Genomic DNA, 115,343 nt, shown 5'->3' on the forward strand with positions numbered 1-115,343 from the left:
GGCCTATTTCGAGTAACAAGAGGACGTCGGATCGCACCTCCAGTGACTTTGGTGATTACCACGAATAATGCAACCAAAGACATATTAGGACGAGGAAGGATCAACCTCGTTGGCCACTTGGTGTCCTCCATAATCGACCGCACCGATTATCCGAACTATGAAATTGTCGTGGTAAGCAACGGCCATCTGGACGGGCAGGTCCGTACACTACTAGTGGAGCATGGCCATCGGGAAGTGCATTATCGCTATGAGGGCCAGTTTAACTTTGCGAGCAAAGCCAACTTCGCCTTCGATCAGGCGAGAACCGAAATCGTTGTCCTTTTGAACGATGATATGGAGATTATTTCACGCGACTGGCTGTGGCATCTGGTTGACTACGCAGATCGTTCGGAGGTCGGTATTGTTGGCGCCAAGCTCCTATACCCAGACGGTCGCCTGCAGCATGCTGGCATCGCGCTGGGCGTAAATGAGACAGCAGCCCACCTTTATCATGGCTACCCTGGCGATTCTATTGGTTATAACGGCTACCCAATGACAATCCGAAACTACAGCGCGGTTACGGGCGCATGCATGGCCACGAAGAAATCGATTATTCGGCAAGTTGGCGGCTTCAACGAGGAATTCAGGATCGACTTCAATGATACGGACTTTTGTCTACGAGTACGGGAAGCCGGCTATCGGATCGTATACAACCCGTTTTGTGAACTGTATCACTTCGAAAGCCAGACGGCCGTCAGAACGTCGCAAGACCCCGCTGAAAAGGAGCGGTTTCTCAAGCATTGGGAAGCAACCGTAACGAGAGATCCATATTACAACCCCAACCTTCGCAATGATTCCATCGCGTTCGAGGCTTGGCCTAGCGTTTGGCGCCATGGGCAATTTGAGAGCTGAGAAATAGTAATGCCGACTTCGAACTTGGAACCACTGCAAAAGCGATATGACGAGGCGATCCACGAGATAGCATTGCTGAGGCGCGCACTATATTTAACTAATGCGAGTCTAAAGAGAAATGGGTCGTCGGGCGCTGTCGACGTCGGCGCTGGTGTTGTAGATCGCTCCTATTACAGCAAGAGCGTTGACATGGATGGAGCCGAAAAGCCTTATATTCTGGAGTTAGCAAAACTTCTGTTTATGGCCGGAATCATCCCGTCCTCGACGATCTTCGACGAGCAAAGATATCTTGCCGAGAATCCAGATGTTTCCAGAGCAATTGCAACCAAACGCTTCAAAACCGGCTTCGAACACTGGTTGGTGCATGGACTATCTGAGGGGCGTGCAGCAGCCTCCAAAATCGCACCCATTGACCGCCTGGGTGAGGAGGTACTTTCAGTCTACAGATCCAACAAGATCAAAAAGGCCAAATCTCCGGTGAATTTTCTGCTTCGTGTTTTGATGAGATCTCGCCAAAAGACGGTGGGAAGCACCTTATGACTGATTAGAACATAACTGAGATGCTTGCGGCACAGACCGCAATCAGAGTCTGCATTTGTGAGGTTCCAATCTCAAACAGGTCTTTTCGTGAGAGAACGTTGTCTAGAGTCCCTATGAATGGCTGACCGGGCAACACTCGAAAGGAGTGCGGTGCCAGTCCTCTGAGGCATCTTTTACACCGCTGGAATGGGCGCTCATAGTCAATGCAGTTGCCTTCGTGCAAAAGCTAATTGTGCGCTACACCAGGCATCAGAGGCTATTTCGTTCACTTTTCGAGAAGGCAAAATTTCGTGCAAACGGTTGGATATGTTGACGGCATTTCAGGAGGAGAAATCATTGGCTGGGCTCGCAAGGTCGGGGACCCGAAGGCACTTGCTGAGATCAACATCGTTGCTGAGTCAGGGCACATTATCCCGTGGAAACCAACCCACTATCGCCCAGATGTATGCAACGTCTGCGGAGAGCAGGGAATATTCGGCTTTCACGTGCCAATTTCCTTCTTGCTAAATTTCGGATCGATATTCAGCTTTTTCACCGTCGACGGGCAAAAACTTAACAACGGACGCGTCGAAATTCCTTCAGATGAAGGATTTGAAGTAGGCCCTGTTTCAGTCCCAGAATGCAATGTCTACTTGCACATTCAAAAAACCATGGGAACCAGCGTAGTAAACGTAATTCACAATTCCCTTGAGAAAAGCCGGTTTCTGTCCATCTATCCCCAATTTGGCCTTTCGGTGCCGCAGTTTATCAGGCTTCCGCTGCATCAGCGGAGAACTCTTAAACTTGTAGTGGGGCATACGTCTTTCGGGGTTGGTCGTTATCTGGGTAACCGCGCAAACCATCTGACCGTTGTTCGCGAGCCGATGGCACGGGTTCGCTCCCATTTAATGCATATACTTAGCAATTCCGGCCCCACCTATAATCTTTGCGGTGTCGATTACACGGTCGATGAAGTCGTTAACAATGGATTGACCGATGAATTCGACAACCTCCAAGTTCGAATGATCGCGGGTCTATATGAGGGCGAAATTCCCTTAGGCGAAATCAGTCTCGACGACGCTGAGCTCGCGATTCACAATATAGAGCAAAGTTTTAGTTATATTGGCACATTGGAAAAATTCAGAGAGACGGCCAAAACGTTTTTGAGATGTCTTGATATCACTGAGCAAGAGTTGCCACATTTGAATGAAGCTAAGTCCCAAGTCGTGCAGAAATATCAGGATACGATAGAGCGGATTGATTGGGATCGCGTTCGGAAACGACATCTGCCGGAAATAGCCCTTTACGAATATGTTTGTCAAAAATGAAACGGGCCAGACGCTCGCTGACTGATACGTGGCGAAGATTGTGCATGAGAAGGTTCTCGCCTCTATGCTTGCCGTATCGGATGCCATTGGATTTCCAACGTTGTCAGACGCACTGTATCGCCGCCTAACCGCTTGCGTGGAATTTGCGAATTGCTCCGCCAAACGGATGTTCGGGGTGAAACAGCACGTCACTGCCGAAAAGACAATGGTCGAGCAGCTACGTCGCTTGGCAGAGCGCGATACCCTCACCGGGCTGACATCTCGGACACGGTTTGAAATTTTCTTTAACGAGATATGTGGAGGCGACAGTGAAAGGCCGCGCTCTCTGCTCTTGGTGGATCTCGATGGCTTTAAGTCCGTAAACGACACTTTGGGACATCAGGCCGGGGACGACTGTCTCAAGGTGGCTGGCTGCAGGCTCTAGCAGGCGGTACCTGACGCCGACATGGTCGCCCGCATCGGCGGGGATAAATTTGCGGTCATAAATCCATGTTCATCAGCTGTAGATCTCGCTAAGGGTCGCCACTCGCATCGTAGAGGGCATCAATTGGATGATCTCTACGCCGACGAAGAACATCCAAATTACAAAATCCGTAGGCGCGGCAATAACCGTCCCTGGCCAATCGCCCAAGGATATATTTGCGAAAGCGGACGGTGCCTTATATGAGGTAAAATCGGCGGGCAGGAACGGGTTCCGAATCGTGTCACCTTCGCCACCTGCACTGGAAAGCGCTCAGGCAACTTGCTCAAAGAGGGAAATAGATTCTCATCGGGAAGATTCTAATATCCTCGGATTTACGGGCAGTTCCGTCTGAATCCCCTCCATCCCGGTATCGGTAATCCCCGCCAAGATTGGTGTAGAGCGCACCCTGCGAATATATCGAGACTGGCTGCTCTACCTCGACCCGGAAAGCCCGAAACAAGGTCGACCGACCGGTTCTCCACATAACGATGCTCTCCAAACTTTTCTCTGTTCAGTTGCGCAAAACATCGCTATGTTCCCCTCTTTGTTCGGACCGCGCATTCCTGTGGAGAAAGATCAGCCCAATAAGTTTCCCGCTGCTGGGGGCGAAACCTCCCCATAAATGAGATACTTGAAACGTTATAAGAGAGAGGAATGACAGTTTCCTCAAGCAACGCTGGACGAGCTGCAACCACTTGTTTTAATAGGCGCTGTCAGAAAGGTTTTCGCGTTCCATGAGATCAAGCCTTGAGCATCTGCCAGAGCGAAAGCAACGCGAATTATCGCGCATCGTCGAGATCCTGCATGAGGAGTTCGAAGACGCGCTGAAGGAAGGCACGGCGGACTTCAAGAAGAAGGGGCGCATCCTCAAGATCGTTCTGTGGTTTTGACCCACGGGCCTATCTGGCTGACGTGCTCGATCGCATCCACGATCATAAGATCAATCGATTAGACGAATTGCTTCCCTAGAACTGGTCGGCAATGACCGCAATCGACGCAAAGGCAGCCTGATGGCGACAATCACCTACGTTCCTACGATCAAATTTGTTGCCGAAATTCTCGAAGAGGACCCGGAGCTTCTTCAGGCAATCGTCTCCAACGATGATAATCTGAGCTACGGTAGCATCATCTCCGTGTACACCGGAGACGAGGAATCCGTGACCGCGCTCACCGACGACGGCATGGACGAACTGCAGCAGATCCTCAAAGACGCCCGCCGCTCACCCGACAAATGGAGCGACTTCCTCGACAGCTTTGTAGACGACAAAGAGCTTGTCGCTCGCATCAAAGCAAAATCTCCGCGGTAACAACCGGGCGGTTACGCTCGAGCTGCGGCCGTACAGACATTGCGGGTCTCGTCTGCAACAGATCAGCGCTTTATGTTCGAATATCGTCGCATCTATTGGAGAGCCACTGTGACGTCCCGGAAAGACGCGGATGGCTCTGCGTGTCTCGGCCAGATCCGTACGTGACGTGCGGACGGCCGCAAGAGAGGTCCAATTCCGCGCTCTTCAGCGGATGGTACGTTATAGCTGAAATTGGCGGAGATTAATGTAGCATGTTTTTTGGTGATTATCTGGCTTTGTTGTCCCGATAAGGTTTGGAAGGACCGGCTGGATGGCCATCGAGGTATTGGAATAAGGGGCAGTTCGTTGTAAGGGGAGCAAATTCGCTCATTTGATCGCACAGGCCGTATGTTGCGATTGGTTAGAACGATGCAATCCGATGTGGTGGCGAAATACAGATTATGCAGCCGAATCCTTTAGATACCATCAGAATTGGAGTGGATTCCTCGCCTCTGGTCTCTAGGCGTACGGGTGTTGGCAATTACGAGCATGCTCTTCTGAGGTCACTCAAGTCGGAATTTCCATCGCTTATCTTCCGGGGTTATCATCGCTTTGAATGGCATGATCTGCCAGTTGAGTCGTTTCAAGACGTTCATTCGGGCGCTCAGAACCAGCCTGAACGCGACTCCATTTTAGGTCTTCTGAAGAAAAATGAACTGGTTCGCCGGGCTTACCGCGGCGCCAATGGCTGCCAATATCAACGAACTCGCGGTGGGCAAAATATTGCATTCTTTCACGCATTTAACTTCATCGCGCCAAGTCGGCACGAAACACGCTTTGTCCCTGTGATCTACGATTTGTCATACAAGCGGTATCCTCAATTCCATCCGCCAGAACGCGTTCAACTACTTGAAGTGCTTGACTCGGTAATAGCTAAGGTCCCGGCTGTTCATACAATCTCGTATTTCAGCGCGGGCGAAATTGAGCATTTCTACGGGATATCGCGCGAAAAGGTTTTTGTTATTCCCCCACAGATAGAAGCACCTCAACGATTTCGTGAGGAAAAGATTGATAAGGTCCTGAAGCAGTTTGAGCTTACACCAGGTGGCTTTCTACTTTGCGTTGGCACGCTTGAGCCGCGGAAGAATGTACGAACCCTGATCGACGCTTACGGGATGCTGGATGAGGATGTGCGCTCGCTTTTTCCATTGATTGTCGTGGGGGGAGCCGGTTGGGGACGGAAATTACTGCCGGATATCACCGCCACATTAGTTGACGCCAAGCAAATCCGTTTCCTCGATTATCTTCCGGAGGATGATCTTCGCGTCATGTATGCATCATGTCGCGCTTTTGCTTATCCTTCAGTTTATGAGGGCTTTGGCATGCCTATAGCAGAAGCTTTGAGCTACGGTGCGCGCGTTGTCGCGTCGGACATTCCGGCTCATCGGGAGGCAGGACAGGCACTAGCCACTCTTGTTCCGCCCGAAGATCCAGAGAGTTGGGCTGTTGCACTATATGCTGCGCTAAGCAGTTGGAAGGACAGCGACCGTCACAACATCGCGGCACGGTTTCGAGACCCCGGGGCAGCATCTGCGGCTGTGGCGATGAGTATGTATCAAAAAATCGTCCAAAGACTGGGCTAACGAGGAGCAAGACAGCTTATGAACAAATCGGCTCTCATAACAGGGATTACCGGTCAAGACGGAGCCTATTTGGCGCAATTACTGCTGACTAAGGGTTATCGCGTATTTGGTTTGGCACGTCGATCCAGCACATCTGAACTAAATCTGTCACGACTGCAATGGCTTGGCATAGCCAACGATGTCGAGATCCTTGATGGCGACCTCAGCGACCTTTCATCACTTATGCGTGCATGCAGGATCGCTGAACCGTCCGAAATCTACAATCTCGCCGCCCAATCGTTTGTGGCAACGTCCTGGTCCCAGCCTCTTCTAACGGCGAACATTACCGCGGTTGGTGTCGCAAATATGCTGGAGGCTTTGCACACTTGCTGCCCTGATGCGCGCTTCTATCAAGCGTCTTCCTCTGAAATGTACGGACTTATCCGGGAACCGCGTCAAACCGAGCAGACGCCATTCTATCCTCGGTCACCGTATGCCGTTGCCAAGCTTTACGGACATTGGATTACCGTTAACTATCGCGAAAGTCATAAGCTGTTCGCTACGTCGGGTATTTTATTCAATCACGAGTCGCCGCTCCGCGGGATCGAGTTCGTGACGCGCAAGATCACCGACGGCGTTGCACGCATCAAGTTGCGGCTCCAAGATAAGTTGACGCTTGGCAATCTTGATGCGACGCGCGACTGGGGCCATGCCAAAGACTACACACGCGCAATGTGGCTGATGCTCCAGCAGGATGTTGCCGATGATTATGTTATCGCGACAGGCGTCACCACTTCCGTCCGAGATTTTTGTCAATCAGCCTTCGCTCACGTAGGCTTGAACTACGAAGATCACGTTGTAACAAATCCACGCTTCCTTAGGCCAGCCGAAGTGGACGTTTTGCTCGGGGATTCGACCAAGGCCCGTCGGGAGCTTGGCTGGCAACCTGAGATCAGTCTCAGTGAGATGATCTCGGAAATGGTCGAGGCCGACCTTAAACGGCTTTCAAAAAGAGAGGCTTAACCAACGAGATGAGGATTCTGGTAACAGGTGCGGCCGGCTTCGTTGGAAGTCACATGTGCCAAAGGCTGATGGTCGAGCGCAAGGCTTGCGATCTCGCGGTGGGAGGACTTGTGCAACAACTCCCGACGATAGCGCTTGACGGGGTCGATTATTTTGTCGCTGATGTTGCCGATGTTGAGGCCGTGAATTCCGCCGTTCGCAAATTTGCGCCTGATCGCATCCTTCACCTAGCAGCCGTAGCTTCGCCAAGGCTTGCAACCAGCACGGAAGCCTGGAGAGTTAATCTCAACGGAACCCTAAACATCGCCTCCGCTGTACTGCGTCATGCGCCCTCGTGCCGACTCTACTACGTCAGCACGGGGATGGTGTACGGACGAAGCTTTGCGCAGCGCTTGCCAGTGACGGAAGACGTACCGATCAATGCCATGGATGACTATTCCGCAACCAAGGTGGCCTCCGAGGTTGCACTGCAACACTTCGGTCAGCAAGGTCTTTCTTTTGCTATTATTCGGCCGTTCAACCACAGCGGGCCTGGGCAGTCGCCGCTCTATGCCTTACCCCGTTTTGCGCAGTCTATTACAAGAATCGAAGCTGGTCTCGACGATCCTATACTCCGGGTCGGCAGCCTCGATAGTGAAAGAGATTTTCTTCACATTTCTGACATTGTGGATGCATACTGGAAGGCGTTGACCATGCCAGGGGAGCTTTGTGGTCAGATATGGAATGTTTGCTCCGGAAATGCGGTGCGCATGCGCGAGCTTGTAAGCCTTTTCAGGTCGGAGGCGCGTCTCAGTATTGCCGTCGAGGAGAACCCGTCAATTCCCGACCAATTTCCATATATGGTTGGGAATTCAGCCCGGGTAGAAAGCGAGTTATCTTGGCAACCTAAGCTAGATCTCGATGTATTGGTTCGAGATGTCCTTGAATATGAACGCCGCAGATTGAATTAGTCGCGGCGAATTGGACGCCAAGATGACGGAGACGACGCTGGCGCAATACGCTTTGGTTGTGGCAACGCTGACCAACAGAACTGAACAAAGCAACTGCCCACGAACATTCTTTGTATGGCCGCATCAAAAAATCCGGCCTGGGCACTATTGAGAGCGGGCGCATGATCCATATCCCCATTCAAATCTCGTCAAGCGCTGCCGAGTTCGAGCGCTATATGCGCGATTGTGTCCTATCGCTGCGCCATCAAAACGGCGTCGGCGAACGATACAGGCTAACCGTGAATGTCGCCGTGTACGAGCCTGTGCGGGAATCCGCCCTAGAGCAGATTAAGGCCTTTACCGAAGATCATTTCACTATAAACCTCATCACGGTAGACCGAAATTGCGGTTACGGCGAAAAGCAGAATTTGATTTGGAACGAATTTACCAAAAAACTCTCCGACTCATTTGACGCGTTCATGACGATGAACCCGGACATGATCCTCATGCCCGATGCCCTGGAAAAACTCTACTCGACTTTCGTTGCTAGCGCCGGTCGAGCCAGTATCGTCGAAGCCCGGCAATTCCCGATCGAAAATCCCCCCAGGGCTTTTAACCGGCAGACACTCGAGGTGAATTGGTGTAGCGGAGCCTGCATTCTGATTTCTGCCGCCTTTTTCGAACGCTCCAAGGGATTCGATGAAACCATCTATCTATATTGCGAAGATGTTGACCTGAGCTGGCGTGCTTGGCTCGATGGAGGGCAATGTCTTTACTGTCATGACGCGGTTGTCGCACATATGACACAAGGCATTTTTGAGGCTCGCTACAATTCGCACTCGGTCGCAGTCCACGAATTTAGCATGGCCCTCAGCCACTTGATCCTGACATGGAAGTATTTTTCAGCGAATAGCGCGCTATTTGAATCAAAAATGAAATTGTTCTGGAATAATCAATGGATTGCGCGCCATACCAAGGATGCCGCTGTGGCAAGGCTTGAAGAGATCAAGCCACTAATCGCCCGGCATGTGAAAGCGCATCCCAGGATCGAGATCCTGGATCTTGGTCTGTATTCTGCAATGCGACCCAATTTGATTTGAGGCAGACCATTGAAAATCGCTTTTGACGGCTACGCTCTCAGGTTTCCCCGCACAGGTATAGTGAACTACAGTTATGCTGTAGCGCGTGGCTACCGTGAACGCGTTGCCCCGGAAGACTTCCGAATTCTCATCGGGGACCGCAATGTCACAGACCAGGAGATCGCAGCCTTTCTCCAACTTGGCGACGTTGCCGCGATCTTGGGGATACAGCGGGAAAGTTTGGTCGAGAAAATTCGGCGCAAGCTAACTCGCAACGTGTTTCACAACTACATGCCCGGTCTCGGCACCGCGATTGCCAAGGCAACCCAGGCAGTCGATGTCTATCATTGCATCGACTGGTTCTTCGAACCTCCATCGCACACAAAGCTCAATGTGATTACATGGTTCGATCTGACGACGACCTTGTTTCCGCAATTTCATGAGGAACTGAACATCACAAAAGAGCGCATGAAAATGAAGCGTCTTGCCGACTTCGATCATGTGTTCTGCATTTCTGCTGCCACACGAAACGACCTTTTAATGCATGCTGATGTTGATCCGGCTAAAGTAAGTGTGAACTATATTGACGCCGATCCTATTTTCGACTGGGGCGTATTTGCGGATCGAGAATCGCTTCTTGCGAAATTCGGCATTCCAAAAGATCACCGCTATCTGTTATCGGTGTCCACAATCGAACCGCGAAAGAATTTCGAGCAAGTTCTGAATGCTTTCGGAGCTTTCGTCCGGGCCAATCCCAAGGAACCTTACGTCCTAGTCTGTACAGGCATGTGGGGTTGGAAAAACGACGATCTAAAAAACTATCTCGCTCAATGCGGTTTTGCAGATCGTGTAATTTTCACTGGCTTCGCCGAGTTGACGGATTTGCCGTCGCTCTACCATCACGCTGATTGCTTTCTCTATCTCTCCCTCTATGAAGGGTTTGGTCTGCCCATTCTCGAAGCAATGAAATCGGGTTGTCCTGTGATCTGCTCCGACACTTCGTCCATGCCAGAGGTGATTGGCGATGCGGGAATCCTCGTTTCGCCCTCCGATGTCGAAGGCACGGCAAAGGCGATCAATGCGATCGTGTATGATCCGGCAAATGCAGAGCAGATGCGGGTAGCTGGCTTGGCTCGAAGCGGGAATTTTTCATGGAAGCATCACCTGGATCGTCTGATGCAGGTATATGAGCAAGCCCTCTAAGCCCCAGGAGAAAGGGATTCGGATGGCCTTGAAAATCGGCTTCCTAACAGAACGATTGCTTCTGGGCTACGGCGTTGACCTTGTAGTTGATCAGTATGCCAGCCTCCTTACAAAAGGAGGCCACGACGTCGTGGTTTTTTGCCAGAAGCTCGATAGGTCCGTTCCAAGGCCCTATAGAGTGGTCGACTTGTCAGGTCAGAAAACCCCTCTCACGACAAGTTCCATGCCCCGCAATATCATGAACTTCGCAGCCTACTTCAATGATCAAGATATTGATGTCTGGGTAGTCAATACGCCTCCGTTTTATGATGTCACGCCACTGCTACGCGCGCCCGTGGTCATTATCGAATATGGGACTCCGCCCGCCCACTTTTTTGCGCCGGAAATAGGGCGCAATCTAAAGGCGTCAGTCGCTTATCGTTTCAAACGTGTATTTCCTAAGCTTCGTGCTCAGGATAAGATCCTATGCATATCGCAGAGCATCTGGAACTGGTTGCCCGAAAAATCTCGCGCCGTGGCGGCCGTCGTATATCTTGGCTGTGATCATTACTCGAAAGCTGCGGCACAGGAAGCTCAGCGGTTTCGCGACAATCTAAAGTTCGAGCCAGATGCTGTCGTCGTGCTCTGGGTCGGCCGCGTGCAGATCAAGACCGACGAACAGCCCTACAAAGGATTTTCTGAATTCCTCGGAATTGCCGAACGTGCCAGGCTAGCACAACCCAAACTTCGCTTCGTCGTTGTTGGGCGAGGTGGCGACGACGAAGCGGCATTGCTGCACGCCCACAACATCGAACCATGTCTCAATCTACCGGCCGACCAAATGAGTGCAGCATTTGCCGGCAGTGACATTTTCGTCAGTACGTCACACTGGGAAGGATTGAATTTGCCTTTGTTGGAGGCTCAGTATCAGGGGACGCCTGCGATCGCCTATCGACACGGTCCTCACACCGAGGTCGTTCGCGACAAAGAGACTGGGATTCTCGTCGACGATGCCGAAGGTTTTTTGAAGGCGATCCTTTCGCTTGCAAATGACGAGAACGAGCGCTATCGCCTGGCTTCACGTGCACACGCCTTTGCTGCACGCTTTTCATGGGAAAGAAGTGCCATTGAGTTGAGGGATGCCCTCACGCGCGCCGTCGCTCATACCGATAAAGTCGGATTGGGAAAGCAACCGGCTATTGATTTAACCGGTCTGGGCGAATATGCGTTTCTGGCGCGGGACACCTTTAATCGGCACGGATTTGTCTTTTTAATGAAAAGAACCTTGTCTCTGCGTTTCCTCTTCCGTCGCATTCTTCGCCGAAGGGGCAGCCTATGAGCCCGACCATCCCTCTCAATGACTTCGTACTTGCCATTCTAGTCGGAGAGCATCACCAGGCAACCGCTGCCACGCTGGAGTGTCTTGAGCAATGGCGAATATCCGATGCCATTGCCGTCGATCTCGTTGTCAACCACAACTCCCAGCTCGATTATTTCACGTTCTTGGAACAGGTGAGAGCACGTCATCTAGGTAAGCATCTCCTGATCATGCACGCGGACATCTTTTTTGCAGAGGATTTTCTGCATCGTCTGATGGAGCAGATTGCGCTCATCGAGGATGCCGGCCTCGCCTGGGGACTACTCGGCCCCGCAGGCGTCAGCTATCCCTATTTCAAGATTGTCCGAAATATGGTCGATCACCACGGGATTCTTTATCCGTTCCCGCATCCATTGCCGGCCGTACATCTCGACGGCCACCTGCTGGTAATACATAAAGATCTCATTTTTGATTTTGATAAGGAATATCGAGGCTTCCACCACTATGACACCTTGCTCTGCATCCGGTCGTGGGCGCAGGGTCTACCTGTTTTCACGATCAACCTTCCGCTACGACATCTGGGTCAAGGTAACGTCGCCGAATGGCAGGAGCGCTCTGACTTCCTTGGACAGCGTCTCGGTAAGGTCTACGGAAATAAGACAATCGTCACATCCATGGGACCGGTTAAGCTCGACGTGCAGACCGGCATGACGCGGGACTTCTACAAACATGAGGTAGAGGCAACGCTTTCTCGGTGCTTCCAGCACCGCACCCGGCCGGACGTCACCCTCATCATGCGCTGCAGCGACTGTGACGAGAGCGACATACGGGAGGCCCTGCTTGGCGTTTGCGGACAATTCGAAAAAGCATCGCGTGTGATCGTGCTCTGCTCAGATCAGTTACTCACATCCTTGCAGCCCGCGTTTGGTTATTTCGAGAAGTTCGTAGATCTTCTAGCACTCTCCCCCGATCCAGCCATCGCCGTCGCGGCTGAAGATGTTTTGATGGGATGTGGCGAAGCGATAAAAGCGTCGTTGCCGGAGTCCGGACTGGTCGTCTTTCTGGACGCCAAAACTGCGCTGTTCCCGAACTACGTCCGCGACGCTCGTCAGTTCCACGCGCTTGGAGTGGGTGTCGACGACGTTGTGGCCGTCTTCGACATGAACTATGCCGTTCTCGAAGCAGACAGCGAGGGACGTAATCCCGAACCTCGGCTTGTCGAAGGGTGGAGGACTGAAACCGTAGAGGATATCGTTTCCGGTGCCGTCATCCCGCTGGTCTCCTTTGTTATTCCGATAGCAGTCTTCCGTTCCATTCTTGATCGTCATATACGTGGTGCGCTAACGGAAAGACTTTTTGCGTTCAAGCTTGTGGCGCAGGCTCGCATCTTTTTTCTCCGACGGCTCGGCGGCTTCCTGCGCACAAATATGATGCATCTCTCGTTGTCAGCAGGGCCAATGGCGGAAATTGCCATTCATGGTGAGTTTTTGCGTGCGTCTTATCCATTTGCTTACCTTTGGATGAAGCGGCACACCAACGCGCCATCAGCACCCGTGCAGACGCCGGCCATTGGGTCTGTACACATTTCGCGGGAACAATTATTGATAATGAAACTATCCCGGCACCCACGGATAGTCGATGGCATTTTCATGTTCAATGGCTTATGGAAGCGCTTGCGAAGGCATCTTGTTATGCGATAAGCCGGAGTGGAAATGAAGACGAGCGAGCGACTACAAAAGATATAGAGGTATTTGATGAAAGCGGTCATTTTGGCGGGTGGATATGGGACACGAATAAGCGAGGAGTCACATCTGCGTCCAAAGCCGATGATCGAGATAGGTGGCAAGCCAATCTTGTGGCATATCATGAAGATGTACTCCCACCATGGCATCAACGATTTCATTATTTGCCTTGGGTATAAAGGATATATAATCAAGGAATATTTTTCGAATTACTTTCTGCATATGTCGGACGTTACGTTCCGGATGCAGTCGAATGAGATCGAAATACATCAGCGCAACGCTGAACCTTGGAATGTCACCCTCATCGATACAGGGGAGAAATCGATGACGGGCGGTCGCCTCAAGCGCGTGGCACCTTATCTCAACGGCGACACGTTTTGCTTCACCTATGGCGATGGCGTGTCAGACATTGATATCACGACACTTATTGCACATCACCGTGCCGCCGGCCGTAAGGCTACGGTTACGGCGATCCAACCGCCGGGCCGTTACGGCTCATTGTTGATCGAGAATGGTGCGGTTCAGCAATTCCAGGAAAAGCCGGCAGGTGACGGCGTGTGGATCAATGGCGGCTTCTTCGTTCTGGAACCTTCCGCCGTCAATTACATCGAGAGTGATCTTACAATCTGGGAGCAGGAACCGCTCCAAACGCTTGCCCGCGAAAATCAGCTATCGGCCTATAAACATACCGGCTTCTGGCAGGCAATGGACACACTACGTGAAAAGAACCTGCTTGAAGACATGTGGGCTTCCGGCCATGCTCCGTGGAAGAGCTGGTAAGCATGTTCGGCAACATTTACAAAAATCGGAAGGTTTTCGTCACGGGCCATACCGGTTTCAAAGGAAGCTGGCTGTGCCTTTGGCTCCGCCAGCTTGGCGCAGAGCCCGTGGGGCTCGCGCTGGCGCCAGAAACTGAGCCGAGCCATTGGGATTTGCTTGGCTTGGATATGCCGTCTCACTTCGTCGATATTCGCGATCGGAACGCCGTTCGCGATCTTATCGTATCCAGCGGAGCAGAGATCGTTTTCCATCTTGCCGCACAGCCTCTCGTCCGACGTTCATATCGTGAACCTATCGATACCTGGGATATCAATGTCACCGGAACGGTAAACGTTCTGGATGCCTGCCGCGCCAGCGAGGCGGTGAAGGCGATCGTCGCCGTAACGACGGACAAGTGTTACGAAAACAATGAATGGGTTTGGGGCTATCGCGAAACCGATCGTTTGGGCGGCCACGATCCCTATAGCGCATCGAAGGCGGCGGCGGAGATCGCGGCGGCGAGTTATCGCCGGTCGTTTCTGGAAAAGGGTGGCCAGCTACTCGCGACCGCGCGGGCAGGAAACGTCATTGGCGGCGGCGATTGGTCCGAAGACCGGTTAATCCCCGACCTTATCCGCGCGGTGAAAGCCGGGCAAAAGCTGGAAATCCGATCTCCCTCCGCGACGCGCCCCTGGCAACACGTGCTTGAATGCCTCGCCGGCTATCTCATGCTGGGCAAAGCACTACTCGAAGGTGACATCAAGGTTGCCGAGGCTTGGAATTTCGGACCTGAAAAAGAGGGCAATCGTCCGGTTGTCCAGGTGCTTGAAGCCATGCGGGGCGAATGGCCGATTGTCGAATGGTTCCATCCGGCCACGCAGCAGCCGCACGAAGCGAACCTTCTTTATCTTGACAGCAGTAAGGCACGCGAGTTGCTAGGCTGGCGGCCTGTTCTATCTTTCGCCGAAACCGTCGAATTGACGATTTCTTGGTATCGGGAGTTCATTGAAAGCGGCAACGTACCATCGTCACGCCAACTGGAACGTTACTGCGAGCTGGCGTCGACGCGAAGCATAGCTTGGTCCGAGGGCGCGGAATGAAACTGACGAAAACGGAGATTGAAGGACTGTTTATCGCGGAAAGCACGGTTATCGGCGACTCGCGTGGAACATTTTCTCGGGTCTATTGCCAGAACGAACTCGCACCTGCGATCGGCGATCGGACAATATGCCAAGCGAACATTTCAATGACCGCTGCCGTCGGCGCGGTCCGAGGTATGCACTATCAACATACCCCACGGTCCGAGATGAAAATCGTTCGATGCATCGAAGGACGGGTTTTTGATGTTGCTGTAGACCTTCGACGCGGATCTCCCACTTTCTTGCAATGGCATGGCGTCGAGCTTTCCCCTGGGAATCGTCTCGCCTTTGTGATCCCTGAGGGATGTGCGCACGGATTTCAGGTGCTGGAAGAAAGCTCGCGCCTTCTATATCTGCACACGGAATTTTATTCGCCGGAACACGAAGGCGGCGTGCGGTATAACGATCCTCGCGTGGGCATAGAATGGCCGTTGCCACCAGTTCATCTTTCATCCAGGGATGTGAGCCATCCCCTTCTTGACGAAAATTTCCATGGAGTAGACCTATGAAGTGCCGCCATTGTGCAAACGAACTGAAGTTTGTTTTCCTGGACCTCGGTCATGCTCCAGCCTCAAATGACTACTTGAGCGCAGAACAGCTTACGCAATCGGAAATCCACAATCCGTTGCGCCTGTTTGTTTGTGAGGAATGCTGGCTGGTCGAAACCGACGATTATAAGAAGGCTGAAGATCTTTTCGCCCGCGATTATGCTTATTTCTCGTCAACGTCGCAAAGCTGGCTTCGTCATGCCCAGGCTTATTGCGACCAGATTGAGAAACGCCTGGAGCTGTCATCCTCGAGCTTTGTTATTGAGGTCGCTTCCAACGATGGGTATCTCTTAAAGAATTTCGTTGCAAAGGGGATTCCGTGCCTAGGCGTTGAGCCGACGGATAGCACAGCGGATGCCGCAGAGAAACTTGGCGTGCCCACGCTTCGAAAGTTTTTTGGAACAGAAACCGCACGCGCTTTAGTGAGCCAGGGTCAATCGGCGGATCTTATTTGCGGCAACAATGTCTACGCGCATGTGCCCGATATCAACGATTTCACGGCTGGCCTCGAAATTGTGCTGAAACCTGGCGGAACGGTAACGCTGGAATTTCCACATCTGATGCGTCTGATAGAGAGCGTTCAGTTTGATACTGTTTACCATGAACATTTTTCATATCTTTCACTCGGAACAGTGAAACGCATCTTTGAGCGGGCCGGCCTGCGTCTTCTTGATGTGGAGGAAATCCCCACCCATGGCGGGAGTCTTCGGGTGTACGGGTGCCGCACGGCAGATTCGCGAGCGACTTCGCCGAGTGTGCCAGAACTGCTTGAACGGGAAGAGAAATTCGGCCTGAAGAAGCTCGATACCTATCTTGGCTTTCAGCAAAAGGCGAACGTCATCAAGAATGACTTTCTCTCCTTCCTGCTGGAGCAAAAAAGGAACGGCAAGGTCGTGGCGGCCTACGGCGCCGCTGCCAAGGGCAATACGTTGATGAACTATGCGGGGCTCAAGACGGATCTTTTGCAGTTCGTGTGCGATGCCGCACCTTCTAAGCAGGGAAAGTTCATGCCGGGCAGCCACATACCGATCCTGCATCCCGATGAGCTGGCGAAGCGCAAGCCGGACTGGGTCGTGATTTTGCCCTGGAATATTGCCGCGGAGGTCGTTGAAACACAGTCTGTGGTTCGTACCTGGGGTGGTAAGTTCGTCGTTGCCATCCCCACGCTGACCACTCTGCCGTGAAAATCGCGGTTTCGGGCGCCACGGGCTTTGTGGGGAGGCATGTTGTAGCCCGCCTCCTTAAAGATGGGCACGATATCGTGGCGATCGCTCGGGATGCGAGCAAAGCAACCAAAATGCCGTGGGCGGACCAGGTAACGTTTTTGCCTTTCGATTTATATCGGGAGCCAGAAGCGATGGCGTCGCGCATGGAACGCCCTGACGTATTCGTTCATCTCGCCTGGCCGGGTCTTCCCGACTATCGTGGTCTATTTAACCTCACGCATAATCTCGGGGCAGAAATCGCCCTGTTCCGCTGGCTTGTCGAATGGGGCGTAGCTCATTTGGTGGTTGCTGGAACCTGTCTCGAATATGGTTTGCAATTCGGCCCTTTGGCCGAAGATGCAGAGACATGCCCAACGACGCCCTATGGTCTTGCTAAGGATACGCTTCGCAAGACCGTTCAGCTTATGCAGAAGGCGCAGCCGCTCACGTTACAATGGATGCGGCTGTTCTACATGTATGGACCAGGCCAATCGGAAAGAAGTCTTTTATCGCAGCTCGACAAGGCGCTCGCGGAAAAGCGGTCCACGTTTGATATGTCGCCAGGCGATCAGCTTCGCGACTATCTTCCGATCGAGGACGTGGCTGAGCGTTTCGCACGCGTGATTACACAAAAGGAGGTTTCGGGCGTCATAAATTGCTGCAGCGGCCGCCCTGTCTCTGTGCTTGACCTAGTCGAGCGACATCTTGAGGCGAACTCAGGCTCCATTCATTTGAATCGTGGAGTCTATTCCTATCCCGACTACGAGGCGCTCGCTTTCTGGGGTGTGCCTGAAAAATTGAAAGCTCTTGGCTTTTCGTGAAAAGTCGCCTCCGCAGGCATGTCTGCGGCGAATTGAACCAATTCAAAAGGAACTCCCTCGCCGGCGACAGTAGCGTCGGCAACCAAGCCACCGCTCAGCAATATCGTCTACTGTCCGAACACCTGCAAGCGTGACGCGGGCAACTATGCTAAGTTACATCAAACTCAAGGGTTTCCTGGGTGATGTCCCAGGGAGTGGTGTAGCTCTGTTGGTCGTCGAGCTTTCCAGGACTTTTGTCGTCTTCTGCGAATGCGGTGTTTGTTCTCGTGGACATGAATGCTGTGTAGACCGAAGTCTGTGGAGACCGTCGTACCCATACGGTGGAGACCGCGGTAGGCTGATCCTGCATGCCGGTTTTATCGAAGTGCCAGGATTCTTCGTGCGGCTCTCTGATGATCGCCGGCACCGCAGACAGATCGGCCTTGATCTCGGGCTGCGCAACCGTGGAAGCCACAGCCGCGGTCATGGCTTGTGATTTGAGCCTTCGCGTCGGTCATGACGTCGTCTCCGGCGTAGAGGCTAAAGGGGAAGCGCCTCCCGCACCGTCGCCCCAGCTAGCGCCCACACTGACGGTCACCGATGAACCAGAGGGCATCGCTGATTCGGTAGATGCGGAATTGCTAGCGCCGGCGCCCGATGTCGCCACGGGAGCTGTGTTGATATTCTTCGCCGCAACGAAGTTAGCTCATGCCGTATCCGATGATGAGAGCCGTGAGATAGCCATCGAGACCGCTCATTGACCAGATTGGCGATGCTGGGCGACGTGCCCTGATAAACCCCTCGAACGCCTCAAGCTTCGGTCGTGCGGTCGTCATGCCCTGGTTGTTGTGCGTCATGCCGCCCGTCGCTCCTGCTCTGTCATCGCCTCGCGCTCAGCCTTCCAGTTCCACGGCAGGAGACTTTCCATCTCGCCGGCTTTCACTTTGCCCGCGATGATGCGTTCCAGCACTTCGGCAAGCCAGACCTTGGAGTCCACACCATTCAATTTGCAGGTGTTGACGAGCGATGCGAGGATAGCGAAGGTCTTGCCGCCGCGCTTGTTGCCCACGAATAACGAGTTTTTTCTCATCAGAACCACGGATTTCATTGAACGCTCGACGACATTGGAGTCTACCTCAACCCGGCCGTCATCGAGGAAGGCTCCCAGTCCGCTCCAGTGGTTGAGTGTGTAAGTGACGGCCTTGCCAAACGCCGATTTTGCCGACACCTCTTCGCTCAGTTCGGTGAGATGGACGTTCAGTTCTCTCATGACTGGAGCTGCCTCGCGACGCCTCACGACAAGCCGGGTATCGGCACTTTCGCCGCGCAGTCTCGCTTCGATCCGATAGATCTCGGCAATCCTGGCAAGGATCGACAAGCCTCCGAGGAACCGGTGAGCTTGACGACATCGACGAACTTGCGTCGGGCATGGGCAAGGCAGAAGGCCAGCCGCATGGGCGCGACATTACTCTTCCTTCGGCGCTTGGCCATGGCCTGATAGGCTTGGTATCCGTCGACCTGAAGCACGCCGGCAAAGGACGCCAATTGCCCCTCGATCTCGCGCGCACTGCGGCTTTTGGCAAAGATATAAGCAACCGCCGGCGGCGCCGGACGATTCCACGGCCGGTCGTCTATTGCCTGGGCCCATAACTGGCAGACCTTGGTGCGTTTACGCCCTGGATCAAGCCGCGGGAGCGGCGTCTCGTCACAGAACATCCTCGGCTACAAGCGGATGAAGGCGAGTAGCTCGTCATAGAGAAGTTCTAGCCACCAGGCGACCAGCGTCACCCAAGCCGAGTGTTCCCCGATCAATGATGACGCCGTAGGAGGCGAGCATCTGGGCCTGACGATTGAGCGGGAGATACCAGGCAAACTTCGAAGTCGCGATATGAGCTGCAAACGCCGTGGTCACCATGCCACCGTCCATCACGCGCGCTGGTGCCAGCGCCTGCACAACAACACTTTCGCAGGCCCGGCATGCATAGCGCGGCCGGATCGTCCGTTTGATCCAGCGATCGCCGTGCCTGCGTTTTGTCTTCACCGACAGGCGCGACATCATCATTGGCAGCAACGGGAATCTCATTGAGATCGCCAAAATCGAGCGCCACCTGCGTCGGGTGAAGCACCGTCATCTTCTCCGATTTCGGCCCAAAGAGTTGGTCCTCGAGGAAGGCAACGCGCGCTTTGAGATCGGCATTCTCTTCGTCGAGCGAGAGAATGATCCGGGTCAATTGCGCAGCATCCTGGGGCAAGGGATCGGGTCGAAGCGGCATGACAGACCCTACCATATGGGCCTGAATCTTCAAGCAAAACCAATAGGATCAGCCTGCTTTTGAGGGTTTCCTCACCGCGTTTCGTTTGACGTGCGTCCAGTCAATGCCGGCCAGCAAAAGCGAGAACTCCTGGGCACTCATCTGCATCGCGCCATCGCGGATCGACGGCCAAACAAACTTGCCCGCCTCCAACCACTTTGTCACTAGGATTATGCCTGATCCGTCCCAGTAAATGCAGCGAAGGCGATCGAGACGCTTGGCGCGGAACACGAACACGTCGCCACAATAGGGATCGGCCGCAAGCGCGGATGCCACCAAAGCCACAAGCCCATTCATCCCGCGCCGGAAGTCGACAGGTTGCGTCGCAACCATGATCTTCACGCCATTTGGCGAAACTCCGATCACCGACGCCCTCGCAATGCCGCCACCATCGCCTGCGCCAGCTCAGGCGCTACCGAGCCGATAACCATCATGCGCCCGCCAGCAATCTCGATCTCAATCCGACCTGCGGCAAAGTGGGCGACATCCGACGGCGAGCTTCCGGGAGGCGTTCGATCGCCAACCACTGTCACCGGCACGAACATCGTCTGCTGTGCGCCGGCCTTCGCGGTTCGTTGAGAGGTCAGCCCAGCGTCCCGACGCCAGACGTTCAGCAAGCCGCGATTGACGCCCCAGCGCCGGGCAACCGCCGAGATGTTCACGTCAGGTTCTGCGCTTTCCGCAAGGATCCACGCCTTCTCCTCGTCAGACCAATTCCGCCGCTGGCGCCGACCGGTGATCACCTCGATCCGACGATACTTTCCCTCATGCCTGGCTTCATGCATGCCTTCATCCATGACTTCAAGCATGGCATCAGCGCGATCTCCAACCATTCCATTCCGCTCCTATCGATGAAGGAGCTTATCTCGCGGCCTCATTCACAAAAGAAAAGGTGGGTCCTTCGTCGCGCTCACCCAACAGTGGCTGTCGCTGTCGCCGCAGAGGTAAGGCCAAGATTCGTCCTTGCATTCGCGGCCGTCGTTGCTCCCGTATCACCGTTGCCAAGCCCAAGGGTATCCGAACCTTCTTTATGCCGAAGCGGGCAAAGCAGAAGTTCTGACCGAGAGCCAGAAACCTATATAGTCAATCACGAAAACCGTGGGCCATTCGTTGCGCTCACTCGTAGTCTGCACCTAAGCTTATCGCGCGGTATGCGCGAGCCAGCACGATGCACGCTTCGTTAAGCGCGCTGCTTTATCGGCGACCTCAAGTGCCATGACTACAGTCATCGGATGAAAAAGAAGTTGCCGTCTATCTGTGTTCATTGATCGTTCGCTCGACAAACCAGGGAAGCTTGGGTGATCTCATTCGTTTAGTCTTGAAGAACTCACCACTTTCAATGTCCTTGAAGACGTCGAAAAGGGTAATATGCTCTCCGCTTTGGTAGGTCACGCCGGGCAACGCCAACTTGTAAGGGCTCATCTCCCTTTCGAGATTTCTGCCAACGCGTCCGAAAAGCTGTGGCTTTATTAGGGAGAGCATGCGCAATGCGTTCGCCCTTATGGCCCATCGCCGCTCATCGGAAGATAGCTTCTGCAGGAATTCACGTCCCGCGTCCCGCTTCGCCCATCGGTACAGCGACTGTTGAGATTGGAGGAACTGCCAGATCTGATGCTTCCGGTATTTCCGATAATCGGTCCGGCGTCGAGGATCTCCAATGAATTTCTCAACATAGGCCATGGTGACGATATATTCTGACTGGTAGCGCGGCCCTGGCAAAAGATGCTTGGAAACATCGTTGTAGATGACGTCTTTTTCAACGTCATGGTTGAGAACCTTGAACCCGTCGCCGATCTTCTGGTTCATCATCGTGAAGCCGAAGGAGACTTTCGAAACGCCTTGGAACGCCAGGTAGCGAGGCTCGGCAATGACTTTTTCGGCAAGATGCATGGCCAGATTGGCGAAGTAGTAATCTGGGAAAGGCGAATGCAAGACGTTCCCACCAACGCGCATCTTCTCCAGCAGCTTTTTGCTGCAACAGAAGGCAGGCATGTTGAACTGGAAGGACCGGTTCATTTTCAAGGAATTGTCGACGGACTGCCTGATGGTTTCCCGATCAAGGACAAACGGCTGATCCTTGTCCATCAAGAAGTCCGCCACGGCCATGCCATTCACGTAGCCCTGGCGCCTTCCGGGAACGACGCCAGGATGCATGAACTGATAAAGGTTTGAGACGACAAGATCGGGGTCGTCGAACCGGTCTGCCAGTTCGTTGATCCTTTCGAAATATCCCGGCGCGATGCCATCATCATCGCCGACCATGGTGACGTACTGACCTTTGACCATATTGATGGCGCGATTCCAGCTCGATGTGACGGGAAGAAATTCGTCGGATCGTTCCGAGCGAATTCGCTTGTCGCCAAGCGCGTTGATGGCGTCTGCGATCGGCTCTCTGGATGCATTGTCAAAAACGACAATCTCCCAGTTGTCGTAATTTTGATGCGTGACGGTCTTGATCGCGTCCAGAACGAGATCAAGCCGATTATGTGTTGGGATCGCGATTGAGAAGAAGCGCTGCTTGGATGGCTGCTTAGGTTGGGCAAAGTTTGCCGCTCTCTCGGCGAGCGTCATCGTCTTTGCGTATGGCAGTCCGAAGAGGGCGATATCGTCCGAGAATTCGTTCGAAAAGCCACCAAAGGCCATGATCCGGTGAGTTTTCTTCACTTGGTCGGAATAGGAGGCATACACCTTCGTCTGGTTGTCTGAGACAAGCAGGTTGGATTGATCGCCGGAGCGGAAGCCGTTAGAACTAGCCCACTGATCCATCGGATACCCGATACCGTCGGCGCCGACGACAATGAGCTGCAAGCCGCGCTTGAGCATATGCATGGAGAGCCCGTCTTTCCCGCTCTCAAACCGGCATGCGCTCATTTTTCCCTTATCCTCAAGCGCGATGGCCAGCAGATCGTCTCGCCTTACAAGGAAGGCATTGCTGCGAATATGGGGATTGGGGAAATGTGGAAAGTCGCGAAACACTGAGTTGCCATTGGAGAGGCTAAGTGTTTCCGCCCAGACATTTTCAAACTGAGGGATCAACTCTTCCACGGTTGACCGATTGTTGAGATGATCGCCAATGAGGCGTCTCGCTCTAATCTTCGGTGATTCGAGAGCCGCGACATTTGGTGGATAGACCGACTGTAGTAGCCATCGATAGTCTTCAGCCAGCCGGCGATCAAACTTGGCAGGCGACGTCGCTGCCCAGGTTACAAAATTGATCGTCTTGTAGCTTGTATAAAGGCTTTCAAAGGAGCCGGTGGCGCCGACCATTCCGACGCCTGGTTGCGAAAAATTTCGCCATAGTTTTTCCAGCCAGTCATCCGCCTCGATGTGGGCGAACGTGTTGAGGCAGCAGACGAACTCGTGCTTCAGCCGCAGGCATGCTTCACGATAGGCGTGAATGTCGAGCCCGATGTCATCCGGAATAGTAATGATTTGATGCGGAAGCCCGGTAAACACCGCGCTGATACCAGCGAACTCTCCTGGCTTGGTGAAACCTTTGCAGAGAATGACGAGATCATGCGGCTCTCCGGCCGCATGCTTTCTGTAGGAATCGGCAAAGGCCTCAAACGCCGCAAACCCTTCGGCCAGACGAGCCAGATAAATAACTGCAATCTTCGATGTCATTAGCAACCCCCATGAAGCGCAATTTGGGGGGCGACTTAACATCAAGCGCCTGTCATCCGCAATACAGTAGGCACACTCATTAACATGGCAGCAATATTCATTAAGCGCGGATGCCTCGGTGGCGGGTTGCCGATCCTCTTCGATAAAATAAGGACAGAGTTGCCCGGCCGTCGGGTGAGACATCCGAGCGAAAAGAATGTTTTGTCCCGCGTTTTTCCAAGCCTACGAATTCGTTAAGTAGTTTAGCCAAGTTGTTGCCTTCTCAATGCGATCGCATCGCGAAATGTTTCTTCAAGGCGCGACGCGCTCAAATTCCAGTCGAAGCGCTTAGCATTATCGAGTGCGTTCTCCGCCAGCTTTTCGTGAGTACCAGCGTCGGTCGCCATCTTTTCCAATCCAGCGGAAATCGAGCGAATATCATATGGGTCGACTAAGAGGGCCGCACCCCCGCCAACCTCGGGCATCGACGAAGTATTCGACGTGAGAACTGGCACGCCTGCGGCATGTGCCTCTACTATCGGGAAGCCAAAACCTTCATAAAGCGACGGCATCGCAAGAAATTTCGCGTTCTGATAAAGTTCTGCGAGCTGCTCATCGGAAACATAACCGGTCAGTCGTACCGAATCCCGAAGATTTAGATCGGTTATGTGGGATTCAAGATCGCTGAGCCGCCAACCCTGCCCCCCCGCGAGCACAAGCAAAAGGCCCTTGCGGACCTCTTGTGGCAAGAGAGCATATGCCTCCAAAAGGCTCTTCAGGTTCTTGCGGGGTTCCAGGGTGCCGACAAATAAGGCATAAGGGCGATCAATCCTAAAAGACGAAACCGTATCTTGTTGCTTTGGTTTTGCGAGCTTCGTAACACCCGGATAGACTACACGAAGCTTGCTCTCATAGCCCTTGGAGAGGGCACACAACGCTTCACCCGTAGCAACTGAATCCACAACAATTTGATCGGCGGAATTGGCAGCCGGCTTCATCAGAAATCGGTCGGCCAACCGCGTTTGCAGACGCATTGTTGCTTTCTGTTCGCGCCAAACAAGGTCGTGGACAGTCACGACACGTGCGATCTTTCGATCAAGGTAGAATGGAAGTCTATGCGCCGGCCCCCAGAAAACATCGAGGCCGTCCTGCCGCGCCATGTGAGCAAGCACTGTCTGCGCCCAGATCATGCGACGGGGACCACCTGCGAAATCCGAAATGCTGACATGTACGTTAGGGGCCTTTAGCGGCTCACTATACGGCTTCTCCGGAATATAGAGAAATATCTCGTGGCCGGCTAACGCTAGGTGACGAGCCATTTCCTGGACATATCGGCTTATGCCGGTCGTCTTTGTCACTAGGTTGCGAGCGTCAATTCCAACTTTCATCTGTTTCCTTGCAGAGATTGCACCTGGTCTCACTAGACGACGGCAAATTCACCGGCACCCATGAAAACTAAGCTTTGACCGGTATGTTGGTTGCATAGATAACACCGCTAAAGCAGCCCATATAGATTCAAGTTTTCCTGTCAATCTGGTGCATTACTTTCGAGAGCTTGCTCGTGTTTCCTGCATTTGAATAACCGGGAGCACGCCACTCTAAGTCGCCGGCATCCCAACTGATTGAAATGCTCTCTCGATTGAGATAACCCGGAAATACATCCTCTCTTCAAACTCCATTCGAGCAATGACCGAAATCAAAGAGCGAACCAGAGACGTAGGTCTCGATCACATCCGTGCACTTGCTGCGTTTATGGTTTTTAGCTGGCATTTCCTGCACTACGCAAATGGCTATCCAGTTCCGTTTGAAGGTGCTCCCTCAATTTTCCCTCTCGCTCTTCTGGATGAGGGTCATACAGGAGTTGCGCTTTTCATGACGCTGAGCGGATATCTCTTCGCCAAGATTCTTGATGGAAGATCAGTGAATTACCTTGCGTTCCTCTCGCGCAGAGCAACTCGCCTTCTTCCGCTTCTTTTTATGATGTTGCTCGTTGAAGGTGTGCGACAATACTTTGTTGGGGGCGCTATGCTTGGCTACCTGAGAAGCCTCGTGACTGGCGTGATCGAGCCGACCCTACCCAACGGCGCATGGTCTCTAACCGTGGAATTCCACTTCTACCTTTTGCTTCCGTTTCTCCTATTTCTCTGCCGAAAATCGCCAGCGCTTCTTTTCACAGCAATCTTTCTAGCCCTCGGCTTGCGAACCTTCTTGTTCATATACAACGGCACCGTGTTCTGGCCGGCCTATTGGACGCTTGTCGGCCGCCTTGACCAGTTTGTATTTGGAATCCTGGCCTATCACTACAGGTCAATGATCATCCGAAAACACGTCCTCGCCTTGGCACTGGGTATGGCATTTTGCGTATTTTATTACCTTTATGATCGGATGGGCGGCTTCTACCGGATGCCGCAATACCCTTCCCCGTCTCCCATCTGGATTATTCTGCCTACCATTGAAGGAGCTTTTTTCGGCGCATTCATTGCCTACTATGGCGGATCATTCCAACACGCCCGTGGGCTGCTGTCAGACTCCATCGCCAGAATCGGAAAATACTCCTACTCGATATATCTCTGGCACTTTTACGTCGTGTTCCTGATGGCAGATTATGTGCAGCGAAACGTCATGGATATTTCCTACTACTACACTGGGCAGGTCTGGGCGCTGATTTGCTTCATAGCGCTCGTTCCGTTCGCCTATGTCAGCTATCTTCTCTTCGAGAAGCCCTTCATGAATTTGGGCTTATCGTATTCGACGAAGGCAGGCCAACCGCAGCCCTCGCTGGTTGGCTTGATCAAGGCTGGCAGAAATAGTTCAGGTTAGGCTCAGAAACATTCCTACCACCTTCCCGGCATTCCGGCCTCGGCTTGGGCAGAACTCACTTGGATAGTCAACCTGCAGCGCGGATGCGGCGCTGCGCGGCCAACTTGGCGACAAGGTTCCGAGCTATATATGGTCTTCACCGATGGATACGGATGGTTACTGCTCACTGGGTTGTTCTGTCATGTTGAATCTTGGTGAAAACTGCAAGTTCCTGCCACGGAGACACCATGCTGCGCCGTGAGCGTCCGGCAAAGGCGTTGCGCTTGGTTGAGAGCCCGATATTATAGGCCGCGTTTCATCTCGTCTGCCATAACGCGTTCGACCACATCCGGATCGCATCGTTCATCGACGAAGAACTGGCGGATTCCACCACTCCATGTCCGTATTGTTAGTTATTTGGTAACAAAATTCTGCGAAATACACGCCTCATTTTACGGAACAATCTGGCGGTGATGCGAATTGGCGCGGTCAGGCGCCACGACGTACTGGCGTAAATTGCTGCAGTTTCATCTTGAAAAACCTGCTTGAAATGTTCAGTTTCTTCTCTCGACGCAGCAAGCTCGCGCTTAAATCTTTCAATTACTTGTCGCGTTGCTGCGAATTCGCGCTTGAAATGTTCGGTTTCTTGTCTCGCGGCAGCGAGTTCTCGATGAAATTCAGCTAGGGATTTCTCTAAGCGATCAAGTTCGACCTTGTTTGCCAAGGCGACGGGCGCGGTTGTCACAAACTCTCTCTGGATTTCAGTCGATTGAACCAATCGTGCGTTTACATCTAATCGATCAACCAATTCTTGGGTGCCAGAAAGATTTTTTTCTTCGCTATAGTCAACCACGTGGAACTCATTGCCGGTGATGTGACGGCGGTTGTGGAAGGTTGCTTCACCTTTGCGAATAACGCAAATTGAATCGCTGAAGCAAATTTCCTCGATGTTGATATCTTGATCATGCAAAGCAACACCATACCGCTCGGCGTAAGCGTCAAGGAAATTGAAGTCGTCATCGTCGTTTCGCCAAAATCCCTTACTGGCTAAGTCAATCAACAGCTTCAAAAGGCCCATGGAACTGAGCGTCAGGTCAGATCCGCCGCCATAGGGCGCCCAATACGAAGTATGCAGGTCCTCGACCACGTATGTGCCTCCCTCATTGAGGGTGGGAAAGTACAGAGCAAATGACCGAATGACATCTTCCACGAAATGCGACCCATCATCGATGATAATGTCGAATTTTGGCGTGTCTTTGATTAGAGCCTCAAATGTGTCCGCTGAGTTTGCGTTTCCTACGAACACACCAATCCGAGGATCGTCATAGGTTAGCTGTCGGCACTTCTCGTCGATGTCACATCCCAGGATTCGTTTGGCCTTGGGGAAGTATTTCGCCCAAATCTCCAATGAACCGCCGTTCTGAACGCCGATCTCCAGCAGGGTAATCGGTTTAACTCGATACCTGGCGAAATGCGTTTCGTACGCTCCGAAATAAGATGTCCATTTGTCAGACCCGAAATGTTGGTGTTCGGCAAATATCCTTCGAAGTGTCGGAAGAGCCATAGCGTCCAGCCTTTTCTATTGATGCAACTTCCCGTACGTACCTGCGCGATGGTAAGCGGTTAGCCAACGGCGTCTGGTTCGAAGTTCCATGGCATGAGTACCTCAATATCAGCGGCTGGCCAGCGATTTGCGATGCGGGTTAGCGTTTGAGATAGCCAGGCAAGCGGATCGACGTTGTTCATTTTTGCCGTCTGTAGAAGTGTGGCCATCGTGGCCCATGTCTCTCCGCCGCCCTCCGAGCCGGGTTCATAATGCCGGGTTTCTGACGTTCGAAGCAAAGGCCACCTATCCCTTCCATCCCCTGGTTGACCAAACGGTATTGGTGACCGGCAATCATGAGCACGATGGTATTCACACCTGCTCGTTCGACTGGCATATGGTGGTTCATATCAAATCCCCGCATGGATGCTTGATCCTGCGGCAAGTTCGATCGAGCTCGTCGCCGAGCCGCGCCTTTCTGCAACGAAGCTCGTTGAACTGCGCGCTTTGCTTGATTCTCTCGTAACCTGTTGCCCGATGCAAGAAGCCGAAGGGATAGGCCATGAGAAAGCAATTTCGTATGCAATTGGATCTGTTCGTCACAGCCCGGCCGATGGATCTGAGCGACACCCAGCACCAGGAAGCATTAACACTCTCCTGCAATTATTGCTGACGGAAGCGGTGAAGACGGCAGTATAGCCTGGTTGAACGCGCTCGACAGTTAGGTTGGGAGACCGTTCAGATCGTGGACGATGACCTTGGACGATCTGGAAGTGGCACGGCCCGACCCGGATTCGAGAGGCTGTTGGCGGCGATCTGTGAAGGTCGGGTATGCGCTTGCCGCGATGGAAGATCTCGATGGTGCGTGCTGTTGCCCTCAGATCGACCTGCTGGCGAATGAGGCCATGCGGCACGGAATAAAGGAAGGTCTTGAACTCGACATGGTAATCCGTCGAGACGCGGGCCAGATGCCACTCGGCGAATTCCTAGTCTTCGCCAAGAAGGCTGGCGAGCGCGGCACGTTCGACGCTTTCAAACAATGCCGGCGGCTGACGCCCAATCGACGTATGACATGGTCGTTGATGCGATCGAGAGCCTGGCCAATGGCGGCATTGGCCTCGGCCAGCGAGAAGAACGTCTGCTTGCGCAGCCGCCCTAAAATGCAGGATTGGGCACAACGGACTCCGTTCTCAACTTTCGATTTATCCTTCGGCCGCCTCGGCCGTGCCGGAAGAACTCCGACGCCATAATGGGAGGCCATCATGCCGTAGCTGCGGTTGATCTCGGGATCGTAAAAGCTGGCGCGACTGACGCCCGACTTCAGATTGTCAGGAACGATCAGCCGTGGAACGCCATCGAAGAAACAAAACATCCGGACGTCTGAACCAATCCAATCAGGCAGTGGAGTACACCCTTAGCCTGAGACAAGGAAAATCGCGGACAGCTCCCGCGTTAAGCTATGCAGCCTTTTCCATTCGTCGTCTGATCGAATGCTTCTGTTCGTATTCTTCCGGAGTGAGATAGTCGAGCGCCGAATGCAGGCGCTGCGTGTTATAAACGGTATCGATGAATGCGCCGATGCGTCTGCGGGCATCATCTGTGTCCTTATAGGCGAGACCTTGCACCTCTTCCTGCTTCAGGGTCTTCATGAAGCTCTCAGCCTTTGCGTTATCATAAGGATTTCCGACACGGCTCATGCTCGCCTGGATACCGTGACGAGGCAGAAGTTCGGAGTAGGCCCCGCAGGTGTATTGAACTCCGCGGTCAGAATGATGTACCAGGCTTCCTGGTTCGGGCTGGCGCTCGGCGATCGCCATCGCGAGCGCCTCGATGGCAAGACTTGCTTTGAGATGCGTATCCAACGCCCAACCGACCACCTTGCGGCTAAACGCGTCAAGGACAACGGCAAGGAAAGCAAATTCCTCCGCCAGATGCAGAAAGGTGATATCGGCAACCCATAGCTGGTTGACCCCATTTAGGATCATGCCCCTGGCAAGGTTTGGCACGACGTGCCAAGCGTGCCGCGAGTTCGTCGTCACTGGAACAAACGTAAGACCGTATGTCCTCCTGTGATGAGGATCGGCTCGGCCTATCCGAGCAACCCTCGGAAGACCGGTGTAGGGCGAGCCACCTCAGGCACGAAGACGGACATACGGTCTTACGAACAAACGGTCTTGCGCGCAGGCACAACAGGTTGTCCTCACGCATGATCCGTAGAACGCACTTGTGATTGACTTGCCAGCCCTCCCGCCGCAATAGGGCTGCGATCCGGCGGTAGCCGTAGTGCGCGTTGCCGAGTGCCATCCTCTGATGAGATCACACAAACCTGTCTCGGCCCGACGCGGGGCCGAATCGAGCCAGTGACGGTAATAACTCGCGCGGCTGACGCCAGCGAGCCAGCACATTCTATTGATGTTGAATTCGCCTTGCGACAGGCCGCTCGTCATCTTTTCGATGACTTTGAAGATCCCGTTTCGCCAGGAGCGCTGCTCCGACGCCGATCTTCCTCGAAGTGCCGCAGGCTTCGCGAAAAAAATCGAGATCGAGCTGCTGTTGCCCGACCTTCTGCTCCAATTCCCTGATCCGGCGCCGCACCTTGGTCAATGCCTTTTCCTGAGGCGCGGGGCCCCCGACTGCGCTCTGCAGCCGCAATTCCCCGTCAACTCCTCCCATTGAGCTCGCCGGTCGGCCGCGCCGACGTGACTTCAGGTGATCATGAAGCCTGAAGTGATCACGCCACTCGTAAGTCGCTGGCGACTGACGCCAACCTCATCTGCCAACTTGCTGACAGTTTCGCCCGCCTCCATGCACTGGAGAAGCTCCAGCTTCTGGTCCTCATCAACAACTCTTTGCCGTCCGGCCATGCCCAGTCTCCTCTCCTTGCGGGGAAACTGTCCGCGATTTTCCTAGTCTCAGGCTAAGGGTGCACTTCAGTCTCGATGCTAGGTGGGATGGCCTGTCCGCTTACGCGCTATAGGTTACAATGGAAATCATTGCGAACAGGGCGCGCGGAAGCTGCCATAGAGCGCCTCCCACCTCGCAGCGAGAACAATATCGAGGCGACCCTCAACAGGTTCTTCCTTCAGTGACCGAAATACGCAGCGGCTACCGTCTCGGCGTCCCCATCCATACGAACTCTGCCGTGTTCTAGCCAAATAATCCTGTTGCAGTTGCTGAGAAGCAGATCACGGGAATGGCTTGCTACGATCAGGATCTTGGTCTGATCAACAAGTTCATGCATCCGTTGATTAGCTTTGTCCTTGAAAGCCTCGTCGCCCGTTGCCAGCCATTCATCCATGATGAGAATTTCGGGTTGGACAACCGTAGAAATTGCAAACGCTAGTCTCAGATGCATGCCTGTGGAATAGGTTCGAACTGGCATATCAAGGAAGCCGCCTAATTCCGAAAAATCTTCGATTGCTTTGCGGTGAAATTCCATTTCACTATTAGTGAATCCCAAAAGGGCACCGCGAATGGTGATGTTCTGTCTTCCGGTCGCCTCGGGGTCAATTCCTAAAGAAATGTTGATCAGGGATGTGCACTTCCCCCTAATCGCGATATTCCCACTCGTGGGATGGTACACTCCGCTCATGACTCGTAAAAGCGTCGTCTTGCCGGAACCGTTGTGGCCAACCAATCCAACTCGATCGCCCTCTTTCAGAGCAACGCTAATTGCGTCAAGCCCCCGGATAATGACGTGTCCTTCGGCGTTGGAGCCGATCGTTCCTCCCGTCGCCAGGCTGATGACATGGTTCTTGAGAGAACGAGTCCGCGCGTTGTAGATGGGAAAATCAACAGAGACGTTTTCAAGGGTAATTGAGGTCATTTTTCTCGCACAGAAATGAGAGTTTGGAAAACCGTGTCACTTAGAGCCAATAGGCGATTCGAGATCGGTAGCGTCCAAAAAACAGCAGGGCGGCACACCAGCCCACAATGGCCGTTGCGATAGAGAAGATCCAGTTGGTCACCATCGGCGGGTTGCCTAGAAGGGGCTCTCTGACGATGCTGACCAGATGATAAAAGGGATTTAAGCCCAACATAAGATGTGAGGCCTTTTCGGGCAGATGGTTTGGCATCCACATAATGGGCGTCACGTACATTCCTATCTGCATGACGTTCTGCACAATCTGTGTAAGATCTCGATATCTGGTGCATAGGACAGCAAGAACTACGGCAAGCCACAACAGATTGAACGACAGGACCACAAGGCCCGGGATTGCCAGCAGCGCGTAAAAATTCACGAACTTGCCAAAGAAGATCAAGATTAACGGGAATATAACGAGATTGTGGAACAAAATTACCGTGTTTCGCCACCAAGTTCTCATCACATAGGTAAAGAACGGAATCGGAAGCTGCAAAATTGTATCCGTGCTACTTATGAAACTGGTACAGCTCTCATTGATAGTTTGAGTACAATATCCCCATAGAATGAGACCTATGCAGATGAACGGGAGAAACTCAGCCATCGGTGTGTTGAAGATCGTTCCAAACACCAAACCAAGAGCACCAACCAACACTCCCATATTAATGGTGAGCCAAAACGGGCCAATTCTCGATCGCCGATAACGTTGGGCAACATCAAGCCAGCCAAGGAGTGTAGCCAATCGGAAATTTGAGATTGCTTCCGAAACATCTTCCCAAGCGGTCAGATTGCGTGATTTGGCCTTAGTCATATAAGTTCGATCTCTCATCCGTAACCGGACGCCCGAGTAGCACATAGAAGACAGCCTAGACAACATCCTATATCGCCCATGAGCCACTTCACCGTAAGCGGTGCATAGACCCCGTCTTGCAATAGCAAGGCATCGGGCTTGTTTGTGTGTGCTCAGGGAATGAACGTTGGTATGAATAGCTATGTCTGAACCTATGTCCGAACTAGAGCGCTTCATGTTTTGACAGAAGCGTATCCGGCGTTGACGAGATAATTGGTGCACTCGTCTGGACCGATTGTCTGGACGAGTGAGCCGAGATATCGCCAGGTGTCTTCGATGGTGCGCATTTGCGCTTTTCGCATCCAATGCTTGATCTTGGCGAAGGCCTGCTCGATTGGATTGAGGTCAGGTGAATAGGGCGGCAGAAACCAGAGCCTTGCGCCGGCGGCCTTGATCAACTGGCGTATCTGCCCGGATTTGTGGCTGCCCAGATTGTCCATGACGACGATGTCGCCTGGCCGCAGCGTCGGGACGAGTTGTTGCTCGACATAGGCCTTGAAGCATTGGCCATTGATCGGACCGTCGAAGACGCAAGGGGCGGTGAGACCATCGGCCCGAAGCGCGCCGACGAAGGTCAAAGTGCGCCAATGACCATGCGGAGCAAAGCCACGCAGGCGCCTACCCTTAACACCCCAGCCGTAGAGCGGCGCCATATTGGTCTTAATCCAGGTTTCGTCGATGAACACGAGCCTTCGAGGATCAAGTCGTCTCTGCCATGACTGCCAGCGCTTGCGCCGACGGACGATGTCAGCGCGCGCCTGTTCAAGGGCAAACATCGTTTTTTTTGAAGCGCGGCCCCTCGCGGCGCAAGAAGCGCCAAACGGCGTCATGCGAGACGATGACCCCTCTCACCGCCAGTTCGGCCTTGAGACCGTGCAGGCTGATTTGCGGGCTCTGCGCAATCCGCTCGGCTATGAAAGCGCGATGCGGTTCCAAAAGGCGTTTGCGATGCCCGCCCATCTGACCGGGCGCGACGGAGCCGCTGCGGCGATACCGCTGCGACCACTTCACAACAGATGAAACCGAGACACCAAACCGCGCCGCCACCGAGCGGCAGCTCTCTCCCGCCGCAACAGCGCCCACGACCCGTTCACGCAGATCATTCGAAAGAGGTGCGACCATTGATGCTGACCTCCTCTCAGCCAGCATCTTGATGATGTGGACGCCCCCGCACCGGGACCGCTGCTATGATGCGAGCCGATCACCCGAGACGATAGAGGAGTATTCACGATGAAGATCATCACCATTGGATTAGACTTGGCCAAAAGCGTGTTCCAAGCACACGGCATCGACGAGACCGGTTCCACCGCGTTGGTGAAGCGGCTTCACCGGAAACAAATGATACCCTTCTTCTCGAAGCTCCCACCATGCCTGATCGGAGTGGAGGCATGCGGAACGGCGCACTATTGGGCTCGCACGCTCATGGCCATGGGCCACGAGGTCCGGCTTATTCCCCCGTTTTACGTGAAGGCTTACGTTAAGCGCGGCAAGAGCGATGCATTGGATGCGGAAGCAATCTGCGAAGCGGTGCAGCGCCCGACGATGCGCTTTGTGCCTGTCAAAACGGTCGAGCAGCAGAGTATTCTGATGATCCATCGCGCTCGGTCATTGCTTGTTCGCCAACGGACCATGGTGGCAAATGCATTGCGGGCGCATCTGGCGGAACTTGGTCTCGTTGCAAACCCCGGTATTGCCAATCTCGCGACATTGGCACATCAGGCCTTGTCTGCCGAGGGTGACTTGCCACCATATGCTCGCGCTACTCTGGAGATCCTTATCCGACAGATCCTGGCATTTAACGATGAGATATCCAGGTTGGACCAGCAACTCCGGGCTTGGCACACAGAGAATGAGGCCAGCCGCAGGCTCGCGGCAATCCCCGGCCTTGGCATCGTCACAGCCACGGCTGTCGCCGCCACCGTTAGCGATCCGGATCAATTCCGTTCGGCCAGACAGTTTGCCGCTTGGCTCGGCCTAACCCCCCAACAGCATTCGACTGGGGGGAAGACCAAGCTCGGAGGCATTTCCAAGCAGGGGGATCGATACTTGCGCCGGCTGCTGGTTGTGGGTGCTACTGCCGTCATTCGACACACGAAAGACAAGTCAACACCCATGGCAAACTGGATCAGAAGGCTTTTGGAAAAGAAGCCGTTCAAGCTCGTCTCCGTCGCGCTCGCCAACAAACTCGCGCGGATCGCATGGGTCATACTGACAAGAAACGAGGCTTACCGCTCTCGCGAACTCACAGCCTGACCTCGATCCTAAACACCCCGAATTGGTAAAGGCAGTCGTTGATGTGTAACGGTCGAGCCAATGATAAGGCCAACCCGTGTGATTCAATGCGCTTCAACAGCGCGCCAACTTGATCAGGGACCTTATCGGCGGATTTCCATCAAGGCCAGCGGCCGAAAATCCTGCCGCATAAGACAGGCCGGACATATGAAAGCAACCGATCACGCTGACCCGACAAAAAGCCCTTGCCACAGGGGGCGTCCACATATGAATCATATTTCAATTGATTTGGGAATCTGGAGCCGATTCTGACAAGCAATGAACCGCTCTAGAACGTTCCAGCTGATCGAAGCCGTTGCGGATCGGTTGGAGGAGGCGTCACGGCAGTTTCGACACGGGTCCGATGAGTTCAAGGCTCAGGCGGTAGCGGCGAGCGTTTCGGCGCTGGGGAGACGCATTGGGATTGATCCCTCGCAGTTGTTCACCTAGTGGCGCAGTGCCCGTCTGAAAGCCGAGGCTGTCGTCGACACGGCTCGAACGGGCTGTGCTGCTGTGGACATCATCATCGGCGACGCAGTGATCCGTGTGGAAATCAACACGATCCATGTATAAGAGCTGCGATGGACGTCCTCCGCTGACGCATCATCGGAACCGAGTTGTATCGAAATTGCGGAAGAACCCACATTTGGGCAAATTTCAAGCTGCATCGACTACCAAACCACCACTCAAATATCGGGGGACGAGGCCATACCCGATAATAGAAGTTGCTCCTACCGGAAGTGCGCGATAATTCCTCGTATTGATTACGTCATGGATTTCCAGGCATCTTAGATGCGCGAAAATCCTGATCGGTCTTCCTGCAGGTCGAAGCCTGCTGCTCGCCGGCGGCCCTCTGATTTTTTGCCGCAGGCAAAGTCTTCGCATAACTGCAGGCGCAGATGGCACCCGTTCGGCTCAAAGAGGACCAAGCGCCCGGATCAGCTCGCAGGGCCGACGCTGCTTATCTTTAAGGTGCCAGTGCGGTCGGGTTCGAGTGCGTCTCATCAGCGGTGAACTGATCACATACTAGGTAAGCGGCGGCAAGGCTTTGACAAGTCCCCCCAAACAAGAGTTCGGTTCCGGTTAGGCCGACCAGCCTAATTGGCGTCATCGTTAGCGAACGATCGAAGTTTGACGGCATCGCCTTCGATCTCGCTGGCAAGAACATTACCGCGGTTCAGCGACTTTCATCTTTGCGCCGAGTGGATTGCGCAGTAGGCTCAAAATAGATTTCACTCACTCGAAATTGCCCGTTGATCCGCTTGCACTGAACAATGATATCGATCGCAATCTTGAGCAGACTGCGGATGTCGTCGCGTTCCAGATCGCGTCCGCCGTCGGATTCCTTCACCAGCAACGTCAACTGTTCAAATGCCAAACGCGCGGAGTCCGCATGCACCGTCGTGATCGACCCTGGATGACCCGAGTTTATGTTTCGGATGTAATAAAAGGCCGAACCATCACGCAACTCCTGAAGAAGGATGCGGTCGTAAGCCTCATTGAAGATGCAAAGCACATCTCCTCCCCGCCGCAGGATAAATTTGCGACTGATCGCATGGACGAGTACCAAGTCCCCATCCACCGACTTCGGTAGCAGACTTTCGGTACCATCAGAGTTTTCCATATAGATTGTCGGCATTTCCTGATTGCCGCTGAAGGCGAAAGTGGTGATCTTGCCGTTGTCGTAAATCACCTGGGGTTCGAGGGCGGCCGACCCTTGTGCCGAGTAACGCCAGTTGCGTGGCCCGTACCGCTCGTGCAACGCCAGCACCCTATCGGCTTCGCTAGCCTGCGCCGCCTGCGTTTGCGCTGCTGCCTGTTCCCGCCGGCGTTCCGCCTCGTCGGCAGGATAACGGTATTTGACATGGAAATACGTGTCCTGGCCGGCCGCAACCGGTCCATCGCGAACGGTAAGCTCCATTTGATAGCTACGCGTCGAACCATCCTGTCTTGTGGTGACCACCGAGATGTTCGTCAGCGGTTGGTTCTCTCGCGGTTTCAGGAAGAGCATATTGCCTGCGGGCGCGACCTCCCAGGCCACCGTGTTTCCAAGCGCCACATGGGCGATTTCTTCGTCGGCGGCAAACTCGATCTGGACGGAGGAGCGTAGTGAACCCACGACCTTCGTGATGTTATAGGGCTGATAGTCCACGAAGCGGATGCGATTATCCCGCGGTGCGCCGCCCGGCGTCTCAAGGGCGAGAGCGACGAAAGGTTCGACCGTCTTCAATGGCGTCAACCCGGCAACGGCAAAGGTCGATGCTGCCGCAAGAACGCTGGCGACAACCGCCACATACCAAGCAATGCGGGCAGAACGCTCCAACTGGATCATGCGATCCAGGTCGAAACGCCGCGCCTTTTCGAAATAGCTCTTGAGATTGTCGGTCGTGACCATCAGCTCTGCCCAGTACAAGGGCGATAGGAGCCCGTGACATCGAAATGTGCGAAAGCCGCTGGGGCATCGCTCATCTCTTCTTCGACATAAGCCGGCGGCGTGCCGGCAGGAGCGCCAGCGCGATTGGATTGCTGTCGCGACAGTTTGTCGTCGTCTTCCCACTGCCACATCGCGCGATTGAGTGGACGGCGCGTATAGCCGTCGCATTTGGGCAGTGACTGAGAATGAGAGGCACAGGCACCCAAAACTGATGCCATGCTTAGAAGTACAAGTATTCGGAGCATACTAAACCCGCCATTCGTTGCATGTTTGAAGCTCTGCATCGGTCAGCTTCTGCCTGAGCGTAAGCCGCGGCCAACGGCGCGAAGGCTTCGAGCAGCCGCACGCGCCATATGCGTGGCGCCCCAAGCAAGTGTGCTTTCATGCGCATCGCGCGCAGCTCCATAACCGTAGGTGAGCGAGGCGGAAAGACGATCAGCCGGAAAATGTTTGAAGACATAGACTTCAACCTTACGCCCGTCATAGCTGCTGTTTCGGCTGTTGTGGTCGCCGTTTCGCTCCTTTTGATGAGTGCAATCCATCTCCTGAATAGCCGCCGGGAGCAGCAATAGCGGCTGAACATCCGCGCTGAGCGGGTCATTTAATAAAGAGGGAAACCTGATGACGATAAAAACGGCCATCCGGCTGAACGGCATTGCTATGCTTTGTGCGGCCGCCTTCATTACAGGCGGAGTGCCTCATCCAGCGCTTGCCAGTGACCAGGTCATTATCGCCACGACGGGTGGCGTCTATGATACGGCACTGCGGAAATGGTGGTTTGATCCGTTCACAGCTAAGACCGGTATAAAGGTTGTCTCTGTTGCGGCGACTAACGCAGAGATGCGCGCCAAGGCGACGGCGATGGTCAAGACGGGCAATATGACTTGGGACCTCTACCCCGACGGTGAAATCTAGGTCAGCTCGCAGGATCATCTCGCCAGATTCACTTTTGTCGAAGCTCCGCGATCCATCGCTGGTGATCGACAAGGCCCCGGTCGCCCGGGAATGGGTGTCTCACGGCAGAGATGGCCGGACATTTGATGTATTCAATCCGTCAACCGGCGATCTAGTCGCTACGCTGCCGGACCTTTCACGCGCCGACGCCGCACGCGCGATCGATGCTGCCTACAAAGCCCAAAAAGAGTGGGCGAAGAGAACCGGCAAGGAACGCGCCACGATCCTGCGGAAGCTTTATGATCTAATGGTAGTAAACGCTGACGATCTCGCGGCCATCCTGACGATGGAAATGGGAAAGCCGCTCGCCGAAGCGAAGGGCGAGATTCTCTATGGGGCATCCTACGTCGAATGGTTCGGCGAGGAGGCAAAACGTGTATACGGCGATACAATTCCCGGTCACCAGGCCGACAAGCGCATTATCGTGCTGAAACAGCCGGTCGGCGTCGTTGCTGCAATCACGCCGTGGAACTTCCCGAATGCCATGCTTGCCCGAAAGTTTGCTCCGGCAGTGGCGGCAGGCTGTGCGATGGTTTCAAAACCCGCGGCCGAAACACCCCTCTCTCCGCACTCTCCCTGGCTCTTCTTGCCGAACGTGCTGGTCTTCCAACTGGCCTATTCAACGTAATCACCTCGCAAGACGCAGCCTCGATTGGTGCGGAATTCACCGAAAACGAAAAGGTGCGGAAACTGACTTTTACTGGCTCGACCGACGTCGGCAAGATTCTCATGCTGCAGGGAGCCGAGCAAATCATGAAGCTCGGCCTTGAACTTGGCGGAAACGCACCTTTCATCGTGTTTGATGATGCGGACATCGATGCGGCTGTCGAAGGAGCAATGATCTCGAAGTTTCGCAACAACGGGCAGACGTGTGTTTGTGCGAACCGCCTTTACGTGCAGTCTGCAATTTATGACGCTTTCACCCGGAAGCTCGTGGAAAAGGTCGGCACGATAAAGGTTGGAGATGGCTTCGAGCCTGGGGTCAGCGCCGGGCCACTCATTACGAAGAAGGCCGTTACAAAGGTCAAGGAACATATAGCTGACGCGATCGAGAAGGGCGCGAACCTCCAGATCGGTGGAAAGCCGGCCGCGGAGGGTGGCCTGTTCTTCCGACCTACCGTTCTGACCGGCGTCACATGTGAAACGAAAGTTGCCCGGGAGGAAACCTTCGGTCCGGTCGCACCGATCTTCAAGTTCGAGACCGAAGAAGATGTCGTCAAGATGGCGAACAACACGGAGTTCGGACTCGCCTCATATTTTTATTCCAAGGACGTCTCCAAGATCTTCAGGGTCGCAGAAGCGCTCGATTATGGAATCGTTGGCGTTAACACTGGCTTGATTTCGACCGAAGTGGCGCCATTCGGTGGTATCAAACAATCAGGCCAGGGTCGTGAGGGTTCGAAGTACGGAATCGATGACTACCTTGAGATTAAGTATCTTTGCCTTAGCATTTGATGCGCGATACTCGACACACAGGGTCCCGAACATCGTTCTCTACGATCTGATACCCAGGTTGGAGGCGACCATCGCACCCCGCTCCTTGCTCGATGATACAAGCTCGACGGACAGGCGAGCTCTTTTGAGGTCAAACAGAAGATAGCCAAGCTCGTCGAGCAAGAATGACAAAGGCCAATGCCGTCGGCGTTTACGCCCGTATCTGTCGAAGTTCAGAAGCGAAATGTTGGCGGCTATGTCAAACCTCCACATTTTGGAGGTCACGCAGATCGCGGGGCGCCGCGGAAAAGGGTTAATCCACCGGCAACGGACATGGAGGACGGCGAACCCGTTACCCGAGAGCCTCGCTCCGCCAGAACCGGAGGCCGGGTGCTACAAACCGATCCCGGGTCATCCCTTCAGCAAGATTCAAGGAATGGTTTCGAGGTCCGTCAACCTAAACTCGTCTGCCGTGGCGAGGATCGGTACGGCATGGAATTTGGCGCAGGCATAATGCAGGCAATCACCGAGGTTAAGTCGGCCGCGGCCGCTTCGATATCGATGCGCAGCGACAAGGGCGAGCCGCGTCGTCTCTGATGCAGGCGGAAGATCGCGAATCTCGATTTTCCGGGCATCGAGGAATTCCTCCACGATCCTTTCCACTGCCGGCACCGGAAGACTGAACTTGTCGGGTCGGGCAAGACCGAGAACAGTTTCGAGAATGGCGACGGGCGACGTAAAGGGGTGTCTGGCCAAAGCGATAGCCTCCGACACCCGAGCCGCCTCGGCCTCATCCGAAAGAAGCGCGATGATCGCACAGGCATCGACAAACATCACGCATCGTCCCACATATCGTGAAATGCTTCTCGGGGAAGGGGTTTGCGGGCGGCGTCGCTCATTAATATCCCATATTTTTTTCGCAAGCGGGCCGCCGTCTGGAGGGGTGACTCCGCGCGATTGCGACGCTCAATCGCCTCTCGCATGGCGATGACGATGGCGTCGGTAATGCCGACGCCAGCCATCTCGGCGAACTTGCGCGTTAGCGCGTCAGCTTCCGGATTGTTGACGTTGATGGGCACAAGGCATCTCCGTGTAGATGATTCCTTAAACCAATGTAGTTCATCGCACAGCCATTTCCAAGGACACTGAGTGCATCTCGACGTGGTATTTATGAGTTCCACCAAAGGCGCGGCCCGATGCACGCCTTGAATGAATGCGCACCACTGTCACTACGATTGCTCGGCACGCAAATCCCGTGCCTGAATCTTTAGCGCGTCAACGTGAATGAATTGGAAGAGCCGCAGATGGATAGGCGGATCCAAACCACAGAAGAACGCGTAGGTAGATCGGAGACATTATGAAATGCATTACCGGCTATTTTCAATTGCCGGGCACGCCGAACGGCAATGTCCAACCCGAGGGCCGGTTGACATGCTCTTGATGGTAATGGGCAGTGGCTTGTTTCAGCATGGAGCCGGTGCGAATATTCTCAAGTGTTTCGCCGGGCGTATGACCGAATTCGGTTTTGAATAGACGGTAGAAGTATTTCTCGTTCGAGAAGCCATGCCTCCAGGCGATTTCGGCGATATGAGGCTGCGGCCGGCTGGGATCTGCCAGCACTTGGTAAGCACGGCACAGCCTCCTGCGCTGTATTTGCCGCATGACGCCGCCGCTGCCATCGAACAATTGGTAGAGTTTTGCCCGTGACAGGCCGACGTCCCGGCAAATCCGATCGGGTGTGAGATCGACATCCAGCAAATGCGTATCGATGTAACGCAGGATGCGATTATGCAGCGCGTCTCGAACGGGCCCGCTGGCCTCGATCAGCGCATCCGGCGTCGGGGAGACCGCCGCGGTGACAAGCTGCAGGGTCGATTGAACGACACAGGGGATCTCATGTTCGCTAAGGCTTGCAAGGTTTCGCAACAGCGAAAGCAGATGGTCGCCAAGAAGACGACCTACGCCACCCGCCAACGTCTGCCCGTGCAAAAGCGCGGTCCAGCTCGGAAGGAGATCTCTCGGCACCACCAAAGAGATCACGTCGCCCGCCTCAACCAGGCCTTCATTCACCTGAGCGGCATCAAGGACGAACAGATCGCCCGCTGCCTTTACGGGCTGAGGCGTGCTCCATCGGCACAAATATCGGCCACTCACCATTAAGATGAACCGAAAGAAATCATGACCGTCAGTCCGGATGCGGCGCTCAGCTCGACTGGTTTCGTGGATCGAAAATCGTGTCTGATTGAGCCACCGTCTACCGGATAGGATAAGAGGACCCAGAGCAGCGCCGGTTGCTTCAGCGTCGAACGCGATAGAAGCATCGCTCCGCAAGATGCAATCGCAGTGATTGTCGCTGACCCAAGCGTGAAACCGATCTTTTTCAGGAAAGTCGAGTGTCGAAAAATTGAACATCGGGGTGGAATTCTGCGCCATTGAACTTTGCCTCTAGCGGCCGCGGCTTTTGAACATATGCAGCAATAAGTTGAGTAACTAAGCTGGATTGGTTGATGGAATAGATAGAACGATCGGTATAATATGTCCATATGTAACCGTTGGACAAAGAAGTCTCATAAGTCCTATTCCAAGGATGAATTTGACTTGAGGCATCAATGAGCCCGAAAAAAGAGCAGCTTATCGCGGTCGCGACCGACTTGTTTTCAAGGCACGGCTTTCATCCGGTCGGAGTCGACCGAATTTTGGCCGAAGCCGGGGTCGCCCGCATGACGCTTTACAACCATTTCCCCGGCAAGGATGATCTGATCAGCGCCGTCCTCGATCGCCGTTACCAGGACATCATGGCCAGTCTTCGCGCCTACGTCGAACCCACGGCTTCGGCAAGGGAGCAGTTGAGAGCCATTTTTGCATGGCATGAGGCATGGTTCGACACCCCGGAATTTTCCGGCTGCCTGTTCGAGCGTGCCCTTGCTGAGTTTGGCACCGACTATCCAAATATTTCCAATGTCGCCATTCAATACAAGAAAACCATGACGGCGTGGACGGGCGACATGCTGAAAACCCTTTTACCGGAACATGCCGCGACACGCGTCGCCTCGATCCTCTTGATACTGTTGGATGGCGCCACGATCGATGCTCGCGCGTTTCACGATCCGACCGTCGCCACAAGGGCATGGGGCGCTGCGGAGGCCATTATCGAACGGGAAATGGCGCTGACCTCATCGAACCCACCACGGCGTTAGCGATATCGCACCGATATCACGAAGCCCGGCATAGGGCGTCTTCAGAGTTTGGAGCGGCGATCGCCGCACGCACGCTTGAACCGAGGAGTGGGCGTATGTCAGCGAGGGGGGAGCAGCGAATGCAACATCGTTTTAAGCAGACCGCGGCGGTTTTCCTCGTCAGTATCGCACTCGCCGGCACAGCAAGCGCGGCGAACCCGTCCTACGACCATTACAAGTCCTGGCTGGTCGCCTGCGACAACGGACCGACGTGTGAAGCCAAAGGTTTCGCGAACGGGAAAATCAGCAGTCCCGACCTGCGCTTTATCCGCGCCGCCGGTCCCAATGCCACCACCGAAGTTACGATGAACGTGCCATTTCCGGTCGGCCTTAGCGATTTCCGTGCCGACGGTAAATCTTTGCATCTCGGACCGTCCTGGAAGCTGAGCCTGGACGAAAACCTGACAACGATCTCGACCTCTAATCCTGCCCCACGAGATCATGCAGTCGATGCGAAAGGACGAACAGATTATCGTTGTGCAGGGGCATAGCCCGATCCGCTGCGGGCGAGCGATCTACTTCCGACGCAAGGATATGGATCGGGCCGCAAAGGCCAATCGCTTTGTGCGGCCCTGATCACAACTCAAGATTCAAGACATCCCAGTATGTGGCATTCAAGAGTATGTGGCCGCTTAGCGCCTCACACAGGGTTATTCCAAAAGGTAGGTTGTGTATCTCCCGATCCCGCGAATATGCATGATTTCCCGCCGCGCGGGCGGGCGCCCTTCGCCAAGTGCATCGTAGGTCGTTTGCGATATCTGAATTTGACCCGGTACGCCGCAAGATTCCATTCGACTGGCAACGTTGACCGTATGTCCCCAAACATCATAGACAAAGCGCTTCCGACCAATTAGTCCCGCGATGACCGGGCCGCTATGGATGCCGATCCGCAAAGTCAGTGCTGATCCATCATCCGTGTCTCTAGGCATTTCAGCCAGCATTGCCTTGGCGAACCCAACGCCCGCCTCAGCGTGATCCACGCGAGCGTCCGGTAATCCTGACGCCGCCATATACGCATCACCAATCGTCTTGATTTTTTCGATACCATATTGATCCGCAAGTGCGTCGAAACGACTAAACAAGTCTCCTAGTCTTCGGACCAATGCTACCGCAGGCGTTCGTGCTGCAAATTCCGTGAAGTTGACGATGTCGGCGAAAATAATAGTCGCCATATCGATGCGATCGGCGATCACTTCCTCTCCGTCCGCAAGCCGCTGCACGACCTGCGCCGGAAGAATTGCTTGAAGTAAAGTGTTTGCCCGCTCCTTCTCGAACTCTATCCGTGCCAAATATTCCTTCTCGCGCGTTCGCCAACGACGTCGCTCAAGACAGGCGGCAATGCGCGCTTTAAGCAGGACGGGATTGATCGGTTTGCGAAGATAGTCCTCCGCCCCAGCCTCAATGCAACGGGCAACTGCGTTGTCATCCTTCAGGCCAGAAATCATCACGACTGGGATATCTCTAAACTGTCGGTTCGATTTAAGCTGGCCGAGAAGCTCTATTCCGTTCATGTCCGGCATCAGGACATCGGCCAATACCAGATCGAATTCCTGCTGACCGAAGATATGAAGCGCCTCCTTGCCGGAGCTTGCCGCAACGACACTGTGTCCATCGCGGCAGAGGCGTCTGGACAGGAGATCGCGATTTGACGCCGTGTCGTCGACGATGAGGATACGTCCTGCGTGTTCAGTGACGGCCGAAGGGCGGGTTGCCATTGTCCTAGCCAGATCGGCGGCGATCGTTCCGTCAAATTTCGGCTGAAATTCGTGATCCGCATCGAGGGACGACCCATCAAGTGTTTCGTCAATCTGCGCAAGCAAATTGCGGCTTTCACGAATGACCTTTGACACATCCTCCAGCAGACGCGTCGGCAAGGTGTCGGTAAAGTCCTCGATCAACATCTCGGAATAACCGAGAATGGCATTCATGGGCGTTCTGAGATCGTGCCGTAAAAGTTTATCGACCGAGGGGGCGTTCCCACTCTCCGGCGCTTCAACGTCGAGAAGCCGCTTGATCAGTGCGTTCAACTCCCGGGCGGCGCTTAATATCCTTTCAAGGTCCGGCAAAGCATCACTGGGTCCCGCTTCACGCACCTCCTCCGTAATCAGTTCCTGATAACCTAGAATGGCTTGGGCCGGATCCACGATGTTTTGGGCGATTTTGGCGATATACATGCGATGCCCGATGTCGCGAGATTGAGCCATGATTGCTACCCTCCGGTCAAACGCGCGATCTTGTCGAGCAGACCCGGCAGTTCGATCGGTTTGGTATCGTAGTCGTCACAACCTGCCTCGATTGCCTTTTCCCGGTCGCCGGCCATGGCATGGGCAGTAAGTGCGATCACAGGTATGGCAGCGGTGAGGGGATTTCGTTTGATCCGCTTTGTTGCTTCCCAGCCGTCGATCACAGGAAGGCTCATATCCATCAGAACCAAGTCCGGTCGCTCGGTCATGGCAGCCTCGACCCCGGCGAGCCCGTCGGTTGCGCTGACAACTTCGTAACCGCGTTTCTCCAAGCGGCGGGAGAGCATATCGCGGTTCATCTCATTGTCCTCGACGAGAAGAATTTTGACCATGCCAACCTCTCTCCTCAAGCCTCTTCCTTTTGCGGAAGATGCCGCTTTAAAGCTGCAATCAGATCGGTGCGACCTTTGGTTCCCTTTCTGACGATTTCCTTGGCCCGAACACCCAACCAATCCAGCTCTTCCCGCGTCAAGTCTTTCGACGTGACGATAACGACGGGAATATCTGCCAAGTCGTTCCGGTCCCTGATCACCTGAAGGAACGTGAAACCATCCATGTTCGGCATCATCAAGTCGAGAACCATAATCGTGGGCCGTCCGGCCTCGAGTTGCTTAAGACCATGATGACCGTCAGCCGCCTCCCGAACCCTCCAACCCTCGCGGACGAGGACCCGGCGAAAAAGATCGCGCGTCGCAGGATCATCGTCGACGATAAGCACATCATGACGTGCTTCACCGGCAACTGCGTTCAGAGTATCGACGAGTTGTTGGGGATCAATTGGCTTGATCAAATGGTCAACAGCCCCGAACGCGAGGCCCATCTCGCGATCGGCCACAACTGTCGCGAGGATGACGGGAATATCGCAGATTGCCTCGTCCGACTTGATTTCGCGCAGGACGGACCAACCGTCTTGACCAGGCATGATCACGTCAAGAACGACGGCGTCCGGATGCAATTTGCGGATTTTTGCCAAGCCCTCTTCCCCGCCCCTCGCCTCGATCACGGCAAAACCTGCGCCGCGAACCGCGTCGGAGACGAATTTGCGAGCCCGCGCCTCATCATCGACCACGAGAACTGTTGGACGTGCGCCCGCATCTTCAAGGGCATCGCTTTGCGGCGCATTTTCCTGAACAATATCGGTTCTGGTGATTGCCGGAATTGTGAAACGGAAGGTCGAACCCTTTCCGAATTCGCTGTCGACGGTAATGGCACCTCCCATCATCTTTACGAAATGCTGTGTGATGGTCAGACCAAGGCCGGTCCCGCCGTAATTCCGCGTCGTCGACGAATCCACCTGTACGAATGCATGAAATAGCTTTTTCTGCTGTTCGTTCGTCATGCCGATTCCGCTGTCACTGACGGCAAATTCGAGCCATTCGCCCAGTTCGTCCTCATAGCGCCGCACCGAAAGCTTGATCTCACCGTTCTCCGTAAATTTGGCGGCATTCGAGAGAAGATTGAATAGGTTCTGCCGCAACTTCGTCTTATCGGTCTCGATCTGGTCCTGCTCCACGGAGGCACTCACCAGCAGACGGTTGCCCTTTTTGGCGATCAGCGGCGCGACGGTATTTTGAACATCGGCAAGGAGCTGTCTCAGACTGAGGCGCTCAACGTAAAGCTCCATCTTGCCCGCCTCGATCTTAGAGAGATCGAGAACGTCGTTGATAAGCGCCAGGAGATGGCGTCCCGAGCCCATGATTTTATTGAGATCCGCAATAAATTCGGTTTGTCCGAGATCGCTGGCATCCTCGATGAGCATTTCGCTATATCCGATGATCGCATTCAAAGGAGTGCGCAGCTCGTGGCTCATGGAGGCCAGGAAACGGCTCTTCTCTTCACTGGCGACCTCCGCGCCACGCTTTGCCTCCTCCAGCTCCGCCTGTCGGTTCTTCAGATCCGATATATCCGTGTAGACCGCCACGGTGCCGCCCTCCGGCGTCTTTCGCTTGGCAATGCGCAGCCATGTTCCATTGGCGAATTGCCGCTCGATCATGCCGCGCGGCTCGCGGTGACGCTGCATGGCCTCAGCGATCCAATTTTCTATGCCGCCGCCTCCAATATCAGTCGTGCCGCGTTCTGCCTGCGCTCGAACGATATCTTCAAAGGCTCTTCCCGGCGTCATTAGGTCGGCAGTGCCGGGAAACAGTTGAAGATAGCGTTGGTTGACCAGAACCAGCCGATCGTTCGCGTCAAAGAATGCGAAGCCATCGGGGATGGTTTCGATCGCCGTCATCACGGTGTTGCGCTGGCGCTCGGCGGCGGCTTCAAGCTCGCGACGCTCTGCCTGGCTGTCACGCAGCAACCGCAGCGTCTTTGAAAGTGTCCCGAATTCATCGCTGCCTTCTGGCGGCAGTTCGACGTCCTCCTCTCCCCTCGTCAGTTGGGTCATCGCCCTGTCGATCCGGCCAAGCGGCACAAGGATAGAGCGGAGCACCAGCCAAGTCATCAGAATGCAGGCCAGCGTCGTCACGCTGGCCGCGATCAGAGCACGCAAATAGGTGTTGCGCGCCGTTGCGTCGGCTGCGTCACGCGCCAGATCAGCTTCGTTCTCGAGACGCTGCTCAAGGGACATGAGCACGGAATCGATTTGGTCGCTATAGCTTCTGGCAGCCGCCAGTCGCGTGTTTCCTATGACCCTGTTGTCGTTTGTGTAGGCATCAACGGCCTGCATCGCTTTTTCAAAGTAAGCATCCGAACCCTTTTGGATCGTGTTGGCTTCATCGGGTGCGAAGACCTTGATGCGAACGAGGTCTTGTTCGAGAGCTTTGCGGGCTTCTTGCGCGCGCCGTTCCGAAAGCGTCAACAGGCTGACCGATAGATCCGTTAGCCAATAGCGAACCTCGCCAAAATGGCGATGCGCCTTGGCAGCATCGTCGAACATATGAAAGCGCGCATTCGCCTCCTCGACACGCCGCTGATTTTCACGCAGGTCATGCGCCATAAAGGCGACGCTGAGGAGCAACGCGACCAAAAGCGCGGCCGAAAGACAGATAAGGCGAAGCGGAATCTTTCGATCGGTCAAGCGGCCGATCCGCATTGGAATGGTGACAAAGGCGCTCATTTAAACAGCGTAATGCTGATCGCGCCGGCTAACTCGCCTTCAGCTTTACCCTCCTTCGGGTAGCCTGTTACATCAACCTCGCCTTTAGGTCCGCCGTGACACGTCAGGCAGGATGCCGAGTAGTATTCAGGGATTAGCATGCGAAAAGATTGACGGCCGTTCACCTCAACCTCCTCGGTAAAGGGTTTGCCTTTCGGCCAATCGGGAGATAGAAAATTGCTCTCGATCACATGCTGCTCCCACTGATCCGGGCGCGCCTTGCGATTGCGGATGAGCTCCTCCGGCGCAGTCACCTTCATCTTCGCCTTGTCGCCGACCTTTTCCCCGAAACGTTCATTGACCAACCGAGCAAAAGTCGAGGGAATGAAGCCCTTAAAGCCCACTCCTTTCATATCGATCATGCTTTGATGTTCGTCGACAACTTCCTTTATCGCCGCGACCTGCGCGTCGAACAATTGCTTGTCGAAAGGATTGTAATTTTGATCCGATATGGAATCGCCCTTGCGCTGGGCAAAGATCTGTAGCGCTTCGTTGACGACGCGTTGACCCGTGAGGTCCTTTTCTCCGAGGGATTCGTCGTTGATAAGCTTTTGATAACCCGAAATGACAGTCCGGCTGGCGCGTAACAACGCGGCAAGCCGTTCACCCGTTCTCATGTCATCTTCGTCGGCAAGAACAAAGCCCGCCAAAAGAAAGGTCGCGGCGCATGCCAAACAGACACCAGATATCACACCACGCCGCATGTTGAGCCTCGTAGTACAGGACCCGGGTCGCGATAGTATCAGCTTGTGCTAAAATTCAAAAGTCATTAGTAATGGTCAAGGATGCCTCAGAGCCCCCTTTCACGCTGCGACGACGATGGATATTGCGCCAAGTAGGCGGCCATCACTTCCGCTGCGGAGCAAACATGCAGCGGCATTTAACGTGGTTCCCCTGACATCCGGCGGCTCCCCTTTCGAAGCCGCCCCTATGCTCCAAACTTCTTGCCCGGCACCGATGCAGGCAATCCCACTCGACATCGTGGCTTGGGTCGATGCTCATAAGCGTGCCGAAGCTGGAAAACCACATAAACGTTTAAGCCTCGCCGTAGCTGACTGTCACGATCGCTACACCATGCGATGTCAACCGAAGCATGCGAATACGGCATGCTTCGGTTGGAGCTTTTACTTCTGAATGCAGGTGTCGACGGTATCTTTTGTACATTCGTCGAGCCCGGTGAAGACCGGATCTTCGACCGGCTTGCCGGCGATGAGGTCCATCATCACGGACGGCGCCTTGTAACCCATCTCGAACGGCCGTTGGCCGACAAGCGCCGTCACCAAGCCTTCCTTGGCAATCGCCACTTCGTCGCCGATCGTATCCGCGGCGCCGATCACGAACTCGTTCTTGCCGATTTTGTCGGCCATCGGCTTGAACAGATCGCGATAGGGTTGCGGAGCGCCGAACAGCGGCCAGCCTCCCATAATGCCAAAAGCGTCGAGGCTTGGATTTGCAGCCAGGATATCGGTCATCGCTTGAACGCCCTTGGCGCCGTCGTCATTGGTGAACACCGGGCAACCTGCGACTTCCGTCCAGCCGCCCTCACCCTTCAGCGCAGTAAGGCCTTTTTTCCCTGTTAGCGTGTCGCGCATACCTTGAGCACGACGAAGGATGTTGTCGGCGCCAGGATTGCCTTCGATCGTGCAGATCTTGCCGCCGTTCGGTTTGGCCTTCTTGATGTATTCGCCAATGCGCGCACCCATCAGATAGTTGTCCGTCCCAAGATAGGTTTTGCGCAACGCTGCGTCCTCGGCCGCAAGATCGGCATCGAGCGTCATGACCGGCACCTTAGGGCTGGCCGTCTTCAGGGTCTGGGCAATCAATTTGGCGTTCGAGGGCGAAATAGCGATCGCCGCGGTTTCGGCCTTGCCGAGCACGTCCTGCACGATCTGCGCTTCGCCGGCTTCATCCGATGTCGAGGCCGGACCAGTGTAGAAGCACTCATATTCGGAGTTCGCATTCTCCTTGTTCCACTTCTGGCAACCCTGGTTGATTGCTTCGAAGAACGGGTTGTCCAAGCCCTTCACGACGATGACAAGCTGTTTCTTGGCCGCCAAGGCTTGTCCGGCCGTTAGCGCCAATACCGCGACTGTAAGCAACAATGCCTTCCTCATAGCTTCCTCCCCTTTGAAGAAGGCGGGCACCACTGCCCGCCCCGTGATCAACCCGGATACCAGATGATGCGAGCTTCCCCTTCCGAACGCTCGTATCCCCAGGCCGAGTCGATAAGCATTTCCAGATCGTAGATGGGGCTCCAATTGAGCAGGTACTTAGCCTTGCTGTTGTCCATCCAGTTCGAATGGAACTGGCTGCCTATATCGATGGAACCGAGACCCCGGGTACGCGCGAGATAGGCGGCGACCTCGCCATAGTCGACCGGACGATCCATGCAGATGTTGAAAAGCTGTCCCTTAGCGCGCGGATTGTCGATGGCCGAAAGCATGGCTGAGACAAGGTCTTCGACATGGACAAAATTGCGCTTCAGCGGGCGTCCATCCGCGTCGCGTAGCAGCGGTACTGTGCCGTCCCTTGCATAGCGCGCGGCGTCGGCCTGAGGGACAAGCGTCTTCCAGTCGGGTCCGCCGAAGACGTCATCGCCGAATGAAAGCGAGAATCTGAAGTCGTCTTTTTCCATGATCCAAGGCGCTCGCAGGCAGCAGCCGTTGAGGTCGTATTGAATGCCGAATTGCTCCAGCATCACTTCTTCCAGGACCTTCGAAAGCGCATAGCATCCCGGATAAGCCCGATGCGGTGTGGCTTCGGTAATGGGTGTCTCGTGACGATAATAGAAATGACCGATACCGGCGTCGCCGCCGATAAGGATGAACTGTCGTGCCGTGGGACTGCTGCGGAAAGCCTCGAGCAGCCAGAAAAGTCCCTTTACCGTCACGTCCATCACATCGGCAGGCGTTTCCTTGCATGTGGCGAGATGCACGACATGGGTGACACCCGTAAGCGCCTTGGCGACGGTTTCCCCGTCGGCAATCGAGCCTTGTGTGACCTCGACCCGCTCTGTTTCAGGACACAACCGATTATGGCAAAGCGCGCGTATGCGCGCCTTTGAAAATCGTGGATCGCCAAGCACTCCGGCAATAAAATGCTGCCCAACCTTGCCCGTTGCGCCGGTGACAAGGATTAACATACTCTCCTCCGGCAACAGCTAATGTAAGGATACCTTCGCGCGTCGACGGAATTGTACTACAAACGAATAATTGTAGGGAAGACGGTAAATTAGTGACATTCGATTGACGATTTCGCGCGGTTCTGAGTAAATATTGTTGATGCTCGCAGGGAGGAGACCGGCGGGCAAAATCGCAGCTCAAATCGAAACGAATATATTCGGAAAGGGCGAGCCTGCGGCTTTGGGAGGCTAGAGGGCCGGTGGCAGTTCTTGAGCTCGCCAACATCTCAAAACATTTCGGCGCCATCCAGGCGGTAAACGACGTTTCGTTCTCGTTGGAAGCGGGAGAGGTCGTCGGATTGATGGGCGACAATGGCGCGGGCAAATCGACGCTGGTCAAGATGATTGCCGGCAACTTTCGGCCGAGCCACGGCACGATGAGCCTCGATGGGGAGGAGCTCGTCTTGCATCGGCCGGTAGAAGCACGCCAGCGCGGCATCGAGATCGTCCACCAGGATCTGGCTCTCTGCAACAATCTGACGGCTGCAGCAAACGTCTTTCTGGGGCGCGAGCTTCGCCTCGGCCTCGGCCCCTTGCGGATCCTCGACTATAAAGCGATGTACAAGCGCGCCGGCGAGATTTTCAAGGAGCTGAAGTCCGAGACGCGTCCGCGTGACCTCGTTAAGCAGATGTCAGGCGGCCAGCGGCAGGCCGTCGCGATCGCCCGCACGATGCTGGCGGAAGCAAAGCTCGTGCTCATGGATGAACCAACCGCCGCGATTTCCGTTCGCCAAGTGGCCGAAGTGCTGGCTTTGATCCGCCAACTTCGAGATCGTGGCATCGCCGTCATTCTGATCAGTCACCGCATGCCGGATGTCTTTTCCGTGGCCGACCGGGTGATTGTGATGCGGCGCGGGCGGAAAGTGGCCGACAAGCAGATCGGGGCAAGTTCACCCGAAGAAGTCACAGGGCTCATCACCGGCGCGATCGAACAAGTATAATCGAAGGCCGTGCCGGTATCGAAAGCAAGCGAGGTCGAATGGCAATTACTCTTGATCAAACGATCGCACGCAAGCAGCGGAGTTGGCTCGCTGCAATTTTCGGCAGCCAGACATTCTGGGTGCTGATTGCCGTCATCCTTGCCTGTATTTTCCTGTCATTCGCCACGAGTTCGTTCGCAACATCCACCAACCTCTACAATATCACCCGCAATGTCACCTTCGTGGCGATCATCGCGCTTGGAATGACGCTCGTCATCATCACCGGTGGTATCGACCTGTCTGTCGGCTCCGTGCTCTGCCTTTGCAGCATGGTGCTCGCAGTCGTCATGCATGCCGGTTACGGGATCGGCACGGGCATTGCCGCGTCGATCGGCACAGCCCTCATCGTAGGAGCCTTCAACGGAGTCCTGATCGCCTATCTCGGCTTTCCGCCGTTCGTCGTCACGCTCGGCATGTTGTCGATCGCCCGCAGCCTGGCGATGGTCGCGTCCAATAACACAGTCGTCTTTCAATTCGGACCGGATCACGACAAGCTCCTTGCACTTGGCGGTGGCGCCTGGCTCTTCGGCATTGCAAACCCGGTGCTTTACATGATCGCGCTAGCGCTTCTGACCGGGTTTGTGCTGCGATGGACCAGATTTGGCCGCTACGTCTTTGCCATCGGCGGCAACGAGCATGCCGCAACGCTGACCGGCGTTCCGGTGCGAAAGATCAAGGTTGCAGTCTATATCCTTTCGGCTCTGTCTGCCGGCGTCGCTGGCATTATTCAAACGGGCTGGCTCGGTGCCGTCACCACGAATATAGGCGCTGGGATGGAACTTCAGGTCATTGCCGCAACTGTTATCGGCGGCGCCAATCTTGCCGGAGGCGTCGGCACGGCGTTCGGCGCACTGATCGGTGCGGCCCTGATCGAAGTGATCCGCAATAGTCTCGGCCTTCTTGGCATCAATGCCTTCTGGCAGGGCACCTTTATCGGTGGCTCGATCGTGCTTGCTGTCTTATTCGACCGTATCCGCAACTTCCGCCAGAGCGAATAGGATGGTGCGGATCACTGCATTCCGCACAAGTTCGAAAGGCGTATTTGCGCCCACGTGCGCAGGAATTCTTGCGTCTGAGGTAGTTTGGATAAGATTTCGCCAGCTTGGCCGCTAATATTTATGGTCGAATCCGTTACTTTGCATGCACCAATATCCAGTGTCACTGTCGCCACAACCTTGCCGTCCAGTGGTGATAACTGGAGAAAGGAATCTGAACTCGATCCGCAAGTGAGAGACACGTTTGCGGTGACAGAAACACCACTTGGAGCTGTACAGAAATCAACGGCCGTTACCTCAAGCCTCCTGGTGCGATTTGGTCCCGAAGGCATCTGCTCGCATAGCTTCGCACTCGCAATTATTGAACTGACTTGCTGCCATTCCGGGCTTTTCAAAGCTGACCAACAGCCAGCCGAGGCCAGATCTGAAAAGGTTACAGATAATCCTGCAGAAATACCGAGGACTTCCGCGAATTTGACAAATCGGCCGCTCATTGGACCGCTTTCTCTATTTTTAAGACATTAAATTCTACATGGATTTAGAGTTGTCTTCAACTGCCAAGGCTTTGTAAATACTACCATAAATTTTCACACGCATTTGTTGCAAACAACGAGAGTGTTTGGCAATATCGTTCTTGAATGCTTTTACCGGTATCAATTTTTTCTGGCGGCATGGCCGCTGCGTAGACCCGTTCGGCTCATTGGCACGCTGCTGATTACCGTCGCGTGCTTCATCGCAATGTCGACGCGTAGCGATGATCCCCGAACATCACAATTCAAGTTTGATATGAGCCAAAGCAAAGCTTCATGCGCTCAGTCATCACTGGGATGAACCGATTGGCGATGCGTCATTGGCTGTACGGCTGTCAACGGCCGGCATGCGAGTGCTCAATCCTGGATCGTGCGGCCGCGAAAGCGACTTGTGCCGCTCGCGCATCGCCTCGGCTGATTGGCGAACGACTTCGGATATCTCGAGGAACTGTTTGGTCAGGGGGCTGGTCTTTCGCCAGATCATGCCGATCGTTCGCGATGGTTCAACATTATGAAAATGGGCGATGGACACGGGCGCCGAACGCGTCTCCACAGCTACTGCCATTTCCGGGATCAGGGTGACACCAATGCCGGCGCTGACCATTTGGACCAGCGTGGACAGAGAGCTGCCATCCATCAACTCCCGCGGCACTGCCGAAGACAGATTGCAGAACGACAAGGCCTGATCGCGAAAACAATGGCCCTCTTCCAACAAAAGGAGCCTCATCTCGCGCAGCGCTTCGCGATTGGGTACCGGCTTGCCTTCATCCTCGCTCGGCCGAACCAACACGAAATTTTCCGAAAACAGCGTGATCTCGGTCAACGAGGGTTCGGATACGGGCAACGCAACGATTGCCGCATCAAGCCGGCCCTCCGCCAGTTCCTGCACCAGCTTCGAGGTCTGCGTCTCGCGGACGTGAATGTCGAGCCCGTCGTGCATGCGTGTTAGATTGCCGATGATGGCCGGCAGCAGATAGGGTGCGATCGTCGGAATGATCCCCAGGCGCAACCGCCCAACGAGCCGGTTCTGCGAGGCACGCGCCATATCTGCGAGCTCATCGACAGAGCGAAGGATATCGCGGACGCGAAGTACAAACGCTTCCCCGAAACTGGTCAACCGAACCTGGCGTGCGCCTCTTTCGAAGAGCTCTGTGCCCAGCGATTCTTCCAGTTCCTTGATCTGCATCGACAAGGCGGGCTGGGAGATCGCGCAGACATCTGCCGCGCGCCCGAAGTGACCTTGTCGTGCCAGCGCCTCGAAATAGCGAAGCTGCTTGAGTGTCAAATTCGTCATAACCCTACCTTATCGCCGCAATCAGTAAATCCAACTTAAATTAATGGAACTGCTTGGCTATAGTTCGTAAAGCGCCGATGAGGTGTAGCCATTGTCACGCCTGGCTCATAAAATGGCCACGGACGATGTGCAGCTCGTTGACGTCCAGACTGTCCGGAAACACCGGTGCCTCCCAAGCTCGTTGTCGCGACGGTCTGCTTGCAAACAAACAAGGACATTTCATGTGTCTGGTACTTCGTCACCGTGCCGACCATGAAACCGGACTGCTTTTCAGAGGATTCGCAATGAACTCTTCTGGATGGCTCAATTCAAGTAATCACGAGGGAGAGAAATATGGATACGAAAGCCGATACAGCCGGCAAATGTCCGGTGGTGCACACCCACACGGCCCATGGCGGCAGATCAAACCGGGACTGGTGGCCGAACCAGTTGAACCTGAAGATTCTCCACCAGAACTCTGCGCTGTCGAATCCTCTGGGCCCGGCATTTAATTATGCCGAGGAATTCAAGAAGCTCGACCTTAACGCCGTCAAACAGGACCTCCATGCCCTGATGACGGATTCGCAGGATTGGTGGCCCGCCGACTTTGGCCATTACGGTCCGCTTTTCATCCGCATGGCCTGGCACAGTGCCGGCACTTACCGCACCGGCGACGGCCGCGGCGGCGCAGGAGCCGGTCAGCAGCGTTTCGCGCCGCTCAACAGTTGGCCTGATAACGTCAACCTCGACAAGGCGCGCCGGCTGCTTTGGCCGATCAAGCAGAAATACGGCAACAGCATCTCCTGGGCCGACCTGATGATCCTCACCGGCAACGTTGCCCTGGAATCGATGGGCTTCAAAACATTCGGATTTGCCGGCGGTCGTCCGGACGTCTGGGAGCCCGAAGAAGACGTCTATTGGGGCGCCGAGGAAACATGGCTTGCCGACAAGCGCTACTCCGGTGAACGCGACCTCGAAACCCCGCTTGCCGCCGTGCAGATGGGCTTGATCTACGTTAATCCGGAAGGCCCGAACGGCAATCCCGATCCGCTTGCCGCCGCCAAGGACATCCGCGAGACTTTCGCGCGCATGGCCATGAACGACGAAGAGACGGTCGCCCTCATTGCAGGCGGACATACCTTCGGCAAGACCCACGGCGCCGGCGATGCCGCTCACGTCGGTGCAGAGCCGGAAGGTGCCGGCATCGAAGAACAGGGCTTCGGCTGGAAGAGCAGCTTCGAAACGGGCAAGGGCGGTCATACGATCAGCAGCGGCCTGGAAGTTACCTGGACCACGACACCGACGAAATGGAGCAACAACTTCTTCTGGAACCTGTTCGGCTACGAATGGGAACTGACGAAGAGCCCGGCTGGTGCACACCAGTGGACCCCGAAGCACGGCGCTGGTGCCGGTACCATCCCGGACGCGCACGATAAGTCCAAGCGTCATGCACCCGCTATGCTGACGACCGACCTCGCCTTGCGCTTCGACCCGGCCTACGAAAAGATCTCGCGCCGCTTCTTTGAAAATCCGGATCAGTTCGCGGATGCCTTTGCCCGCGCGTGGTTCAAGCTGACCCACCGCGACATGGGCCCCCGTGTGCGTTATCTCGGTCCGGAAGTTCCGGCCGAGGAGCTGATCTGGCAAGATCCCATTCCTGCCGTCGATTATCCCCTGATCGACGCGAAGGACATCGCCGGCCTCAAAGGCAAGATCCTCGCATCGGGCCTGTCCATCTCGCAACTGGTCTCGACCGCCTGGGCTTCTGCCGCAACCTTCCGCGGTTCCGATAAGCGCGGTGGAGCCAACGGCGCGCGCATTCGTCTTTCGCCGCAGAAGGATTGGGAGGTCAACCAGCCGGCCCAGCTCGCGACCGTCCTCGAGACGCTCGAAGGCATTCAGAAGGCGTTTAACGACGGCCAGTCGGATGGCAAGAAGGTATCGCTCGCGGACCTGATCGTCCTTGGTGGCGCAGCCGCCGTCGAAAAGGCAGCCAAGAATGCCGGTCATGACATCGAAGTTGCCTTCACGCCAGGCCGCACCGACGCGACGCAGGAGCAGACCGATGTAAGCTCCTTTGCCGTTCTGGAACCGATCGCCGACGGATTCCGCAACTATCAGAAGGGCGAATACTCCATTTCGCCCGAGGAGTTGCTGATCGACAAGGCGCAGCTTCTGACGCTGACCGCGCCGGAGATGACCGTCCTGGTCGGTGGCCTGCGCGTGTTGAACGCCAATGCTGGACAATTCCAGCACGGTGTTTTCACTAAGCGTCCTGAAACGCTCACCAACGATTTCTTCGTCAACCTGCTCGACATGAGCACGGTATGGAAGGCTTCGGCGGACTCGAAATATGTCTTCGAGGGACGCGACCGCGGAACGGACGATATCAAGTGGACCGGCACCCGCGTCGACCTCGTATTCGGTTCGAACTCCCAGCTTCGGGCACTTGCAGAGGTCTATGGCCAGAGCGACACGCAAGAGAAGTTCGTGCGCGACTTCGTGGCGGCCTGGACGAAGGTGATGGACGCGGATCGTTTCGATATCGCCTGATCCGGACAGAAAGCCACTCGGGCGCGGCTGAGCTCCAGCCGCGCCCGAGTGTCACGCGAGGCAAAACTCGCCTGAATATGCGCCGCGTCACTCCATCGGCTTGAATGCCAACAATTTTGACGCTATATAACGTCATAATAATTGGCATTTCGAATTGGAGGTGAGAGAAATGGGTCTCGCCCAATATGCGGATGACGGGTTGTTCGCACCACGGAAGATCGCGGATGCCTTCCGCACGACCAGCGAGGAAATCGCTCGTACAGCCGGCCTCGGCAAGGATGCGATCCAGCGCAAGGACCGGATCCGCTCTGATAAGACGCAGCGGCGCTTGCGCGAAATGATCGAGGTCGTCAACAAGGTCGAACCGCGTTTCGGCTCGGCCCTGATGGCCTATGCCTGGTATCGCTCCGAGCCACTGCCCGGATTTTCTGGCCAGACGGCCATGCAGTTGGTGCGCGACGGACGCGCCGATGAAGTGCTCGACTATATCGACGCAGTCGACGCCGGCGTTCACGCATAGTCCCACTCGATGCGCTATGAAGGAAAGCTCTACCGGGCGCTGAACCCCATCTATGCGCACCAACCGCTCTCAGGCCGCGGAGCTGAACTCTATGGCGGTCGGTTCAATCCGAAAGGAATGCCGGCGCTCTATACATCGCTGTCGGTCCTGACGGCGCTACGCGAAGCCAATCAGGTCGGCAATTTGCAACCGACGACACTCGTCTCATACGACGCCGCGTTAGAGAAGGTCTTCAATAGTCGCGACGAAGATGCCCTGCAGGCGGAATTGATGGATGCAGATGCAATTGCCGACCCAACGTGGCGCGACCAGATAAAGGCGACCGGCGAGGCGAGAACTCAGCGCTTTGCCCGGCGGCTAGCCGCCGCTGGCTATCAAGGTCTGCTCGTCAGGAGTTTTGCCCCCGGTGCAACGGCGGACGACATGAATCTCGTCCTTTGGACTTGGGGCGAGAGTGCTTCGGCGCGGCTAACCCTGATCGATGACGAGAACCGGCTGGGTCGACCCGAATAACGGGTCACTGCCCAGTGCAAGCCGGCGCATCCCCTGCCCTTCCCGCCAAATTTCTTCGCATCAGACAGATCCTGCGAGGTGGGTCGATAGCCCAGTTTCGCTTTGAATTCGTCGACGACTTTGCGCAAGCGGAGCGTCGGAAACACAGCGCCTTAGCCCTTGTACAGCAGTCCTTACAGAGCCTCTTTGGACTAATCACCGTAGGCTACTTTGCCGCGTATTGGCTTCATAATTTAATAAACGTCAAGCATAATTTATTGTCCTTGAAGTAAAAAGTACGGAGGGACCGAAAGTGCGCCTCGTAGCAACTTTGTTTGTTATTACCGGCCTCGCCTGCGACACTGCCTACGCCTTTCAGGAGTGCAATGGAAACCCCCACGTTCGCGTGATGTGGCAGAAGCAAATCATTGAAGTCGACGGTACTTTCTTCCAAATGAAAAAGGAGAAACTCACCAAGAAGACGGCGCGACTCGTCGGACACGACATGGTCTTCGTCCACAACGGCGCCGGCAGCGACACTCTCATCAGGCACGGCGTTTCCACCTCCTATAGCTGCGCCGCCGTTGAAGGTAATCCTGGCCTACAGAAAGCAACCGTGCAGGGGTATCAAGCCAACTCATTGATAGAGGACAATTCTGCACCGGCGGACGCAACCATCACAGGCAATCGATCTAGCGCCTCCTCTGGAAAAGGACACGGTGGAGGCAAGCACAAGTAGATGGAAAAATACCCCCTCCTCGGCCGGGGCGCGATAAGCTGGCACCGTTCGCCCGGCTGAGGGCGCGAAACTTTGTCCCCCTCAATGTCGGCTGCTATATTCAAACAGCTCGCATCTGCAGGGAGGCAGATATGTCCGGGAAAAAAGAGCAAATCCGTTCGAATACGGCCCCTGTCCGAGGGCGTCGCCTTCGCATGAAACAGGGGCGACAATCGCGCGTCCTTCAACGAGCCAATCGCCAAGTCACTATGATGGCTGCAGCCGTTATCCTCGCGTTCTTTGTGGCGATCATAATCCAAGCTTTGCTGACTTAGCTCAGGTCAGGAGCACATGAGACCCACGCTCCCAAGGGAGCCAATGGGAGTGGCCAAGCTTGGGGTCGCGTCGAAAACCCAGAGCCTCCCAAAACGCGACCGCGTCGGCGTTGTCCGCATTCACCGTAACAATAGTGCCCTTCGGGATTGTCCGGTTCAGGATCGCCGCTGCCAGTTGGCGTCCCAGGCCGCAACGACGATAGGCCGGACGTATGAAGAAGCGCCGCATGCGCATGGCGGATGGCAAATCAGGATCGACCGTCATGCCTCCAACTCCCGCCAAGTCGCGGTCTACCCTGACGGCCAGTAGAACCTCGTGTGCCTGATTGAAGCGCTGCTCGCCGCTTTGCCATTCATCATGCAGTCGTTCAATAAATCGCCGGCCTTCGGAAGCGGCGTCACGGCGCAAGACCTCGAAATCAACCGGAAGACGTTCGACAATTTGATCAAATTGAAGGTCGTACAATAGCTTCATCCGCATAGTTCTTCGCTTCAGCCCAGGAAATCAGGCTCCCTGCCGTCGATCAAACAGAACCTTAATTCCGATCAGATGGCGGTATTCGTCCCGATCCCGAAGCTCTGCCAGTCTTTCGATGGCGGGCACACCGATGCGGCGAGAAAGATGAAGGATCAGCCCTCCCCCGAGGCAAAGGCCGACATGCGCTCCAAAGCTTGATGGCTTGCTGTGAACAAGTATCAGCCCGAGAGGCACCATCACAGGCGAAACGCGTGTGAATGTTTGATCGGCCCACAGGTCACTTGATCGAAAATCTGGGATGCTGAACCCGAAATGCCTGAGGATCGAGTAGGCATATCGTTGGCAGTTCGCCCCACCGTCCACACCCATCATCCCAGGAGCGCCCGGGTAGTGATCGGCATTGTAGGCGACATGCCAAAAACTCTCAGGGATCGCAATCGGAGAGCGGGATAAATCACCTTTGATGGCCATGAGCAAAGGTTAGCAGGTAAGGGCGACCGTCACTACGGAAATGTCGATTTTCGCGCTCGGTGGAGTTTACCCTATCGGCAAGTGCGCAGGGCTTTTCCTGCGAACTCGATGGATGATGACGCGACGGAATCCGATTTTTACTGCGCCATGTGCACGGCCGGCAAGCCATCTCATCTTAATCGACTTGCCGGCCGGCTGGATGAAGAGTTGTTAGCAGCCATCTTGCGGATACCACGGACGAACGCAGATGGAACTCAATACTAATTTGCTGCAACTCTTCGAGCGAGCGCCATAACGTAGTCATCTGCGATATCGGCCAAGGTCAAAGCGACCTCCGATTCCTTCCAACCTGCAGCGACTGCCGTCAGCACGAATTCGCGGAATGCTTCGGCAAGCACCTCTTCGCGCTCAATGACGCGATATGGATTATTCGCGGCATGTTGAGGGGCGCTGATCTGTATTGTTGTGGGTCGGTTAGGTTCCATGAGACGTCCCCCTGAAGGTTGACTAGTTGTAGATTTGTCCTGCATTTCTGTCTTAACTGCACTGCGATTATGCTTATTTTCTAAAAGATTAACCGGGACGTGTCGTTAGCCACGCATCCCGAAATTTGCCGCAGCGTCCATTTCTGCAATTGCTAATCCAATATTTCTGCCTTTGGACTCATGGGCATGCGCAACGGGTCTGCCGACAGACCCACTGCGTAGCAACGATCCGACTCAACATGGAGACTGCTGATGCTGCGAACCGAAAGCAGCCGAGCCAAGAAGCTTGCTGCAAATTCAGTCAATCGATTGACTTATTTCAAAATTGGTTCATTATGGGAATATGAGACAAAGGAAAGATACAAAATCCGAGGCTGCGCGCAGCGACATCACGCGTGAGAAACTGCTTGAAAATGCCCTCGATGTCTTCGGTCGATACGGCTTCGACGGTGCCTCGACGCGCAAGATCACCAACGCGGCTGGCGTGAACCTTCAGGCGATCCCCTATTATTTCGGGAGTAAGGAAGGGCTGTATATCGCCACTGCGGAATATCTCGCCGACATGATCAGTCAGCATGTCGGCGGCATGCGGCAACGAATTGCCGAGCAAATCGCAGCACTCGACAGAACGGGTATGCCGCTCGGCGAAGCGCAAGCGCGGCTCTTTCTGAATGAGATCGTCGAGACGATGGTCGTCCTGTTCGTCAGCAAGAAATCCGAAGCCTGGGCGCGTTTCATCATTCGCGAGCAGATGGAGCCGACTGCGGCATTCGAACGGGTCTATTCCGGCATCATGGGACCAATGATTGCCCTTGGGCGACGACTGATCGGGGCGGTCATCGCCGATGATCCCGCGTCGGAAAATGTGCGCCTACGTTGCCTATCTTTCGTTGGCAGTCTCATGGTTTTCAGAATGGCCAATGCGGCCGTGCTCGCTCAGATGGAATGGGATGCGATCGGTGAGAAGGAGATCGTCAGATTGCAGCAGCATGCGCGCAGGCTTGTCGCCGCCCTCGGGCCGGCGAAAGGAGAAATGTCGTGAACAGGATCATTCCGATTGCCGTCGTAGTCGTCATAGCCGCGGGCGCAGCCGCGTGGTGGTCGGACGCGCCGGCAAAACTCGGCTGGAAATGGCAGGAGCAAAAGGAGTTCGTACTCTACGGCAATGTCGACATTCGCCAGGTCTCGCTTGCATTTCGCGTCAACGGCAAGCTCAGCGAGGCTCTTGTCGATGAGGGCGACGTCGTAAAACGCGGCACGGTGCTCGCCCGGCTCGACGCAGAGCCCTATGACTATGCCGTCCGCTCGGCCGAGGCCAATGCCGCAGCATTGCGCGCCACGCTCGACAAGCTCAAGGCCGGAGCGCGGCCGACGGAAATCGCCCAGGCGCGTGCCTCTTATCAAGAGCAGCTTGCCGATCTGGAAAACGCCAATCTGGCCTACGATCGCGCCAAGCAGTTGCGGCCCTCCGGAAACATATCCGAAGCCACCCTGGATCAAGCGACGGCAGCGCGGGCGATGGCGGCAGCACGGGTGGATTCGGCCAATCAGGCGCTGAAGTTACTGGAAGAGGGAAGCCGCGCCGAAGATATCGCCGCCGCGGATGCGCAGCTAAAAGCAGCCGAAGCTACGCTCGCGACGGCACGCACATCGCTCGGCGATACCGAGTTGCGTGCACCGAATGACGGTGTGATCCTCTCGCGTGTGCAGGAGCCAGGGGCGATCGTCGCGCCCACCGATCCAGTCTTCGTGCTATCGCTGACCGAGCCTGTCTGGGTCCGCGGCTATGTCGCCGAGCCGGATCTCGGCCGGATTCACCCCGGCATGAAAGTCAAAGTGACCTCCGACACGAAGCCGGACGAAGCTTATGACGGCACCATCGGATTCATTTCGCCTGTTGCCGAATTTACGCCGAAATCCGTAGAGACGCCCGAATTGCGCACGGATCTCGTCTATCGGCTGCGTGTCACCATCGACAAGCCCGGACCCGACCTGCGCCAGGGCATGCCGGTAACCCTTCACTTCCCGACATTGCAAACGGCGGAAAAATGAGCGAGGCGGTCGACAGCGGCGGTAGCGGCGACCTTGTCCGGCTCGATGAGGTCACAAAACGGTTTGACGCGGCAAAACCGGCGCTGGATGCCATTACCGGCGCGGTCCGCGGCGGCGAGATAACCGGCCTCGTCGGCCCGGATGGCGCCGGCAAGACGACGCTCATCCGCCTGATGACGGGGCTTATGCTGCCGGAAAGTGGCACAGTGCAGGTTCTCGGCTTCGACACGCGCAAGGATGCCGCTGCGATCCAGGCAGGGATCGGCTATATGCCGCAGCGCTTCGGCCTCTACGAGGACCTGTCGGTTCAGGAAAATCTCGATCTCTATGCCGATCTGCGCGGGCTTCCGAGGCAGGAAAGAACTGCTACTTTCGACGAGCTGCTTACCTTTACCGACCTCAAACGCTTTACCGGGCGCCTCGCCGGCAAGCTTTCCGGCGGCATGAAGCAGAAGCTCGGCCTTGCCTGCGCGCTTCTTAAGAAACCAAAGCTGCTGCTGCTTGACGAGCCCGGCGTCGGCGTCGATCCCATTTCGCGGCGCGATCTCTGGAAGATGGTCGAAAACCTGACGGAAGAAGGTGTCGGCGTCGTCTGGTCGACCGCCTATCTCGACGAAGCCGAGGCCTGCGATCGCGTGTTCCTGCTCAGCGAAGGCAAGTTGCTTTTTGCCGGCGAGCCGAAGGAACTGACCGCACGGGTCGCCGGCCGCGTTTTTCGCATCAGCGGCATTGCGGGCAGGCGTCGCCAGATGCTGACGAAACTCCTTGACGAAGACGGCGTGGTCGACGGCGTCATTCAAGGAGAGACAATAAGGCTTGTTACGGTCAAGGACAGACAAAGCCGATTTTCGGCGGCCGGCGATGCCGAAATCGTGCCTGCAGAGCCGCGTTTCGAGGACGCATTCATCGACATGCTTGGCGGCGGACCGGGTGGACGCTCGCAACTGGCCGAGACGCAGCGCAGCTTTGCCGTTGAAGGCGACAAACCGGTGATCGAGGCGCATGCCTTGACCAAGCGTTTCGGCGATTTCACCGCGGCCGACAACATCACCTTCGACATCCCGCGCGGTCAGATCTTCGGACTGCTCGGCCCGAACGGCGCCGGCAAATCCACAACGTTCAAGATGCTCTGTGGCCTGTTGAAGCCGACGAACGGCGAAGGCCGGATTGCGGGTTTCGACTTGCGCCGCGACACCGCGGAGGCACGCAATCGTCTCGGTTACATGGCGCAGAAATTCTCGCTCTACGGCGATCTCAGCGTTTCGCAGAACCTGCAATTCTTCGCCGGGGTCTATGGCCTGCGTGGCACGCACAAGCGCCAGCGGGTCGACCTCATGACATCGATCTTCGATTTTCGCTCGCGGCTATCCATGTCGGCCAAGGACCTGCCGCTTGGACTGAAGCAGAGGTTAGCCCTTGCCTGCGCGGTGATGCACGAGCCCGAGGTGCTGTTCCTCGACGAGCCCACCTCCGGCGTCGATCCCATCACACGGCGGGAATTCTGGACCCATATCAATGCGCTCGTCGAAAAAGGCGTCACAGTCCTCGTTACGACGCACTTCATGGACGAGGCCGAATATTGCGATCGCATTTCGCTGATCTACCGCGGACGCTCCATCGCGCTAGGCTCGCCTGACGAATTGAAGGCCGGGGTTGCCAATTCAGAAAACCCCGATCCGACCATGGAGGATGCCTTCATCGCCCTCGTCCAGGCGTCAGAGGAGAGGATGGCGGCATGATGTCCCCGTCCCCAACGGCAACGGCTTCCTCACGGCGCGATCGCGTCCGCCGCTTCGCTGCGTTGGTGCGCAAGGAGAGCTTCCAGGTCATGCGCGATCCAAGCAGTATCCTGATCGCTTTCGTGCTTCCGATAATCCTGCTCTTCCTGTTCGGCTATGGCGTTTCGCTTGATACCAAGTTGACGCGGGTCGGCGTGGTCATGGAGGAGACAACGCCGCTTACCGGCGATCTTGCCGCAAGCTTTCGGGCATCCCGCTATTTTTCGGTGGTCAGCGGTCACGACCGCCGACAGTTCGAGGAAGAGCTGATCCTTTCACGTATCCGCGGCATCATCGTCGTACCAGCGGACTTCACGGCGACCTATATGGCGGGCAACCGCCCGCAGATTCAGGTCATCGTCGATGGCTCCGATCCCAACACCGCCAATTTCGTGCAAAACTATGCCCAGGGCGCCGTCGCCAACTGGCAGCTTCAACGGCAGGCGCAAAAGATGGGAGGCAACCCAGCCATCACCGTCGAACAACGCTTCTGGTTCAACCCCGAGCTTACCAGCCGTTCCTTCCTCGTGCCTGGTTCCATTGCGATCGTCATGACGCTGGTTGGGACATTGCTGACATCGCTGGTGGTCGCGCGCGAATGGGAACGCGGCACGATGGAAGCGATGATGGCGACACCGGTGACGGCTACTGAGCTGCTCGCCGGCAAGTTGCTGCCCTATTTCGTGCTTGGCCTGACCTCGATGACGATCTGTGTCCTGTTCGCCGTCTTCCTCTTCGGCGTGCCGTTCCGCGGCTCCATCCTGGCACTTTATTCCTTGTCGGCGGTTTTCCTGATGCCGGCGCTGGGCCAGGGCCTGTTGATCTCGGCTGCGACCAAGAACCAGTTTCTCGCCTCGCAACTTGCGTTGATCTCCGCATTCCTGCCGGCCTTCCTGCTTTCCGGTTTTCTTTTCGAGATCAACTCAATGCCGACCGTCATCCAGTGGATCACCTTCATCGTGCCGGCCCGTTACCTCATTCCCAGCCTGCAGACGGTCTTTCTCGCCGGCGACATCTGGCCGATGTTCCTACGGGCGATCGCCGTTATGTTTGGCATCGGCTGCGTCTTCTTCCTGCTTGCTGCGCGCAGCACAAAAAAGAGGATCGCCTAAGATGTGGTGGTCAAGGCTGAAGGCCCTCATCGTCAAAGAGCTGCTGGCGGTCCTGCGCGATCCAAAGAGCCGCTTGATCTTGATCGGGCCGCCGATCGTACAGCTTCTGGTCTTTTCCTATGCGGCGACCCTGGAGGTACGCAACGTCGATATTGCGCTGCTGAACCACGACAGCGGCCACTGGGGCCAGGAACTTGTCCAGCGCATCGAAGGCTCACCGACTTTCCGCAGCATCTCATCGGTCCAGGACCTCGCCGAAATGCGCGATGCCGTCGACCGACAGCGCGTCACCGCCGCCCTCGTCGTCGGCCCGGATTTCTCGCGGAATATCGAGGCAGGCAGGCCAGCCGACCTGCAGATTATTCTCGACGGTCGACGTTCGAACGCCTCGCAGATCGTCGCCGGCTATCTCAACCAGATCGTTGCAAGCCTTTCCGCCGACACGCCGGCAGGAATACGCGCGTCGGCGCGATCCGTAGCCGTCGTGCCGCGCAACTGGTTCAATCCCAACCTGATCTTTCAATGGTTCATGGTGCCGAACCTGATTGCCAGCATTGCACTGCTCATCGGCCTCATCGTCACTGCTCTTTCCATTGCACGCGAGCGCGAACTCGGTACGTTCGACCAGCTCATGGTGTCGCCTTTGCGCACCCATGAAATCCTGATCGGCAAGTTCATCCCGCCGATGATGATCGGCCTCTTTCACATGACGATCTATATCCTTGCCGCAATCTTCGTCTTCGGCGTGCCGTTGCGAGGCTCGCTGCTCCTGCTCTACGGCAGCTCCCTCTTCTATCTCGCTTCCGTCGCTGGTCTCGGCCTCTTCATTTCGGCGCTTTCGGCGACCCAGCAGCAAGCAATTCTCGGCGCTTTCCTCTTTCTCGTTCCCGCCATGCTGCTTTCAGGCTTCGCCACGCCGATCGAGAACATGCCCGACTGGCTGCAGCCGCTGACCGTGATCAATCCGCTGCGCTATTTCCTAGTCATCGTCAAAGGCGTCTTCCTCAAGAATATTCCGCCCAGCGAGGTCCTCAATCAGACATGGCCGCTCCTAGTGATCGCAGCGGTAACCCTCAGCGCCGCCTCGTGGCTGTTCCGCCGTAGGCTTGAGTAGCCAAAGACCCAATAGCTGTGAGACAGCTCCTGTAAAAATCCCGCTGACAGGTCGCTTGAAGCTATCCGGTCACAGCTTGCCGGACCGGAATTCACACCAAAAAGCAACCTCATACCGTTTCGAAATAAGTGAAATTAAAACATCGGCATAAGGTGCCGATTGAGCTGTATACCTCTACTTTCTGGAAGTAAATTTCCAAGCAAATTCAGGTCAAATGCTCATCGCTTGGAGTTGTATTCGCGCCCCGCGAAATTCTATTGAACTGATTTACACAATATCAACTATGTTGCCGCATAAAAAATAACCCTAGATGGGAATCGTAGTGCGGGCGAATGATCCGGCGCCCAGAAAAACTTTCGGGATGAGGGATCGATAGCAGATCCTAACCGACGCAACCTTCCCTCGCTCCTGCCGGCCGCGGATGCTTAGCGCTGGCAGCAGCATTCCAAATCTGGGGTGGGGACCTGCATATGGTAAATTGGAAAACATTCGGCATTGTCGCGCGTCTAGCAGTGGGATTTGGCTTCCTGCTCATTCTGATGATCGGTTTGACGCTCTACTCGATCGGACAGGTCAAAACGATCGACCGCAATCTTGGCGTCATCAACGACATCAACAGCGTGAAACAGCGCTTTGCCATCAATTACCGAGGCAGTGTTCATGACCGAGCAATTGCAATCAGGGACGTGACCCTCGTGACTTCCGCGGAAGAACGGCAAGTCGCGGTCAAGCTTATCGAGACACTTGCCTCCACCTATGCAGACAATGAAAAGAAGATGGCGGATATGATTGCCTCACCGGCCGGTGCGACGGCTGAGGAGAAAGCCATCCTCGATGAAATTGCGGCGGTTCAGGCCAAGACCAATCCGCTCGTTGCCGAGATTATAGCCCGTCAGGAAAAAGGCGATGGCGAAGCGGCCCGCAAGATCCTTCTGGAACAGGCAAGGCCTCAGTTCGTTGCCTGGCTGAAGGCGATCAACAAATTCATCGATTATCAGGAAGCCCTGAACAAATCGACCGGCAACGAAGTTCGAAGCGCCGCCGGAGGGTTTAACTCACTCGCGCTCACGGCACTTGCGATTGCTATTTTGCTCGCAAGCGTGGCGGCAGCCCTTACCGCCCGCTCCATCGTCGGACCGCTGGCGAAGCTCCAGACGTCGCTTGTATCGATGGCACAAGGCAATATGGAAGGCGATCGCAAGCTCGAAAAACGCGGCGATGAGATCGGCATGCTGGCCCGCGCGGTCGCGGCCCTCCGGGACGCAATCTCGGCAAAAGCGGAACGCGACGCGGATGCGGATGCAAAGCGGGCTGGTGAAGAGCGCAAACGGCTGGAAACGGAAGCGGCGGAACGCGAAGCTCTTGCCGAACAAACCAATACAGCGGTGAACCAGCTCGCGGACGCCCTTCAGGGATTGGCGAATGGCGACCTAACGCGCCAGATCGCCGGCCCGTTCATTCCCTCGCTCGACCAATTGCGCGTGGATTTCAATCAGGCCGTGGAGAAACTACGACTGGCGATGCAGAAGGTCGCCGAGAACGCGAGCGCCATTGCATCGGGCGCACAGGAAATTCGATCGGCCTCCGACGATCTCGCCAAGAGGACTGAACAGCAGGCGGCCTCTGTCGAAGAAACCGCCGCAGCGCTGGAAGAGATCACCATAACCGTGTCAGGCTCCAGCAACCGCGCGCAGGAAGCAGGTCACCTGGTTCGCAAGACAAAGGAGAGTGCCGAGCACTCAGGCCGTGTCGTGCGCAGTGCCGTCGAAGCCATGGACAAGATCGAAGCTTCCGCGACCGAAATCGGCAATATCATCGGCGTCATCGATGAGATCGCCTTCCAGACCAATCTCCTCGCATTGAACGCCGGCGTCGAGGCAGCACGCGCCGGCGAAGCCGGTAAAGGCTTCGCCGTCGTCGCCCAGGAAGTGCGTGAGCTAGCGCAGCGGTCTGCGAAGGCCGCAAAAGAGATCAAGGATCTGATCAATACCTCCAACAACCATGTCAGAAGCGGCGTATCCTTGGTCGGCGAAACCGGCAAAGCCCTGGAAGAGATCGTCGCTCAGGTCCAACAGGTCGACGGCAACGTCGGGGCTATCGTTGAAGCTTCAAAGGAGCAGGCAACGGGCCTCAAGGAAATCAACACCTCCGTCAACACGATGGACCAGGGCACACAGCAGAACGCAGCCATGGTCGAACAGGCCACAGCCGCAGCTCACAGCTTGGCATCCGAAGCCGAGGCTCTCTTCCAACTGCTGTCGCAGTTCAGAATAAGCACTCAGCCGATGTTTGACTCTCGTAGGACCGAGACAATTTCTGTTGCCAGCTCGGTGTCGAAGCCATCGGCGTCGCCCGCGAGGCGACTGGCGGCGAAGGTGGCCAATGCGTTTAACGGAAATGCGGCTGTGGCGGATGGGGGGTTGAAGTCCGAAGGTGTCTATAGCCAATGAAGCGGTTAAGGTTGGAGCGAACATTACTTTCGTGGCGCTCAAGCAGCGCTTCAATTTCTATGCAAAATCACAACCTGATTGGCGACGCCGCTATGAGCCAAATTTCGTGAATCGTATTGAGGTATAAGCCTCTGGAAGGCTGTACTTCATGACCTCGGAACTTCAGACGCCACAACGATCGGATTGCTGTGCCGTTGGCCGGCATCAATGATCTGCCCCGCACCGATCATAATAGTGCCAACGCGCGCGAGCGGTTGACATGATTGAAAAGAAAGTCCCTCCGGCGCACAGCTCAACCATCGTGGATTGATTTCCCCTTAGTTTTTCAAGCGTTCGATACTCATCTAATCAGGGGCAACTTGGCCGGCGCCGCATCACTGATGTATGCTAAGCGATAGGGATTAACTTTAGAACGCCACTGTCGGCCCAAGAAGGCGGGAAAGGCGCGTGAGGTTAAGGTTCATCTTCAATCAAGAACAAGCCAGGTCTAAAAAGAGATTTCAGATGAGCCCGAAGCCTCGAGAAAGCTGGATAGTCGCCAATCACATCATTTGGGTGACTTGTTAATTGGACCAAATAACCACATCCAATCTTAAAGACTGGAAAGCCCGCGGAAGATATAGCTTGCTGGTCAACTTCCTTGGCATATTCCTCCCCGAACCAAGATGCCCATCCGAGGTTAGTTAAACCAGATACCAGACTATTCATCTCTCCTGCTCGAAACTCGCAATGAAATTCCCCGCTCAAGAATCGGGACCACGCCTGGTGGGAAATTTCCTCCTTATAGCTGTATTCCCTAATGTTTGTGTTACCTTTTCGCGGGCCATCCTCCGCAATAAATGGATGTAGTACAGCGGCAAACGGAGACACCGTCTCGCACCAAGCAAGAAACAACAGAATCCAGTCAATCTCTCGCCGGTATTGCGATTGAAAAAAAATGCTCCCTGGCCGCTTCACGCCCTTAGCGTTTATGCTGGTAAAGGTCACGGCACCTTGAGACTTGGCAACCTTATCCCTTTTCCAATGAAAATCTTCTATAACTTCATATTGGGAGCCGCCAGCACGCATCATAGCCTTTGAGGCCCAAAGTGCTCTACAATCCTCAATGTCGACAATATTCAACCCATGGCTTTTTGTAACCTCACCGAACGTCGCCACTCTTTCAGGTATTAATTTTGTTTCTGAAAACAGCATCGACAGGATTTTCTTGCCCACCTCCCATGGAACAAGGTCTTCTCTTGTCTGTACTGTGATTAAAAAATCGGGCTTCATTTCATTTACCACAATGTAAGGCTGTCGGTCGCGGGATTATATACATAAACGTTACCGCCGGTGCTGCGAACGCCATTAATAAGGGGACCGGAAACGTTTTGAGTCCTAGGGCTTACCACCAAGTTCAGCGGCTGCTCAGCTTCAATAGCAGCTTGAATTTGAGCACGCAATTGATTGGACATTGAGAGATTCTGAACATTCTTAGCTTCGAGCATGCCGCCGACGTTTGCTCCCCAAAGATCGGGAACGGTCGTCACCTGCGTGCCATCATGTAGTATAACTGTTACAGGAGTCGTATTCTTGGCACCCCCAACGTGCCCAAAGGCGTCCACAACCTGCTGCTCGAACTCGGTCCCGTTTTGCCAATTTATTATTACCTGCGCTGTGTTATTTGGAACATTGGTGCCGATAGTTGCCGCTTTCTGAGCAGCTGCAACATCATCATAGATTGCGCCGTTTGGCCCGGCAATAACGACATTGCCTTCTTCATCGACAACGCGGAGGTAACCTTGCGGCAAGCCGCCAACGTCGTTCGCAGCCGCTCCTGCGGAGGTAAGGGGCTTGTATCCGGCCGGTACGACAACAGTGGTACCATCTGACGCGACTATCGTGCGCGTCCCGGCTGCTGCAGTTTCCGCCGCGGCCAGTTCCTCTAATTGCGCTTCGGCTTTTGCCGCATTGCTCGCCACTATCGCGGGCGGTACTTCCGGGCAGACGGTTGCAGCAACGCAGCCAGCTACCGCTATGGCTTGCGTACACGCGATGGGGTTCGAGAACATGCAGTACGCGTAGACTTCAGGGGCAACGACGGCGCCAGCGCCAGCTAGTACCACGATCGCCCCGACGGCCATACCGGTATTCGTCCGGCTGATTTCCGTCATTGCGCCGTCGATCGCATCGGGAATCGACGTGTTGTTGTTGACTGCGTTGGCCACATATCTGGCGAGGATGACATCGAGATAGACAGCCCCTTTACCCGCCGTGAATTGGGCCAACGTATCGGCGTCGATGTCGAGGTTGAGCGCGCTGTCTCCCGGCTGGCGATCCGGGAAGACGTCAATACCGGCTCGGTCTAGGCGGGCGGCGTATTGGAGGAATGCATCGATTTTCGATCTGCAGGCATCCGAGCCGGGATCTGCCTTACAGGTGGTCATCAGATCGACGTCGTTCTGAAGCGACAGCTTTTGGTAGCTTCTAACGACTGCCCACTCTTCGGCGCAGTCCGACTGGCATGCCTCCGCCCTCTTCAGAGCTGAAACCGCCTTGAAGAGATCCTTGTCAGCGAGATAGTTGTATTTGTAGTTTGCCGCTGCATAGGCCGCACCTTCGCCACTACTGATGGCGCCAGCCGCCAGAGCTGACAGACTTTGGCCGAGCAAGGTCGCAAGTTGCCTACCTTCTTCGGTCCCTTCGTATTTGGTGCCTTTGAGCATGCCATCGACAAGGTCTGAGATCGCCGAAGCGAGCAGCGTGGACGTCGCCCCGCCAAGTGCTCCCTTCAGGGCACCCTCCCAGCCGTTGACACCACCAAGCAAACCACCACCAATCGCATGCAAGAGCGCACGGCCAGCACCTCCTTCGCCCCAGAAGGCGCGCTCTTCATCCGTCTGTGCCTTTAACATGAAGTCGTTGGCAATCGTCGCCACAAGACCTGCCATAGAGGCCTCAGCAGCCTGCAGATCGGCCTGTGTCTTGTACTGCTGTTGCAAGATGTTCTGCAGATCGGGGAGGCTGGGCAGCGAAGTGTTGGTATTGGTCGTGTCACGACGGATTGTTGAGATATCCTGGACCTGATGGGCCGGATCGATGATGGTGATGCCGATGTTGGAACCGATCACCGAATAGGCCTTGCCGGTGGCACTGTCGCCATCCTTGACCGGCGGCGCAATGGAAAGCCCGTTGGTGCCAATCGAGCCACCGTAGGTGTCGGCCTTCCAAGTCGAATGGGTGTCAATATCGGAAACCGTCAACGTGCCGGTGGAGAAGCTATTGCGTTCGGCGCTAGCATCGCTGGTGATCAGGCCGCCGACCAGCGTCGTCTGGCCAGCGACGTTGATATCAAGGCCGCCTGTGCCGGCGTGAATGCCAGATTGTTCGCTGACCAGGACCGCATCGCCCTTCGCGTTTTGCGTGACGCCCGAGACGTTGAAGCTGCCGATGCCGACCGTGCCGGAGAGGCTGAGCTGATCGGCATTGGCTTTTGCCGTATCAACCAGGCTTTCGATCGTCAGGTTCTTAACGTCGGCGGTGACTGAGCCGCCGGTGACGGTCGCGCCTCTAAGAGCGAGATCGTTTGTGACGATCGTCACGTCGCCAGTGCCGTCCACATGGGTGTTGGTGTGGGTTACACTTCTCGTGCCGCTCCCGCCCTCGCCATAGGAGGCGCTGGCGTAAACGCCCGTCTTCTCGCAGCCGCCCTTCGTGCCGCAAGAGAAACCGACACCGACGCTGGCGCTCCAGGAACTGTTGGAACTCGACGAATCCGACGTGCCAGTAGCCGCATTGAGATTGATGTCGCCGTCTTCGGCTGAAAGGAAGATATCGCCCGTCAGCGGATCGCCGGAGATGGTGGGCAGCCCGGACTTGTCGTAGCCAGCCAGGATCTGCGCGCCGTCGCTGGTGATCGATCCGTTCTCAGCCTCCATGGTGATCGATCGACCGGCGCGGATATCGGTGACCACCGGGTTCGAAACGGTCGACGAGGAACTGCTTTCCTGATGGCTGATGCCAGCGGAGAGCGAAATGTCGAATTGCAGACCTTTCTTATCTTTATCAGTGCCGTTGAGCTGCTGATAACCCTGTTTCAAGTCCAGATAGCCCTGATAGAAGCCCAAGGCGGCAATAGCAGTGTTGGTAACGGCATTGACCCCACCACTGTCGGTGAGACGCTCGGCGGAGTTATAGATGCTCTGAGCTGCCTTCCCAACCTGGCTCGAAACCGTCAGCGTCACGCCGGCGAAGGTCTTCTCATGGACCTCCTGGTAATTGGTGACGTCGTTCGCCGACAGCAGGTTGATGTCGTTGTTGGCGAACAAGTTGACATCACGTTCGGCGGAGGCGCTGGTCGCCTGCAGGTTGACGTTGTTCCCGGCAGAAATGTTGAGGTCGCGGCCGGCAGTCAGCGTCGAGATGGCGTTGGTATCGGACTGCTGGGCTGTCTCGTCCTTGGTCTTCTGTGCGCCGATGCCGATGGAAAAGCCGCCACCGCCTGTGGAGAAGGATAGGCCGAAGCCGGACTTCTTCTGCGTCTGCGATTCCGACGAGCTTTCCGCACCCGGCGTGACATTGACGTCTTGCGCAGCCGACAGATTGATGTCCTGATCGGCGCTGATCGACGAGCCCATGATGTTCAGGTTGGTCTTGCGGGCCGTCAGATTAACGTCCTCGCCGGCGCTGAGTTCAGAGCCGACGTTGTCCGTGGAGGACTGCTTTCCGTCTTTCTCGTTCTTGCCGTAGAGCGAGATGAAGCCGCCGCCGGAGCCGACGAAAAGGCCGGAATCCTTGCGCTCGAGATCGGATTGATGGTTCTCCTGCGCGCCAATGACGGCCACGCTGTCGCCGGAGACATTGATGGAGCCATCAGCATCGACCTTCGAGCCGGCGATGACGGCCGCCTTGCCGGCGTCGAGATTGACATCGCCGGAAGCAGATAGCGCGGAACCGACCGTTGTCTCGTTATAGCCGTCATAGCTCGAGCTGCCATTCCGCAGGAAACCCTTACGCTTGGCGCTGTCGTTCTCAGTCTCGTTGTCCTTGCCGGCCGTCACGACCAGATTGCCGCCGGACTGGATGCTGAGATCGGCAACGTGATCGCTGTCCCCGGCCGTCACGGTCGAGGCCGACACTGTGGTGTCGCCGCCGGAGATGATGGTTGTACCATCCCTGCCGGAGATCGAAGAGCCGACTGCGGTGGTATCATCCAGATGGCCGGAGGCCTTTTCCTTGATGGAGGTACCGAGGAAGCCGGACTTCTTCGAAGAGGAGTGAACGTCGAGCGTCGAGGAATCCGTCGCCTCGGCGATGGTCACATCGCCAGTGGCCTGCAGACCGAGTGACCCTTCAGCGGAGATCTTCGAGCCGATCACATTGAGGTCGCCACCGGATTTGGCGACGAGATCGCCGCCGGCTGTAATCTCGGAGCCGGTGTGCGTGGTCGACGATGACGAGTTTGCCCCGAAGTTCGACGAGGATTGGCTCTGCGACGTCGAGATATTGATATCGCCTTTGGAGGTCAGGCCGACACTGCCATCCGCCGATAGTTGCGCACCTGAGATCAGCAGGCCCGTATTGCCGTTGACAACCAAATTGCCGGTCGCGATGAGCTGCGAGGCTTGCTGATCAATGCCGGCCGTTTTGGTGTAGCCGTCGTTGGTCAGACGAGCGACATCGGTCGAGATTACATTGACCGGTCCTTGTTTCGCCGTGACAGTCAGATTGCCGCCAGCCTTTGCCGTGGAAGCGCTGATATTGACGTTGCCATCGGCGGTGATGCCGAGATTGGTGCCGGCAGTGATGCGGGTGCCGGTTGCATTCTGCTGGCCGCCATTGTCGACCTTGGTGGCGGCGAGCGTTACGGTCTGGCCGGAAAGCTGGGCTGAGCCGCCGGTGGCGATCTTGGCGCCCTGTGAGTTCAGCGTGCCGCCGGCGGCGATCTGCAGGTTGCCGGCGGCCGATATGCCAGCATTGGTATTGACGACATTCTGGCCGCCGATGTTCATCGTCTGGGCGGCCAGCGTGATGCCGTTGGTGGCATTGAGGTTCATGTTGCCGCCGGCGAGGAAGACGCCGCCATTGGCCTTGATGTCGGTGGCATTGATGGTCATGCCGTCGGCGGCAGCAATGGCGCCGGAATTGTCGACGGAGCCGGCATCGATGCTGACCGTGTTGCCGGCGATGACGGCGGCGCTGTTGTTGACCTTGGCGCGGTCGGCGGCCGAGAGATAGACGACGGGCACCAGCACCTGCGCCCCGTCGACGATCTCGGTCTGGTAGATGACGATCGACTGGGTGAGCGACGCCGCCTGCTCGGGCGTCAGCGCCTGGCCGAGGGCAAGGCCGTTGGTCTCGGCATAGGCGACACCATTGTCGAGCAGCGACTTCATCTGGTCGGTGGCATTGTTGCCGGGAATGAAGGAGCCGGAGCCGAGGCCATCGCCGACCAGTTGCCGCATCTGCTCGTCAATGAGCTGGTTGTCGAAATAGGCGTCGCCGAGGAAGGGAACCTGCGTCTCCGGCGTATAGCCGATCCGGTCGATAAAATAGGCCGAGCCGTAGAACTTCGATACGTCGAGGAAGGCTGCCCGCGTTTCGAACAGGAAGACCTGGCCGGGAACGGTGCCGCCGACGCCACCGGACTGCGGCTTGGCAAGCGCGGCGAGCTGAGCGCCGTTCACCTGCAGCATCTGGGCAAGATTGCCGTTGTTGCCGATGGCGGCGGTGAGCTTGCCCATCAAGCTATTGGGATTGACCGAGGCGCCACCGGTGGTCAAGGCAGTCGAATTGATCGAAGGTCCGCCGGCGGCGGTCACGCCGTTGCCGCTCAGCGAGGCGCTACCATTCGCCGTCAGGCTGCCGCCGCTGATCGAGGCGCCACTGGCGGTCAGGATGCTGCCATTGACCGAGGCACTGCTGGCCGCCGTCAGATTATTGCCGCTGATCGACGCACCAACGGCCATCAGGCTGCTGCTACTGACCGTTGGAACACTTCCGATCGTTGTGCTGCCACCCCCCAAGGACGGGCCGCTACTGACACTCGCACCGCCATTGGCAGCGACACTGGTAAGCGCGGCGTTGACATTGAACAAGGCGCCGCCCGCCGTCATGCTGTTAAGTGCCGAGAGCGGATTGCCGGGATTACTCAAGGCCGCGAAGCCTGCGCCTCCCGACACGGATCCCGCGGCGGAGCTGTTGTTGATTGCGCCGAATGAGAGACTGAGTGCGCCGGCAGCCTTGATGTTGCCTGAAGCGCCGCCGATGATCTGCGAGTTCGAGACAATCGAGGTGCCATTGGCGATGTTGCGCGACGGATCAGCGGTGCCATTGGCATTGTAGGCCGTGCACGCACTTTCGGCACTACAGGTCAGCGTTGTCGTGCGATAAAGCGCAACACCTTCGTTGGTGAGTGCGGATCCCCTTAGCGTCGCGTTGCCGTCGGCCTCGATCGAGCTGTAGGAATTGGTGAGATTGGTGGCATCGATCGTCAGATTGCCGCCGGCGTGGATCACCGCCTCGGCACTCAACGACGCCGTAAACCGATCCTCATAGACCGATTGGCTGATATTGGCGCCGCCGTCCCAGGTATAAGTCGTGCTGGTGTCGGAGCCGCTGCGGACGACTTCATCGACGATGAAGTATCTGGAGGGGTTGTTAGGATCGAGAACGGGATTACCGTTCGCATCCTTGGGAACACGAGCCTTGATCCAGTCGAAGATCGGGCGAACTTCTGTCGGGCCACTGCCGCTGACCCAGGTCCAGGCGCGGTAGGAGGTGCCATCGGCGAGCGTTGCGACCGAATACAACAGCGGCTGGTAGTCGGAAAACAGTCCCGGATCGACGCCCGCATAGAGCTGGAACATATTCTGGTCGGTCGATTCCAGATAGGCGAAGGGCTGACCGGCGACAGCAGGATTAAGGACGAAAGTACCGACGACAGCACCGGAGGAGACCAACTGGCCCATCACCCAGGTCGGCGCCGCCGATCGCCTGTTGCTGAGATTCCCGGTGAGGATCGACATGTCGCCGCCGGCCTGGATAAGACCGGACACATTGGCGACCGCCGCATTGCGCTGACCGGCAGTAGCCCCCTGGATGGTCAGCCCATTGTTGGCGACGATGGCCCCTTGATCATTGGTGAGCACGCCGCCGACGAAGAAGTTGGCGTTGTTGCCGGCAAAGACGAGGCCGGAGGGGCTGTTGTAGAAATCCCCTGATACGTTGAAGGTGAGATCGTTGCCGGCGGCGAGCAGACCGGCATTACCGAGCGACGGCAGATTAAGCGTCAGGTCGTGCGCGGCAAGCAGCGAGGTGCCGGCCGTCGTGGTAAGGCCTGCGGCGGAGACGGTGATGTCGCCGGAGCCGCCACCGTTGGTGACAGCGCTGACGTCGGCGTTGGAGAGGTCGGCATTGCCGGAAAGATTGAGTGTCAGGCCGCCGAAGACGAGATTGCTGCCGGAAAGATTGGCGGAAGAGGCGTTGACGATCAGCGTGCCGGCGCCGGCAATCGCGCTGCCCCGGCTGCCGGAAAGATCGAGGGCGCCGGTGTTGAGGGTGAGATTGCCGCCGACACGGGTGGTGCTGGTATAGCTGATGGAACCGGGTGCGGTGAGCGTGGCATTGCCGAGGCTCTGCAGGCTGGCATAGCCGATGTTCTGCGTTGCCGTGGCGGCAACACTGCCGCCTGAGAGCAGTACATTGGCGTTGATGCTGCCGCTGGAGGCGGCAAGTGTCATCGCGCCGGTGTGCTGCAGCATCAGGCTGCCGCCTGAGGCCGCACTGGTGGCGGCAAAGTCGACGCCGGACACCAGGCTGTTGATTGTCATCGACCGGGCAGCAAGATTGGCGTTGCGCGCGGCCAGCGACTGGCCGCTAAGCGTGATCGCATTGCCGGCATTTACCGTCAGGTCGCCATGGGCAACGGCATTGGTGCTGACATTGCCCGCCGCATTGGCGGTGATGCTGCCGGCGGCCATCAGGCTGCTGACAGAGATGTCGCCGGACGTCGCCTGCAGCGTCAGATCACCCGCATTGCCGAGAACGATATTGCCGCTTGCCGATTGGCTGGTGGCGGTAAAATCGACGCCGGCGACGATGACATTGCCGCTGATGCTGGATCCGGTGATCGAGACGTCGCTGGCGCCAAGAAGCTGGCCGTTGATCGCAATCGCGCCGGGGCTGGTGGACGAGCCGATCGCCACCGTGCCGTGGCTGGTGATATTGCCGCCGGTAAGGGCGCTGGCCGCCACATCGAGACTGCCGGCAACGATCAACGTGCCGGCCGTGACGCTTGTCGCAACGATGTCGAGATCGCCACTAGATCCGAGAGCGATGGCGCCGTTTGACGATTGCGCGGTAGAGGCAAAATCGACGCCGGTGACGGCCTGACCGACCTGGACGGCCTGGCCGGAGAGCGAGACATCATCGGCGCTCAGAAGCTGGCCGGTGACAATGACACTGCTGCTGCCGGCAAGGGTGACATCGCCATGGGCGGTGACGGCGCCGGCTGTAATGGTGGCAGCGCTGGCGTCGATATCGCCGGCCGACAGCATGGTCGACGTTGCAAGACCGGCGGAGGCGTAAAGATCCATGGCGCCGGACGATGCCAGCACGATACTTCCGCCGGCGGCATTGGTCGCGGCAAAATCGATGCCGGAGATCAGGGTGGGGGCGCTGATGCTGCCGCCATTGATGGTGAGGTTGCCGGCGGCAAGCACCTGGTTGCTGACATCGACATTGCCGAGAATACCGACCTTACCGTGGCTGGTGATGCCGTCGGCCCGAAGATTGGCCGCCTGTGCCGTAAAGTCGCCAGCCGACAACATGATTTGCGAGACGATATCGCCTGTCGCGGTGAGGTTCATGGCACCCGATGATCCGAGCACGATATTGCCGCCGGCCGCGGTGGTGGCGGCAAAGTCGATGCCGGAGATCAGCACCGGCGCGCTGATGCTGCTGCCGTTGATGGTGAGATCACCGGCTGCCAGGATCTGGCTGGTGACATCGACGTTGCCGTTGATCCCGACCTTACCGTGGCTGGTGATGCTGCCGGCCTGGAGATCGGCAGCCGTCGCAGCAAAGTCGCCAGCAGACAGGATGGTGCCGGCTGTGGCATCGCCGGAGACGGTGAGGTTCATGGCGCCCGATGATCCGAGCACGATATTGCCGCCGGCCGCATCGGTCGCGGCAAAATCGACGCCGGACACCAGAAGGCCGGCACTGAGGCTGCTGCCGTCGATGGTGAGATTCCCGGCCGACAGCACTTGGCCGCTGACATCGACGCGACCGGTTCCGGTCGTCGTGCCGCTGGCCTTCAGATCGACGGTACCATGGCTGGTGATGCTCCCCGCCGTCAGGTCGAGCGCTTGCGCTGTGAGCTCGCCGGCGGACAACAGCGTGCCGATGCTGAGATCGCCCGTCGATGTCAACCACACGTCGCCGCTCACCGTCTGGACGATGTTGCCGCTGGCAGCCGCGGTGCTTGCGGAATCGACCCCGGAGACGATGGCGCCGGCGGTGATGCTGGAACCGGAGATAGTGATGTCGCCGCCGCCAAGAACCTGGCCATTCACTGTGGTCGCGCCAGCAAGCGTGATGTCCTGATGCCCGGTGATCGCGTCGGCAGTGAGAGTGGCCGCGCTGACATCGATGGCGCCGGCAGCCTGCATGGTCGATGCCGCGGCGTTGCCGCTGACCGCAACCGTCAGATCGCCTGCCTGGCCAAGCACGATATCACCGCCGGCAGCATTGGTGGCGTCAAAGTCGATGCCGGCGACAAGGGTTTGGGCACTTAAGCTCTGGCCGGTGATCAGCACATTGCCGGAGCCGAGCACCTGACCATTGACGACGATGGCGCCGCCGAGCGTCACATCGCCATGCGCCGTCATGGCATCGGCCGTGACGGTCGAACCGGCAGCGCTGAGATCGCCCGCCGACAGCAACGTGCCCGTATTGATGTCGCCGGCCGAGGTCAGCGTCAGATCGCCACTGCTGGCAAGGACGATGTTGCCACCGGCGGCCACCGTTGCGTCGAAGTCGATGCCGGAAACGACCGCACTCGCTGTGATGCTGGAACCGGAGATGTCAATGTTGCCGCCACCGAGGACCTGGCCGCTGACGGCAGTGGTGCCGGAAAGCGTGATGTCCTTGTGGCCGGTGATCGCGTCAGAGGTAACGGAAGCTGCACTGATGTCGATTGCGCCGGCGGCCTGTATGGTCGAGGCCGCCGCGGCGCCGCTGACCGAAACGGTCAAGTCGCCGGTTTGGCCAAGGACGATATTGCCGCTAACGGCATTGGTGGCATCGAAGTCGATGCCGGCGATGAGGGTCTGGGCCGACAGGCTCTGGCCGGAGATCGAGACGTTGCCGGCACCAAGAATCTGGCCGCTGACGCTGATGGCGCCGCCAAGCATGACATCGCCATGAGCCGTAACCGCATCAGCAGTGACGATAGTGCCGCTGGCATTGAGATCGCCGGCCGACAGCAGCGTGCCGGCGTCGACATTACCGGTCGAGGTAAGCGTCAGATCGCCACTGCCGGCAAGGACGATATTGCCGCCGCCGGCGGATGTGGCAGCGAAGTCGACACCGGAAACGATGGTGCCGGCCTCGATGCTGGAGCCGGAGATGGTGACGTCGCCGCCACCCAGGACTTGACCGTTAATCCTGGTCGCACCGGAAAGGCTGATGTCCTGATGACCGGTGATCGTGTCAGCGGTGACGGTGGCGCCGCTAACATCGATGACGCCGGCGGCCTGGATCGTCGACGCCACAGCCGCGCCGCTAGCGGAGACCGTTAGATCGCCGGTCTGGCCAAGGACGATATTGCCGCTAGCGGCCTTGGTGGCGTCGAAGTCGATGCCGGCGACAAGGGTCTGTGCTGACAGGCTTTGGCCGGTGATCGAGACGTTGCCGGAGCTCAGAATCTGGCCGCTGACGTCGATCGCGCCGCCGAGCATGATATCGCCATGGGCTGTGACGGAATCCGCGCTGACACTGGTGCCCGTCACGTTGAGATCGCCGGCCGACAGCAGCGTGCCGGCATCAACGATCCCCGTCGAAGCAAGGGTCAGATCGCCGCCGTTGGCAAGGACGATATTGCCGCCGCCAGCAGACGTGGCGGCGAAGTCAACGCCGGAGACGACGGCGCCGGCCTTGATGCTGGAGCCGGAGATGTCAATGTTGCCGCCGCCGAGGACTTGGCCGCTAATGTCTACGCGACCGCTTGCGGTCGTCGTGCTGGTCGCGCCGGCAAGGATGATATCCTTGTGACCGGTGATCGCGTCAGAGGTAACGGACGCTGCAGTGACGTCGATCGCACCGGCCGCCTGAATGGTCGATGCCGCCGCGCCGCCGCTGACGGAAACCGTCAGATCGCCTGTCTGACCGAAGACGATAGTACCGCCAGCGACATTCGTGGCATCGAAGTCAATGCCGGCGACAAGCGTCTGCGCCGACAGGCTTTGGCCGGTGATCGATACGTTCCCGGACCCGAGGATTTGATCGCTAACACTGATCGCGCCGCCGAGCGTCACGTCGCCATGAGCCGTGAGGCTGTCCGCCGTGACGGTCGAACCAGCAGCATTGAGATCACCGGCAGAGAGCAGCGTGCTGGCATTGATGATCCCGGTCGCGGTGAGGCTCAGATCGCCGCTGCTGGCAAGCACGATGCCGCTACCAGACGCAGCCGTCGCGGCAAAGTCGACACCGGAGACTATGGTGCCGGCCTTGATGCTGGAGCCGGAGACGGTGATGTCGCCGCCACCGAGGACCTGACTATTAACAGTCGTCGCCCCGGAAAGGCTGATGTCCTGATGACCGGTGATCGTGTCAGCGGTCACGGTGGCCGCATTGACGTCGATAACGCCGGCAGCCTGTACAGTTGATGCCGCCGCGGCGCCACTAACCGAGACCGTCAGGTCACCGGTTTGGCCGAGGGTGATGTTGCCACCGGCGGCGTCGGTGGCGTCGAAATCAATGCCGGCGACCAGGGTCTGTGCCGACAGGCTTTGGCCGCTGATCGATACGTTGCCAGCGCCGAGGATCTGGTCGGTGACGCTGATGGCGCCGCCGAGCATCATGTCGCCATGCGCTGTGATGGAATCCGCGGTGACAGTGGTGCCTGTCGCATGGAGATCGCCGGCCGACAGCAGCGTGCCAACGTCGATATCGGCGGTCGCGGCCAGCGTCAGATCGCCACTGTTGGCGAGTGCGATGCCACCGCCAGAAGCAGCCGTTGCCGCGAAATCAACGCCGGAGACGATGACGCCAGCCTTGATGCTGGAACCGGAGATATCGATGTCGCTGCCGCCAAGGACTTGGCCGCTTACGTTAGTCGCACCGGCAAGCGTAATGTCGTTGTGGGCGGTGATCGCATCCGCAGTGATGGTCGCGCCGCTGGCATTGAGATTGCCGGCGGCCTGTATGGTCGGGGCTGTAATGGCGCCGCTGACCGCAACCGTCAGATCGCCGCTGGATGTGAGCGTGATCGTGCCGCCGGCGGCATTGGTGGCGTCGAAGTCGATGCCGGCGATGAGGGTCTGGGCCGCCAGGCTTTGGCCGGTGATCAGCACATTGCCGGCGCCAAGGATCTGATCGCTCACGCTGATGGCGCCGCCAAGCGTCATGTCGCCATGGGCCGAGATATTGTCGGCGGTGATACTCGCGGCGCTCGCATTAAGATCGCCTGAAGACAGCAGCGTCCCGGCAGTGAGCGCACCAGAGGCGGTCAATGTGAGATTGCCGGTTCCGGCGGCCGTTGTGCCAAGGACAATCGTGCCGCCGGCGGTGTCGGTGGCGGCGATATCGACGCCGGAGACAATGGCGTCGGCCGCAATGCTGGACCCGGAGACGCTAACATTGCCGCCACCAAGGACCTGGCCGCTGACATCGACGCGACCGCTGCCTGTCGCCGTGCTCGTGGCGCCGGCAAGGGTGATATCCTTGTGGCCGGTAACGGTGTCGGCGGTGATCGTCTGGCCGACCGCATCGATCGCGCCGGCGGCAAGGATCGTCCCGATCTGGACGGCGCCGGTGCTGTCGTCGATCGTCAGGTCGCCGCTACTCGCCAGCACGATATTGCCGCCGGTCGCCTTGGTTGCGGCAAAGTCGACACCGGAGGCTAGAAGATCGGTGCTGACACCATTGGCGTTGCCGTTGATGGTGATGGCACCAGCCCCGAGCAACTGGCTGGCGACATCGACGCCGGCATCGATGTCGATATTACCGTGGCTCGTCAGATTGTTGGCCTGCAGCAGGTTGGCCTGAGCGGTGAGATCGCCGGCCGACAGCAGCGTATCGACGTCGATCGTGCCGGCGGCGGCGGTCAGATCGAGCGTGCCGGCCGTCCCGAGAGTGATATTGCCGCCGGCCGCATCAGTGGCGGTAAAATCGACGCCGGAGGCAATCGTCGTTGCCTGAATGCCGGCCCCGGAGATGGCGATATCACTGCCGCCCAGGATCTGGCCGCTAACGTTCACGAGACCGTTTGCGGCCGTCGCGCCGGTGGCGTTGATTGTGATGGTGCCGTGGCCCGTGATGGTCTGGGCCGTCAGCGACGTCGCATCGACCGTGATGTTGCCGGATGACAGCAGGCTTGCGGCATTGACCGCACCGCTTGTTGCCGTCAGTTGTAGGTCGGCGGCGCTCGCCAGCACGGTTCTGCCGGCCGCATCCGCCTGCGTTGCGGCGATGTCGAGGCCGGAGACGGTGGCGCCGGTCGATATCGAGCGGCCGGTAGCGGCAATCTTGCCTTGCGCGAACACCGTGCCGGCAATGGAAATGTCGAGACCGGCGGTAAGGCCGATATTGTTGTAGCTCAGCAGCGATGCGGCCGCGATCGCGCCGGAGGTCGCCGTGACCGACAATGCGCCCTTGCTGCTGACGGCCCCCGTGAGGCTGATATTGCCGGCCGACGCCGACAGTGACGCTATTCCACCGGCCGTGACATTCGCACCAGAGATGCCGCCCGCCGATGTCATCGCCACATTCATGGCGCTGTTGACGTCGCCGGTCACACTCAACAGGTCCGCGCCGCTCGACAAGGCGATATCGTCGTCGGCAGCGACCGATTGCAGCGTGATGCCGGCATCGGCCTGAATGGCGAGCTTTGCCTTCGAGCTCACCTTGGCCGCCGTCACCTTGGACTTCGAGGTGATGGAGACGCCCTGGCTGCCCGACACATTGCCGATCGAAATCTTGCCGTCGGCCGACAGCGTCAGGTCTCCGGCATTGGCGGCCATGTCGCCGCTCATATTGACGCCGGCGCCCTTCTCGGTGACGACCATCTTGATGCGATCGGCCTGCATGGCGCCGAGCGCTGTGCCATCGATGGCGTATTCCGGCGTGCCGGAGACGGAGGTCAGTGCCGTCGCCTCGCCCGTCGCATAGTCATATTTGTTCGCTCCGGCCGTCAGGCGCAGCGTCTTGCCGTAGACCGGGCCGTTGACGTGAATGCTGCGGGAGACGACGTCGAAGAGATCGACAGAACCGGGGCTGGCCGCAAAGTTGCCGCCGGCGCCCTCGAAGGTCACATCGCCGCCATTGACGGTAAACCCTGTCAGGCTGCCGTCGGCGCCGATGGTGGGAACGCCGGTGGTCAGGGTGGCATGCGGCGTGTTGATGAAGCCGCAGCCGTTGCAGGTGATTCCGTTAGGATTCGCTACTATGACGTCCGCTTTGGTGCCGAACACTTCCGTCGGGCCATTCAGGGCCGAGCGGTTGCCGCTGGTGACTTCGTTGAGGATCACCGAGGCGGGGTTCGAGGCATTGAGGTTCGGATTGCCCGGCGTCACCCCGCCGAGGTTCGAGGTGCCTTCCTCGCCCTTGAAATTGTTGAGGATGGCACCCTGGGTCCCGACATTCAGGTCGTTGTATTTGTTGTGCGACAGTCCAGCCGCGTTTGGGGTGACGATGTCGACCAGCGGCACGCCGTTCGGAGCCGCTCCGACACTCGGCTGGTTGGCGACAGGGGCCGTCGTGCTTGCCGAGATCGATTGGGCATTGGCAATCGCCGGCTGGAATATCAGCAGGCCGCTCAGCAGCAGCGCCAAAGACTGGTGGGCAAAACGCATGAGGCGGTGGCCAAGGACCTCGCCTGCTTCGATGCCGCATTTTGCTGTCGCAGGCTTACGCCGCACGATCATCCTGCTCATGGCACGCCTTCCGGTGCTTGATTTTTGCGACAGCTCAATACCGTCTTGGTTGTAGTGGCATGCAGAGCGAGACCATGGCTTCGGGATGGGAGTCAACGTCGGCATGGGTTTGAGGTAAACGGATTTAAAACAAAAAATCTGTTATTTGGTGCGATCGCGGCGGCCCCCGATTGTGCCGCGATCGCACAGTTCGCTTTAGTCTCTCTTGGCCGGTGGCGTCTTCACACCGCCGTCGAGCCTCTTGTAAACTTCGCCCAATTGCGACTTGGGCGCCGGGCACTTTCTCGAACGGGCAAGGTCGGTCAGCACCTGGTTGCGATTGCGCAAGGCGTCGATCTCGACCTTCTCCGGTGATTTTGGATCCATGAAGAATAGCGCCGGCCAGAAGAGAAGAACGCCGGTGGCGCCTAGAATGACGTTTTTGCCTTGAGCTTGCGAGCGCTCCTTGACCGTTGCAAGAATCTGGCGTTCGTTGGCTGCGAATTCGCGCGAAACCCCGCCGCAATCAAGCCCACCGTCGCCAACATTGGTCGAGGCGATCGGGTGCGCCTCGCGGCCACCGCAGCTCGAGAGCGCGATTGCACAGCAAAGGAGTGCAGCCGCAGAACGCAACGCCAGAGGCGCTGTCTTGTTGTCTTTTCGAATGACTAAATTCATGATTTTCCTCTTTATATTGGTTACCACCGTACGGAGGAGCTGACGAAAAGCAGTCCCGTATTCTTTTTATCGACAGTGCCGGCCAGCACGTCGGAATAGCCGATGTCGAGATTGAGATTGCCGCCTGCGAGCTTGGCCCCAACGGTCCAGCCGAGCATGTCGCCGCCCTCGATCTGATAGCGCGTCTGAGAGGCGATCCGGCCGTAGTCTAGCCCGGCATAGGGGCGGAACTCGCCGAGCAATTTAGCAAGGGCGGCATTGTCGACGAAGGGCTGCGTCCGCCAGACGAAATCATTGCGAATGAAAAAGCCGTCATTGCCGTAAAGCGTGCTCTCGCGCGTACCGCGGACGGTGGAATTGCTGCCGAGCGAGATCTGTTCGGCTCCGAACAGATTGTCCGGCGAATATTGTCCAGTCAGGATCGAATTGACCTCAAAGCGCTGTTCGCCGAGCTGGAGCGGCCGGGTCATGGTGATGGTGCCGGTGAACTTTGAGAACCGCGGATCGGCATTGCCTGCCCCGGCATCGCCTGGGTCGACGGCATCAAAGAGGTTGAGACCTTGGTTGTAGGAAAGATCGAAGACCCAGAGGCCGCCCAGCATGCGCCGCGAGTGAGAGATGCCGAGGTCCCCGACGGTATATTTGCGGCTGCCGACCTCGATCTTGCTGCCGAGCAGGAAATTGTTGGTTTCCTTGTAGGTTAAGCCGCTGTTTAAGGTGGTGATCGAATCCTTGTCGCGGAGGATGACGCGGTCGGCACCGACACCGAGCTGCTTGGAATTGCCCGACGTCTGCAAGGTCCCGAAATTGCCGGGAACCGAACTGTCATAGCCGTACCAAGCGCCGTTTGCCGAGAGCGTCCAATAGCCGTAGGGGACGCTGACATTGCCGGTCAAGCTATCGCTCCGGCCTTGGCCGTCATCCCGCCAGGGATAGTTCGGCCCCGTATGCTCGTAGCCAAAGCTCCACTGATCATTGACGCCGAAGAGGTTGTCGTAACCGAGGGAGGTCGATGTCTTTGAGTATCCCGTCTGTTCTTGGCCGAGGTTGCTGTTGCCGAAGGAGACGTGCCAGGGATGGCTGGGCTTGTTCTCGATATTGAGGATGGACGTGCCGCTGGTCTTACCTGGCAGCATTGCCGTCTTGGCGTTGTTGGAACTCAGCCGATTGATCTGGTCGAGGCCCTGCTCGATGTCGCGCAGGTTGACGATGTGGTCCTTCATGCCGGGAAAGGCGGTGGCAAGCATGCCGGAGCCCATCACACCGGAAACAGGCGCCGGCTTGCCGTTGATATAGATGTCGGAGAGATCGCCCTCGACAGCGACCAGACGCAATGTCTTCGTCTTGGCAATGTCTTGCGCCGGCACGTAGACACGCGAGGTGACGAAACCCCTGTTGAGATAGAGATAGGTCAAATCGCGGAGCAACGTGTTGATATCGCCGACACCGATGCAATGGTTGCGATAGGGTGCCGTCACCTTGTCGATATCAGCGGTCGGGAATTGCTTGACCCCCTCCACCTCAACATCCGTGACGGCAAAACAGGGGCCGCCTTTTTGCGCGCCGGCGGCCTGCCGTTCACCGGTCGGCACCTCCGAGGGCTTCGGCGTGCTCTTGCGCAGCGCATCGAGGCGCTGCTCTTCATTCCGCTGCGCGTGGCGGCGGGCGAAATCGTCATTTGGCGATTGCTGCGCAACCGCCATCGACGCCGTCAGAGCCGTGGCAAGCAACACAAGGATACGCATGATGAGGGAGGACGCCGCGAAGGCAAGACTGCGTGGAGCAGCCGTCGGTTGCCGAGCCGAGGTCATGAATCGTTCAGTCGCGCCGTCAGTTGGAAGCCGGTTTCCGCAACGCGTCCAAAGCCGCGTCCAAACCCTTCAGTGAGAATTTGATATTGACCCTCTGGCCATTCATCATCTGCACGTGACCGATCCCATCCGATGCCTTTGCAAGTGCGGCGACCATCTTCGCATCCAGCTTCTGCTGCGCCCAGCAACCGGCCTGGTTGCAATTGCGATAGGCAAGCTGAACGACGGGCTTATCGCTCGCATCGATGCTGAGCCCCGCCGGCAGGTACATGTTGAGTGGCACAAGCGTCGTCAGCACGAGATCACTCACCGCCTGCTTCCCGCCTTTCTGCGTAGGCGCAGGCGTTGCAGGCGCTTTCGCAATCGCCAAGGTCAGAATGTTGACGTCCTGCTCGCCCTGCTTCACCGTCGCGATCTGCGCCGCTTCGCAATTCGTTGTCGCCGAACCGTCCGCTGCCTTGCCATCGACGCAGCGATAGTACCAGTCGTCAAACTTCTGCACACGGGCTTGCGGCGCCGGCTGGCCCGCCGCAGGGGTACCAGCGGAATTCTGCTGAGCGCCAGCATTGGTCGACCCTGCCGCGCCTGCCGCCGGCTGCTCTTGAGCCATGCCCGAAGACGCACACAGGACGGAGGACACGAGAATTATGGATGCAAGGCTCTTGGTGGAAAACATGTCATTCAAAACGGCAAACGTCATGCAAACCTTCCTAAGGTCAAAACTACTCGATTGAGCAAGACAGCGCCTTGCCCACCGACAAATTATCGAATTCATGAAACAGCACTTGAGACAGTGCAGCCGCTCATCGGCCTGACCTGCTCCATAGCAGACTTCATTCGGCACACGGATAGTTAGAACTGAGATAGGCGCATATTCGCGCTCGTTTTTGATGAGCAGCGTGCATTTTTGCAACATTTACGTTTGTATTCGTCGAATGCAATTTAATCGCTTAATAAAAGTTAATTCCGCTTTGAAAGCAGGCGACCGGATGAAACTGACAATGGGCATAGCCACCCAGATTGTTCCCGCAGACAGACCCGATGATCTCTGACCAAGGAGGACCCATCCGCCTGGTCCTGACGACGGAGCGAATAGCCTCGTGGAACGTTCTTCTGTCAGAGAGGTTTGAACGGCAGATCAAGAAGCTCATGCCGTTCTCCCGCCTAAAAAGGAGAACGAATATGCCGACAAATGCACCGAAATCCGACGAGACGCCTCGTGATCCCAATCCATCGCCTGGAGTGTCTGATCGCACCCAGGAGAAGCCGCCAGTGACGCCAGCAAAGGATCCGGAAGACAGTAAAAATCCGAACGATCCGCCGCTTGATCCAGCACTGTTGCCAACCGGCGATCCGTCTGGAGCGGCGTGAACACCGTTGGCTACTCTGCAATGTCCTTGGATTGAGCTTGCGTGAGAAGTTCAGTCTCTAAGTTCGATCCAGACCGGGGCGTGATCGCTCGCATGAGGTAGAGCGCGGATCGACTTGTCGACACCTGCCCGAATGAGGTCATCTGCCAATACGGGGCTGAGCAGGACATGGTCTATGCGCAAGCCTGCGTCGCGGGCGAACGCGTTGCGGAAATATTTCCAGAAAGTGTAGATGCGCTGATCCGGGTAGAGATGGCGCAACGCATCCGTCCACCCTTGAGCAACAAGATCCCGGTAAGCTGCCCTCACTTCCGGTCGAAACAACGCATCATCGCGCCAGCGCTCAGGCGCGTAAACATCGAGGTCGGTCGGCATGACGTTGAAGTCGCCGACGAGCGCAACAGGAATGTCCAGCGCGAGCAGTTCTTCCGCATAAGCAGTCAGGCGTCGGAACCAGCGCAGCTTGTAATCGAACTTGGGCCCGGGCGCCGGATTGCCGTTCGGAAGATAAAGGCATCCGATGAGCATCCCGTTGACCGCCGCCTCGATATAGCGGCTGTGCGTATCGTCCAAATTGTCTGGAAGCTCACGGCGCGTCTCGATCGGCTCGTGTCCCTTCGCCAAAATGGCAACGCCGTTCCAGCTTTTCTGGCCATTCCAGATCGCCCCATATCCGGCTCTTTCAAGCGCGCGCCGAGGAAACTTTTCATCCGGCGCCTTCAGTTCCTGCAGGCAGACCACATCCGGAGAGGCCTCCGCCAGCCAATGCAGGAGAATGTCGAGGCGGCCGTTGATGCCGTTGACATTGAAACTTGCGAGCTTCACCGACGTCAGCGCTTCGACTTGCGGTCGCCGCGATCGCCTTCACCGGGCTTGGCTTCCTGCTTGGCCTGATGACGGCGATCTGCCGACAGCGATCGACCAACGTCGGCACTCTCCTTGAATTGACCCTTTTCGTTTCGGCGGACGTAACGCTTGTCGGTGCCGGTGTCGATGAGTTCACGCTTGCTCATGAGATGGGTCCTTTTCAGATCGCTGCATCAGCAGAACGCATGCGCTGGGAAAAAGATGCAGGCGCCGGCGTGATCCGTTTCCGACCGGAACAAGACATAGGTCAAAACATGCCCTTGCTCGATGGTCTATAGCTCGAGTGGCAAAGTGATGGGCCTATTCTCGGTCTGGCCTTCTCATTCTTGCCTGTAAGAAATGCTCCGCTATGTGGGTTAGGATGGATGTTGAGGAGAACAAAGTCTCGGTGAGTTCTGACGCGCCCACACAGATGCCACTCCAGGCGCAAAACCCTAATATCATGGATGAGGTGGAACGCCTTCTGAAGGGGCGTACCCGTGATATTCGCCTAAGGGGCGAGCTTTATCGCCTCTATCAAGAACGCTCCTGGCTTCGAACGGCCAAGATTATTCGCTCATGGATGATTTGGGTCGCTTTGATCGACGTGCTGACATGGGGCCTCAACGCAATCCTGCTTCCAAAGGCGATAGCGATGGCGATGCTTCCGCCGGCCTGCATCCTTCCTCCGGCCGCGTTGACCACGGCCTTTATCTGGAAAATACCGCGCGCTTTCCAGCTCCAAAGGATTGTCCTGATCGCAGGCATGTTCCTTATCCTCCTGTCAGTAGCGCTGGTGGGCGTGAATGCGGGAGGCGAGTTTTACGAACGACATTTGAACATCATGCTGTTCGTGGCCATTACCGCGATCATCATCTTTGGCATACCGCTGGCGTGGACGACGATGATCGCAGTCATGGCGCTTGGTCTCTATCTGTTTTTCCAAATGCGGAACCCGGGTGTCGAATTGGGAAGCTTGGAAGCGGCCACGCTGTTCTTCGCCAGCGGCATCGTCGCAACGGTCGTAGCCCGGCGCACCATGACGATTTTGGCGCAGAAGACCTTCCTTCTTGAGTTGCGAGACAAGAGCCGAGTGGCGGAATTGGCCGATGCGAATGCTCGGCTCGAACTTCTTGCGAGAACGGATCCCCTGACCGGCATCGCCAACCGACGATGGATGATGGAAATGCTCAATCGTCTCTGGAGTGGGGACAGCCCACGCACGGAGGGGATTGCCATGCTGATGTGCGACATCGATCATTTCAAATTGCTGAACGATAGTCTCGGTCATGGCGAGGGGGACCGCTGCCTGGTAAAAGTCGCCGGCATCATTCAAAGCAGCATGAGAAAAAATCGCGACCGTGTGTCACGCTATGGCGGCGAAGAGTTTCTCATTGTACTTCCGGGCGTGAGTGAGGAAGAGGCGATCTCGGTCGCCGAACGAATTCGAGAAGGCGTAGAAACTGCCTCCCTCCCGAATCCTGCATCCGGAATGTCGCCATGCGTCACCGTCAGCATCGGGGTAGTCCACGTACCGGACGTTGGCATTGTCTCACCGGAGCAGCTTCAGAACCAGGCTGATGAGGCTCTTTACCTCGCCAAGCAATCCGGTCGAAACCGAGTGGTGCTTTACAAGCCAAGCTCGCCGAACGCATGAGCTGCAGTTACTTGTGGCAACACGTCCGGCGTGCGGACGATCACCGCGGCTGCGACACTGATGATGCTGCTGTCGATTGTCCTGCTCGTGGTCGCAAACCTGCTGGCAAGACGAGGAGGCAAGGCAAGCAAGCCTCAGAGCTGACAAACCTACCGAATGCGGTACACAAGCCTCGCGTCAGTGCAAAGGTTTGACGGGTGTCGCAGCGAAGGACTCGATGCCTTCGAGTTCGACCGTCTGGAGGAATTGTTCAAACGCCTCCGCGTCGGTGTCGAACACGTCCATCCAAACCGTGATATCGAGCCCTTCATCGACGACCTGAAGGTTCCATCCGCAGTCCTCACCAAACGGTCGAAAAATTTCGACGATCACGCTTGTCCCGTCGACAATAAACGGCCGGGACAGGGGAGAATATTCAAAGTGCGGATTACAATCATTATCCGCACCGGCCAAACTATCCGTCATACCGTCTCTCCCGGCTAGCTCCATGCCCGCGAATACAGCAGCTCACGGAGCTGGCTTTGCTTTGTCACACCGATCTGAAACCAATAGACAAGCTCTCGCGCCGCCTCCTGAGCTTCCGCGCTCGCGTTTTCGCAACACCGGTCCTCGCAATAATCTCTTAGGAGCGTTTGCATCATCATAACGTCTTCCGGATAAAGCGGCGGCGTCCGGCGGCCAAATGCCTGAACCATCCCATCCTCCTACAAAGGTCACACCGCCTTCAGACAGTAGGCATAAAATCCGGTTCGCCAATTAACTTTGACATAGGGGGCATCATTCCTCGACAAAGGAACGCTCATCCGAACAGCGCCGCCCGACGCTCACCTCGATTGAATGCGCTCCTTATTGGGGGCACGTTCTATCAATAGAAAACGTAGGCGAATGCTTACATGAGAGAAATTCTGCACATTGGGGATGTCATGGAGGATGACGATTGGCTCTTGTTGCCCTTTCAGCGGCCACATTTTGAAAACCCGAAGGCTTCGAACACGCAGAAGCTGAGCATGGCGCTGGTGCACTGAGCCGGCAACGAAGGCCGGCTCAGTGCCGATGCGACACTAGCTGCGTGGCGAAGACGTATAGGGACGAGTGTCAACGTCCGCGTCGACATAAGGATCGAGCGTATCGTCAAAACGCTGCCATCCCTGCCCTGCATAAAGTGCCCGACGCTCGCTGAGACTAACGCGCGGCAGACGTTCAAGGATCCGGTTTGCGATGGCGATCTCCTCGCCGTCAACACGCGCTACGACGAGCGAAGCGCCGCGTCGAACACTCTCCGCATAGACATTCGCATCCTCCTCCGGCACCCCGGACTTTATCAAAGCACCAACAATGCCACCGGCCGCGCCGCCGACGACGGCACCGCCTGCCGCGCCGGCCAGAGCGGCGACAAGCCAACCTGCGGCCACGACGGGGCCGACACCAGGGATGGCAAGCATTCCAAGCCCAGCCAGCAAGCCGCCCGCTCCACCGGCCACCGCGCCAATACCTGCTCCAGTGCCCGCGCCTTCGGCGGCTCTGTTGCCTTGCTCCTCGACCTTGCGGCCCTCGACGGTCCTGCTGACAATGCTGATATTGTCCGACGAGATGCCGGCGTCTTCCAACTGCTCAACGGCACGTTTGGCATCGTCATGGTGATCAAAAAGTCCAGCTACAGTTGCCATGAGATATTCCTTCCTTCGTGTTCTTGATTGCGACGGCCATTCACTTCGTGACGATGTTGCCCTGGTAATCCAGCGCAACCTGGACTGTCTTCGAGCCCTTCATCGCGGATGCTCGCCACACACCTTGATCATCGAGCTGCAGGTTGGTGATGTTGGTATAGCCGGCCTCTTCCATTCGCGATTTAGCCTGGCCTTCGGTGAAGCTGTTCTTGCCTTGTACCGGCGCCCCGGGGTTCTTTGTGTCTGGTGTCGCCACCGCAGGCGTCTCCTGCGTGGTCGTCGGCTTCTGGCTTTGTGCAAAGCCTGCCGAAGCGGCCATGAGAAGAGCGGTCGACATTAGTAAAATTTTCCTCATTGGATTCCTCGCTGTCGTTCCTCTGAATTGGGGGCGCAGACCTAATCGGTTGAGAGAATGTATGTTCCCGGGGGCGACCGAAGAATCTGCCGGAGGCTCAATCCCTCCCAAAAAGGAAAGGAGCTTAGGAATGATGTCTTTTGCCCTGGTGGATTCAGCGCGTGGTCGGGATTTCATTTCCCGGAACTCGCGTTTCAGCGGGGCGGTATCATAGACCGCCGCTGCGCCCATGATCTCCCCGATCATATCCAAAAGGCCAGGGAACCGCGAGCCGTCAGCCGAGTTGTGTTCTCATGGCAAGGAGCACAAAAATGCATCTCACGGACACCAAGGTCATCCGCGAAGGAAACATGCTGAAGGTCCAGTTCTCCGGCGAGGGAGGCGAAGCCGTTTCCGTTCAGATCAACAGCGGCGGCGTGCAGATGGATGATATTGCAGCGATCGATCAAGCCAAGGTGATGATGGTTCAGCTCACTGCATTCGGCACGCGGGACGGCGGCGGAAGCCTCAACGCCTATGATGCGCTGAGCAATGGCAATTTCGATCCGGGTCAACCGTATCCACCGGTCGATGGGTCGGAGACGAAACACTGACCGCCCACGGCGAGGAGATGATGAATGCAATGTCGTTTGCCCGGCGGGTGCGGGGTCTCTCGGCGGCGTCGTGCTGCTGGCCTCGGCCGTTCTTGAAGGAGAGCAAGTCATGCCAGACAACTCGAAAACATCCCCTGCAGTGGAATCCATGAAGCGGGAGCAGGCCGCGCAGCGGCGAAGGGCCAGCAAGGGTCAGCTCCAGCAAGGTCTCGAGGATACCTTTCCGGCTTCGGACCCGGTGTCTGTTACTCACAGCGACATTCCATCAGGCCGCGCTGATGCGGAGGAGGCCCAGCGGGTGAAACGTCAAGCCGATTTCTCGGCCAGTCCCGACGGTCGGCTGACTGACGACCAGGTTCGCTTCGGCCAGAGGCGAAGTGGCGACGGGCGGCAGGGACTTTTCTCTCACGCGAGGTCCTGGCGCGACCCCGAAGCGGAATCTCCATCAACGGCGGGAAGCATGCTCGACAATTTTCGGGAACGCATACGGGAACGACCTCTTCTAGCCGTCGGTGCCGCCGCGGTGGTGGCATATATTTATGCGCTCAGTTCTCATCGGGAGTGAAAGCGGCGAAAGCGGATAGGATAGCCGGTGGCGGTGGTTTCCGGCTGCGGGGCTGAGTTTCTGAAGCCTTCAGTTGCGACAAAACTCCGCATATCGAAAGCGCGAGTGGTGGCAATTGCTTATCTTCGCGCGCAATCCTGCCGGAACAGCGCTACATTCCAATCGAGCGCAGTTACGATTTTTCGTCGGGCCAACTCAGGATGAGCGGTAGCGCCACACTCGCGATCCTTCCGAGCGGCAATCGTTTCAACAAGCGAACGGAGACAAAGGTCATTGCCATCGCACCTACAAGTTTTGCCCATGGATAGGCGCCGAGCTGGGCGTGGGCGCTCGCATCTGCCCAATCGAGGTTCGTTCTGACAATGGTTGTCGCCTGCTGGGCAACGGCGGCCAAGCGCTCACGCAGATTTTCGATCTCGTCTCTGACATCGGCGATATCGCTTTTGAGGGCATCAAGGCGCCGGCGTTCGGCACCCATGTCGTCAATGGAGTTTTGAAACCCCTCTTCCGCCGGCGCATCAGCTTCGAGCGCGGCGAGATGCGCCTGCAACTCGGCATCCGTGCTAAAGCCTTCCGGCTGCCTAGAAGCGTTCATCTCGGGCTCCTTCATAGAAAAGATATCACAATGGTCGCAAGCATCGCCCTCATACGGCTTTGCTGGATCACAGGAGAACGCGCGACGATTCAAAAGGATGCATAAAAACGCGCTGGGCAGCCCGGCCACTCGCGACGAATAAGGGAGACAATATGTCGATTGTGCCGTCCGCCGAGCGTTGATCGCAGGGAACTTAGCTCACGGATATTCATTTATAAGCTGCGGTCTTCGTGGCCGCAGCTCAAGGTGTTAGCGCGGGTCACCGGAGCTTGAGCCCGCCGCGCTTGTAGCACGCGGCGGGCTCAGATAATTCGCAGTTGTTTTGCCTAAGCGTTAAGACGCCATTGCATAGAGGCGGTGCGTGGATTGAGCCGCACTGCGCGTCCTGAACCGTTGCACGAGATCGGCAAGGTTCTCGGTCTCCTGGGTCAGGCTCTGGGCGGCTGCGGTCGTCTCTTCCACCATGGCTGCGTTTTGCTGGGTGACCTTATCCATTTGATCACCGGCAGCCGAGACTTCTCTCAAGCTTGCCGCCTGCTCACGAGCCGCAACGGCGATCTGGGCGACGGTTGAGCTCATGGCAATGACCTGCTCGACGATTTGTTCGAGCGAAGTGCCGGATTCCCCGACAAGCTGCACACCGGTCGTGACTTGGGCGGAAGAGGTGGAGATCAGTTCCTTGATCTCTCTCGCTGCACTGGCCGACCGTTGCGCGAGTTCACGCACCTCTTGGGCGACGACAGCAAAGCCCTTGCCTGCCTCTCCCGCACGCGCTGCTTCCACGCCGGCATTGAGGGCAAGCAGGTTGGTCTGGAAGGCGATTTCATCGATAACGCCGATAATATTGCCGATCTTGGACGAAGAATTTTGAATCTCCGTCATCGCGTCAATCGCGCGGGCGACGATCGCGCCGCCGTTTTCCGCATTGGCACGGGCGGTCGCAACGGCGCTCTGGGCATGACTTGCCCCTTCCGCCGTGCCGTTGACGCCCCGTGTCACATCGCCCAACGCCGCGACCGTTTCCTCAATCGAAGCGGCTTGCTGTTCCGTACGACGGGCAAGATCGTGGGATGCGGAGGAGATTTCCGTGAGCCCCGACCTGATCGTGCCGACAGCGCGGATGACGGAGTCCACCGCCTCCTCCAGGCTGGAGACGGCGCTGTTGAAATGATCCCGAATGCGGACATAGCGGCGGTCAACCTCACCGACGCGCACTGTAAGGTCACCCTTCGAGAGCGCATCGAGACCGAGAGAGATCTGCTGGAAGGCATGTTCCATCACCTGGGCATCCGAAAGCCGCTCGGCTTCCTGGCGCAGGCGTTCTTCTTCGGCCGCAAGCCGAGCGCGCTCGGCATTGGCTTCCGCGACGACCTTGGCATGTCCGGTCTCTTGGAAGACCTTCAGCGAACGTGCCATGGCGCCGAGCTCGTGACGATGTTCAGTACCTTCGATCGTCATTGTGTCGTCGCCACGGGCAAGGCGCTCCATCGTCCACGCCATCTTGCGGACAGCAGAGGAAATCAGTCGCCCGATGAAATAGGCCAGTACGAGACCGATCACGATCAGAAGCCCGCTGATTACCAGCGTCGAGCGGGTCGCGGACGCAACTGTGGTATCGACCGAACCGTCGAGAGCCTTCTGTGCATCCATGACCGTCGCCTGCAGATCTCGGAAGCCGGTGGCGATTTTCGGCGCCAGAACATTAAGTTCGCTATCGCGGATCTTATTGGTCGCCAGCATCACGTCCCTGACGTCGCCAAGGCGGCCTGTATAGTTCTGCATGAGCCGACCGGCACCGAGAATACGTTTGTGCTGCAGTTCATTTTTTGCAGCCTTGGCGGCGTCGTCGTTCAAAGCCATGGCGTCGTTCAGCGCCGCCTGGGCAATGTCGTAGGACGCCAGATCGCCTGAGTGGATAAAACGCTCGGAGAAATAGAGGCTACGGTTCAAGGCTTCGAGCGTCGCGCCGGTCATATGCAGCAGCGTCACATCGTTCTGCCTCCATGCACTGCGCATCACGTCATTGAGCGCAATGCTGGTCCAAGGACCGAACTCGGTGACCTTGGCGATCAGGGCCTCGCGCCGGGCGTGAAGGGTTACGACCTGCTCGAAAGCCTTGCCATAGGCGTCAACATCCTGGCGGATGGTCGCCATGCCTGTCTCCAGAGAACTGTTGCCGGCAAAGCGTTGGTCTTCAGCGGCAAATGCCTTAACCCCTGCGCGGAAGCGGTCCACGATTTCCTGTGTCGGGTTGGATCTGAAAGCTTCCACCGACATCTGGATTTCGTGGAGCTGGTTGCTGTGATCCGAAATGGCAAGGCTCTGACCCGCAGTACCGCGATAAGAGGAGAAGATGGACGAAAGTCCGCCCATACCGGAAATTGCGTTGACCGACAGCAAGCTCATGAGCAGGATCAGCGGCAGGAAACCGGCCGTAATCTGTGCGCGGATGCCGAGTTTATTCCAAAAGCGCAACATCATAATCCTCTTTTGCTCACTGGCTCTTCGGCTGGTATTGGGCGATATTCTGGGGCGTGACGAGTTCGAACGGCACGTTGTTGACGCGCGGCACTTGCTGGCCATTGATGAGCTTGATTGCCGCATCGACTGCCGTCGCGCCCTGTCCGACCGCACTTTGAAGGATCGTCACATCGAGATCGCCCGCCTCCATCGCGGCGAGGGCGTCGTCGGTTGCATCGACGCCTGCAACAATGACATCTTTCATCGACATGCCATTCCGCTTCATGGCCCGGATCGCGCCGAGCGCCATCTCGTCGTTATTGGCGATAACCGCGTCGAACTTCACCCCGGCCGTTAGCCATTCCTGCATCTGCTGATCGGCATAATCCCGCGACCAATAGGCGGCTTGCCGCTCGACAACCTGCAGGCCTTTGCATTCGGGCGTGGCAATGACGTTGTCGATATCCTGAGTGCGGGCGCGGGCGGCTTGGTGGAAGGGCTCGCCCATCAACACCACGACACGTCCCTTGCCCTGCAGGAGAGAGCAGACCTGCTTGGTTTCCAACGTTCCCGATTCCGCTTCGTCGGACGCGACGACAACCTGATTTTCCGGCAAGTCGGAGAGATTCGAGGGAACGTTATTGATGTAGATCAGCGGAATATGGGCGTCGGCCGCAAGCTTGGTCATCTGCGGTCCGAGGTCGCCGTCGGAGACGGCAATGATGATGGCGTCGACCTTATCGGCGATCATCTGTTGGACCTGCTTCTTCTGAAGCTCGTTGTCGCCCTTGGCATTTTGCGAGACCAGCTTCAGCCCGGAAATCGTTTTTCCATGCGAAAGGACGCCGTTCAGCACCATCGCCCGGAATTTATCCAGATCGGACATTGCTACGCCGATCGTTTGTGCGCTCGCAGTGGAGGCGCACATCGCCATCACGAAAGCAGCAAATATGGTTTTCCTCATTATCCACCCCAGGGCGTTCACCAAACTGAGGACTTGTAATGAGTTTTTAGTTAAATTTTACTTTATGATAACCAATGATTTTAAGAACATCCTCAGGGCAAGCGCGGCTTCTTGAATATATCTCCCTCAAGAAGACCTAATTTCACTATGACTAAATAATATTCCACTCAAAAACGCCACCCATTAGCTCATCCTAGGCGACGTGGACAAATTTGAGCCAGTATCTGGCAGTGGCGAGGTGGACCATGCCGAGGAAGCTGCTGGCCAGTTGGTCGTAGCGGGTTGCGATGGCCCGGTTGATCTCGAGGCGGCCGAACATGCGCTCGATGCGGTTGCGCCCCTTGTAGAGCGTGCGGTCATGCTCAATCTCACCTGGCGGTTTGAGCGACCGGGGATGACGGGATTGATGTTCCGTTTCGCAAGGTCAGCACGGATAGCGTCAGCATCGTAACCCTTGTCAGCAAGCAGGGCATCCGGTGCCCGCTCTGGCAAGGCAATCAGGGCTTCATACGCCTTGCAGTCTGCGGCTTCGCCGCCCGTCAGGTGGAACGCAAGCGGTCGCCCGAGGGCGTCAGCCAGGCAGTGAAGTTTACTGGTGAACCCACCCCGCGAGCGGCCAAGAGCGCGTCGATGAGCCCCCCTTTTCCGCCTGCTGCCGAAACGTGGGCGCGGACGGTGGTGCTGTCGATGCTGTAGTGACCACTGTCCGCCATGATCTCGGCCAGCGTCACCGCCACGATCTCCCAGACCGCGGCCTCGCTCCATCGCAGGAACCGGCGGTAGATGGTGTTCCAGCTCCCATATTTGGGCGGCACATCGCGCCACGGAGCACCGCACCGCAGCCGCCAGAGTATGCCGTTAATGATCGAACGGTTCTGTTCGGGAGGTCGGCCTGGACCCCGGTTCTTACGTTCGATGGGCAGCAAATCCTTCAGGATGCGCCATTCCGCCCCGGTGAGATCGCCCCGGCTCAAGCCTGCCTCCAAAAAGCAGGCTTGAATCAACCAGTCCGCGCTACGTCAACTGTCAAGCGATGAGGAAAAGATGATCGGAAAAGAGAGCCTTGCCTTCTCGGGCGAGGATTTCCGATAGCCAATCTGATGGTCATGGGCGCATTCTCCCAGGCCCAGGGTGAATTGCCGGCTGGAAAGGATCTGGGGGTTGCCGCCGCGTTGATCGACGCGTTCGAAGGCGCAGTCACGCGTGCCAAGGTCGAACGTAGCCGGTCGCCGTTCGACAGCTTTAAAGGTTTCGTTTTGCCCGCCCTTGTGGCCTGAACGATTCTGACCAGTAAATATACGACCGGTCATATTTATTTCACAAGTTTCTCGCTGGAACGCCGCGCCAGTGAGTGATGACGTCTGTCCGCGGCTGATCTAAAGGAACCGAACAATGTCCACGATCACTACTACAGATGGCGTAAACATCTTCTACAAGGATTGGGGGTCAGGTCAGCCGATCGTTTTCAGCCACGGTTGGCCGCTGACAGCGGACGACTGGGATGCCCAAATGACATTCTTCCTTCGTCACGGGTATCGGGTGATCGCCCACGACCGGCGCGGCCATGGCCGGTCCGACCAGCCCAGCACCGGCAACGACATGGACCACTGGGTTGCCGACCTCGCGGCCCTGACGGAACACCTCAACCTGCGCGACGCGATCCATATCGGGCACTCGACAGGTGGCGGTGAGGTGGCTCGCTATGTCGCTCGCCACCAGGAGCGCGTCTCGAAAGCGGTGCTGGTCGCCTCACTGACGCCGAACATGTACCGGAGCGAGGACAACCCGTCCGGTCAGCCGCCGGAGTGGTTCGAAGCGATCCGGGCAGGCGTGCTGGGCAACCGGTCGGAATTCTACCGTTTCGTCCCTGAGAACCCGTTCTATGGCTACAACCTCGATGGGGCCGAGCCTTCGGAGGCAATCATCGCGAACTGGTGGCGCCAAGGCATGGCCGGCGGTGCTCTCGCTCACTACGCGACCGTCGACTCTTGGCTCGAAGATTATACCGAAGACCTCAAGAAGATCACCGTGCCGGTGCTGGTGATGCATGGCGAGGCGGATCAAGTCGTCCCATTCGCAAGTTCGGTGCCGCGTGCGGTCGACCTGCTTAAGAACGGGTCGCTGAAAACCTATCCCGGCTACCCCCATGGCATGCTAACCACACATGCGGATGTCCTCAACCCCGACCTGCTCTCGTTCATAAGGTCTTGACGACATCTCTTATCCATTATCGTCTATGGTGAACGTTTCGGGTTGTGAATTGAGGAGGGGTCGGGTTTTGGCGTCGTGACGAAGGAACGAACAACAAGCTCAAACCCTCCTCGAAAATTCGTCGGCCAGGGCCCCTGGCGAAGCGGCGGCCCTGGCAGCGTTGCTCGGCCTTGACGGAGTTCCACCCCGCGGTAGGCTTCGCGCCTCGCTCTCTGCCTGCGCGAGGGCGCTTGAAGGGCATTCGTGGCATAAGGAATTTGTCCACACCGCCTAGTTGAGCGCCCTCAGCGCGGAAAAACCCTGCCGTCGAACAGCTTTCGCGCAGTACGGATCGTGCCCGCTCCCTTTATCTCTCCCTGACTGTCCAGATCCAGGAACACCTCCATGCTTCCCGTCGGATGCTCGATCTCGTAGCGACCGTCTGCCGGCGCGTTCACCATTTTTCCCGCCGTGCTATTCTTCAGGCGTGTGGCCGTCGCGACCGTCACCGCCGCAAGCACACCGACGGAAGCATGGACGCGGTGCGGGATGAAACTGCGCGTGGATATGGCGCCGCCATTTGCGGGCGAAGAGACAAGGATCATTTTCGGAACGGATGCGGTGGTGACCTCGCCGAGTTTCATCATCGGCCCGCTCTTGAGGCGGATTGCCTCGATCCGCGATTTGACCTCGGCCTTCGCCTCGAGTTCCTCGCGATTTTCTTGTCCCGTCAGGCCGAAGTCGGACGCCCGCATGATCACGCAGGGCATGCCGTTGTCGATGAGAGTTGCTTCGACGCCATCGATGATATCGATCTCGTTGCCTGTCGGCAGCAATGCGCCGCACATCGCTCCCGCAATGTTCGTAAACAGCAGCGGAACGGCGGCATGCTTGCCCGGCACGCCCGCAATCGAGGCGGTCCCCGCGTAGTTCACCCGCCCGTTCGGCGTCTCGATCTTGGCGACCGCGACCTCGCCCGAGTTGAGCATGTGGATGCGAACTTCAGTAATATCCCCAGCCGGCTTCACCAAACCGCGCTCTATGGCGGCGGGACCGACACCCGCAAGAATGTTGCCGCATCCCTGCGCATCGCTCACCAGCGCCTGATCGACGAAGACCTGCAGGAAAAGGTAATCCACATCCGCATCTTCGCGCGTGGATGCGGAGAGCACGGCGACCTTCGACGTTAGCGGGTCAGCCCCGCCGATGCCGTCGATCTGGCGCGGATCGGGCGAGCCCATGATCCTCAGCAGGAGATCGTCGCGTTCCGCCTTGTCGGTCGGCAGGTGCTCGGCGAGAAAATAGGCGCCCTTCGACGTGCCGCCGCGCATCCACAAGCAGGGGATGCCCTCCTCATACATATTTGAGGCCCTTTGCCGCCAGCGTCTCGCGCATGCCGTAGATGTCGAGGCCCAGTTCACCAGATGCCAGACGCTTGCGTTTGGCTTCTTCGTTGGCAAGCCGCTTCTCCGCCGCTGCCACCACGTCCGCCACTTCGGCCCGCTTGACAACGCAGACGCCGTCATCATCGGCAACGATGACATCGCCGGCCTCGATATGGGCTCCGGCGCAGACGACGGGTACATTCACCGAGCCGACCGTCTCCTTGACGGTCCCCTGGGCGGAGACCGCCTTCGACCAGACGGGAAAGCCCATCTGCGTCAGATCTCGCACATCGCGAACACCTGCATCGATCACAAGACCGCGGCAGCCGCGCGCCATGGCCGAGGTCGCGAGCAGATCGCCAAAATAACCATTGTCGCAAGGCGACGTCGGCGCAAGGACAAGAATGTCTCCTTCCCTGAGCTGCTCGATCGCCACATGGACCATCCAGTTATCGCCGGGAGGCGCTGAAATCGTCACCGCCGATCCCGCAACCTGCGCGCCGGAATAGATCGGCCGCATGTAGCTTGCCAGCATTCCCTTTCGGCCCTGCGCCTCGTGGACGGTCGCGACCCCTGCCCTGGCAAGCCTTCCGATCAGGTCAGGTTCAGCGCGTGAGATGTTCTGAACGACGACTCCCATCAATGGTCTCCTTGCTTCTTTGCCGGCGGTGTCCCGTGCGTATGGAAAGTTTCGATTGTCTTCAGACCCCAGGCCTGGCCCTTCTTTCGCTCGGCCTCGGTCCAGACGACGGGTTGCCAGTCGGGTGCGAGGATCAGCCGTGCGCCCGAATTGGCGAGCTCGACCCGGTTGCCCGCCGGTTCCCAGACATAGAGGAAGAAAGTCCCCTGGATCGCGTGCTTGTGAGGCCCGGTCTCGATGTGGATGCCGTTTTCGAGGAAAATGTCGGCCGCACGCAGGATTTCTTCGCGCGTGTCGGTCGCATAAGTTACGTGGTGCAGGCGCCCATCGCCGCCGCCGTGTTCTTCTGTGCAAGCAAGGTCATAGGTTTTGTTGTTGACCGTGAACCAGCACCCGCCAAGGCGGCCATTGTCGAGCCGGATCATTTCCGTCACGCGCGATCCGAGACAGGTCTCCATGAACTTGCGGAACTCGGACACGTCGGCCGCGAGCAGGTTCAGGTGATCGAGACGGCGCGGATGGCAGCCCCGCGCATGATAGCGCTGGGCGAGATTCTTGAGCTTCGGTCGCTCCTCCGGCGGCGGATCGTAGCGGACCGTCTCCCAATAGATTTCGAAGATATGGCCGAAAGGGTCCTTGAATCGGAACGCCCGGCCATGGCCCATGTCGCCGTCCACCCAGCCGAGCACATCGTAACCGCTTGCCTCAATCGCCCTGACGCGCCGTTCAAGCGCTTCCGGCGACGAGACCCTGTAGGCAACATGCCCGATCCCGGTCGTCTCATGGCGCGTCAGTTTCAGGGTATGAAACTCGTAATCGTCCCAGCCACGCAGATAGGCGGAACTCTCGTCCTCGCCCGCCAAGGTCAATCCATAGACATTGACGAAGAAATCGAGGCTCTCGTCGTATTTGTCGGTGAACATCTCGACGTGACCGAGGTGGGCGATGTCGAAACAGGGTTCCATTTTCAGGCTCCTCCCGAGAGCGTCTTTAGAGCTCGTCGACGGTGCGCGGGAACACCGACTGAAAGCCTTCCGCATATTGGGCGGCACGGCCGCCGGATTGGCCACCGGAATTGCGCTGGAAATGGTTGGCACGGTTCTGGGCGACGCGGGTATAGAATTCCCAGAGATGCTCCTGCCCTTCCATGCATTCGATGGCGGCCCGCTTCTTATCCCAGACGGCGGTGATGTCGAGAAACACGTCCGGCTTCCAACCCATCTGCTCCGTCTGATGCGGCTCGAACAGATAGAGCTGCGGCGCGCCGAGGACACTTTCGCCGGGATTGTGGCCCCAGGCCTGCGCGATCATCCTCGTTTCGAGCGCGACCTGCGTCGCATACATATGGTCGGTATTGTAGGGATCATATTGCGAGTGGCTCAGCATGAAGGAAGGCTGCACCTTGCGGATCACGTCGACGAGGCGATACTTGTCGTCGTCCGTCATGCGCAGGGGATAGTCGCCGAGGTCGAAGCAGATCAGGTCATTGACGCCGAGCGCCTGCGCGGCCTTTTCCGACTCGGCACGCCGCGCAGCCTTGACGCGATCGAGCGTCATATCCTTCTGTTTCCAGAGCTTGGCGGACTCGCCTCGCTCGCCGAAGGACAAGCAGACGACGGTGACCTCATAACCCTTGTCGGCATGCAGGGCGATCGCCCCTCCACAGCGCCAGACGAAATCTGCAGCATGGGCGCTGATCACCAACGCGGTCTTCTTGTCGGACATGGAAACCTCCTGTTTTTCGAAACCGTATGTCGCTCCGAACGGCCAGTTTGCCAATTTTCTTTCGGCGCCTTGCCCATAAGTTTTTGCTATAACGAATGGCGACGCGATCTTTGTTGGTCTAAAGCGAGCACTGATGGATTGGTAGCGGGATGGACGGATGATGAACCACTTCAAGATCGGCATGATCGGATTCGGTGAAGCAGCACGCGCATTCGCATCGGGCTGGACACGGCCTGACGGCGCGGTGCTTGTCGCCTATGACATCAAGAGCGCCGATCCGCTCAGCGCCGGCCAAATCGCAACAGCCTGCGCCGAACTCGACGTCCGACATGCCGATGAAGCCCGGCAATCACTCTCCGACGCCGGGATCGTCTTCAGCCTCGTCACAGCCGATCAGGCTTTGCGTGCCGCAACGGAGGCGGCCAAATGGCTCAAGGCCGGCACGCTCTATTTCGACTGCAATTCCTGTTCGCCCTCCAATAAAATTATCGCAGCCAAGGCGATCGAAGCGGCAGGCGGCCGTTATGTCGATGTCGCCATCATGTCGCCGGTCCATCCGGCCCGCCATCTGACGCCACTTTTGGTTTCCGGTCCCCATGCCGAAGCGGCGATCGAAGCGCTCGAGCATCTCGGAATGAAGCCGAAGCCTGCTGGTGAGAAGGTGGGGCAAGCGTCCTCGATCAAGATGCTGCGCTCCGTCATAATCAAGGGCCTGGAGGCTCTGACGGCTGAATCGATGCTTGCGGCCCGACGTGCGGGCGTGGAAAACGCCGTCATCGCTTCGTTGCAGGCTTCCGATCCCGGCATAGATTGGGCCAAGCGCAGCTCCTACAACCTCGAACGAATGATGGTGCATGGCGCCCGCCGAGCGGCCGAGATGCGGGAGGTTGCCGCCACTGTCCGTGACCTCGGGCTTCCGGACAGGATGTCGGCAGCCATCGCCGCTTGGCAGGATGAGATCGCAGCGCTTTCCGTGCCGGCAGATATCGACGATCTTGCCAGCCGAGCCGACAGCATCCTCAAACGAATGGATGAGGAGAGGGACAAGGGAGCCGCGGCGATCCGATGAGGCACAATCTGCGGCATCTACGCGTTTTCCTGGCCGTCGTCGAAACGGGCTCTGTCACGCGCGCCGCCGAGATCTGCTACGTATCCCAGCCGGCGGTCACGCAGGCCATATCCAAGATCGAAAAGACGCTTGGATATGCGTTGTTCACGCGTTCGCCGCATGGCCTCTTCATCAACGATGAGGGCAAGCTCCTGGTTCTGCGCGTGAGGCGTGCCTTCTCCTATCTCGATCCCGCGCTGACCGAGCTTGCGTCCAGGCTCAAGGTTACGGCCACCTCGGCGCAGCTCGAAGCCCTGGTCGCCGTCAGGGAGCTGGAGAATTTCACGCTTGCGGCACGGCGGCTCGGGGTGGCGCAGCCGACCGTCCATCGCGCTGTGAGCCAACTCGAAAAGGAGGCCGCGCGTCCTCTGTTCGAGAGAACGTCCTATGGCATGGTTGCCACGCGCCTGGCGCAGAACCTGGCGCAGGCGACCCGCCTCGCCTTCGCCGAATTGCATCAGGCAGAGGCGGATCTCGCCGAAGCCCGAGCGCAGGAGGCTGGACTGATCGTCGTGGGCGGCATGCCCCTTTCGCGCTCGTTCATCCTGCCGTCGGCGATCGCCCGGTTTCGCAAGAAGCGGCCGAACCTGCCGATCAAGGTAGTCGAAGGCGTCTATGCCGAACTGCTCGGCGGTCTGCGGCGCGGCGAGATCGATTTCCTGATCGGAGCGATGCGCAATCCGCTTCCCATCGACGACGTGGAGCAGGAAACGCTGTTCAATGACATCGTGGTGATCGTCGCAGGCAAGCGTCATCCGCTCGTCGGGAAATCCCCGATATGCATAGGCGATCTGGCATCCTACCCTTGGGTTGTCGCAACGAGCGGCACGCCGATAAGAGCGCATTTCGACGCCCTGTTCCAAGGGCAGTCGCCGGGACCGAGAAGCGTGGTCGAGTCCAGTTCGCTGATCCTCATGCGCGAGCTGCTCGACCAGAGTGACCATCTCGGTTTCATCTCGGGCGGCCAGGCGGCAGCGGAGATCGAGCGTGGCCTTATGGCATCCCTGCCCTTCGATCTCGCCCATACCGAACGGCCGATCGGCATCACCATACGCAAAGGATGGCTGCCCACGGCCGCTCAGGCAGCCTTTCTCGACGACATCCGTGAGGAAGCGGGAGCGAGACAAAGCCGGCTATAGCCTTCCCTTAAGATGCTTTCTGCGAACGTTAGCCGCGCGGCATGTGAGCCGCTTTGATGCTCGCGCGCCTGCGCGATACCAGCCACCTCAAGAGGTGGGACCATCCCTTTAGCCGCGTGGCGCCGCGACGCGGCATTGCGAAGGTTTGGACGTTTTCGATTTCCGAGACCACGTCGCTTCAGGCGGAACCACCTATAGCCGCTGCTTATGCCTCGGCCCTCTGATTGGATTGGAGGTGATGGTGCAAGACGCGTACTGCTTGGCCCGTCAACGAAGCGCGAGGGGCAGAGGAGGTTGACGGCAAGCGTCGATCAAGCGCTTTCGCAAAGCCATTCCTCGAGCGGATCGATGCCTGGATGATCCAAGCACAACGCCGTTCGAGAGCGCCCAGCCATCAGCCTCGTGCGGACACGCGCAACCATCATGTCGGAGGAGTACATGACACAGCCAGCCGTCCTGGAGATCAGGTCTTACATCAACAGCCGCCCGATGTCGCGAATGCAATGGACACTGACTGTTCTCTGCTTCCTCATCGTCTTCTGCGACGGTATGGACGTCGCGATCATGGGCTTTCTTGCTCCGGCCATCACGGGCGACTGGGGCATCTCCAAGCCTGCCTTTGGACTTGTTATGGCTGCGGCGCCGGTTGGCCTGGCCATCGGCGCGATCTTTGCAGGTTCCTCTTCCGATTGGTTCGGACGTCGCCGCGTATTGCTCGGCTCGGTGTTCGCCTTCGGCGTCCTAAGCCTGCTCACGGCGCTCACTCAAAGTCCGACGCAAATGGCTGTGCTCCGGTTTCTAACCGGCCTTGGCCTCGGCGCCGCAATGCCCAATACGACAACGCTGCTGTCGGAATACGTGCCGGAGCAAAAGCGCTCCGTTATTCTGGCAATCATGTTCACCGGCTTCAACTTCGGCTCGGCGATCATCGGCTTTGTCGCGGCATATCTGCTGCCGACGTTCGGCTGGCATTCGGTGCTCGTGTTCGGCGGCATCGTGCCGCTCGCGCTTTCCGTGATCTTGTTTTTCGTGCTGCCGGAATCGGCCCGCTTCATGGTCGTCCGCGGAGCTCCCACCGATCGCATCCGCAATCAGCTCGCCGGCGTGACCGGTCAGGACCTGAAAGCCGTATCCGAATTTACGCTGGATGACGAACGGGTGACCGCGGCGCAGCCTGTTGCGCTCCTATTCACACCCACGTTCATCATACGCACGCTGACGCTCTGGCTGTGCTACTTCATGGGTCTGCTGGTCATCTACCTGACGACAAGCTGGTTGCCGACCATGATCAAGGATGCCGGAATGCCGATCGAAACCGCGGCCAGCGTCACCGCCATGTTCCAGCTCGGCGGCACGATCGGTGCGGTTGTCGTGGGCTTTGCCATGCACCGGATCGGGTCGAAGAGCGCGATCTCCCTATCCTATCTGCTCGGCGCCGTCGCTCTGATCGTGCTCGCATTCACCGGCCTGACCTCCGTTGCCCTCGCGCTGATTGTCGGCATAGTCGGCTTCTTCATGAGCGGCGGCCAAACGGGTCTTAACGCCTACGCTCCAGGCCGCTATCCCACCTTTGCCCGTGCGACCGGTGTGAGCTGGATGCTGGGCGTCGGCCGGCTGGGCAGCATTCTGGGGTCGTCGATCGGCGGATTATTGCTCGGCTTCGGCTGGGATTTCCGTGGCATCTTCTGCGCGCTCGCCGTTCCGGCGGCAATCGGAGCGGCCGCCATCCTGCTGAACGAACTGCATGCCGCCCCGCAGACCCAGGAAGCCACGCGATGAAATTGTGCCGGCTCGATCATCGCGATCGAGCCGGCGAAAAATGATTTTTTCTATAATGCCAGACACGGCAGGGGACAGTGGGAAGGGCGCATGGCGTGTTCCCTGCCGTGCTTTATAGAAGGCTGCATTGACAGCGGAAGCGTTCCGTAGACAGTCTTCTGATGGCCGCACTGGGAGCGGCACGTTGGAGAGCTAAGGGAGAAGCTCGCCGCGCATCGAACATTCGGTAGCTTGCTTTGTTCCCGGAAAGCGGACCTGACGGCAAATTTAGAATAATCCAACTATGCGGCCGTTGCCTGATCGCCGGCTGCTGCGATGCAATCACGGCCCTTCGTCTTGGCACCATAGAGCGCTTGGTCCGCAGCCCGCACCAAATCGGCGACACTTGCGAATGTCGATCCATCGGACATGTTCGCCACTCCGATGCTGGTCGTCACGATCGATTTGCTGCTTGCCCGGTGTGGTATTGCAAGTTGATTGAGGGTCGAGCGCAGAACCTCGGCGAGGCTCAAGGCGCCCTCTCTGTCCGTTCCAGGCAGAACGATCGCAAATTCTTCGCCCCCAAAACGGGCCGCAAGGTCGGTCGGTCGTGTGACAACCGAACGGAGAATGTCGCCGATGGCCTTGAGGCATTTGTCGCCCTCAAGATGACCGTAGGTGTCGTTGAAGCTCTTGAAATGATCGATATCTATAAGCAGCAGACTAAGGGGAGAGCTGTTTCGGCGTGCGCGGGCAAACTCCGTTAGGATCACTTCGTCGAATACCCGGCGATTGGCAATACCGGTCAATGCATCGGTATAGGCAAGCCCGGTCATCTTCTGAGCAAGCTGCTTCAATTGTTCCTCGGAATGCTTCATCGACGTGATGTCCGAGACCACCACCAGAGCGGATCCATCGGACGCCAACCGGGTGCGCAGGCTGAGCCAGCGTCCGTCGAACAGAGGAATTTCAGTGTCGCGCGTCAGGAAAAGCTGGGCGGCGGAAGTCTGTATCCATTCTTCGCTGACGTCAGGGCTGACATCGATCCTCTCCGCATTCCGCACCACGGCTCGGACAATATCCGAAATGTGCGCACCCGGCTTTCTGGCATATCCCGAGCGAGGAAATGCGGCGCGGTACTGATCATTGCAGAACACCAGCTTGCCGTCCGGATTGAACATGGCGAGCCCGTCCGACATTTCCGCCATCGCTTGCGAAAGCACATTCTTGCTGTCGACGGCTTCCTGTATCAGGCGCTTTTTCTCGGTGATATCGCGCGTCACGCCCGCAAGCCCGATCAAATCGCCATGGCGATTTCGCAATGGTACCTTTGACGTCAGAAACCAGCGTTCTCGGCCGTCCTCGATGACGAAGGGCTCCTCGAAATCCACCAGCGGATTTCCCGTCGACATGATCTCCTGCTCGCGATCGAAAAACGCCTGCGCCATTTCGCGAGGATAAAGGTCAAAATCGGTCAGGCCGACCATCTCCGACGATTTCGTGCGGCCGTGATTGCGTGCGACGTTCAGATTGGCGACCAAAAAACGGCTCTTGTGGTCTTTGACATAATAAAGGTCGGGCGCTTGAGTAAGTGCCGCGCGCAAGATGTCCCGCTCAACGGTGAAAGCGTGGAAATAGGTAATCACGGAGGCTGCGACCAAGGTGGCAACGAACCCAATAAGGGTGAAGCCGAGGACAGTGATCAGCGGGTCATCGCCGCGATATGCAAGGCTCACGGCCGCGGAAACCAAAGCAACGGTGAAAGCAGCGGCCGCAATTCTCTTGAAATTCATCGGCTGCCGGCGGAACAGAAAATGCACCGACGACCCGAGGAGTGACACGACCACGATCGAGATCAGGCCTGGCTGAATGCCGGCGCCGCCCATGGATATCCGATAAATTGCCGTAAGCGTCCCCGTGACCAGGACAGCCAACGGCCCGCCATAAACAGCCGAGACGGCGAGCAAGGTCGAGCGCAGATCGACATAGTAGCCGCTATCGATCTCTACCGACAGCACCATGGAAACGATCGCTCCCAGCCCCATCATCAAGCCAAAGGCAATTTTAGCCTGGACGTCGGAGAGGCGATAGAGCCGGTAATGAAGGTGCATCCACACCGAAATGAGGAGCGAGACGGCGGCAACATTGCCGATCAAAACTTGCCAAGCCACAATCATTTTTCCAAAATTTTAAAAGAACTTAACTCGGATTCTTTGATGAAGTCTGAATCTCTGCGTCAGCACTAACTCTTCCAGCTTTATCCTAAAGACACCACTGCCGCCCCCTTTTCCGGTCCATCTTTACCGCTTCTGTCAAAGTCAGGGAGTACGATTGGGAGCGAGCTCGCCCGTGCCCTGACGACTGCACCTGCAATCATCTGCGGGCTGGTGCCGAACAAATAAAGAAAAATTTTGTAATGAATTTTTGCTGAGAGGGTTACAGCAAACTTCGTTCGCAACAATCCCCCGCGAAGAAATACTTGGAAACATAAAGACGCATGCCGTTTATATGCTCCGACTAGCTTTGCATCAGTGAATTGAAGCGAATTCGAAGGCACTGATCATGAGGCACTTGCGTATTGTCGCAATCTTAATGTCAACAACCATCGGCGGCATGATTGTTCCGGCTCTTGCCCAGGAGTCTCCAATCCCGAGCATCGAACAGGGACCTGTCGGTGCTGAGAGGATGGGACCTCCGCCGGTGTGGATGGGGCCGGAACGAGGGCCATGCCCCGGCTTTCGCGGCGACCCTCGGTTGGGCGGCCCTATGATGGCATTTGACAACGGTTTGCCCTTCCCGCCGCCTCACGCGCCGCCTCCCGATTTCCCGCCTCGGCCGGATCACGCATTGGAGCTTGCAAGCAGGCTATCGGCGATGGAAACGCTGATCGGTATCCATGTCGCCCAGCTTGATGCCTGGAGGGACTATACCGCCGCATTGACAGACCTTCTCGATGTTCCGGAGCAAATGCCACCGAAGCCCGTTTCGGAGACCGAAACGAAACCATCGGCGCCTGATGCCGGTTCGAGTAAATCGTCCGAATTGTTCGGCGAAGAGATTGCCGATCACATGCTGGACCGTGCTGCCAAGGCCCGCGTGCTGAAAGATAAAGCGGCGGCACTTCGCTCCGTTTTGACCACTTATCAGCTCAAGAAGCTTGAGGATGCTGAACGGTCGCTCGATCCAGGTCCTGGCCGGTTCCGCTAGGAGCCGGAAGCTTCCGCCTTTATGGACAAGCCATTCTATCTCCACCCGACAGGGATTGACCCCCCGGACGTAATTTGTCCGATCTCTGTCAGTTGGAAGGAGCGACGACCCCAGAAAAGGCGGCATGGTCCGGGGAGCCCCGCCCCGGCATCCCCGGACCAATCCCTTATCAAGAATACCCGCCGAACGCTCGCTTTACAGTGCGGAAGAAGCCCTGATAGAGAGCCAGGCGTTGATCGCCACCGATTATGTCGCCCTCAACAAGGTTCTGGGCGGAGGCTGGGAGGCGAGGTCGATACCTTCGGACCCGCCGTGGTCGACGCCAACAGCGGTCCGCACCTGACCGCAGCCAGATAAATCCATGCTGAACTCCCTAAGCCCGATGACGATACGAACCGAACTGAAAGAAGCTGACCGAGCCTTATTGCGCGCGCGACCGTTGGGCACCCCGCGAAAAAACCGGTTTCGGCGGCCGGGCTTGGCTTTCGCCATATTCGCTCTGCTTGCCGCCGCCGCTGCATTCCTGTTTCACGACGATATCTTCGCCCAGAAGGGCTCGTCCGCCATCACCGCCACGGTTGCGCGAGGGGATGTCGAGGAAGCGGTGCTTGCGTCGGGGACGTTCAAACCGGTCAAGCTGGTCGCGGTCGGCGCGCAGGTCTCGGGGCGGATTACCGCGCTGAATGTCAAGCTTGGCGATGAGATCAAGAAGGACACGCTGATTGCCGAGATCGACTCCACGACGCAAAACAACGATCTGAAAACCGCTCAGGCCTCGCTTGCCAATGTCAAGGCGCAGCGCGAGGAAAGCGAAGCCGACTTTACCAATGCGCAACAGACGCTGACGCGGCAGCAGACGATTTTTCGCAATCAAGCCGGCTCCAAGGCGGATCTGGATAGTGCGGAGGCCAGCGTCAAGAAGATCACCGCTCAGATCGCTGCCCTCGATGCGCAGATCGTTGCAGCAGAAGTCGCGGTGGAGACGGCGCGGGCAAATCTGTCCTACACGCGCATCACCGCGCCGATGGACGGGACCGTGCTTGCCATCGTCAACCAGCAAGGCCAGACGGTCAATGCGGCCCAATCGGCGCCGACGATCGTCATTCTCGGCCAGCTCGACACAATGATCGTTCGCACCGAGATATCGGAGGCCGACGTCGTCAGGACCAAGGTGGGCCAGCCGGTCTATTTCACCATCCTCGGAGACCCCGCCACCCGCTACGATGCCGTGCTGCAATCGATTGAGCCAGCGCCGGAATCGATCACCAGCGACAGCAGCGTCACCTCTTCCAGCACGACCTCATCCAGCAGCACGTCGACCTCCTCCTCCTCGTCGTCTGCGATTTACTACAACGGCATTTTCGCCGTATCGAACCCGGATAACCGCTTCCGCACCTATATGTCGGCTGAAGTTCATATCGTGCTTGGCGCGGCAAAAAATGCGCTGGTCATTCCATCATCGGCGCTTGGAGCGAAAGCCGCTGACGGATCCTACAATGTGCAGGTGGTCGCAGCGGACGGACAGCAGACCTCCAGAAAAATCATCATCGGCCTCAACAACAACGTCACCGCCGAGGTGCGGTCGGGCCTTTCGGAAGGCGAGCGCGTCGTTATCGGCGAAGCAAGCACAAGCACGACGACCAGCAGCAGTGTCGGCGGGCCACCGCCGCCGATGGGGTTCTGAGCGATGGCTGTCCCACTCATAGAACTGAAGGGAGTGAGCCGGGAATACCAATCCGGCGACCGTACCATTGCCGTACTGAAGGACATCGATCTGTCGATCGCCGAAGGAGAGATGGTCGCCATCGTCGGCCCTTCCGGTTCCGGCAAATCGACGCTCATGAACATCATCGGCCTCCTCGACCGCCCCACCGACGGCGCCTATGCGATCGCCGGCACCGATACGCATCGGCTCGACAGCGATGCGCTTTCAACGCTGAGGCGGGAGCATTTCGGCTTTATCTTCCAGCGCTATCATCTGCTTTCCGAGCTGAGCGCGCTTGGCAATGTCGAAGTCCCCGCGATCTATGCCGACCAATCAAATCAGGCGCGGCATGCCCGCGCCGCCGCGCTTCTTGACCGGCTTGGCATGGGCGACAGGACCGGGCACAAGCCTGGTCAGCTTTCCGGCGGCCAGCAGCAGCGTGTTTCCATTGCGCGTGCCTTGATGAACAACGGCAATGTCATCCTCGCCGATGAGCCGACCGGTGCGCTCGATCAGCAAAGTGGCGATGAAGTGCTTGGCATCCTTTCCGAGCTGCACGCCGAAGGCCATACCGTGGTGATCGTCACCCACGATATGAAAGTCGCGGCCCGCGCGCAGCGAGTCATCGAGATTTCCGACGGCCACATCGTCGCCGACAGGCGCTCATCCGCCAAAAATACGCGGGTTTCTAGCGATCGCGGCTCCATGCCCGAGAAGGAGCGCGGCAGCGGCTGGCGTGAGCTGGGCAACCGGTTGCGCGAGGCCTTTCTCATGGCGATCCTGGCCTTGAAGGCGCATCGGCTGCGCACATTCCTCACC

Annotated in this window: 91 protein-coding genes and 15 pseudogenes (2 of these 106 cut by a window edge); 53 read left to right on the plus strand and 53 right to left on the minus strand. The window is 57.1% G+C overall.

The genetic code is table 11. The features are described 5' to 3' along the window. From ACXHXG_RS24225 to ACXHXG_RS24320, 20 genes and pseudogenes are all read left to right on the plus strand, one after another. On the plus strand, window positions 1-891 hold the end of the coding sequence (locus ACXHXG_RS24225) for a glycosyltransferase (protein WP_457900980.1). The gene continues 2,265 nt to the left of window position 1, outside the view; the window shows 891 of its 3,156 coding nt (coding positions 2,266-3,156); its start codon lies beyond the left edge, outside the window; its stop codon occupies window positions 889-891. A gap of 189 nt (window positions 892-1,080) precedes the next feature. Further along, entirely contained in the window at window positions 1,081-1,431 is a 351-nt protein-coding gene (locus tag ACXHXG_RS24230) for a hypothetical protein (protein WP_457900981.1), read from the plus strand. A 290-nt stretch (window positions 1,432-1,721) separates the two neighbouring features. Beyond that, on the plus strand, window positions 1,722-2,738 hold the full coding sequence (locus ACXHXG_RS24235; RefSeq protein WP_457900982.1) for a sulfotransferase family protein: 1,017 nt from the start codon (window positions 1,722-1,724) through the stop codon (window positions 2,736-2,738). Between the two features lie 205 nt (window positions 2,739-2,943). Continuing rightward, on the plus strand, window positions 2,944-3,162 hold the full coding sequence (locus ACXHXG_RS24240; RefSeq protein ID WP_457901161.1) for a GGDEF domain-containing protein: 219 nt from the start codon (window positions 2,944-2,946) through the stop codon (window positions 3,160-3,162). 127 nt (window positions 3,163-3,289) lie between these two features. Continuing rightward, window positions 3,290-3,553, plus strand: coding sequence for a hypothetical protein (locus ACXHXG_RS24245; protein WP_457900983.1), 264 nt, complete (start codon window positions 3,290-3,292; stop codon window positions 3,551-3,553). 382 nt (window positions 3,554-3,935) lie between these two features. After that, a pseudogene (locus tag ACXHXG_RS24250) lies at window positions 3,936-4,085 on the plus strand (nucleotidyltransferase); the annotation flags it as partial. Beyond that, window positions 4,084-4,170, plus strand: a pseudogene (locus tag ACXHXG_RS24255) (transposase domain-containing protein); the annotation flags it as partial. The pseudogenes ACXHXG_RS24250 and ACXHXG_RS24255, both read left to right, overlap by 2 nt. 41 nt (window positions 4,171-4,211) lie before the next feature. After that, a complete protein-coding gene (locus ACXHXG_RS24260) occupies window positions 4,212-4,508 on the plus strand; it encodes a hypothetical protein (RefSeq protein WP_457900984.1) in 297 nt (98 codons plus the stop codon). Window positions 4,509-4,948: 440 nt separating this feature from the next. Further along, window positions 4,949-6,130, plus strand: coding sequence for a glycosyltransferase family 4 protein (locus tag ACXHXG_RS24265; RefSeq protein ID WP_457900985.1), 1,182 nt, complete (start codon window positions 4,949-4,951; stop codon window positions 6,128-6,130). Between the two features lie 18 nt (window positions 6,131-6,148). Next, window positions 6,149-7,132, plus strand: a complete 984-nt coding sequence (gene gmd / locus ACXHXG_RS24270; RefSeq protein ID WP_457900986.1) for a GDP-mannose 4,6-dehydratase — start codon at window positions 6,149-6,151, stop codon at window positions 7,130-7,132. An 8-nt stretch (window positions 7,133-7,140) separates the two neighbouring features. Then, entirely contained in the window at window positions 7,141-8,082 is a 942-nt protein-coding gene (locus ACXHXG_RS24275; RefSeq protein WP_457900987.1) for an NAD-dependent epimerase/dehydratase family protein, read from the plus strand. A gap of 110 nt (window positions 8,083-8,192) precedes the next feature. Continuing rightward, entirely contained in the window at window positions 8,193-9,161 is a 969-nt protein-coding gene (locus ACXHXG_RS24280; protein ID WP_457900988.1) for a glycosyltransferase family protein, read from the plus strand. A gap of 9 nt (window positions 9,162-9,170) precedes the next feature. Continuing rightward, window positions 9,171-10,343 (plus strand): glycosyltransferase family 4 protein, encoded by a 1,173-nt coding sequence (locus ACXHXG_RS24285; protein ID WP_457900989.1) that lies wholly within the window; start codon window positions 9,171-9,173, stop codon window positions 10,341-10,343. A gap of 22 nt (window positions 10,344-10,365) precedes the next feature. Continuing rightward, window positions 10,366-11,661, plus strand: coding sequence for a glycosyltransferase family 4 protein (locus tag ACXHXG_RS24290; protein WP_457900990.1), 1,296 nt, complete (start codon window positions 10,366-10,368; stop codon window positions 11,659-11,661). Beyond that, window positions 11,658-13,340, plus strand: coding sequence for a hypothetical protein (locus ACXHXG_RS24295; RefSeq protein WP_457900991.1), 1,683 nt, complete (start codon window positions 11,658-11,660; stop codon window positions 13,338-13,340). The genes ACXHXG_RS24290 and ACXHXG_RS24295 overlap by 4 nt, the downstream gene beginning before the upstream one ends. A gap of 54 nt (window positions 13,341-13,394) precedes the next feature. Then, window positions 13,395-14,162 carry a glucose-1-phosphate cytidylyltransferase gene (gene rfbF / locus ACXHXG_RS24300; RefSeq protein WP_457900992.1) on the plus strand — a complete coding sequence of 256 codons (768 nt, stop codon included), beginning with the start codon at window positions 13,395-13,397 and terminating at the stop codon, window positions 14,160-14,162. A 2-nt stretch (window positions 14,163-14,164) separates the two neighbouring features. After that, on the plus strand, window positions 14,165-15,241 hold the full coding sequence (gene rfbG / locus ACXHXG_RS24305; RefSeq protein WP_457900993.1) for a CDP-glucose 4,6-dehydratase: 1,077 nt from the start codon (window positions 14,165-14,167) through the stop codon (window positions 15,239-15,241). After that, window positions 15,238-15,789, plus strand: coding sequence for a dTDP-4-dehydrorhamnose 3,5-epimerase (rfbC, locus tag ACXHXG_RS24310; RefSeq protein WP_457900994.1), 552 nt, complete (start codon window positions 15,238-15,240; stop codon window positions 15,787-15,789). Before rfbG ends, rfbC begins: the two co-directional genes overlap by 4 nt. Beyond that, on the plus strand, window positions 15,786-17,012 hold the full coding sequence (locus ACXHXG_RS24315; RefSeq protein ID WP_457900995.1) for a class I SAM-dependent methyltransferase: 1,227 nt from the start codon (window positions 15,786-15,788) through the stop codon (window positions 17,010-17,012). Before rfbC ends, ACXHXG_RS24315 begins: the two co-directional genes overlap by 4 nt. Continuing rightward, a complete protein-coding gene (locus ACXHXG_RS24320) occupies window positions 17,009-17,854 on the plus strand; it encodes an NAD-dependent epimerase/dehydratase family protein (protein ID WP_457900996.1) in 846 nt (281 codons plus the stop codon). Before ACXHXG_RS24315 ends, ACXHXG_RS24320 begins: the two co-directional genes overlap by 4 nt. A 148-nt stretch (window positions 17,855-18,002) precedes the next feature. On the opposite strand, the gene ACXHXG_RS24325 is transcribed toward ACXHXG_RS24320, so the two are convergent. The 7 genes and pseudogenes from ACXHXG_RS24325 to ACXHXG_RS24355 all read right to left on the minus strand — a co-directional run bounded on the left by ACXHXG_RS24325 (window position 18,003) and on the right by ACXHXG_RS24355 (window position 25,136). Beyond that, window positions 18,003-18,320 (minus strand): hypothetical protein, encoded by a 318-nt coding sequence (locus ACXHXG_RS24325; protein ID WP_457900997.1) that lies wholly within the window; start codon window positions 18,318-18,320, stop codon window positions 18,003-18,005. A gap of 229 nt (window positions 18,321-18,549) precedes the next feature. Beyond that, window positions 18,550-18,690 (minus strand): annotated as a pseudogene (locus ACXHXG_RS24330) (UPF0149 family protein); the annotation flags it as partial. Next, window positions 18,687-20,106 (minus strand): annotated as a pseudogene (tnpC, locus tag ACXHXG_RS24335) (IS66 family transposase). The pseudogenes tnpC and ACXHXG_RS24330, both read right to left, overlap by 4 nt. Before the next feature lie 48 nt (window positions 20,107-20,154). Further along, window positions 20,155-20,511, minus strand: coding sequence for an IS66 family insertion sequence element accessory protein TnpB (gene tnpB, locus ACXHXG_RS24340; RefSeq protein WP_457900998.1), 357 nt, complete (start codon window positions 20,509-20,511; stop codon window positions 20,155-20,157). Beyond that, a complete protein-coding gene (gene tnpA, locus ACXHXG_RS24345; protein WP_457900999.1) occupies window positions 20,508-20,978 on the minus strand; it encodes an IS66-like element accessory protein TnpA in 471 nt (156 codons plus the stop codon). The genes tnpB and tnpA overlap by 4 nt, the downstream gene beginning before the upstream one ends. Window positions 20,979-21,396: 418 nt before the next feature. Then, entirely contained in the window at window positions 21,397-23,769 is a 2,373-nt protein-coding gene (locus ACXHXG_RS24350; protein ID WP_457901000.1) for a glycosyltransferase family A protein, read from the minus strand. Between the two features lie 242 nt (window positions 23,770-24,011). Then, complete coding sequence (locus tag ACXHXG_RS24355; RefSeq protein WP_457901001.1) at window positions 24,012-25,136, minus strand: glycosyltransferase family 4 protein; 1,125 nt, start codon at window positions 25,134-25,136, stop codon at window positions 24,012-24,014. A 298-nt stretch (window positions 25,137-25,434) separates the two neighbouring features. On the opposite strand from ACXHXG_RS24355, the gene ACXHXG_RS24360 reads away from it, so the two are divergent. Continuing rightward, window positions 25,435-26,568, plus strand: a complete 1,134-nt coding sequence (locus ACXHXG_RS24360; protein WP_457901002.1) for an acyltransferase family protein — start codon at window positions 25,435-25,437, stop codon at window positions 26,566-26,568. A gap of 388 nt (window positions 26,569-26,956) precedes the next feature. Here ACXHXG_RS24360 and ACXHXG_RS24365 read toward each other — a convergent pair whose 3' ends face one another. Next, entirely contained in the window at window positions 26,957-28,111 is a 1,155-nt protein-coding gene (locus ACXHXG_RS24365) for a class I SAM-dependent methyltransferase (RefSeq protein ID WP_457901003.1), read from the minus strand. Window positions 28,112-28,170: 59 nt separating this feature from the next. After that, a pseudogene (locus ACXHXG_RS24370) lies at window positions 28,171-28,353 on the minus strand (transposase domain-containing protein); the annotation flags it as partial. Window positions 28,354-28,775: 422 nt separating this feature from the next. On the opposite strand from ACXHXG_RS24370, the pseudogene ACXHXG_RS24375 reads away from it, so the two are divergent. Continuing rightward, a pseudogene (locus tag ACXHXG_RS24375) lies at window positions 28,776-28,928 on the plus strand (recombinase family protein); the annotation flags it as partial. A gap of 31 nt (window positions 28,929-28,959) precedes the next feature. Here ACXHXG_RS24375 and ACXHXG_RS24380 read toward each other — a convergent pair. The 7 genes and pseudogenes from ACXHXG_RS24380 to ACXHXG_RS24410 all read right to left on the minus strand — a co-directional run. Next, window positions 28,960-29,058, minus strand: a pseudogene (locus tag ACXHXG_RS24380) (Mu transposase domain-containing protein); the annotation flags it as partial. A 489-nt stretch (window positions 29,059-29,547) separates the two neighbouring features. Further along, window positions 29,548-30,183: an IS3 family transposase gene (locus ACXHXG_RS24385; protein ID WP_457901162.1), complete on the minus strand. Its 636-nt coding sequence runs from the start codon at window positions 30,181-30,183 to the stop codon at window positions 29,548-29,550. Between the two features lie 79 nt (window positions 30,184-30,262). Continuing rightward, window positions 30,263-30,376 (minus strand): annotated as a pseudogene (locus ACXHXG_RS24390) (IS3 family transposase); the annotation flags it as partial. A gap of 419 nt (window positions 30,377-30,795) precedes the next feature. Continuing rightward, the gene (locus ACXHXG_RS24395; protein ID WP_457901004.1) at window positions 30,796-30,954 is read right to left on the minus strand and encodes a hypothetical protein; all 159 of its coding nucleotides are present in this window, start codon (window positions 30,952-30,954) and stop codon (window positions 30,796-30,798) included. 218 nt (window positions 30,955-31,172) lie between these two features. After that, entirely contained in the window at window positions 31,173-31,916 is a 744-nt protein-coding gene (locus ACXHXG_RS24400; RefSeq protein WP_457901005.1) for an ABC transporter ATP-binding protein, read from the minus strand. A 40-nt stretch (window positions 31,917-31,956) separates the two neighbouring features. Then, window positions 31,957-32,763, minus strand: a complete 807-nt coding sequence (locus ACXHXG_RS24405; RefSeq protein ID WP_457901006.1) for an ABC transporter permease — start codon at window positions 32,761-32,763, stop codon at window positions 31,957-31,959. Between the two features lie 212 nt (window positions 32,764-32,975). Beyond that, window positions 32,976-33,924, minus strand: a protein-coding gene (locus ACXHXG_RS24410; protein ID WP_457901007.1) for an IS630 family transposase whose coding sequence is annotated in 2 segments (ribosomal slippage) — window positions 32,976-33,587 and window positions 33,589-33,924 — 948 coding nt in all. Because the reading frame shifts where the segments join, the coding sequence is not laid out codon by codon here. Between the two features lie 108 nt (window positions 33,925-34,032). On the opposite strand from ACXHXG_RS24410, the gene ACXHXG_RS24415 reads away from it, so the two are divergent. Further along, the gene (locus ACXHXG_RS24415) at window positions 34,033-35,055 is read left to right on the plus strand and encodes an IS110 family RNA-guided transposase (protein ID WP_457901008.1); all 1,023 of its coding nucleotides are present in this window, start codon (window positions 34,033-34,035) and stop codon (window positions 35,053-35,055) included. A 357-nt stretch (window positions 35,056-35,412) separates the two neighbouring features. Here ACXHXG_RS24415 and ACXHXG_RS24420 read toward each other — a convergent pair whose 3' ends face one another. From ACXHXG_RS24420 to ACXHXG_RS24435, 4 genes and pseudogenes are all read right to left on the minus strand, one after another. After that, a complete protein-coding gene (locus ACXHXG_RS24420) occupies window positions 35,413-35,640 on the minus strand; it encodes a hypothetical protein (protein WP_457901009.1) in 228 nt (75 codons plus the stop codon). Window positions 35,641-36,553: 913 nt separating this feature from the next. Next, window positions 36,554-37,468: pseudogene (gene virB9 / locus ACXHXG_RS24425) on the minus strand (P-type conjugative transfer protein VirB9); the annotation flags it as partial. Beyond that, window positions 37,468-37,752 carry a hypothetical protein gene (locus tag ACXHXG_RS24430; RefSeq protein ID WP_457901163.1) on the minus strand — a complete coding sequence of 95 codons (285 nt, stop codon included), beginning with the start codon at window positions 37,750-37,752 and terminating at the stop codon, window positions 37,468-37,470. The gene ACXHXG_RS24430 and the pseudogene virB9, both read right to left, overlap by 1 nt. 42 nt (window positions 37,753-37,794) lie before the next feature. Beyond that, a pseudogene (locus ACXHXG_RS24435) lies at window positions 37,795-37,971 on the minus strand (TrbL/VirB6 family protein); the annotation flags it as partial. On the opposite strand from ACXHXG_RS24435, the pseudogene ACXHXG_RS24440 reads away from it, so the two are divergent. From ACXHXG_RS24440 to ACXHXG_RS24450, 3 pseudogenes are all read left to right on the plus strand, one after another. Continuing rightward, window positions 37,918-38,079, plus strand: a pseudogene (locus tag ACXHXG_RS24440) (ABC transporter permease); the annotation flags it as partial. The pseudogenes ACXHXG_RS24435 and ACXHXG_RS24440 overlap by 54 nt on opposite strands. A gap of 88 nt (window positions 38,080-38,167) precedes the next feature. Further along, window positions 38,168-38,419 (plus strand): annotated as a pseudogene (locus tag ACXHXG_RS24445) (ABC transporter substrate-binding protein); the annotation flags it as partial. Window positions 38,420-38,435: 16 nt separating this feature from the next. Further along, a pseudogene (locus ACXHXG_RS24450) lies at window positions 38,436-39,916 on the plus strand (NAD-dependent succinate-semialdehyde dehydrogenase). Between the two features lie 408 nt (window positions 39,917-40,324). Here ACXHXG_RS24450 and ACXHXG_RS24455 read toward each other — a convergent pair. The 3 genes from ACXHXG_RS24455 to ACXHXG_RS24465 all read right to left on the minus strand — a co-directional run bounded on the left by ACXHXG_RS24455 (window position 40,325) and on the right by ACXHXG_RS24465 (window position 42,328). Beyond that, window positions 40,325-40,729, minus strand: coding sequence for a type II toxin-antitoxin system VapC family toxin (locus tag ACXHXG_RS24455; RefSeq protein ID WP_457901010.1), 405 nt, complete (start codon window positions 40,727-40,729; stop codon window positions 40,325-40,327). Continuing rightward, window positions 40,729-40,974, minus strand: a complete 246-nt coding sequence (locus ACXHXG_RS24460; protein ID WP_457901011.1) for a type II toxin-antitoxin system VapB family antitoxin — start codon at window positions 40,972-40,974, stop codon at window positions 40,729-40,731. Before ACXHXG_RS24460 ends, ACXHXG_RS24455 begins: the two co-directional genes overlap by 1 nt. Window positions 40,975-41,275: 301 nt before the next feature. Then, the gene (locus ACXHXG_RS24465; protein ID WP_457901012.1) at window positions 41,276-42,328 is read right to left on the minus strand and encodes a helix-turn-helix domain-containing protein; all 1,053 of its coding nucleotides are present in this window, start codon (window positions 42,326-42,328) and stop codon (window positions 41,276-41,278) included. Window positions 42,329-42,504: 176 nt separating this feature from the next. Here ACXHXG_RS24465 and ACXHXG_RS24470 point away from each other — a divergent pair, with 176 nt between their 5' ends. The 3 genes and pseudogenes from ACXHXG_RS24470 to ACXHXG_RS24480 all read left to right on the plus strand — a co-directional run. Then, window positions 42,505-43,092 carry a TetR/AcrR family transcriptional regulator gene (locus ACXHXG_RS24470; protein WP_457901013.1) on the plus strand — a complete coding sequence of 196 codons (588 nt, stop codon included), beginning with the start codon at window positions 42,505-42,507 and terminating at the stop codon, window positions 43,090-43,092. A 119-nt stretch (window positions 43,093-43,211) separates the two neighbouring features. Then, window positions 43,212-43,622 (plus strand): DUF1176 domain-containing protein, encoded by a 411-nt coding sequence (locus ACXHXG_RS24475; protein WP_457901014.1) that lies wholly within the window; start codon window positions 43,212-43,214, stop codon window positions 43,620-43,622. Then, window positions 43,546-43,707 (plus strand): annotated as a pseudogene (locus tag ACXHXG_RS24480) (type IV secretory system conjugative DNA transfer family protein); the annotation flags it as partial. The gene ACXHXG_RS24475 and the pseudogene ACXHXG_RS24480, both read left to right, overlap by 77 nt. A 74-nt stretch (window positions 43,708-43,781) precedes the next feature. Here ACXHXG_RS24480 and ACXHXG_RS24485 read toward each other — a convergent pair. The 6 genes from ACXHXG_RS24485 to ACXHXG_RS24510 form a co-directional block, all read right to left on the minus strand. Next, entirely contained in the window at window positions 43,782-45,335 is a 1,554-nt protein-coding gene (locus ACXHXG_RS24485; protein WP_457901015.1) for an adenylate/guanylate cyclase domain-containing protein, read from the minus strand. A gap of 5 nt (window positions 45,336-45,340) precedes the next feature. Continuing rightward, window positions 45,341-45,706 carry a response regulator gene (locus ACXHXG_RS24490; RefSeq protein ID WP_457901016.1) on the minus strand — a complete coding sequence of 122 codons (366 nt, stop codon included), beginning with the start codon at window positions 45,704-45,706 and terminating at the stop codon, window positions 45,341-45,343. Between the two features lie 14 nt (window positions 45,707-45,720). Further along, entirely contained in the window at window positions 45,721-48,396 is a 2,676-nt protein-coding gene (locus tag ACXHXG_RS24495) for a response regulator (RefSeq protein WP_457901017.1), read from the minus strand. 35 nt (window positions 48,397-48,431) lie between these two features. After that, complete coding sequence (locus tag ACXHXG_RS24500; RefSeq protein WP_283053703.1) at window positions 48,432-49,178, minus strand: Tll0287-like domain-containing protein; 747 nt, start codon at window positions 49,176-49,178, stop codon at window positions 48,432-48,434. A 420-nt stretch (window positions 49,179-49,598) separates the two neighbouring features. Then, window positions 49,599-50,588, minus strand: coding sequence for a substrate-binding domain-containing protein (locus ACXHXG_RS24505; RefSeq protein WP_457901018.1), 990 nt, complete (start codon window positions 50,586-50,588; stop codon window positions 49,599-49,601). A 47-nt stretch (window positions 50,589-50,635) separates the two neighbouring features. Then, a complete protein-coding gene (locus ACXHXG_RS24510; RefSeq protein ID WP_457901019.1) occupies window positions 50,636-51,616 on the minus strand; it encodes an NAD-dependent epimerase/dehydratase family protein in 981 nt (326 codons plus the stop codon). Between the two features lie 212 nt (window positions 51,617-51,828). Between ACXHXG_RS24510 and ACXHXG_RS24515 the strand changes: the two genes are divergently transcribed. Continuing rightward, window positions 51,829-52,596 carry an ATP-binding cassette domain-containing protein gene (locus ACXHXG_RS24515; protein ID WP_457901164.1) on the plus strand — a complete coding sequence of 256 codons (768 nt, stop codon included), beginning with the start codon at window positions 51,829-51,831 and terminating at the stop codon, window positions 52,594-52,596. 38 nt (window positions 52,597-52,634) lie between these two features. After that, complete coding sequence (locus ACXHXG_RS24520; protein ID WP_260304108.1) at window positions 52,635-53,633, plus strand: ABC transporter permease; 999 nt, start codon at window positions 52,635-52,637, stop codon at window positions 53,631-53,633. Between the two features lie 816 nt (window positions 53,634-54,449). Here the strand turns inward: ACXHXG_RS24520 and ACXHXG_RS24525 are convergent. Next, complete coding sequence (locus ACXHXG_RS24525) at window positions 54,450-55,454, minus strand: hydrogen peroxide-inducible genes activator (RefSeq protein ID WP_457901020.1); 1,005 nt, start codon at window positions 55,452-55,454, stop codon at window positions 54,450-54,452. A 333-nt stretch (window positions 55,455-55,787) separates the two neighbouring features. On the opposite strand from ACXHXG_RS24525, the gene katG reads away from it, so the two are divergent. The 4 genes from katG to ACXHXG_RS24545 all read left to right on the plus strand — a co-directional run bounded on the left by katG (window position 55,788) and on the right by ACXHXG_RS24545 (window position 59,737). Beyond that, on the plus strand, window positions 55,788-57,986 hold the full coding sequence (katG, locus tag ACXHXG_RS24530) for a catalase/peroxidase HPI (RefSeq protein WP_457901021.1): 2,199 nt from the start codon (window positions 55,788-55,790) through the stop codon (window positions 57,984-57,986). A 169-nt stretch (window positions 57,987-58,155) separates the two neighbouring features. Beyond that, window positions 58,156-58,506 (plus strand): MbcA/ParS/Xre antitoxin family protein, encoded by a 351-nt coding sequence (locus ACXHXG_RS24535; RefSeq protein ID WP_283059696.1) that lies wholly within the window; start codon window positions 58,156-58,158, stop codon window positions 58,504-58,506. A gap of 9 nt (window positions 58,507-58,515) precedes the next feature. Beyond that, window positions 58,516-59,019, plus strand: a complete 504-nt coding sequence (locus ACXHXG_RS24540) for an RES family NAD+ phosphorylase (protein WP_457901022.1) — start codon at window positions 58,516-58,518, stop codon at window positions 59,017-59,019. Between the two features lie 292 nt (window positions 59,020-59,311). Continuing rightward, on the plus strand, window positions 59,312-59,737 hold the full coding sequence (locus ACXHXG_RS24545) for a hypothetical protein (protein WP_457901023.1): 426 nt from the start codon (window positions 59,312-59,314) through the stop codon (window positions 59,735-59,737). A 315-nt stretch (window positions 59,738-60,052) separates the two neighbouring features. On the opposite strand, the gene ACXHXG_RS24550 is transcribed toward ACXHXG_RS24545, so the two are convergent. From ACXHXG_RS24550 to ACXHXG_RS24560, 3 genes are all read right to left on the minus strand, one after another. Further along, on the minus strand, window positions 60,053-60,526 hold the full coding sequence (locus ACXHXG_RS24550; protein ID WP_457901024.1) for a GNAT family N-acetyltransferase: 474 nt from the start codon (window positions 60,524-60,526) through the stop codon (window positions 60,053-60,055). A gap of 30 nt (window positions 60,527-60,556) precedes the next feature. Next, on the minus strand, window positions 60,557-61,000 hold the full coding sequence (locus tag ACXHXG_RS24555; RefSeq protein ID WP_457901025.1) for a hypothetical protein: 444 nt from the start codon (window positions 60,998-61,000) through the stop codon (window positions 60,557-60,559). Between the two features lie 260 nt (window positions 61,001-61,260). Continuing rightward, window positions 61,261-61,485, minus strand: coding sequence for a hypothetical protein (locus ACXHXG_RS24560; protein WP_104827142.1), 225 nt, complete (start codon window positions 61,483-61,485; stop codon window positions 61,261-61,263). Window positions 61,486-61,828: 343 nt separating this feature from the next. On the opposite strand from ACXHXG_RS24560, the gene ACXHXG_RS24565 reads away from it, so the two are divergent. The 6 genes from ACXHXG_RS24565 to ACXHXG_RS24590 all read left to right on the plus strand — a co-directional run bounded on the left by ACXHXG_RS24565 (window position 61,829) and on the right by ACXHXG_RS24590 (window position 69,991). Then, window positions 61,829-62,527 carry a CerR family C-terminal domain-containing protein gene (locus ACXHXG_RS24565; protein WP_104827143.1) on the plus strand — a complete coding sequence of 233 codons (699 nt, stop codon included), beginning with the start codon at window positions 61,829-61,831 and terminating at the stop codon, window positions 62,525-62,527. After that, on the plus strand, window positions 62,524-63,537 hold the full coding sequence (gene hlyD / locus ACXHXG_RS24570) for a secretion protein HlyD (protein WP_260304117.1): 1,014 nt from the start codon (window positions 62,524-62,526) through the stop codon (window positions 63,535-63,537). The genes ACXHXG_RS24565 and hlyD overlap by 4 nt, the downstream gene beginning before the upstream one ends. Continuing rightward, window positions 63,534-65,276 carry an ATP-binding cassette domain-containing protein gene (locus tag ACXHXG_RS24575; protein ID WP_457901026.1) on the plus strand — a complete coding sequence of 581 codons (1,743 nt, stop codon included), beginning with the start codon at window positions 63,534-63,536 and terminating at the stop codon, window positions 65,274-65,276. The genes hlyD and ACXHXG_RS24575 overlap by 4 nt, the downstream gene beginning before the upstream one ends. Next, window positions 65,276-66,427, plus strand: coding sequence for an ABC transporter permease (locus tag ACXHXG_RS24580; protein ID WP_457901165.1), 1,152 nt, complete (start codon window positions 65,276-65,278; stop codon window positions 66,425-66,427). Before ACXHXG_RS24575 ends, ACXHXG_RS24580 begins: the two co-directional genes overlap by 1 nt. 1 nt (window position 66,428) lies before the next feature. Next, window positions 66,429-67,541 carry an ABC transporter permease gene (locus ACXHXG_RS24585; protein WP_457901027.1) on the plus strand — a complete coding sequence of 371 codons (1,113 nt, stop codon included), beginning with the start codon at window positions 66,429-66,431 and terminating at the stop codon, window positions 67,539-67,541. A 470-nt stretch (window positions 67,542-68,011) separates the two neighbouring features. Then, a complete protein-coding gene (locus ACXHXG_RS24590; RefSeq protein ID WP_457901028.1) occupies window positions 68,012-69,991 on the plus strand; it encodes a methyl-accepting chemotaxis protein in 1,980 nt (659 codons plus the stop codon). A 453-nt stretch (window positions 69,992-70,444) separates the two neighbouring features. On the opposite strand, the gene ACXHXG_RS24595 is transcribed toward ACXHXG_RS24590, so the two are convergent. The 5 genes from ACXHXG_RS24595 to ACXHXG_RS24615 all read right to left on the minus strand — a co-directional run bounded on the left by ACXHXG_RS24595 (window position 70,445) and on the right by ACXHXG_RS24615 (window position 89,295). Then, window positions 70,445-71,263: a hypothetical protein gene (locus tag ACXHXG_RS24595; RefSeq protein ID WP_457901029.1), complete on the minus strand. Its 819-nt coding sequence runs from the start codon at window positions 71,261-71,263 to the stop codon at window positions 70,445-70,447. 5 nt (window positions 71,264-71,268) lie between these two features. Beyond that, the gene (locus ACXHXG_RS24600; RefSeq protein ID WP_457901166.1) at window positions 71,269-86,118 is read right to left on the minus strand and encodes a hemagglutinin repeat-containing protein; all 14,850 of its coding nucleotides are present in this window, start codon (window positions 86,116-86,118) and stop codon (window positions 71,269-71,271) included. A 204-nt stretch (window positions 86,119-86,322) separates the two neighbouring features. Continuing rightward, a complete protein-coding gene (locus tag ACXHXG_RS24605) occupies window positions 86,323-86,784 on the minus strand; it encodes a hypothetical protein (protein ID WP_104826429.1) in 462 nt (153 codons plus the stop codon). Window positions 86,785-86,804: 20 nt separating this feature from the next. Further along, window positions 86,805-88,529 (minus strand): ShlB/FhaC/HecB family hemolysin secretion/activation protein, encoded by a 1,725-nt coding sequence (locus ACXHXG_RS24610; RefSeq protein ID WP_457901167.1) that lies wholly within the window; start codon window positions 88,527-88,529, stop codon window positions 86,805-86,807. An 85-nt stretch (window positions 88,530-88,614) separates the two neighbouring features. Further along, complete coding sequence (locus tag ACXHXG_RS24615) at window positions 88,615-89,295, minus strand: invasion associated locus B family protein (protein WP_285169371.1); 681 nt, start codon at window positions 89,293-89,295, stop codon at window positions 88,615-88,617. A gap of 482 nt (window positions 89,296-89,777) precedes the next feature. Between ACXHXG_RS24615 and ACXHXG_RS24620 the strand changes: the two genes are divergently transcribed. Next, complete coding sequence (locus ACXHXG_RS24620) at window positions 89,778-89,966, plus strand: hypothetical protein (RefSeq protein ID WP_260304869.1); 189 nt, start codon at window positions 89,778-89,780, stop codon at window positions 89,964-89,966. Window positions 89,967-90,016: 50 nt separating this feature from the next. Here ACXHXG_RS24620 and xth read toward each other — a convergent pair whose 3' ends face one another. Both xth and ACXHXG_RS24630 read right to left on the minus strand, forming a co-directional pair. Then, window positions 90,017-90,790: an exodeoxyribonuclease III gene (gene xth / locus ACXHXG_RS24625; RefSeq protein ID WP_457901030.1), complete on the minus strand. Its 774-nt coding sequence runs from the start codon at window positions 90,788-90,790 to the stop codon at window positions 90,017-90,019. Between the two features lie 5 nt (window positions 90,791-90,795). Then, on the minus strand, window positions 90,796-90,978 hold the full coding sequence (locus ACXHXG_RS24630) for a hypothetical protein (protein ID WP_260304867.1): 183 nt from the start codon (window positions 90,976-90,978) through the stop codon (window positions 90,796-90,798). A gap of 266 nt (window positions 90,979-91,244) precedes the next feature. On the opposite strand from ACXHXG_RS24630, the gene ACXHXG_RS24635 reads away from it, so the two are divergent. Then, window positions 91,245-92,468, plus strand: coding sequence for a GGDEF domain-containing protein (locus tag ACXHXG_RS24635; protein ID WP_457901168.1), 1,224 nt, complete (start codon window positions 91,245-91,247; stop codon window positions 92,466-92,468). Between the two features lie 177 nt (window positions 92,469-92,645). On the opposite strand, the gene ACXHXG_RS24640 is transcribed toward ACXHXG_RS24635, so the two are convergent. Further along, complete coding sequence (locus ACXHXG_RS24640) at window positions 92,646-92,933, minus strand: hypothetical protein (protein ID WP_285169375.1); 288 nt, start codon at window positions 92,931-92,933, stop codon at window positions 92,646-92,648. Window positions 92,934-93,361: 428 nt separating this feature from the next. Here ACXHXG_RS24640 and ACXHXG_RS24645 point away from each other — a divergent pair, with 428 nt between their 5' ends. Continuing rightward, complete coding sequence (locus tag ACXHXG_RS24645) at window positions 93,362-93,493, plus strand: hypothetical protein (RefSeq protein ID WP_457901031.1); 132 nt, start codon at window positions 93,362-93,364, stop codon at window positions 93,491-93,493. A 36-nt stretch (window positions 93,494-93,529) separates the two neighbouring features. Here the strand turns inward: ACXHXG_RS24645 and ACXHXG_RS24650 are convergent, their stop codons facing one another. Next, complete coding sequence (locus tag ACXHXG_RS24650; RefSeq protein ID WP_260304863.1) at window positions 93,530-94,135, minus strand: general stress protein; 606 nt, start codon at window positions 94,133-94,135, stop codon at window positions 93,530-93,532. A 40-nt stretch (window positions 94,136-94,175) separates the two neighbouring features. Then, window positions 94,176-94,490: a PepSY domain-containing protein gene (locus tag ACXHXG_RS24655; RefSeq protein WP_260304862.1), complete on the minus strand. Its 315-nt coding sequence runs from the start codon at window positions 94,488-94,490 to the stop codon at window positions 94,176-94,178. Window positions 94,491-94,801: 311 nt separating this feature from the next. Between ACXHXG_RS24655 and ACXHXG_RS24660 the strand changes: the two genes are divergently transcribed. Together ACXHXG_RS24660 and ACXHXG_RS24665 are read left to right on the plus strand one after the other, a co-directional pair. Next, window positions 94,802-95,083, plus strand: coding sequence for a hypothetical protein (locus tag ACXHXG_RS24660; protein WP_104826418.1), 282 nt, complete (start codon window positions 94,802-94,804; stop codon window positions 95,081-95,083). A 109-nt stretch (window positions 95,084-95,192) separates the two neighbouring features. Next, the gene (locus ACXHXG_RS24665) at window positions 95,193-95,648 is read left to right on the plus strand and encodes a hypothetical protein (RefSeq protein WP_457901175.1); all 456 of its coding nucleotides are present in this window, start codon (window positions 95,193-95,195) and stop codon (window positions 95,646-95,648) included. Window positions 95,649-95,820: 172 nt separating this feature from the next. Here ACXHXG_RS24665 and ACXHXG_RS24670 read toward each other — a convergent pair whose 3' ends face one another. From ACXHXG_RS24670 to ACXHXG_RS24690, 5 genes and pseudogenes are all read right to left on the minus strand, one after another. Next, complete coding sequence (locus ACXHXG_RS24670; RefSeq protein ID WP_457901032.1) at window positions 95,821-96,243, minus strand: hypothetical protein; 423 nt, start codon at window positions 96,241-96,243, stop codon at window positions 95,821-95,823. Window positions 96,244-96,576: 333 nt separating this feature from the next. Next, entirely contained in the window at window positions 96,577-98,721 is a 2,145-nt protein-coding gene (locus ACXHXG_RS24675; RefSeq protein WP_260304860.1) for a methyl-accepting chemotaxis protein, read from the minus strand. Between the two features lie 16 nt (window positions 98,722-98,737). Further along, window positions 98,738-99,667, minus strand: a complete 930-nt coding sequence (locus tag ACXHXG_RS24680; protein ID WP_104826415.1) for a substrate-binding domain-containing protein — start codon at window positions 99,665-99,667, stop codon at window positions 98,738-98,740. Between the two features lie 193 nt (window positions 99,668-99,860). After that, window positions 99,861-100,641: pseudogene (locus ACXHXG_RS24685) on the minus strand (IS5 family transposase). A 45-nt stretch (window positions 100,642-100,686) separates the two neighbouring features. Then, window positions 100,687-100,977, minus strand: a complete 291-nt coding sequence (locus ACXHXG_RS24690) for a hypothetical protein (protein ID WP_457901033.1) — start codon at window positions 100,975-100,977, stop codon at window positions 100,687-100,689. Window positions 100,978-101,059: 82 nt separating this feature from the next. Between ACXHXG_RS24690 and ACXHXG_RS24695 the strand changes: the two genes are divergently transcribed. Beyond that, a complete protein-coding gene (locus ACXHXG_RS24695; RefSeq protein ID WP_457901034.1) occupies window positions 101,060-101,878 on the plus strand; it encodes an alpha/beta fold hydrolase in 819 nt (272 codons plus the stop codon). Window positions 101,879-102,162: 284 nt separating this feature from the next. On the opposite strand, the gene ACXHXG_RS24700 is transcribed toward ACXHXG_RS24695, so the two are convergent. Genes ACXHXG_RS24700 through ACXHXG_RS24715 form a run of 4 tightly spaced genes read right to left on the minus strand, consistent with a single transcriptional unit; the run spans window position 102,163 to window position 105,607 of the window. Continuing rightward, the gene (locus ACXHXG_RS24700; RefSeq protein ID WP_457901035.1) at window positions 102,163-103,218 is read right to left on the minus strand and encodes a 4-oxalomesaconate tautomerase; all 1,056 of its coding nucleotides are present in this window, start codon (window positions 103,216-103,218) and stop codon (window positions 102,163-102,165) included. Beyond that, window positions 103,211-103,882, minus strand: a complete 672-nt coding sequence (locus ACXHXG_RS24705; protein ID WP_457901036.1) for a 4-carboxy-4-hydroxy-2-oxoadipate aldolase/oxaloacetate decarboxylase — start codon at window positions 103,880-103,882, stop codon at window positions 103,211-103,213. The genes ACXHXG_RS24700 and ACXHXG_RS24705 overlap by 8 nt, the downstream gene beginning before the upstream one ends. Beyond that, complete coding sequence (locus ACXHXG_RS24710; RefSeq protein ID WP_457901037.1) at window positions 103,882-104,847, minus strand: VOC family protein; 966 nt, start codon at window positions 104,845-104,847, stop codon at window positions 103,882-103,884. The genes ACXHXG_RS24705 and ACXHXG_RS24710 overlap by 1 nt, the downstream gene beginning before the upstream one ends. Window positions 104,848-104,872: 25 nt before the next feature. Then, window positions 104,873-105,607: a PIG-L deacetylase family protein gene (locus tag ACXHXG_RS24715; protein ID WP_457901038.1), complete on the minus strand. Its 735-nt coding sequence runs from the start codon at window positions 105,605-105,607 to the stop codon at window positions 104,873-104,875. A gap of 157 nt (window positions 105,608-105,764) precedes the next feature. Here ACXHXG_RS24715 and ACXHXG_RS24720 point away from each other — a divergent pair, with 157 nt between their 5' ends. From ACXHXG_RS24720 to ACXHXG_RS24730, 3 genes are all read left to right on the plus strand, one after another. Beyond that, window positions 105,765-106,676: an NAD(P)-dependent oxidoreductase gene (locus ACXHXG_RS24720; RefSeq protein ID WP_457901039.1), complete on the plus strand. Its 912-nt coding sequence runs from the start codon at window positions 105,765-105,767 to the stop codon at window positions 106,674-106,676. Then, complete coding sequence (locus tag ACXHXG_RS24725) at window positions 106,673-107,854, plus strand: LysR family transcriptional regulator (protein ID WP_457901040.1); 1,182 nt, start codon at window positions 106,673-106,675, stop codon at window positions 107,852-107,854. Before ACXHXG_RS24720 ends, ACXHXG_RS24725 begins: the two co-directional genes overlap by 4 nt. A gap of 438 nt (window positions 107,855-108,292) precedes the next feature. Then, on the plus strand, window positions 108,293-109,633 hold the full coding sequence (locus ACXHXG_RS24730) for an MFS transporter (RefSeq protein WP_457901041.1): 1,341 nt from the start codon (window positions 108,293-108,295) through the stop codon (window positions 109,631-109,633). A gap of 281 nt (window positions 109,634-109,914) precedes the next feature. Here the strand turns inward: ACXHXG_RS24730 and ACXHXG_RS24735 are convergent, their stop codons facing one another. Beyond that, window positions 109,915-111,783, minus strand: a complete 1,869-nt coding sequence (locus ACXHXG_RS24735; protein WP_457901042.1) for a diguanylate cyclase — start codon at window positions 111,781-111,783, stop codon at window positions 109,915-109,917. Between the two features lie 598 nt (window positions 111,784-112,381). On the opposite strand from ACXHXG_RS24735, the gene ACXHXG_RS24740 reads away from it, so the two are divergent. From ACXHXG_RS24740 to ACXHXG_RS24750, 3 genes are all read left to right on the plus strand, one after another. Further along, complete coding sequence (locus ACXHXG_RS24740) at window positions 112,382-112,819, plus strand: hypothetical protein (protein ID WP_457901043.1); 438 nt, start codon at window positions 112,382-112,384, stop codon at window positions 112,817-112,819. 382 nt (window positions 112,820-113,201) lie between these two features. Beyond that, the gene (locus tag ACXHXG_RS24745) at window positions 113,202-114,503 is read left to right on the plus strand and encodes an efflux RND transporter periplasmic adaptor subunit (RefSeq protein ID WP_457901169.1); all 1,302 of its coding nucleotides are present in this window, start codon (window positions 113,202-113,204) and stop codon (window positions 114,501-114,503) included. Between the two features lie 3 nt (window positions 114,504-114,506). Continuing rightward, a protein-coding gene (locus ACXHXG_RS24750; RefSeq protein WP_457901044.1) for a MacB family efflux pump subunit crosses the window boundary here: on the plus strand, window positions 114,507-115,343 show its 5' end (the start). 1,125 nt of this gene lie beyond the right edge of the window; only the first 837 of its 1,962 coding nucleotides appear in the window; it begins with the start codon at window positions 114,507-114,509; its stop codon lies beyond the right edge, outside the window.

Source organism: Rhizobium sp. LEGMi-198b, assembly GCF_054114205.1.

Coding starts and splice junctions, on each gene's coding strand:
- ACXHXG_RS24245 (WP_457900983.1), top strand. CDS start 3,290: ATGATCTCTACGCCGACGAAGAACATCCAAATTACAAAATCCGTAGGC.
- ACXHXG_RS24585 (WP_457901027.1), top strand. CDS start 66,429: ATGTGGTGGTCAAGGCTGAAGGCCCTCATCGTCAAAGAGCTGCTGGCG.
- rfbF (WP_457900992.1), top strand. CDS start 13,395: ATGAAAGCGGTCATTTTGGCGGGTGGATATGGGACACGAATAAGCGAG.
- ACXHXG_RS24605 (WP_104826429.1), bottom strand. CDS start 86,784: ATGAATTTAGTCATTCGAAAAGACAACAAGACAGCGCCTCTGGCGTTG.
- ACXHXG_RS24400 (WP_457901005.1), bottom strand. CDS start 31,916: ATGACCTCAATTACCCTTGAAAACGTCTCTGTTGATTTTCCCATCTAC.
- ACXHXG_RS24315 (WP_457900995.1), top strand. CDS start 15,786: ATGAAGTGCCGCCATTGTGCAAACGAACTGAAGTTTGTTTTCCTGGAC.
- ACXHXG_RS24525 (WP_457901020.1), bottom strand. CDS start 55,454: ATGACGAATTTGACACTCAAGCAGCTTCGCTATTTCGAGGCGCTGGCA.
- ACXHXG_RS24670 (WP_457901032.1), bottom strand. CDS start 96,243: ATGAACGCTTCTAGGCAGCCGGAAGGCTTTAGCACGGATGCCGAGTTG.
- ACXHXG_RS24610 (WP_457901167.1), bottom strand. CDS start 88,529: ATGCGTATCCTTGTGTTGCTTGCCACGGCTCTGACGGCGTCGATGGCG.
- ACXHXG_RS24560 (WP_104827142.1), bottom strand. CDS start 61,485: ATGGAACCTAACCGACCCACAACAATACAGATCAGCGCCCCTCAACAT.
- ACXHXG_RS24485 (WP_457901015.1), bottom strand. CDS start 45,335: ATGGCTCAATCTCGCGACATCGGGCATCGCATGTATATCGCCAAAATC.
- ACXHXG_RS24710 (WP_457901037.1), bottom strand. CDS start 104,847: ATGGAACCCTGTTTCGACATCGCCCACCTCGGTCACGTCGAGATGTTC.
- rfbG (WP_457900993.1), top strand. CDS start 14,165: ATGTTCGGCAACATTTACAAAAATCGGAAGGTTTTCGTCACGGGCCAT.
- ACXHXG_RS24715 (WP_457901038.1), bottom strand. CDS start 105,607: ATGTCCGACAAGAAGACCGCGTTGGTGATCAGCGCCCATGCTGCAGAT.
- katG (WP_457901021.1), top strand. CDS start 55,788: ATGGATACGAAAGCCGATACAGCCGGCAAATGTCCGGTGGTGCACACC.
- ACXHXG_RS24350 (WP_457901000.1), bottom strand. CDS start 23,769: ATGACATCGAAGATTGCAGTTATTTATCTGGCTCGTCTGGCCGAAGGG.
- ACXHXG_RS24415 (WP_457901008.1), top strand. CDS start 34,033: ATGAAGATCATCACCATTGGATTAGACTTGGCCAAAAGCGTGTTCCAA.
- ACXHXG_RS24680 (WP_104826415.1), bottom strand. CDS start 99,667: ATGAGGAAAACCATATTTGCTGCTTTCGTGATGGCGATGTGCGCCTCC.
- ACXHXG_RS24635 (WP_457901168.1), top strand. CDS start 91,245: ATGCCACTCCAGGCGCAAAACCCTAATATCATGGATGAGGTGGAACGC.
- ACXHXG_RS24265 (WP_457900985.1), top strand. CDS start 4,949: ATGCAGCCGAATCCTTTAGATACCATCAGAATTGGAGTGGATTCCTCG.
- ACXHXG_RS24470 (WP_457901013.1), top strand. CDS start 42,505: ATGAGCCCGAAAAAAGAGCAGCTTATCGCGGTCGCGACCGACTTGTTT.
- ACXHXG_RS24575 (WP_457901026.1), top strand. CDS start 63,534: ATGAGCGAGGCGGTCGACAGCGGCGGTAGCGGCGACCTTGTCCGGCTC.
- ACXHXG_RS24520 (WP_260304108.1), top strand. CDS start 52,635: ATGGCAATTACTCTTGATCAAACGATCGCACGCAAGCAGCGGAGTTGG.
- ACXHXG_RS24540 (WP_457901022.1), top strand. CDS start 58,516: ATGCGCTATGAAGGAAAGCTCTACCGGGCGCTGAACCCCATCTATGCG.
- ACXHXG_RS24725 (WP_457901040.1), top strand. CDS start 106,673: ATGAGGCACAATCTGCGGCATCTACGCGTTTTCCTGGCCGTCGTCGAA.
- ACXHXG_RS24355 (WP_457901001.1), bottom strand. CDS start 25,136: ATGAAAGTTGGAATTGACGCTCGCAACCTAGTGACAAAGACGACCGGC.
- ACXHXG_RS24660 (WP_104826418.1), top strand. CDS start 94,802: ATGCATCTCACGGACACCAAGGTCATCCGCGAAGGAAACATGCTGAAG.
- ACXHXG_RS24230 (WP_457900981.1), top strand. CDS start 1,081: ATGGATGGAGCCGAAAAGCCTTATATTCTGGAGTTAGCAAAACTTCTG.
- ACXHXG_RS24475 (WP_457901014.1), top strand. CDS start 43,212: ATGCAACATCGTTTTAAGCAGACCGCGGCGGTTTTCCTCGTCAGTATC.
- ACXHXG_RS24510 (WP_457901019.1), bottom strand. CDS start 51,616: ATGTTAATCCTTGTCACCGGCGCAACGGGCAAGGTTGGGCAGCATTTT.
- ACXHXG_RS24745 (WP_457901169.1), top strand. CDS start 113,202: ATGACGATACGAACCGAACTGAAAGAAGCTGACCGAGCCTTATTGCGC.
- ACXHXG_RS24295 (WP_457900991.1), top strand. CDS start 11,658: ATGAGCCCGACCATCCCTCTCAATGACTTCGTACTTGCCATTCTAGTC.
- ACXHXG_RS24650 (WP_260304863.1), bottom strand. CDS start 94,135: ATGGCAACTGTAGCTGGACTTTTTGATCACCATGACGATGCCAAACGT.
- ACXHXG_RS24490 (WP_457901016.1), bottom strand. CDS start 45,706: ATGGTCAAAATTCTTCTCGTCGAGGACAATGAGATGAACCGCGATATG.
- ACXHXG_RS24535 (WP_283059696.1), top strand. CDS start 58,156: ATGGGTCTCGCCCAATATGCGGATGACGGGTTGTTCGCACCACGGAAG.
- ACXHXG_RS24395 (WP_457901004.1), bottom strand. CDS start 30,954: ATGGCCGGACGGCAAAGAGTTGTTGATGAGGACCAGAAGCTGGAGCTT.
- ACXHXG_RS24430 (WP_457901163.1), bottom strand. CDS start 37,752: ATGCTCCGAATACTTGTACTTCTAAGCATGGCATCAGTTTTGGGTGCC.
- ACXHXG_RS24600 (WP_457901166.1), bottom strand. CDS start 86,118: ATGATCGTGCGGCGTAAGCCTGCGACAGCAAAATGCGGCATCGAAGCA.
- ACXHXG_RS24590 (WP_457901028.1), top strand. CDS start 68,012: ATGGTAAATTGGAAAACATTCGGCATTGTCGCGCGTCTAGCAGTGGGA.
- ACXHXG_RS24705 (WP_457901036.1), bottom strand. CDS start 103,882: ATGGGAGTCGTCGTTCAGAACATCTCACGCGCTGAACCTGACCTGATC.
- ACXHXG_RS24505 (WP_457901018.1), bottom strand. CDS start 50,588: ATGAGGAAGGCATTGTTGCTTACAGTCGCGGTATTGGCGCTAACGGCC.
- ACXHXG_RS24550 (WP_457901024.1), bottom strand. CDS start 60,526: ATGAAGCTATTGTACGACCTTCAATTTGATCAAATTGTCGAACGTCTT.
- ACXHXG_RS24620 (WP_260304869.1), top strand. CDS start 89,778: ATGCCGACAAATGCACCGAAATCCGACGAGACGCCTCGTGATCCCAAT.
- ACXHXG_RS24720 (WP_457901039.1), top strand. CDS start 105,765: ATGATGAACCACTTCAAGATCGGCATGATCGGATTCGGTGAAGCAGCA.
- ACXHXG_RS24580 (WP_457901165.1), top strand. CDS start 65,276: ATGTCCCCGTCCCCAACGGCAACGGCTTCCTCACGGCGCGATCGCGTC.
- ACXHXG_RS24690 (WP_457901033.1), bottom strand. CDS start 100,977: ATGACCGGTCGTATATTTACTGGTCAGAATCGTTCAGGCCACAAGGGC.
- ACXHXG_RS24455 (WP_457901010.1), bottom strand. CDS start 40,729: ATGTTTGTCGATGCCTGTGCGATCATCGCGCTTCTTTCGGATGAGGCC.
- ACXHXG_RS24465 (WP_457901012.1), bottom strand. CDS start 42,328: ATGGCGCAGAATTCCACCCCGATGTTCAATTTTTCGACACTCGACTTT.
- tnpA (WP_457900999.1), bottom strand. CDS start 20,978: ATGGTTGGAGATCGCGCTGATGCCATGCTTGAAGTCATGGATGAAGGC.
- ACXHXG_RS24730 (WP_457901041.1), top strand. CDS start 108,293: ATGACACAGCCAGCCGTCCTGGAGATCAGGTCTTACATCAACAGCCGC.
- ACXHXG_RS24700 (WP_457901035.1), bottom strand. CDS start 103,218: ATGTATGAGGAGGGCATCCCCTGCTTGTGGATGCGCGGCGGCACGTCG.
- ACXHXG_RS24365 (WP_457901003.1), bottom strand. CDS start 28,111: ATGGCTCTTCCGACACTTCGAAGGATATTTGCCGAACACCAACATTTC.
- ACXHXG_RS24360 (WP_457901002.1), top strand. CDS start 25,435: ATGACCGAAATCAAAGAGCGAACCAGAGACGTAGGTCTCGATCACATC.
- ACXHXG_RS24325 (WP_457900997.1), bottom strand. CDS start 18,320: ATGACCGCGGCTGTGGCTTCCACGGTTGCGCAGCCCGAGATCAAGGCC.
- ACXHXG_RS24405 (WP_457901006.1), bottom strand. CDS start 32,763: ATGACTAAGGCCAAATCACGCAATCTGACCGCTTGGGAAGATGTTTCG.
- ACXHXG_RS24655 (WP_260304862.1), bottom strand. CDS start 94,490: ATGAGGAAAATTTTACTAATGTCGACCGCTCTTCTCATGGCCGCTTCG.
- ACXHXG_RS24640 (WP_285169375.1), bottom strand. CDS start 92,933: ATGACGGATAGTTTGGCCGGTGCGGATAATGATTGTAATCCGCACTTT.
- ACXHXG_RS24675 (WP_260304860.1), bottom strand. CDS start 98,721: ATGTTGCGCTTTTGGAATAAACTCGGCATCCGCGCACAGATTACGGCC.
- ACXHXG_RS24290 (WP_457900990.1), top strand. CDS start 10,366: ATGGCCTTGAAAATCGGCTTCCTAACAGAACGATTGCTTCTGGGCTAC.
- gmd (WP_457900986.1), top strand. CDS start 6,149: ATGAACAAATCGGCTCTCATAACAGGGATTACCGGTCAAGACGGAGCC.
- ACXHXG_RS24630 (WP_260304867.1), bottom strand. CDS start 90,978: ATGAGCAAGCGTGAACTCATCGACACCGGCACCGACAAGCGTTACGTC.
- ACXHXG_RS24565 (WP_104827143.1), top strand. CDS start 61,829: ATGAGACAAAGGAAAGATACAAAATCCGAGGCTGCGCGCAGCGACATC.
- ACXHXG_RS24740 (WP_457901043.1), top strand. CDS start 112,382: ATGGCATTTGACAACGGTTTGCCCTTCCCGCCGCCTCACGCGCCGCCT.
- ACXHXG_RS24695 (WP_457901034.1), top strand. CDS start 101,060: ATGTCCACGATCACTACTACAGATGGCGTAAACATCTTCTACAAGGAT.
- ACXHXG_RS24665 (WP_457901175.1), top strand. CDS start 95,193: ATGCCAGACAACTCGAAAACATCCCCTGCAGTGGAATCCATGAAGCGG.
- ACXHXG_RS24240 (WP_457901161.1), top strand. CDS start 2,944: ATGGTCGAGCAGCTACGTCGCTTGGCAGAGCGCGATACCCTCACCGGG.
- ACXHXG_RS24260 (WP_457900984.1), top strand. CDS start 4,212: ATGGCGACAATCACCTACGTTCCTACGATCAAATTTGTTGCCGAAATT.
- ACXHXG_RS24595 (WP_457901029.1), bottom strand. CDS start 71,263: ATGAAGCCCGATTTTTTAATCACAGTACAGACAAGAGAAGACCTTGTT.
- ACXHXG_RS24645 (WP_457901031.1), top strand. CDS start 93,362: ATGAGAGAAATTCTGCACATTGGGGATGTCATGGAGGATGACGATTGG.
- rfbC (WP_457900994.1), top strand. CDS start 15,238: ATGAAACTGACGAAAACGGAGATTGAAGGACTGTTTATCGCGGAAAGC.
- ACXHXG_RS24500 (WP_283053703.1), bottom strand. CDS start 49,178: ATGCGGCGTGGTGTGATATCTGGTGTCTGTTTGGCATGCGCCGCGACC.
- ACXHXG_RS24615 (WP_285169371.1), bottom strand. CDS start 89,295: ATGACGTTTGCCGTTTTGAATGACATGTTTTCCACCAAGAGCCTTGCA.
- ACXHXG_RS24555 (WP_457901025.1), bottom strand. CDS start 61,000: ATGGCCATCAAAGGTGATTTATCCCGCTCTCCGATTGCGATCCCTGAG.
- ACXHXG_RS24420 (WP_457901009.1), bottom strand. CDS start 35,640: ATGGATCGTGTTGATTTCCACACGGATCACTGCGTCGCCGATGATGAT.
- ACXHXG_RS24275 (WP_457900987.1), top strand. CDS start 7,141: ATGAGGATTCTGGTAACAGGTGCGGCCGGCTTCGTTGGAAGTCACATG.